We start from the raw sequence: 83217 nt of genomic DNA on the forward strand, positions 1-83217 counted from the left end.
ACCTACGTCAAAGCCAGAGACTGCAGCGGCTGGATGCAGGTTGGCCACGCAACGATCCAAACAAGGCGATGTGTGTCTAACTCATCCATTCCGATGCGGTGAACGCATCGAATACTGTCATCCCCAACCACACGGGATCAGATTTCACGTGAAACATAGACCCGAGGCACTATAACTATGTAGACGCCGTCCGAAATTATACGCCGGCACCTCGCGGTGGGGCGGCCACAAAACCCCGCCCAGACCGCGCGGAAACCCCTACATCGCGCTAGCCGACATTAGCCGTAGATGCCAAGGACTTACCCCGGAAACATGCGTGCAATTAGGCATGGGTTCCCTCAATCGGGTGACCGTGGACCTGGCGAGTCAGACAATGATGCCCTAGCGGAACCACCAATGCGCGCATCGCTCCCATACAGCACCCCGTCGTGCCGCAGGCCCCCACTTTGGCAGTGTAATAGGCCGTGACCGCCGCCATTTCAGCTTCCCCGGGGCCTCTATGGCGTTGAACGGGCCTAAGAGGCCACGGGCGGCCTTAGGCACCGTGAAGCCCGCTGGAATGCCCGCAGAGCGTCCCTGGCACGCCCTACACCGCCTAATAGCCATGCGAATGCCCCGTCCATGCTGCTGCAATTGCGATCAAGGAACTGAAAATGTCGAAACCCTCCAGGCAACAATGCCCAAAGCAGCCTCGAAACACGTCGAAGACCGGTCACCTGTCCCGAAACAAAAAACAGGGCCTGTTTCACGTGAAACAGACCCTGTTTTGGAGCAATGCCGGCGGAATCAGCTAGGCGCTCCAGGCGTCAGCACATCCATGATGCGGTTCAAATCCTCGACGCTAGCGAATTCGATGCTGACCCGGCCCTTGCGGGCACCCAGCGAGATCTTGACGTTCGTATCCAAGCGATCTGAGAGCGAGGAGGCCAAGTAATCGAGTCGCTCGTGGCGTGCACCCGGGCGGGGGATGTTGTTCTTCGTCGGCGCCGCCGGGCTCTGGTACAGCGTCACGGCTTCCTCCGTGGCGCGGACCGACATGCCCTCGGCCACGATCTTCTGGGCGAGCCGCTCCATGGCAGCCGCGTCCGGTAGAGCGAGCAGTGCACGAGCGTGGCCCGCCGAGATGACCCCTGCCCCCACGCGACGCTGAACGAGCGGCGGAAGCTTGAGCAGACGAAGAGTGTTCGACACCTGGGGACGGGACCGGCCGATCCGGTCAGCGAGCTGCTCATGGGTCGTCCCGAAGTCCTCGAGCAACTGCTGGTACGCAGCTGCCTCTTCGAGCGGATTCAGCTGGCTGCGGTGAAGGTTTTCGAGCAGGGCATCGCGAAGCAGGTCATCATCGGTCGTATCGCGGACGATTGCCGGAATCGTGTCCAGTCCCGCGGCCTGTACGGCACGCCACCGACGCTCACCCATGACGAGCTCATAGGGTTCGCTACCGCCTTCAGTTGAAGTACGGACCACAATTGGCTGGAGGACGCCGATTTCACGAACGGAGTGAACAAGCTCCGCCATGTCGTCCTCATCGAAGACGGAGCGCGGCTGTTTGCGGTTGGGGTGGATATCGGTGACCGGGATTTCCGCGAAGCGGACGCCCGGTACCTCGACCAGATCCACCCCGTTGTCGACGGCAGAAGCCTCCGCGGATGAATCGGACTTGGCGTCGGCTTTATCCGCGCTCACGGAGTCTTCAGCAACTGCCGACGCCTTGGGCGACGTCGCCCGGCGCGCCGGCGCACCGCTGGTGTCAGCCGGTGCAGCTTCCTTCTTCCCGGGAGACTTCGGCGGTGTGCTCTTGCTGGCGGCTTTCGGAGCCGACTTAGCAGGCGCGCTGGCGGGTTCGGTCTTTTCCTGAGCGGGAGCATCCGAGGCAGCGGTCGCGGGGGAAGACGTCGTCGTCTCGGCCGCAGGAGTTGCCTTCGTTTCCGTGGTCTCCTCCGTCAGCGCCGCCTCGGGAGCCCGCTTCCTGGCCTCAGGAAAAAACAGATCCACCGGCCGGGACGGAGCAGCGCCGCTCCCGGAGGCGTTGGCCGAGGCGGAACTTGGAATCAGTGCGCCAAGTCCACGGCCAAGGCCGCGTCGCTTATCGCTCATGGATAAATCCCTCCAGTGGATGAGCCCGGCATGATCAGGCTCTGGCTAGTGCAATGTTGAGAAGATTCTAACGTTCAGCAATTTCCGCTGCGGCTTCCAGATAGGACAGCGCGCCGCTGGAGGAAGGATCGTAAGTCATCACGGTCTGCTGGTAGCTCGGGGCCTCGGAAATCCTTACCGATCGCGGTACCACAGCCCCCAGAACCTGTTCCGGGAAGTGCTCACGGACTTCGGCGGCCACCTGCGCTGCGAGGTTGGTACGTCCGTCGTACATCGTCAGCAGGATGGTGGATACCACGAGGTCAGCATTCAGGTGCTTCTGGATCATCTCAATGTTCTTGAGCAGCTGGCTCAGGCCCTCGAGCGCGTAGTACTCGCACTGGATCGGGATCAGGACCTCACCTGCGGCGCAGAACGCGTTGACCGTCAGAAGCCCCAGGCTCGGCGGGCAGTCGATGAAGATGTAGTCGAGCCGTTCCTCGCCGTTCTTGGCGCGTTCCTTGGCGTAGACGTCGATGGCCCGGCGCAGCCGCTGTTCGCGGGCTACCAGGCTGACCAGTTCAATCTCGGCGCCGGCCAGGTGAATCGTGGCCGGGGCACAGATCAGTTTGTCGATGTCCGGGCAAGGCGCCACGACGTCCTGCAGGGGCACATCGTTGATGAGGACGTCATAGATGCTGTCGACGTCGGCGTGGTGTTCGATACCCAACGCTGTAGAGGCGTTGCCCTGCGGGTCGATATCGATGACCAGCACATTCAGGCCTGCTGCGGCGAGGGCAGCGGCGATGTTGACGGTGGTGGTTGTCTTGCCCACCCCGCCCTTCTGGTTGGAAACGGTGAAGATGCGGGTCTTTTCTGGCTTGGGCAGTTCACGTCCCAGCAGCCGTTCCCGGCGCTTGTTCTCGTGTGCAAGTTCGCGGGCAATCGGGCTGGAATCGTCGATCGAGTCCAGGACGTTGCCGACGGAGGCCACCGAAGTTTCACGTGAAACGCTCGCTGCAACAGCAACGTCTGCAACCGATGCAGTTTGTTTGGAGGAGATATTGTGAGCGACCGCGGGCGCGGAAAAGGCCCGTGCTGACCCCAGGGACACAAACGGGGGAATCCGTTGTGTGGAGGCTTCGCTACTGCTCACTTGACACTCTCACTCTCATTCGGCTTTTGCTGCCGGTTACTAGCCTAACCTCTTCCCTAACAAGACCGAGGGCACCGGGCTGGTGCTACGCAATCTTTCGGGGCTTGTTCACAACGATTCGGACTACTGTGGTGGGTTCCTCGAGGATGTCTTCACCCACGACCACCACGGAGGTCTCCACCCCTCCGAGCTTCCGGATGACCTTGGCGGCCTTCTCGATCTCCTCGCCGGCGCTCCGACCCTTGATAGCAACGACCTCGCCCTTGCCACCGAGTAGCGGAATGGTGAGCCCGGCAAGGTTGGAGAGCGCAGAAACTGCCCGCGCCGTAACCACATCGGCCGTCACCTGGCCAACGGCCAGTTCCGCACGGGTCCGCATCACCGTGACGTTCTCCAGGCCGAGGTCGTCAACCACCTCCTGCAGCCAGATGACCCGGCGCTCCAGTGGCTCGATCAGCGTCAGCTCTAGGTCCGGCCGGGCGATGGCCAGGCAAAGACCTGGCAGCCCAGCCCCGCTGCCGACGTCAGCAACGTGGCTTCCCTGGGCGATTTCGCGCTCAATAACGGCGCAGTTGAGGACATGCCGGCTCCACAGCCTGGGGACTTCGCGGGGTCCAATCAGGCCGCGTTCGGTACCTGACGTGGCCAAGTGCTCAACGTAGCGCTTCGCCAGTTCCAGCCGGTCACCAAAAATAGACTCTGCGGCCTTCAATTCGGCCGCGGTAATTTCCACCATCAAGCTACCCGGGGCGTCAGTCTGCGGAAACAACGATGTGCCGCTCAGCGCCTTCGCCTTCGGATTCACTGACGAACCCAAGGTCAGCGACGGCGTCGTGCACGATCTTGCGCTCGTAGGCGCTCATCGGTGCCAGTGCGACGGACTTGCCTGTTTCCTTGACCGAGGCGATGGCATCTTCGGCAATCTGCTGCAGATCGCCGGCCCGATCGGCACGGTAACCGTTGATGTCCAGCACGAGGCGGGAACGGTTCTCGGTCGCGGAGAGCACGGCAAGGCGGGTGAGTTCCTGGAGGGCTTCGAGCACCTCGCCGTCGCGGCCCACGAGGCTTTCCAGGCCGGAGGAGTCCTCCTCGGCGACGATCGAGATGTAAGTGCGTCCGTTTCGGACCTCAATGTCTATGTCGCCGTCGATGTCGGCGATGTCCAGGAGTTCCTCGAGGTAGTCCGCGGCGACGTCGCCCTCCTCCTCCAGGCGGCTTGCCGAGCTAGCTTTGCCCGAACCGGCAGCGGCCTCCTTGGAATCGGTCCCGGCCTCTTCAGAGCCGTTTTCCCGGACGACGTCCTGGACGTCTTCCTGAAGGGTTTCCTGATCGGGGGTTTCGGCGGAAATAGCGTGTTCGGTGCTCTCGGCGGACATTACTTCCTCTTCCTGTTCTTGCGCTGGGGCTGGACGCGCTGGCTCTTGGCGGCGACGGCGGCAGCAGCGGCAGCCGCTTCAGCCTCGGCGTCGGCCTTCTTGGCTCCCATCAGGGGCAATGCCGGGAGACCCTTGGCGGCGCGGCGCTCGGCGAGGGCCTTGGCGGCGGGCGAGCCCGGAGTCGGCATGCGGCGAATCACAAAGAACTGCTGGCCCATGGTCCACAGGTTGGTGGTGGTCCAGTAGATCAGGACGCCGATGGGGAAGTTGATGCCGCCGACGCCGAAGACGAGCGGCAGGATGTAGAGCATCATCTTCTGCTGCTTCATGAACGGGCTGGCCATGGCCTCTTCGGACATGTTCTTCGCCATGATCTGTTTCTGGGTGATGAACTGCGAGGCGGTCATCGCGAGAATCATGAGGATCGATAGCACCACGACGGCGACGTTGCCGGCGCCGCCATGCAGCAGCGCGGCGGAGAGCGGGGCACCGAAGATGCTCGACTCATCGAACTGCCTGACCTGATCGATGTTCATCGCACCGATGCCGGTGCCGCCGGCCTTGGCCGAGCTGATGCCGGACAGCACCTGGAACAGGGCGAAGAAGAACGGCATCTGGATCAGCATCGGAAGGCACGCGGAGAAGGGATTGGTTCCGTGCTTCTTGTACAGGGCCATCTGTTCCTGCGCCATGGCCTGGCGGGAAAGCTGGTCGGTCTTGCCCTTGTACTTGTCCTGCATCTTCTTCAGGTCCGGCTGCAACAGCTGCATGCCGCGCTGGGCTTTGATCTGCTTGACGAAGACGGGAATCAGGGCGGCGCGGATAACCAGCACCAGCCCGATGATGGACAGCGTCCAGGTCCAGCCGTTGGCGGCTGGCAGCCCGATGGCGCTCAGTCCGTCATGGAAGCCGATCATGATGGCTGAAACAAGCCACTTGAACGGGGCCAGAATTGCTCCAAAGATGTCCATACGTTATCCCTATTCGTCAGGCCGCCGAGCGGCCTTCTCCATCAGACTGAGCAGCCAGGTACTTATCCGGGTTGTTCAGTACAACAATCCTGGGGGTGTGGCCTTCGGGCCACTCCCGGTGGCCGGCGGGGACATGGTCCACTCCGCCGGAATTCCAAGGGTGGCAGCGCAGGAGGCGCCGCACCGCCAGCCAGCTACCCTTGACGGCGCCGTGCACCGTAATTGCCTCCAGCGCGTACGCCGAGCAGCTGGGAAAGAAACGGCAAACCTGCCCGTACAACGGCGAGACCACTTTGCGGTACGCCATCAGCAACAGGATCAGGACGTTGCGCGGCAGGTTCCAGATCGCGAGGCCAAGCCACGCTGCGCCCGCTCGGAAGCGGGAGTCGGAAAGGGGGACGACGGCGTCGGTAGAGTTACGCACGCGGGGTCCCTTCCTGTGTCGTCTCATAAGAAACTGTAGAAGCGGCCTGTGGGAGGCGGCTGCCCAACCGTTTCATGGTTGTCTCCAAGGCGGCGTCATAGTCACTGCGCAGATCGTCCCAGCCGGCGCCCGCCGAGGCGGGGAGTGCCCGGACCACGATAGCGAATCCGCTGGGGTATTGCTGCAGCGACAAGGCGCCGGCTTCTCTTAGTCTCCTCTTAACGAGGTTCCTGACAACAGCGTTACCAACACTCTTGGAAACGATGAAACCGATCCGGCTTGGTTCATCGGCAGCGAGAGCTGCCGTATATAACACTAAGTTCCGGCGTCCATTGCGGACGCCGGAACGTACAGTTGTTGAAAAATCGGTAGGGGTCCTCAGACGGTTCCGGGTGGCTAGCACCGTTCAACTCGCATAGGGATGGTGACCGACGAGTCAGTTATTTAGGCCGACAGCTCGGTGCGGCCCTTGCCACGACGGGCTGCCAGGATGGCACGGCCGGCACGGGTACGCATACGAAGGCGGAAGCCGTGCTTCTTGGCTCGACGGCGGTTATTCGGCTGAAAAGTCCGCTTGCTCACGTTAGTTACTCCAGTGGATCAAAGGTGCGCCCACCCGATCAAAAAAAGGGGAAGAACTGGCCGACGCTAAGTTTTGTATGTGCCGCTACCCTCGACTCGCAAGACGCAGGCGTCGGGGAGAGATTCAATGAGGCGAAAAGCGGACACAAAGGACTTCACAACGTTAGGGGAAAAACGCCTCCAGAGTCAAACCGGCGGCTGCCCCGGCCCCTGTCCCCAGCTGTGGTTAACCGGTCTGCCAGCCTGTGGATGAAGTGGGTCACGCCCCCGGTTTTGGAACCACACCGGTGTAATTATCCACAGGGCTGATCCCAGCTATCTTCTAGTCTTTCCATCCCCTAGAGTGTCCCAGTAGCCGATTATCCACGGACTGTGCACAACCCTGTGGATTAAGCCGGGGCCAGCAGCCTGGTCCGGGCCCACGGCTGCAGGTAACGCAGGCAAGCAAGGTTTGAGGAACTGATTGATGACGGTAGACGAAGCCAACCACGCGAACACCGTCGGAAGTTCCTGGCGGCGGGTTGTCAGCCTTCTTGAGAACGACCACCGGGTGACCCCCCGGCAGCGTGGCTTCGTAATTCTCGCCCAGGCGCAGGGGCTGATCGGTTCCACTTTGCTGGTGGCCGTGCCCAACGAACTCACCCGCGAGGTTCTCCAGACCCAGGTCAAGGAAGCCCTCGACGACGCCCTGCGGGACGTCTTCTCCGACGAGATCCGCTGTGCAATCGACGTCGACACCGACCTGGTGCCGCTCCATGTCGAGCCGGAGCCCGCGGCTGAACTGTCCCTCGCCGCCGACCCGATGGTGGAACTCAAGCCGCAGCCGATGCTGCCGAGCACTTCCCACGAATTCGGCCGGCTCAATCCGAAGTACGTCTTCGACACCTTCGTGATCGGTTCCTCCAACCGCTTTGCCCACGCGGCCGCCGTCGCCGTTGCCGAAGCGCCGGCCAAGGCATACAATCCGCTCTTCATCTACGGCGACTCCGGGCTGGGCAAGACCCACCTGTTGCACGCGATCGGCCACTACGCCCGCCGGCTCTATAGCGGGATACGCGTCCGCTACGTGAACTCCGAGGAATTCACCAACGACTTCATCAACTCGATCCGCGACGATGAAGGCACCAGCTTCAAAACCACCTACCGCAACGTGGATGTCCTTCTCATCGACGACATTCAGTTCCTCGCCGGCAAGGACCGCACGCTGGAGGAGTTCTTCCACACCTTCAACGCCCTGCACAACAACAACAAGCAGGTGGTCATCACCTCCGACCAGCCGCCCAAGCTGCTGGCCGGCTTCGAAGACCGCATGAAGTCCCGCTTCGAATGGGGCCTGCTGACCGACATCCAGCCGCCGGAACTGGAAACCCGCATCGCGATCCTCCGCAAGAAGGCCCTCAGCGAGGGTCTCTCCGCCCCGGACGACGCACTGGAATACATCGCTTCAAAGATTTCCAGCAACATCCGCGAACTGGAGGGTGCGCTGATCCGTGTCACCGCGTTCGCGAGCCTGAACCGGCAGCCGGTCGATGTGGCCCTCGCCGAGATGGTGCTCAAGGACCTGATCACTGACGACGGCGCCCAGGAGATCACTTCGGCCCAGATCCTCACCCAGACGGCTGACTACTTCAAGCTCAGCATGGAAGAGCTCTGCAGCAAGTCCCGCACGCGGACCCTGGTCACGGCACGGCAGATCGCAATGTACCTGTGCCGGGAGCTCACGGACATGTCACTGCCCAAGATTGGGCAGGAGCTCGGCGGACGCGATCACACCACTGTGATCCACGCCGACCGCAAGATTCGCGAACTGATGGCGGAGCGCCGTGTGATCTACAACCAGGTGACCGAGCTGACCAACCGGATCAAGCAGCAGCAGCGCAATTCCTGAGCTGGTTCCTGCCCTGAGCAGACGCGCACTCTTACCTTATTAACAGGTGCCTGTGGACAAGCCTGTGGATAGTTAAGGGGACAACCGCGGTTAATGGGCTTAAAACCCTTAAGGCGCCTGTGGATCGGCAAATCGGCCAAAAATGTTGTCCCCATCCACACCCTGTTTAAAACCTGCTCCACCCACAGTCCATGAACAGGGCTTAACCCCGGAACTGCACGGCCAGACCGAGTTATCCACAGTTTCCACAGCAGTTATTAACACTACTAATCCCAAGAAAATGAAATTCCCTCAAACAACAGTTTCGATCCGACCCTCCACCACCGGCCCCGGCACTCAGAAGCCAAACTCCGGAACGCGGTTCCGAACCACACGGCTGTAACCCCGGGGATGGGAGAAGTCCGATCTTGGGGCTAAGCTGTCTGCAGTGTGTCCGTCCCGGACACCCTCTTGTCATTCGCAACCCGGAAACGAAGAGCGAGCGACGAAAGGCCCGGGTTTACGGCACCCAACTTTTTGGCGGCTCCGGCGAAGCGTCCGGCACCACCATGGCCCTGTGAGTTTTAGCGATATCAGCAGCAATGAAAGGCGGCACCCTTCCGTGAAGTTCAGAGTCGAACGGGACGTCCTGGCCGAAGCCGTGACCTGGACCGCCCGGTCGTTGTCTCCGCGGCCGCCTGTTCCCGTGCTTTCCGGGCTGCTCCTCAAGGCCGAAGCCGGCACTGTCAGCCTCTCGAGCTTTGACTACGAGACTTCGGCTCGCCTGGAGATCCCGGCGGACATCACCACCGAGGGCACGATCCTGGTTTCGGGCCGCCTGCTCGCCGACATTTGCCGCAGCCTGCCCTCGGCCCCGGTTGAAATCGAAACTGACGGCAACAAGGTCACCCTGAGCTGCCGCCGAAGCAGCTTCCACCTGGCCACGATGCCGGAAGCCGAATACCCGCCGCTGCCCGCGCTGCCCCCGATCAGCGGCACCGTACCGGGCGATTCGTTCGCCCAGGCCGTGTCCCAGGTGATCATCGCGGCCAGCAAGGATGACACCTTACCGATCCTCACCGGCGTCCGGATGGAAATCGAGGACGACCTCATCACGCTGCTCGCCACCGACCGCTACCGCCTCGCCATGCGCGAAGTTCCGTGGAAGCCGGCAACTCCGGGCATCTCCACCAGTGCCCTGGTGAAGGCCAAGACCCTCAACGAGGTTGCCAAAACGCTCGGCAGCAGTGGCGACATCAACCTCGCCCTCGCCGACGATGACAGCCGGCTGATCGGTTTTGAGAGCGGCGGCCGCACCACGACCTCGCTCCTGGTGGATGGTGACTACCCGAAAATCCGTTCGCTGTTCCCGGATTCCACCCCGATCCACGCCACCGTGCAGACCCAGGAACTGGTCGAGGCCGTCCGCCGCGTCTCGCTCGTGGCCGAACGCAACACTCCGGTGCGGCTCGCGTTCACCCAGGGGCAGCTGCACCTCGACGCCGGAACCGGCGAGGACGCCCAGGCATCCGAGGAACTTGAAGCCCAACTGACCGGTGAAGACATCACCGTGGCCTTCAACCCGCACTACCTCATCGAGGGCCTGAGCGTGATCGAGACGAAGTTCGTCCGGTTCTCTTTCACCACGGCACCGAAGCCCGCAATGATCACCGCGCAGCAGGACGCCGACGGTGAGGACCAGGATGACTATCGTTACCTAGTCATGCCGGTTCGCCTGCCCAACTAGTCCCCACCGCCACCCTCGCCTCGCAAGTCCCCATCGGCTCCCAGCCTTCGCAAGCTCAGGCAGGGCCCCTCGCCGATGGGGCTCCACGGCCAGGGAACCCTGGCGGCGTGGGCCCACGCAGTTGGGCCGCCGCCCACCGAACCACCAGCGCAGAAAAGAGATCTTCCCGTGCACATCGGACTAATCGGCCTTGGAAAAATGGGTTTCAACATGCGCGAACGTCTGCGCAACGGCGGAATCCAGGTGACCGGTTTCGACCGCAATCCGGACATCACCGACGTGCCCACCGTTGACGAACTGATCGCTGCGCTGCCGGCCCCGCGCCTGATCTGGGTAATGGTTCCGTCCGGAGAGATCACCGATGCCGTCATCACCGAACTCGGCAATAAGCTCGACGCCGGCGACCTGGTGATCGACGGCGGCAACTCCCGCTTCACCGAAGACCAGAGGCACGCTGCCGCCTTGGCCGAAAAGGGCGTGCGCTTCGCCGACTGCGGGGTATCCGGCGGGGTCTGGGGACTCCAGAACGGCTACGGACTGATGGCCGGCGGCGACTCAGCTGACATCGAACGGGCGCTGCCGGTTTTTGACGCCCTCCGGCCGGAAGGCGACCGCGCGGACAGCTTCGTGCATGTGGGCGGCGTGGGCGCCGGACACTACGCCAAGATGGTGCACAACGGCATCGAGTACGGCTTGATGCAGGCCTATGCCGAAGGATACGAGCTCCTCGCGGCAAAGGACATTGTGACCGATCTGCCCGGCACCTTCCGTGCCTGGCAGAAGGGCACCGTTGTCCGGTCCTGGCTGCTGGACCTGATGGTCAAGGCCCTGGACGAGGATCCCGGGCTGGAGTCCATCGACGACTACGTCGAGGACTCGGGCGAGGGACGCTGGACCGTTGAGGAAGCGATTGCCAACGCGGTGCCGGCCCCGGCCATCACCGCAGCGCTGTTCGCCCGCTTCTCCTCCCGCGAAGACAGCTCTCCTGCCATGAAGATGGTGTCCGCCCTGCGCCACCAGTTCGGCGGACACGCCACCCGGCCGGCCAAGTAGCACCTGAAATCCTGAAGCGGCGTGTACCTAGAACAACTTTCGCTGACCGATTTCCGCAGTTACGCCCAGGTGGACCTCAGCCTGGAACCCGGTGTCACGGTGTTGGTGGGCTCCAACGGCATAGGCAAGACCAACCTGATGGAAGCCATTGGCTACCTGGCCACCCTGAGCTCCCACCGGGTCAGTAACGATGCGCCACTGCTTCGGTTTGGTACCGAGCGGGCGATGATCCGGGCCAAACTGGTCCGCGGCGAACAGTCCACGGTGTTGGAACTGGAAATCAACGGCGGCCGCGCCAACCGGGCGCGCATCAATCGGAGCAATCCGGTGCGGGCGCGGGAYATCCTGGGGATCTGCCAGACGGTCCTCTTTGCCCCCGAAGACCTCGCCCTGGTCAAGGGAGATCCGTCCAACCGGCGCCGTTTCCTCGATGAGCTGCTGGTCAGCCTCGTTCCCCGGCACGCGGCCACGCGCAGCGACTACGAACGGGTCCTCAAACAACGCAATGCGCTGCTCAAGTCCGGCCGCGCCGGCAAATTCACCGCAGGCCACGAGGCAACCCTGGATGTCTGGGACCAGCACATGGCCCGGGCCGGGGCAGAGCTGCTGCACGCCCGGCTTGAACTGGTGGAACTACTGCAACCCCATCTCAGGAATGCCTACGCCCAGCTCACCGACGGGTCCAAGGCGGCAGGAGCGGTCTACCGATCCACCCTGCAGGCGGTGCTCGACGACGACGGTGAGGCGTCCGCGGGCGGATCCGGCAGCCCGGCCGGGGCTGAGGACCTCCGGCAGCTAAGCGTCGAGGAACTCACCGAACGCTACGTTCACGCCTTTGCCGCCTCACGCCGCAAGGAACTGGAACGCGGCATCTCACTGGTAGGCCCGCACCGTGACGAACTGGAACTGGTTTTGGGACAGGCGCCGGCCAAGGGATACGCCTCGCACGGGGAAACCTGGTCCATGTGCCTGTCGCTGCGGCTGGCCTCGTACTACGTGATGTTGGACGATGCGCGCACCGGCGGCTCCGCCCCGATCCTGATCCTGGACGACGTTTTTGCCGAGCTGGACGTCCAGCGGCGGCGTAAACTGGCGGCTATAGTCTCCGGCGCGGAACAGGTGCTGGTGACCGCCGCTGTCGAGGATGACATCCCGGCAGAGCTGGCCGGACGGCGGGTGAAGGTCATTCCGGGAGGAATCGATGAGCCGGACCAACGATGAATAAGGATACCGACGGCGGCCTGCAGCCCGGCCGCGACCCCGATGACATCGACGCGGCTCAGGCGGCCCTGAACCGGATGCGCGATGCCGCCGCAGCCCGCGGCGAGATCCGCCGCAAAGCGCCCCCACGGCCGGGCACCGCCCAAAAACCGAACCGCAGTTCCGGAACTCGGGGCTTCAGCCAGTTCCACGGCACCGGACGGGACCCGCTGGGGCTCGGCAAAGTGGTCGGGCGGCTCGTCGCGGAACGCGGCTGGAGCTCGCCGGTGGCGGTGGGTTCCGTCATGGCGCAATGGCCCGCGCTCGTGGGTCCGGAAATTTCCGCGCACTGCACCCCCGAGAGCTTCACCGACACCACCCTCCATGTCCGCTGCGATTCGACGGCCTGGGCCACCCAGCTGCGCCTGCTCAGCCTGAGCCTGCTGGAGAAATTCCGCGTCGAGCTAGGCGAAGGCGTTGTGACGAGCATCCAGGTGCTCGGTCCGGCGGCGCCCAGCTGGCGCAAGGGGGCGCGGACAGTCAACGGCCGCGGCCCGCGGGACACCTACGGGTAGGCCGCGGCGGCTTCCGGCGTGGGAGTCCGGGGTGTCCTCGGCCCCGGGTATGAAGCACTTCTTCCAAAACTATTGAAAAATCCGCAAACGCCGTGTAGGGCGCTCCAACGCCCCGGATGCGTATAGGAACCCAGCGGGAGCACCCCGGGGGCCGTGCAGACGGAGCCAATGGCCTCTCAGCGGCACTTTAGCCGCCCAACAGGCCCTTGGAATGCGAGAATCCGCCCTATAACACGGTAGAATCGTGATAGATAACTGGGCGCCGGTGAAACGTCGACTGAGTCCGTTTCCGACGCAATTTTTGCGCGCGGAATAGGCTCACGCGGTCAAGACAGCGGCGCCGACAGTGACGTGCCTGTTGGCGGTAACCGTTCCTCTTCGGAGGCGGCGACGGCCGGCCTTCAACGAACATAGAGGAGTCGAAAGCGCCTGTGGCTAACGACAATACAGATTTCCCGGCAGCGGACCCAGCGGCGGGAGGTGCTTCGGCGGCCAGCCCCGACGAGACGGCGACGCCCCGCGAGTACGGTGCCAGCGACATCACTGTGCTTGAGGGACTGGAAGCAGTCCGGAAACGCCCCGGCATGTACATCGGTTCCACTGGTCCGCGCGGCCTGCACCACCTGGTCTATGAAGTCGTGGACAACTCGGTCGATGAAGCGCTGGCCGGCTACTGCACGCACATCGAAATCGTTCTCCAGGCTGACGGCGGCGTCAAAGTCGTGGACAACGGCCGCGGAATTCCCGTGGACATGCACCCCACCGAGCACAAGCCCACGGTGGAAGTTGTCATGACCATCCTGCACGCCGGCGGAAAGTTCGGTGGTGGCGGCTACGCTGTCTCCGGCGGCCTGCACGGCGTCGGTATTTCGGTGGTCAATGCGCTCTCCAGCCGCGTTGATACCGAGGTCCGCCGGCAGGGCCATGTCTGGCGGATGTCCTTCGCCGACGGCGGCAAGCCCCAGGGCAGCCTGGTCAAGGGCGAAGAAACCACGGAAACCGGCACCACCCAGACGTTCTACCCGGACGGCAGCATCTTCGAAACCACCGAATTCGACTTTGAGACCCTGCGGGCCCGCTTCCAGCAGATGGCCTTCCTGAACAAGGGCCTGCGCATCACGCTCACCGACGAGCGCCAGGCCGCCGCGGAACCGTCCGAGGACGCGGACCTCAATCTCGACGTCGTCGAAACCGAAGGCGAAGTCCCCGCGGAATTCCACACCGTGGTCTACCAGTACGACGACGGCCTGCTGGACTATGTGAAGCACTTGAACTCGGGCAAGAAGGTCGACGTCGTGCACGAGGACGTCATCGCCTTCGAAACCGAGGACAAGGACCGGCACATCGCCCTGGAAATGGCGATGCAGTGGACGAACGCATACTCCGAGAGCGTCCACACCTACGCCAACACCATCAACACCCACGAGGGCGGCACCCACGAAGAGGGTTTCCGGGCCGCGATGACCTCGCTCATCAACCGCTACGCGCGCGAGAAGAGCATCATCAAGGAAAAGGACGACAACCTCACCGGCGACGACATCCGTGAGGGCCTGACAGCGGTCATCTCGGTCAAGCTCTCCGAGCCGCAGTTCGAGGGACAGACCAAGACCAAGCTTGGCAACTCCGAGGTCAAGGGCTTCGTCCAGCGCGTGGTGACTGACGGCCTCGGTGACTGGCTGGAGCGCAACCCGGGCCCGGCCCGCGATGTCATCCGCAAAGCTATTTCCGCGGCCCAGGCCCGCATGGCCGCCCGCAAGGCCCGCGACAATGCGCGACGGAAGAGCCCGCTGGAATCGTTCGGCATGCCCGGCAAGCTCTCAGACTGCTCCTCGAAGGATCCGCAGAAGTGTGAGGTCTACATCGTGGAGGGTGACTCCGCCGGCGGTTCGGCCAAGCGCGGACGCAACCCCGAGACCCAGGCCATCCTGCCGCTGCGCGGCAAGATCCTGAACGTCGAGCGCGCCCGGCTCGACAAGGCCCTGGGTAACGCCGAGGTCCAGTCCATGATTACCGCGTTCGGTACCGGCATCGGCGAGGACTTCGACCTGGCCAAGCTCCGGTACCACAAGATCGTCCTGATGGCCGATGCCGACGTCGACGGCCAGCACATCACCACCCTGCTGATGACGCTGCTGTTCCGCTACATGCGCCCGCTGATCGAGAACGGCTACGTCTACCTTGCCCAGCCGCCGCTGTACCGGATCAAGTGGTCCAACGCCCCGCACGACTACGTGTACAGCGACCGCGAACGCGACGCGAAGCTGGTTTCCGGCCAGGCGGCCGGTCGTCGCATCCCCAAGGACAACGGTATCCAGCGCTACAAGGGCCTCGGCGAAATGGACTACACGGAACTCTGGGACACCACCATGGACCCGGAACACCGCACCCTCCTGCAGGTCACCATGGATGACGCGCTGGCGGCGGACCAGACGTTCTCCGTCCTGATGGGCGAGGACGTGGAATCCCGCCGAAACTTCATTCAGCAGAACGCCAAGGACGTTCGGTTCCTGGACATCTAGCGGCCAAACCAGCCGCATATTCCAGAACCGATATATACCTGAAACGGAAAATATAGACTATGAGTGACGAAACACCCGAGGTCCCGGCCGCTTCCGGCGCGGAACCCGTGCTCGAGGGCACCGTCCTTGATACCGATGTGCTGACCGACCGCGTCGAGCAGGTCGACCTGCAGACCGAGATGCAGCGCTCCTACCTCGACTACGCCATGGCCGTCATCGTGGGACGTGCCTTGCCGGACGTCCGCGACGGCCTCAAGCCGGTCCACCGCCGCGTGCTGTACGCGATGTTCGACGGCGGCTACCGGCCGGACCGGTCCTTCAACAAATGCGCCCGCGTGGTCGGCGAAGTCATGGGCCAGTACCACCCGCACGGCGACACTGCGATCTACGACGCCTTGGTCCGCCTGATCCAAGACTGGACCATGCGCTACCCGCTCGCGCTGGGCCAGGGCAACTTTGGTTCGCCCGGCAATGACGGCGCCGCGGCCCCGCGGTACACCGAAACCAAGATGGCGCCGCTGGCCATGGAAATGGTCCGCGACATCGACGAGGAAACCGTCGACTTCCAGGACAACTACGACGGCAAGAACCAGGAACCGACCATCCTGCCGGCGCGTTTCCCGAACCTGCTGGTGAACGGCTCCTCCGGCATCGCCGTCGGTATGGCCACCAATATTCCGCCGCACAACCTCCGCGAGGTCGCCGACGGTGTCCAGTGGTACCTGGCCAACCCGACCGCGAGCCGTGAAGAGCTGCTCGAGGAACTGATCCAGCGCATCAAGGGACCCGATTTCCCGACCGGCGCCACGATCCTGGGCCACAAGGGCATCGAGGACGCCTACCGCACCGGACGCGGCTCGATCACCATGCGCGCTGTCGTCAACGTCGAGGAACTCCAGGGCCGCACCTGCCTGGTGGTCACCGAGTTGCCCTACCAGGCGAACCCGGACAACTTGGCGATCAAGATCGCCGAGCTCGTCAAGGACGGCAAGATCTCCGGCATCGCCGACCTCCGGGACGAGACCTCGGGCCGCACCGGCCAGCGCCTCGTCATCGTGCTCAAGCGCGACGCCGTGGCCAAGGTGGTGCTGAACAACCTCTACAAGCACACCCAGCTGCAGGACAACTTCGCTGCCAACATGCTGGCGATCGTCGACGGTGTGCCGCGCACGCTCAGCCTCGATGCCTTCATTCGGCACTGGGTGACGCACCAGATGGACGTCATTGCCCGGCGCACCCGGTACCGGTTGCGGAAGGCGGAGGAAGAGGCACATATCCTGCGTGCCCTCCTCAAGGCGCTCGATGCGCTCGACGAAGTCATTGCCCTGATCCGTGCCTCCAGCACCACCGAAGAAGCCCGGGACGGGCTGATGGAGTTGCTGGAGATCGACGACGTGCAGGCCCGGGCCATCCTGGACATGCAGCTGCGACGTCTCGCCGCCCTGGAACGCCAGAAGATCCAGGACAAGCACGCCGAACTCGAATCCCTGATCGCCGAGTACAACTCGATCCTGGCCTCCGAGGAACGCCAGCGCGAGATCATCAGCACCGAACTCGCCGAGATTGTTGCCAAGCACGGTGACGACCGCCGCACCAAGGTCCTGCTGGGCTACGACGGCGACATGTCCATCGAGGACCTGATCCCCGAAGAGGAAATGGTCGTCACCATCACCCGCGGCGGCTACGTCAAGCGCACCCGCAGCGACAACTACCGCTCCCAGCAGCGCGGCGGCAAGGGCATCAAGGGCGCGCAGCTGCGCGGCGACGACGTCGTCGAGCACTTCTTCGTCACCACGACGCACCACTGGCTGCTGTTCTTCACCAACCTGGGCCGGGTCTACCGTGCCAAGGCATACGAGCTCGTGGAAGCCGGCCGCGATGCCAAGGGCCAGCACGTGGCAAACCTGATGGCATTCCAGCCGGACGAACACATCGCCCAGGTGCTGGACCTCCGCGACTACCAGCACGCCCCGTACCTGGTGCTGGCCACCAAGCGTGGCCTGGTCAAGAAGACCCGGCTCGAGGACTACGACACCAACCGCTCCGCCGGCGTGATCGCGATCAACCTGCGCGACGGTGACGAGCTTGTCTCCGCCCAGCTGGTGTCCGAAACCGATGACCTGATGCTGGTCTCCCGCAAGGGCCAGTCGATCCGCTTCACGGCGACGGACGAGGCCCTGCGCCCGATGGGACGGGCAACGTCGGGCGTGACCGGAATGAAATTCCGTGAGGACGACGAACTGCTGGCGGCCGACGTCGTGCAGGACGGATCGTTTGTCTTCATCGTCACCGAAGGCGGCTTCGCCAAGCGGACCGCGGTGGAGGAATACCGCCTGCAGGGCCGCGGCGGCCTTGGTATCAAGGTGGGCAAATACCAGGAGGAACGCGGTCACCTTGTTGGCGCCCTCATCGTTAACGAGGAAGACGAAGTCCTGGTGGTAATGGAAGGCGGCAAGGTGGTGCGTTCCTCGGTGTCCGGGGTCCCCGCCAAGGGCCGCGACACCATGGGCGTAATCTTCGCCAAGCCGGACAAGAACGACCGCATCATTGCCGTCGCCCGGAACAGCGAACGCGGCCTCGAGACCGACGAAACAGCCTCCGAAACCGAGGATGAAAGTCGGGCTACGGAGCAGGATGACGTAACGTTGGCTGGAGATACCGGACCGCGCGAGGGGTCCGCAGAGACAGAATCAGTACCGGCCCCGGAGTCAGATGAGTCATCAGGCCATGCCGAACTGGACGAAGACAATACCGGAGGTAACGCGTGAGTAATTCCGACTCATATCCCAAGTCGAGCAGCGGCCCCGGCGGGACGCGGCAGCCTACCGCCGCCCCGCGGGTGAACGCCCCGTCACGCCCGCAGCAGCGGCCGGCTGCCGCAGGCTCCGGCCAGCGCCCGGCCACCCCCGGCCAGCGTCCGGCCGTTCCGGGCCAGCGTCCCGTCGGCGGCCAGCGGCCGGAAGCCTCGGGCCAGCGCCCCGCCCAGGGTGCCCCCGGACTGGTCAAGCCGGCTCCCAAGGCCAAGGTTCGCCGCGCACGCCTGCTGATCAGCAAGGTCGACCCCTGGTCCGTGCTCAAGATGGCCTTCCTGCTCTCCGTTGCGCTCGGTATCGTGACGGTCGTCGCGGCGATTGTTCTCTGGACCGTTCTGGACCTGACCGGCATCTTTGACCAGGTGGACGGGCTCCTCGGAACGCTCGCAGGCACTGAAAGTGGCGGCTTCGAGCTGAAGAAGGTGGCTTCCCTCGGCCAGGTCGCCTCCTTCGCGGTGATTATCGCGGTGATCAACGTCGTGCTGCTGACGGCCCTGTCGATGCTCTCGGCGGTGCTGTACAACATCGCTGCCACCCTCGTGGGCGGCATCGGCGTCACCCTCACGGACGACTAAAACCCGTACTTTTCCCGGATATTCTCCGGGGAAATGCCTCGATTTGAGATCGGGCCGGGATGTGCTGTAAAGTCATATCTCGGCCCGATGAGGCATCGGGGCGTATAGCTCAGGCGGTTAGAGCGCTTCGCTGATAACGAAGAGGTCCCAGGTTCAAGTCCTGGTACGCCCACGGAACCTGTACTGGTTCCTGTAAAGGTCCGCGTAAATGTGGAACGGAACGGGGTGCGTGTGAAGAAGTTGCTGGTTGTTGCAGCCACGATCGCAGGCGTCCTGCTCTACAGGAAGGTGCAGGAATCCGAGGCCCGGAAGGCAGTCTGGAGCGAGTCGACCGACACGGTTGATTAGCCCGGAACCCCGGCAGGGAGCTGGCAACGGCTCTACGGCACTGGGGTATGATTGACGGGTTGCTTCTTATGGGGGCATGGCGCAATTGGTAGCGCACCTGCTTTGCAAGCAGGGGGTTCGGGGTTCGAGTCCCCGTGCCTCCACCATAGGGAAAGGTCCCGGCCAGCGGAAACGCTGGCCGGGACCTTTTGCGTTAAGTCCCGGATCCCCGTAACGGTCGACCAGGTAACCGGGAGGCCGGCGCCGGCACACTACTGTGGGAGCGTGAACTTCTTCCTCGCCGCCCTTGGCGTGCTGGGTGTCGCCTCCTCCGGCCCCTTGATTGCCGCCACCCTGGGCGCCACGTCTGTCAGCGCCCTCGCCATTGCCTTCTGGCGCAACGCGATCGGTGCGGCCGTGATGGCCGGCCCCGTGCTGGTTCGCCAGCCCCGCCAGTTCGGCCGGGTCACCGGCAGCGAGTTCCGCTGGTCGCTGGCGGCGGCGGTGGCCCTGGCACTGCACTTCGCCTGCTTCATCACCTCGCTGCAGTTGACCTCGGTTGCGGCCGCGACTGCCCTCGTTTGCCTGCAGTCGGGCTGGATCGCCGTTTTCCAGCTCTTCCGCGGGGTCCGGCACCGCTGGCAGGTCCTCGCCGGCCTCGGCCTCGCCTTCGGCGGCGTCGTGGCCATCACCGGCTTCGACATGGGCAGTTCGCCGCAGGCCCTGGTTGGGGACCTCCTAGCGGTTGCCGGAGGCGTGCTGGCGGGTATCTACACCCTGGCCGGCGGCAAGGCCCGCCAGACCATGGGTACCGGCGTCTACACGACGCTCTGCTACGGGATGTGTGCCGCTCTGGTTGCGGTGCTGGCGCTGGCCACCCGTCAGCCGCTGGCAGGCTTCGACGCGACCGGCTGGCTGGGCATCCTGGCCATTACGGTCTGTGCGCAGCTGGTGGGACACACGGCCTTCAACCACCTGTTGGCGACGATGAGCCCGCTGCTGGTTTCGATGATCATCCTGCTGGAAATCCCGGGCGCGGCGCTGTTGGCGGCGGCGTTCCTGGGCGAGACACTGCCGGCGGGAACCTACGCCGGCCTGGGGATGATCCTTGTGGGCCTCGCCGTCGTGGTGATGGGCCAGCGCCGCTCCCGCGCCGTACGGCGCAGCGCGGCCCGGCTCGCGGAGTTGGGGACCGACTAACGTCGGCGGTCGGGTCCGTGCCTGCCGGGTCTACTGACCGCCGCGACGGGCCGGCTGGGCGGTGTTCACGGTGTGGATGGCGCGTAGCAGCTTGGCCGGGAAATACACCGAAAAGAACACCACCATAGGCGCCTTGAGGGCCATCTTCTTGACGTTGTGCGCCTTGTAGGTGCGGTCGAAGCGCGTGACGTAGTAGCGGTAGTCGCGGGGTGAGTCCTCAAGCCGGCGCGCGGACATCCCGGACACCATCTGCGGCCAGTACTGGATCCGCAGGTCGTGGTCGGCGAGGTGGAGGGAGAGGTCTATGTCCTCATGCATCTCATCCTTCTCGTCCCGGCAGGTCTCCAGCCGAATGGTCTCCCACGCGGAACGGCGGAGCGCCATATTCGAGCCGAAAAGGAAGTGGTACTGGTGCTTGGCCAGCTTGAGCATCAGCTGGCGCATCTTGTCGTCGGCTTTGAGGCCGAAGCGGCGCATCGGCATGTCGTAGTAGACGACGGGGCCGGTGGCGGCGTGCACGGACGGGTCTGCGAAGGCCCGCTGGACTTGTTCCACCCAGTCCGGTTCCAGCACCGAGTCGGCGTCGATCCGGCCCAGGATATCGCCGCTGGCATGGTCGAGGCCGAAGTTCCGGGTGGGGATGAGTCCCTGGTCCCGGTCCTGGCTGATCAGGATGATCGGGCTCTCCGGGTATTCCATCTGCATCTGCCGGACTATCTCCGCGGTGCGGTCCTTGGACATGTTGTCCACCACGATGATCTCGTGCGCCGGCACGGACTGGTAGATGGCGGCAATGAGGCACTGTCGGATGACGCTTTCCTCGTTGTACGCCGGAATGACGATGGAGACGGCCGGGGGCGGCTCAGCATCGTGTGGGGCATCCACGGAGGGCTCAACGGGTGACATCCCCCCAAATTTAGCACCTGCGCCGTTTATGCGGCCTTTAGCCGGGCGACTCGCTCGGCGAAAGAAAACCAAAAGGAGGGACCCCGCCAACGGCGGAATCCCTCCTTAAGGAGCGGGCCTTGGGCTGCCGGTTTGTGTGACCGGCAGACGGCAGGCTACTTGGTCTTATCGTCGCCGTTCAGGCTTGCAGCGATGTTCCGCACGGCGGTCTTGGCGTCGGTCGCAACCTTTGCCGAGGAATCGCCGGACTGGGCAGCAACGGCGTCGGCAGCGTCAGCGGAGGCTTCGGCCGCCTTGTCTGCTGCGGCAACGGTTGCGTCGGCGGCATCTTCGGCCGTTTCGCTGACGCTCTTCTTGACGTCTTCCTTCACGTCGGTGACCGTGGTCGCCGGCACCGGAGCCGGCGTCGCGGGCGTGACCGGAGCGGGAGTCTTCCAGGGGTCCTCGATCGGCTTGGAGGCCTTCCAAGCGGCGACGCCCGCGGCCACGGCCGCTGCGATGACGCCGAAGATGAGGAAGCCGCGGTGCTTGGGCTTCTGCGGCTTCGCGATCTCGCCGGTGACGGCACGCGTAGCTTCGGCAGCAGCGGCCTTGATCTGCTGGCCAGCGGTTTGCGCCTGCTCCTGGATGTTGTGGACGACGCCGGAATCAACCAGCCGCTGAGCCACAGCGTCCACGTGGGCCGGGGCACCTTCCAGGGTGCGGTGCACGGCGTCGGAGGCGTGGCCGATCTGGTCCGAAAGACGGGGCAGGTACTCGACGACGACGCGGTCGCGGGCGTTGGCGATCACCGGCGTGGCCTTGTCCAGGGCATCGTGCAGCCGGGGGGTGGCGCTTTCGACGGCATCGTGGATCTTCGGGGCCAGCTGGGCCAGCCCGTCCTGGATCCGGGGGGTCACGGTAGCTACGCCGTCGGCCAGGTTGTGGGCCGCTGACTTCAAGCCCTCCTGGATCTTGGGAGAAGCGGTATCCAGGCTCTGCTGCAGACGGGGAACAGCCCAGTCAACTGCTGCTTCAACACGCGGGCCCGCCCAGTCCTTGGCGTTTTCCACTGCGGTGCTGACTGACTGCTCCAGCTCACGGGCAATACGATCCGTTTTCTTCACAACTACCTCCCGATTAATGTGACGGTTCTGCAGTTAGCCTACGTGTCCCGGACTCCACCGGCTATTCTCAGGGGCGATTTCGGCCCGATTTCACCCAGCGCGGAACTGACAATGCGGCCCTGTGCGCGAGGGCCTGCCGTGGAAGAATAGGGCCATGACTGCCAACGCAACTGCAAAAGCCACTATCCACACGAGCCTCGGCGACATCGTCGTCAATCTCTTCGGCAACCACGCACCCAAGACGGTCGACAACTTCGTTGGCCTGGCCACCGGTGAGAAGGCCTGGACGCACCCGGAAACCGGTGAGGACAAGACCGGTACGCCGCTCTACAACGGCACGATCTTCCACCGCATCATCAAGGACTTCATGATCCAGGCCGGCGACCCGCTGGGCCGCGGCATCGGCGGACCGGGCTACAAGTTCGACGACGAAATCCACCCGGAGCTGACCTTCAACGAACCCTACAAGCTGGCCATGGCCAACGCGGGCATCCAGATGGGCCGGGGCACCAACGGATCCCAGTTCTTCATCACCACCATCCCGACCGGCTGGCTGCAGGGCAAGCACAGCATCTTCGGCGAGGTGGCGGACGAGGAATCCAAGAAGGTTGTCGACGCCATTGAAGGCGTCCGCACCGGCATGGGCGACCGCCCCGTCGAAGACGTCGTCATCAACAGCATTGACGTAGAACAGCTCTAGCCCAAGCCATGAGCTACGGAATTCCGGCGGCGGAGCCGTCCGCGCAGATCCCGGTGTGCCCCCGGCACCCGGACCGGCCTGCCTACGTGCGGTGCCAGCGGTGCGGGCGCCCTGCGTGCCCCGACTGCCAGCGGGCGGCCGCCGTCGGATTCCAGTGCGTTGACTGTGTCAACGAAACCAAACGTACGACGCCGACGCCCCGCTCGGTGTACGGCGGCGCCGTCGCGCTGGGCAGGCCACTGGCCACCCTCGCCATCATCGCGGCCTGCGTACTGGTGTATGTGCTGCAGTGGATAGTTCCCAACGACGGGATCTACCAGGACTTCGCCTTCGCCACGCCCTACGCCAACCCCGCGTACGGGGCATTCGAACCTTGGCGGATGCTTACCTCCGCCTTCCTTCATTCCCAAGGCTTCATCCTCCACATCGTGCTCAACATGTACATGCTGTGGATGTTCGGCCAGGCGCTGGAACCCCTTCTGGGTCGTGTCCGCTTCCTGGCCCTTTACCTGCTGTCCGCCATCGGCGGATCGGTCGGCTACCTCCTTTTGACCCCGGCTTATGCACCGGGCCAGGAAGTCACCGGTGTGGTGGGCGCTTCCGGCGCCATCTTCGGCCTCTTCGGCGCCATGCTGGTGGTCCAGCGCCACCGCGGCGGCGACACCCGCCAACTGTGGGTCCTGATCGCCATCAACGGCGTCATTGGCTTTGTTATCCCCCAGATCGCCTGGCAGGCGCACCTCGGCGGCCTGGTCACCGGGGCGCTGTGCGCCGCGGTGATCGCCTACGTGCCGCGGGGCCGTCGCCAGGGTCTCCTGCAGGCAGCCGGCCTTGCCGTGGTGCTGTGCCTGCTGATAGCGGCCACCGCCCTGCACGCCGCGGCAACCTCCGTGCCTGCCTAGGCTCACCGCCCCCGGCTCGCCAGCTCTCCGGCCCACTCTAGGCTCTGCGCGCTCTCCGCTACGGTTTCGGACCGAGGCTGCCCGGATTCGGGATGCTCTGCTCTCGAACTGCCGCGCTCTTTCGCAACCACCGCACCCATTGCCCCGCGCACCGCCCTCGCCCCGCCTGAGCCGCGCCGGCAGCTTTTCCACAGGGGTTATCCACACTGTTGGTAACTTACAAGCCTGTAGTTCAGCTGGGCGTGCCGGATCTGACAGCCCCAGCTGGCAAATTCTGCACGGCGCACCCACAACTCTCCACACCTGTGGATAACTCGTTGGGGATCACTTGTGGTTAAGTGGACAACTCCGCGTTCGGGGAGGGGTTTCCCCAAGAACGACGAACCCGCTCCCCACGACCGCTTCAGAGACGGCGGGTCGACACCGCACGGTCCCCTTTCCCGCGTCAGCCGCCGGGGCCGGAAGCCGCCGTCGGAGCCGGCGGCGCCATTAGCTCCACACCCTGGCTGTGTCAGGAGTACGAAGGCGGTGGGATGCGCATTTATCTGATTTATAGCCGGTTATGCACAGGGTTTTTCACAGTGTTAATAACTTGATCCTCTGAGTTTCGTCACCGGGAACGCGCCGTTGCGGGCTCTCACGACGCCACGGGGAGCTGGATGATGAGGGCTTATCCCCACCTGTGGATAAGTTGTGGGTAGCGGATTGTTATTAAGTGGACAAGTGCCCGGGGCCAGGCCTTGGGCACAGCCCAGCACCGCCCAAGCCTTCCGAGAGGCGTCGAGCCCCAGGCCAGGCCCGCCAAACGGACGAGTGAACGGCTGCGCACCCCGTGGAGTGCGCCTAGATTGGGAACGAAGGCAGTTATCCACAGAAAATCCACACTGTTAATAACTCACAGCCTTGTAATTCGGCCGCCGAGGGCACCTTGCTTCCCTGATTTGAATGCGCTGACGGGCCAATCGGGCCCGTACCCGGGCGCGGTCCTCGGCATGGTCAATCAACAGCCTGTGGATAACTTATGGATTGTTGTGCACAGCTGTGGACCCGGGGGCTTCGCTAGCGGAGCCAGACGCCCGAGGTGCCGCGCCGGTGGCTGTCGAGCAGATGGGTGTCCACCATCCCGATGGCCTCCATCAGGGCATACATCGTGGTGGGGCCGACGAAGGCGAAGCCGCGCTTGCGCAGGGCTTTGGAGAGAGCGACCGATTCCGGCGAACTCGTCGGGATGTCGGCCAATGCGGTGGGCTCCGGGGTGCTGTCGGGCTGGAAGCTCCACACGAAGTCCACCAGTCCGCCGTCGTCCCTGAGGTTCACGGTGGCCCGGGCGTTGGTTATCGCGGCGCGGATCTTGAGCCGGTTGCGGACAATGCCCGCATCCTGCAGCAGGCGCTCGACGTCGTCCTCGGTAAACGCGGCCACCGTGTCGGGGTGGAAGTCGGCGAACGCCGCGCGGAAGGCGTCCCGCTTGCGCAGGATCGTCGCCCAGGACAGGCCGGCCTGGAACGCCTCGAGGCTGATCCGTTCGTAGAGGCCCTGTTCGTCACGGACCGGCAGCCCCCACTCCGTGTCGTAGTAGTCGCGCAGGAGCGGGTTTGTGGCTGCCCAGGCCGGCCTGGCCAAACCATCGTCGCCGATGATGCAGCCGCTGACGTCGGGGGTCATCTGGAGTCCTTTGCTGAAGAGTTGGCTTCCAGCATTATCGCCCGCCCGGGAACAGTGGGCGCTTAACGCAGCAGGCCGGCACACTGGGTGTGCCGGCCTGCTGCTAAATGGAAATGGCGCCTAGGAACGCCAGCGCGTGGTCATCAGGAAGCCCGCGATGGCGATGCCGAATCCAGCGACGATGTTCCACGATCCCCAGTCCCGGACCGGGAGGGTGCCTTCGCTGATGTAGAAGGTGATGATCCACAGCAGTCCGATGATCATCAGGCCGAACATCACCGGCTTGAACCAGACGGGGTTGGGCTTGTAGGCCTGCGTCGCAGAAGTCTGCTGTGCGACGCTGGCAGTCCTCTTTCGCGGCTTCGACTCGGGCACGGGTCCTCCTTGACGGGGCTGGATCGGGTGCGGCGCCTCGGCTTGATATCCTGCAGGAAACGGAACAGCCGGCGGTCAACGCGCCCTTGGTGAAGTTTGAAATCCTAATCGCAGCCAATTCTAGCTGTAGTTCAGGCCACACCCCGCCCGCTGCCGATGTCCTAAGGAGAGCCCACGGTGCTGCAGGAGAAGGCCGAATCCCTGGCCGCGCCTGCACGTGGCGGGGACAAAGCTCCACGGCGGGCTTTGTCCCTTGCCCTCCAGTTTGGCGGCGAGTTGCTCCTGACCGCGGGCGTAATCCTCCTCCTGTTTGTGGCGTGGCAGCTGTGGTGGACAAACCTCGACGCCGACGCCCGGCAACGCGAGGTCGTCAAGGTCTTCGCGCGGGACCAGGCCGGTCCCGCCGCCCCCGGCTCCAAGGGGTCGAACTCCGGAACCAACCCCGGCCCGGCTGCTGCAAGCCCCGGGAGGGCCGCTGTCGCCCCTGAGCCTGCACCCGGCACGACCATCGGCGTCGTCTACGTGCCACGCTTCGGTGCCGACTACACGCGGCCCGTGGTGCAGGGAACCACGCCCGAGGTCCTGGACTCGCTGGGGCTTGGGCACTACGGCGGCACCGCGATGCCCGGCGCGGCGGGAAACTTCGCGCTGGCCGGGCACCGGCAGACCCATGGCGCTGTCCTCGACAACATCGACACCCTGGTTCCGGGCGACAGGATCTACGTGCAGACCCGCGACGGATACTACGTCTACCGCTTCCGTAACACCGAGATCGTGCGGCCCACCGCCACGGAGGTGCTGCTGCCCGTGCCTGGCCAGCCCGCCGCAACCCCGACGGAAAGCTACCTCGCTATGACAAGCTGCAACCCGCGTTTCGGTTCACAGGAACGGATCATCGCCTATTCCGTGCTCGAGCGCTGGCAGCCCGCTTCCGCCGGGCCCCCGGCTGAAATAGCCGCCCAGCTGGCCCGCACCCTCGGGGAGGGCTAGACCCATGTACGGATGGATTTTCCGCAAGCTCCCCGGGCCTCTATGGCTGCGGATTGTCACGTCGCTGGTATTGCTGGGCGGCGTGCTGGTATTGATGGTTCAGTTCCTATTTCCCTGGATGGCGCAATTTGGCCCGTTCACTGATTCGACGATTGGTTTAGCAAGGCACCCATGAGCACAACCAAGATCCTGGTCGTAGACAACTACGACAGCTTTGTCTACACCCTGGTCGGCTACCTCCAGGAGCTCGGCGCGGAGACCACCGTGGTCCGCAACGACGACGTGACGCTTGCCGAGGCGATCGAGATGGCGGAGGCCCGCGACGGCGTCCTGATTTCCCCCGGTCCCGGTGCACCGGCGGACGCCGGAGTCTGCATCGAGCTGATCAAATGGTGCGGCAGCCACGACAAGCCCATGTTGGGCGTCTGCCTCGGACACCAGGCGCTGGCCGAGGCGTACGGGGGGACCGTCACTCACGCCCCGGAACTGATGCACGGCAAGACCTCGCTCGTCGAACACCACGGGACCAGCGTCTTCGGCGGCCTGCCGTCGCCCTTTACGGCGACGCGCTACCACTCACTCGCGGCAGTGCGCGAAAGCATACCGGAGGTTCTGGAAATCACCGCAGAGACGGGCACCGGCGTCGTGATGGGACTCCAGCACCGCACTGCGCCGCTGTGCGGCGTCCAGTTCCACCCCGAGTCGGTCCTCACCGAAGGCGGTTACCTGATGCTGGGGAACTGGCTCGAATCACTCGGCATGGCAGGAGCGGCGGCGCGGGCAGCGGCACTGAGCCCGCTAATCCAGCACTAACCCGGTGCGCTGCTAGGCGCCGGGGTCCAGCAGCTTGCCGACGCCTTCCGTGACATCCGTCTGGGTCGGCGAAGGCGTCGGTGTGGGCGTAGGCGTCGGCGGGGGCGGCGGCGCTTTGGCCACGGTGACGGTGATCGCCTTGCCCTGTTCGACGGCGGCCTGAGCCGCATCGCTTTGCGCCGTCACTTTGCCCGGCTGGACCTGCGTGTTTTCGACTTCCTTGATGATGGCCAGCAGGCCGACTTTCTTGAGTGCTGCCTGAGCCTCGGCCTTCGGCAGGCCGATAAGCTGCGGGACCGCCACCTTGCCGGTAGACACGATGATCTCCACGGTGCTGTCCACGGCCACAGTCTGGGCAGGCGCCGGGTTGGTGGTAATGACGATACCGGCCGGCACATTGGGGCTGTTGTTCAGGGTGGTCGTTGGGGCACCGGTCAGACCAGTCCGGCGCAGTTCGTCCCTGGCGTCCGCCTCGGTCCGGCCGGGCAGGTCCTTCGGGATGGTGATCACGCTGGGACCTTCGGAGATGTTAAGGGTGATCTCCGAATCGCTCTCCAGCGAGCTCCCGGCGGTGGGCTCGGTGCCGACGGCGATGCCCTTGGGGATCTTCTCGTGCTGGATGCGCTTCAGTTCCGGCTTCAGCCCGGCGTTGTAGAGCCTTTGCAGCGCCTCGGATTCGGTCAGCGAGGTGACCGGGGGGACGTCCACCTTGGCTACCGGTGCAGGCTTTTGGTTGACCGTGTTGTAGAGCCACAGGCCGCCACCGGAGAGGACCAGCAGGGTGAAGATCACCAGCGTGGCAATCCACATCCGACGGCGGGACTTCTGCCGGGGGGTGGGTTCGCGTTCGGCCGGAAGGCTCAGTTCGAGGCCATCGGTGTCCGGTGCGCTGTGCGGGGCCGGGCCGGACTGGGCGGCGGAAGCCTCGTCGTCAGGCACCGAGAACGGCGTCGGGATGCGTCCGGACGGGGCGTCGTCGAGGAACTTGGCCCCGGTCAGCGCCAAGGCCGCCGTGGGCGCCACCTGGCCGGTGCCGGCAACCGTGTTGTTCGGATCGGTCGGTGCCTCGCTGGCCGGCAGGAGCGCCACAGCGACGCCGCTGCGGGCTGCCCGGAGCGCCCGCCGGAAAGAAGCAGCGTCCTGGAACCGGTCTGCCCGGTTCTTTTGCAGCGCCTTGGCCAGCACGCTGTCCAGCGCTGCGGACACGTCCGGGTTCAGGCTGCTGGCCGGTTCCGGAATTTCCCGTACGTGCTGATAGGCGACGGAGACCGGGCTGTCGCCGACGAAAGGCGGCCGTCCGGTCAGCATCTCGTAGAGCAGGCAGCCAGCCGAATAGAGGTCGCTGCGCGCGTCGACTGTTTCGCCCCGGGCCTGCTCGGGGGAAAGATACTGGGCCGTCCCCACCACAGCCTGGGTCTGCGTCATCGTCGCCGAAGAGTCGGCCATGGCACGGGCTATTCCGAAATCCATCACCTTTACGCTGTTGGAATCGGGACAGAACATGACGTTTGCGGGCTTGATGTCGCGGTGCACGATTCCGGCCTGGTGACTGTATTCGAGGGCGGACAGCACGCCAAGCGAAAAATCGATCGCTTGGTCGATCGTGACTTCCTTGGCCCGGATCAGGTCGCGGATGGTCTTGCCCGAGACGTACTCCATCACGATGTACGGCACGCGCACGTTGTCCTCGGGACCGCCCGGGACCGCATGGTCCCCGGTGTCGAAGACGGCAACGATGGAGGGATGGTTCAGTGCCGCGACGGCCTGTGCCTCCCGCTTGAACCGGGCCTGGAACTGCGGGTCCCGAGCTAGGTCCGGACGGAGCAGCTTGATGGCAACCGTCCGGCCCAGCCGGGTATCGAGTCCGCGGAACACATCAGCCATGCCGCCGCGGCCGATCAGCTCACCCAGCTCATAGCGACCGCTGAGGACGCGCTGGGCCGACGCCGGGCTGCTGTCCTCCCGGTGCGATGGAGTGCGGGGTGAAGTTGACACGGTGCCTACTTGGTGGAGCTGGCGCTCGGCGAGGGCGAGTCCGAGGCGGGCGCCGGCGCGGCGGCGAGGTGGTAGGTCACTACGGAACCGGCAGGGACCTGAGAACCCGATGCGGGTTCGGAGCTTACGAAGGTGCCCTCGGGCTGGGTTCCGTCGCCCGCCACAGGATCACCCTTCTGCCAGCGCAGGCCGGCCTGTTCGATCGCGCGCTGGACCTGCTTCTCGCTGTCGCCCTGTTGGAACGAGGGGACGGCAACCTTCTCCGGCCCCTTGGAGTAGCTCACGGTGATGGTGTCGCCCGGCTGTACCGGCCCCGAGGGATCGATATCGAGCACCGTTCCGGGAGCGGCGGGGTCAGCGATCTGATTGCCCTTGACCTGCAACCCGAGGCCGTTCAGCTCGGACCGGACGTCGTTGTACGGGCGGCCCTTGTAGGCGTCCGGAATCAGGTTGATGGCGGCCGGAGTCGATTGGGTCGGCGTGGCCGAGCTAACCGTCGGGCTGGGGCTCTTGGAGGTCGGCGCAGCGCTCGTGGTGCTGGCCTTGGCGCTGGTACTGGTGGCGGCCGGCGACGAGGGGAACAAGATCCCCGCCTGCGAGAGGACCACCCCCACCAAGGCAAACAACACCAGGAGGATCAGTGCGATCAACGGCCAGGTCCACGGACTGCGGCCCTTGCGCTGAGGCTCCTGCTCCTCCGGCTCATAGCCGTCATAGTCTTCTTCCTCCTCCGGAACCCAGCTGCGCTCCGCAGCCAGCGCATCGGCCCGGGAGAGGGCACTGCGGGCGCCGTGACCGCTCGCAGCGGCGGCGCCGGCAGCGAGGCCGGCCGCAGCGCCAGCACCTGCGGCGCCGATCACCGGCAACGCCGACGTCGACCTGTCCTCCGCGGAGATAACGCCGGTCGCGGCGGTGGGGAGATTCACCGGAGCGGTGATCGGCCCGGTAGCCGCTTCGAAGAGCAGCATGCCCGGAACGGCCGCGTGCGCAGCGGCTATATCCCCGTTGCGGATGGCGTCGGATGCCTCGGCCAGCTTGATCGCGTCGGCAGGACGGTTCTTGGGATCCTTGGCCAGCATCGACATCAGGAGCGCACGGACGGGCCGGGGCAGGGTGTCGGGCAACGGCGGCGGAGCGTCGTTGACCTGGGCCAGCGCAATCGCAATCTGGGATTCACCGGAGAACGGACGGTGCCCGGTGAGGCACTCGTAGCCGATCACGCCGAGCGAGTAGATGTCGGAAGCGCCGGTCGCCGTCTGGCCGGTGGCCTGTTCGGGAGCCAGATACTGGGCCGTGCCCATCACCTGGCCGGTCTGCGTCAGCGGGACCTGGTCGGCCAGCCGCGCGATGCCGAAGTCGGTGACCTTGACCCGGCCGTCCGGGGTGATGAGCAGGTTGCCCGGCTTGATGTCGCGGTGCACGAGGCCCTGGGCGTGCGCAACGGACAAGGCGCGCGCCGTCTGGGAGATCATCGAGAGGGTCCGGTCCGGGGAGAGCACCTGCTCATGCTCGATGATGCTGCTCAACGGCTGTCCGGGAACGAGTTCCATGACGAGGTAGGCGGAGCCCTCTTCCTCGCCATAGTCGAAGACGTTGGCGATGCCGACGTGGTTCAGCAGGGCGGTGTGCCGCGCCTCGGCCCGGAAACGCTGCAGGAAACCCGGATCGCCGGTGTATTCCTCTTTGAGGACCTTGATCGCCACGATCCGGCCAAGGATCAGGTCCTTGGCCTTCCAGACTTCTCCCATGCCGCCGATCGCAATGCGTGTGGTCAGCTGGAATCTGCCGCCGAGGGTGATTCCCGATGTAGGCCTCACTTATTCAACACCGCCTCAAAAATCTTCTTCGCGTTCGGACTGGTTAGATTTGCGCCGGTGGTGATGTCCACGCCTTGCATGACAATCGTGACCGCCACTTGCGGGTCATTCGCCGGGGCGAACCCGGTAAACCAAGAATTGTTCAGGCCGGTGCCGAGCTCGGCAGTGCCGGTCTTGCCCGCCACCTCGACGTTGGGAACTGCGGCGCCGCCGGCGATGCCTTCGCTGACCACACTCGTCATCCACTCGGTGATCTGGCGGGCGATTTCCGGGCTGGTGGACGTCCGGAGCGCCTCGGGCCTGGGCTCGTTGAGAATCCGCAGATCGGGAGACCGCAGGGCCTTGATCAGGTTGGGCTTCATCTGGACGCCGCCGTTCGCGATGGCGGCGGTCATCATGTTGATCTGCAACGGCGTGGCACGGACGTCGCGCTGGCCAATGGCCGACTGCGCCAGGCCTGCGTCGTCCAGCGGCTCGCTCGGGAAGGTGCTCTTGGCCATTCCCAGTTTCAGCTGGTCGCCGAAGTTTTCGCCGAAGCCAAACTTGGCGGCCTGTTCCTCGATCGCCTTCTGGCCGAGGTCGATCGCGATGCTGGCGAACGGGGTATTGCAGGACTGCTGCAGGGCGAAGGCGAACGAGGCCTTGTCCCTCGTGTAGCAGTTGCCGCCGGCGTAGTTCGGCAGCTTGTACTGGATCCCCGGGAACGGCATCTCGGCCGGGTTGGGCAGCACGCTGTCCTTGTTGTATTTGCCGGAGCTGAGGGCCGCCGCCGTGTCCACGATCTTGAAGACCGACCCCGGGGCCAGCAGCGCACCGGTGGGACCGCTCACGGACTGGTTCAGGTTGATCCCGGGAATCTTGTTCAGTTTGGTGATGTTGGCTGCTTCAGCGTCTGCATCCTGGGTGGCCACCAGGTTGGGGTCATACGACGGCTTCGAGACCATGGCCAGGATCGCACCGGTCTTAGGGTTCGACACCACGATCGAGCCGCGCTGGCCCTCGGGGATCAGGTCGTAGGCAAGCTTCTGGATTTTCGGGTCCAGAGTCAGCTCTACCGAGGCACCCTTCGGCTGGTTGCCCAGGAACAGCTGGCCCACTCGGTCGAGGAACAACTGGTCCGAGCTGCCGGCGAGCTGTTCGTTCATCGCCAGTTCCATGCCGGTCAGGCCATAGTTCTTGGAGAAGTATCCGGTGATGCCGGCGTAGAGCTCGGGCTGCGGGTAGCTGCGCTGGAACTGGCAGCTCTCGCTGCCCGCGACGGACTGCGCCACGGGCTTGCCGCCCACGATGATGGCCCCGCGGTCGTTGCAATAGTTCTGCAGCAGCGTGCGCTTGTTCCAGGCGTTGGCCTTGAGTTCGTCGGCGCCGACCACCTGGACGTAGCTGAGCGCACCAAAGATCAGCGCGAACATGGCGATCGCGGCGATCCAGGAGTTGCGAATGGCCTGGTTCACAGGTGTTTCACCGCCTCGGTGGGAGCGTCCGGACTTGTGCTGGCTCTGCGGGCCGGTGCCGTTACCGGCTTCGGCGGCAGGGCCGTGGTGTCGTTCTTCACTTCAGGATCCTGGCCCGGGGGCAAGGGCGTGGTGTCCACCGGCCCGCGCGCCGTGTGCGAGATCATCAGCAGCAGTCCGACGATGATCCAGTTCGCCAGGAGGGAGGAACCGCCGGCGGCGAGGAACGGCGTCGTCAGTCCGGTCAGCGGGATCAGGCGGGTGACACCGCCGATCACCACGAAGCACTGCAGCGCGATGGCGAAGGACAGGCCCGTGGCGAGCAGCTTCCCGAACGCGTCCCGGGTCCCGAGTGCCGCCCGGAAACCCCGGGTGAAGAGCAGCAGGTACATCAGCACGATCGCAAAGACGCCGATCAGACCGAGTTCCTCGCCGAAGGAAGCGACAATCATGTCGCTGTTGGCGAAGGGGACCAGATTGGGACGGCCCTGGCCCAGGCCGGTGCCGACCAGCCCGCCGTTGGCCATGCCGAAGAGCCCTTCGACGATCTGCCGGCTGCCGCCGAACTCGCGGTCATAGACCTCGGGGGTGAAGGCATTGATCCATCCGTCGATCCGGAGGGCCACGTGCGAGAAGACCTTTGACGCCACGAAGCCGCCGCCCACCATCAGGACGACGCCGATAATCACCCAGCTGATCCGGCTGGTGGCGACGTAGATCATCACCAGGAACAGCCCGAAGAACAGGATCGAGGTACCGAGGTCGCGCTGGAAGATCAGCACCCCGATGCTGACCAGCCACGCCGTGATCATGGGACCCATGTCCTTGAACCGGGGGAACTGCACGGGGCCGATCTTGCGGCCCGCCAGCAGGATCAGGTCCCGGTTGGAGGAGAGGTAGCCGGCGAAGAAGATGGCGAGCGTGATCTTCGCGATTTCACCCGGCTGGAAAGTCATCGACCCGAGCTTGATCCAGACGCTGGCGCCCAGCACTTCGCCCGCGGAAATGCCCGGCACCAGCGGCAGGATCAGCAGCACCGCGCTGACCGCGAGGGAGATGTAGGTAAAGCGGCGCAGCAGCCGGTGGTCCTTGAGGACGAAGATCACCGCGATGGCAACGGCCATCGCCACAAGGGTCCAGCGCAGCTGGTTATTGCCGGTGTCTTCCCCGACGCGGTCGAGACGGTGGATCATCGCCAGGCCGAGGCCGTTGAGGGCCACCACGAGCGGAAGTATTACCGGATCGGCATACTTCGCGCGGAGGCGCAGCACCACGTGGAAAGCCAGCGCCGCCGCCGCGAGGAGGCCGGACTGGAACCAAAAATCGGTGTCGAAGGCCTTTTGCCGGTCGACACCGACGAGCGCGTTGGCACCAATCCCGACCGCGAGGGCCAGGACCAGCAGGAGCAGCTCGGCGTTGCGGCGCGGCTTGGGCGTGGGATCGATCGGTGTCATTTGCCCCCCTCACAGTAAGTCGGGGACGGCGTCGGCGTCGGGGTCGGCGTGGCCGATTTGGACCGGGAGGCCGCGCCGGAAGTGGCGCGCGCGGTGGCCTTAGCCGTGCTGGTGCTGGGCGTGGGGGAGGGCGTCAGGCACTCGTCGGCGGGCGCCGTCGTGCCGGTCCGCTGAAGGTTCTTGACGATCCGCTGCGCGTCGTAAAGGTCCCGCGCGGGAACAGTCTGGCGTACACGCTGCTGCGAGAACTCAGGCAAGTCAGACATCCGAATATCGGTCACCGTCTCGAGGGTGGAGAGTGGAATGGGGCCCAGTCGCTGGGAGACCCCATTGAAAATGGCAACCCGCTGGTCGTGCTCACCGATGTAATACCGGGTCTGCGTCCAGGCGTAGCCGAGCCACAGGCCGATGCCAAGCACGGCAACGATCGCCGCCGCGATGGAAATGGTCAGCCAGCGGCGGTGCCTGACCGGGGGCTTGAAGTCCTCGGATTCTTCCTTGTCCGGCTCGGCCTTGTGCGTCAGCACCGTGGCCGCCCGGCGGGCCACCGTGCGGCCGGCGATGGACGGAATGGAGCCGGAAGCGGCGGCGGAAGCCGCCGCGCCCACGAGTTCATGGGGGCGGGTGGAGAGTTCTTCACGCAGGACTTCGGCGGACAAGTGCTCGCCAAGGTGCGGGTCCGTGGAGGGCTGGGGTTCCTTCGCCTCGCCGGCGTCCCCACCGGCATTCTCGGACGTCTTGCCGGCGTAGGTGCTGCCGGCGCTCCCGGGCGGCGGCGTGGCCGGTGTGCCGGGCGGCGGTGTGGTCCCGGAAGCCGGCGCTGTCGCGGTTACGGTTGCAGGCTCGGGAATGACCTCGACGGCGGCGGTATTGACGTCGTCCGGCGTCGGTTCGGCGATGTCCACCATGACGACTGTCACGTTGTCCGGGGAACCGGCCTCCAGCGTGAGGTCGACGAGTTTCTCGGTGCACTCGCGCAGGCTTTTGGTCTCCCGGACGGTGCGCTCGACAACATGGCCGGCAACATAGTTGAGCCCGTCGGAGCAGAGCAGCCAGCGTTCCCCGGGTTCGACGTCGAGCACGTCCAGGTCGAGTTCGGGACTGGCATCGACGTCGCCGAGGACCCGCATGAGGACGTTCTTGTGCGGGTGCGTTTCGGCCTCTTCGGGGCGCAGCCGGCCCTCGTCGATGAGCCGCTGGACGAAGGTGTGGTCCACGCTGACCTGCTCGAACTTGCCGTTGCGGAGCCGGTAGGCGCGCGAATCGCCGATGTGCGCGAAGTGGAGCTTGCCCCCGGCCAGCAGCAGGGCAGTAACGGTGGTCCCCATCCCGGCGAGTTTCGGGTTCATGTGGACCAGTTCGGACAGCAGCGAATTGGCGGTCTGGATCTCGTCGGCCAGGACGGTGTCCGCCTCGCCGGCTTCCACGTCGTAGTCGTCGCGGTCCAGATGGATCATGTCCAGCACGGTTGCGGCGGACGCCACGTCTCCGCCGGCGTGCCCGCCCATGCCGTCGGCGACGACGGCGAGGTGGCGGCCAACGTAAGCGGAGTCGTCGTTTTTGGCACGCACACGGCCGACGTCGGAGCGCGCGGCGTAGCGCATGATGAGCGGCCGCTTCGAGGCAGTTGCTGCCTTGTCTGCGGGGGATTCCGGGGCAGCCATGGCTACGGCCTCAATTCAATGACCGTCTTGCCGATTCTCACGGGGACACCCAGCTCAACCGGAAGGGCCCGGGTCAGCTGCTGGTCTGCCAGATATGTGCCGTTGGTGGAGCCGAGGTCCTCGATGAACCAGCGGCTGCCCTGCGGGAACAGGCGTGCGTGCCGGCCGGAGGCGTAGTCATCCTCCAGGACCAGAGTGGCTTCCTGTGCCCGGCCGAGCAGAATGGGGCTCGCAGCCAGCGGAAGGGTGGTGCCTTTCAGCGGTCCTTCCGTGACGACGAGTTGGCGCGCCTGCTGCTTCGCCGGGGCGGGTGCGGGCTCGGCCAACGAGGGGTTCCGGCGTACCTGCCGGGCCGTGGGGGCGCCGGCTGCGGCTTTGCGCCCGATCATGAGATCCCGGCGCATGGCCGAGACGATGCTGAAGATGAGGACCCACAGCAGGATTAGGAAACCAAAGCGCAGGGCAGTGATGGTCAGTTCGCTCACGGGCGGCCGCCCGGGTTGGCGGGCAGAAGGCGGAAAATGATTTTGGTCCGTCCCATCGTGATTGTGGCGCCGTCGGTAAGTTCCGAACTGCCCACGACTTTGTGGCCGTTCACGTAGCTGCCGTTCGTTGAGCCTAGGTCGATGGCCTCCGCCGTGCCCTGGCCGGTGCGGATTTCCAGGTGTCGGCGCGACACCCCTGTGTCGTCGATCAGGATGTCCGCTTCGGAGGAACGGCCCAGTACCACCGAGGGCGCGTTCAGCGAATAGCGCTGGCCGTCAATGTCCAGCACGGGCTGGAGGCGGCCGGGCTGGCGGTTCGGGGCGGCGGGCATGACGCCTTGGCTGCCGGGCTGGGCGGGAGAGCCGCCGGCCTTTTCGGTTCGGGAAGTGATCTCGAAATCGCCGGCGCGGCGGTCCTCGTCGCGGCGGAAACTGATGCGCACCGGACCCTGCAGGGTGTACCCCTGGCTGCGGACGTGGTTGATGACGACGTCGCACAGTTCTTCCGCGAGGGGCGTTCCCCATTCCTGGGCCCGCTGGAAATCGTCAGCGCTGAGCAGGACATCGAAAACGTTAGGGGCCAGGGTGCGTCCCGCGGCGATGGTGAGGGCCTTGTTGTCCACTTCCCGGCGGAGGTGGCTGGCTATCTCAACCGGCTCAACCTGCGCGCGGGAACCGGTGGAGAAGACTCCGCGGACGGCCTTTTCGATGCCGCGCTCGACTTTGTCCAGCAAGCCCATGGTCCTTCTCCTTTCCTGGCAGCTGCGGTGCAGCGTTTGTTCGGGAACTCGGTTTCCAACATTCGCGGGAGTCCGCCGTATCCGGGCACTCCTACATCAGATACTACTGGGCAAGGCTGGGAATGGCCTTAATGCGGCCCGCCGCTGCGGCCGGCAAATTTGCTCCGGACCGGCCCTGACGTGCGCGGATGTCCGGCGGACGGCTGGGACAGCGCGGGAGCCGCCGGGGGCTGGCCGGTCCGTTTTTGAGCGCCGTAATCGCGCCGGTTTGGCACCCCGACAGCCCCGATTGGTGTTTTCCCGCAATTGTCCGTTATGCTTGATCTCGCTGCTTTTACGAGGTTGCTGGTCCGGTTTCCGGGCCTTCAGCAGTGAAAGAAGTTGCGCGCGAGTGGCGGAACGGCAGACGCGCTGGCTTCAGGTGCCAGTGTCCGAAAGGGCGTGGGGGTTCAAATCCCCCCTCGCGCACGCAAATGAACGAACCCCGGTCTTCGGACCGGGGTTCTTTTTTGTTGCCCGCCGCCGAGCTCTTCCGGCCGAGCTCCTTTCTCAGTTGGCCGCTGCCGACATGCGCAGAGCGTGGACGAATTCGAGCTTCTCGATCACGGCATCGGAGAGGACGAAGGGGTAGAGGTCGTCTTTGCCCATGCTGCGGTTGACCTGGTTCAGGGCGATCGAGAGCGGGAGCCATTCGGTTTCCACCAGGGCTCGGAAAGAGGGTTCCCGGTTCGCGGCGGGGAGCAGGCCAAATTCCCGCGCCGTGTCGAGGGTGTCCCAGATGTGCAGGTAATGGGCGAATGACTCGGCAAAGTCCTCATAAGGGTGCATGGTTGCGTACTCGGAGATGAACCGATCGTTCCAGTTCTCCGGAGCGCCTTCGCTGTAATGCCGGTCAATTTCCGCCTGGTAGTCCTTGGTGTCGTCGCCAAAGAGACCGCGGGCCTCGCGCGTCCGCCCGGCGTCGCCGAAGACGAGCACCGTCTCAAAGTAGTGCCCCACCTCGTGCCGGAAGTGGCCGAGCATCGTGCGGTAGGGCTCGTCCAGCTGGGCCCGCATCCTCTCACGGTAGGCGTCGTCGCTTTCGGCCAGGTTGATGGTGATGACGCCGCCAGCGTGTCCGATCATCACTTTTTCGTTGACGCTCGACAAAAGGTCGAAGGCCAGGCCGCCGTCGGGGTCTTCGGCGCGCGTGGTGATTGGCAGCCCAAGCTCGTCCAGTTCGGCAACGAGGCGGCGTTTGGCCTGCTCCGCCGCGAGGAACTGCGACAGGCCCTTGGCATCGCTGTCATTGGGGCGGGTGCGCGTGAGCTCACAACTGAAGCATTGGCTGCCGCTCTGGGGCCCAAGCCAATTGCACCCGGAAAGGGCTGCATTCGCACAGCGGCGCCAGATGGCTCCCGACGGGTCCGTGTACTGTCCGTGCTTGTCTGTCGCAACCACGGCCCGCGACGTGCGCAGATAGGCCAGCTGCGTTCCGCAGTGCAAGCAGGCCGAATTTTCGAAATAGACGGCTGAACCGCACACACCGCAGGACTGTTTTTTCACTTCCCGATCCTACCGACCAGTCGGGCTGCCCCCGGTCCGCCCGGCCGGTTCCGCGCCGCCGGTTTAACCGCCGGTTTAACCGCGCAGAGCCCCGAAGCCCGCGATCAGCGCCTCAAGGCCGAGGCCGAAGGCGACATCGGCCTGGTTCGCGTAGCCCTGCTCTCCGAGGCTGGCGACGGCGGCGGAGAAGTTCGGCGTCGCGGCCGCCAGGCTGCCGGAATCGAAGATGTCCGCCGGAGCCGTCACGTCGTAGGCCGAGCCGAAGATGAACGATTCCAGGGCCACGATGGCGGAGATGATGCGCTCCTGCGGGAAGCCTGCCCGGCTGAACCCCGCGCTCACCGCCTCATACATGGCGAGGGTCTTCGGTGCATCGGCCACCGGGAGCACCGCGATCACCGGGATCAGCGGCGTGTGCCGCGAGAAGACGTCACGGTAGCTCCAGGCCCAGTCCCGCACCGCTTGTTCCCACGGTTCGGTCTCGAAAGCCGACACGTCCACAAAGGACGTGAGGTGGTCCTGGATGAGGACCAGCACCTCGCGTTTCGAGGAGACATGGTTGTACAAGGCCGACGGCGCCACGTTCAGCGAGCGGGCCAGAGCCGCCATGGTGAAGCCGTCATAACCGCTCTTGCGCACCAATCGCAGGCCCGCCGCGGTGATCCCGTCCTGGTCGAGGACAGCAGAAGGAGGCCTGCCGACCCTGCGGCGCGGCTTGGCATCGGGTCGGTGCGGATCCGCGGTGACGCTTTTGGCTGCCGGCATTCCGGGCCTTTCTACTGGGCTGTCCTCTGGACTATTCCACCGGATTATTCCACCGGATGCGATCTTGCGCCGGGGTCTTCCCTCTTTGCAACGTTACCGCTATAGTCGTCCTAAATGAATGGCATTCATTTAGTGGTTCGCATCACTCCGCGGCCACAGAGAGGACATCATGCTGGAACTTGACCGCGACGTCGTCATCGTTGGAGCCGGCCCCGCCGGCCTGACCGCAGCCCGCGGGCTGCAGAAGGCCGGACTGAGCGTCGCCGTGCTCGAAGCCCGCGACCGGGTGGGCGGCCGGACCTGGACGGACACCATTGACGGCGCAATGCTGGAGATCGGCGGCCAGTGGGTCTCCCCGGACCAGACAGCGCTCCTGGAGCTCCTCGATGAGCTCGGACTGAAGACGTACGAGCGCTACCGTGACGGCCAGTGTGTCTACATCGGCGCCGACGGCAAGCGCACCCTTTACTCCGGTGACACCTTCCCGGTCAGCGACGCCACCGCTGCCGAAATGGACAAACTGACCGCACTGCTGGACTCGCTTGCCGCGGAAATCGGCGCCAGCGAGCCCTGGGCCCACCCCAAGGCCCGTGAATTGGACACCATTTCCTTCCACCACTGGCTGCGCCAGAACTCCGCCGACGAGGAAGCCTGCAACAACATCGGCTTGTTCATTGCCGGCGGCATGCTGACCAAGCCGGCCCACGCCTTCTCCGCCCTGCAGGCAGTCCTGATGGCGGCGTCGGCTGGTTCCTTCACCAACCTCACCGATGAGGATTTCATCCTGGACAAGCGCGTCGTCGGCGGCATGCAGCAGGTCTCGCTGCTGCAGGCTGCGGAACTGGGCGACGACGTCGTCCTCTCCAGCCCGGTGCGCACGATTAACTGGGAGGGCGACGCCGACGGGGCCAACACGGCGGGCCAGCGGGTCTCCGTGATCTCGGACCGCGCCACCGTGAACGCCCGCTTCGTGGTCATGGCCGTGCCGCCGAACCTCTACTCCCGGGTCTCCTACAACCCGCCGCTGCCGCGCCGCCAGCACCAGATGCACCAGCACCAGTCCCTCGGCCTGGTCATCAAGGTGCACGCCGTCTACAGCACGCCGTTCTGGCGCGAAGACGGTCTGTCCGGCACCTGCTTCGGTGCCGACGCGCTGGTCCAGGAGGTCTACGACAACACCAACCACGAAGACCCCCGCGGCACCCTGGTGGGCTTTGTCTCGGACGAAAAAGCGGACGCCATGTTCGAACTCAGCGCCGAGGAACGCCGCCGCGCCATCCTCGAGTCGATTGCCGGCTTCCTGGGTGAGAAAGCCCTTGAACCGGAGGTCTACTACGAGTCCGACTGGGGCTCCGAAGAATGGACCCGCGGCGCGTACGCCGCTAGCTACGACCTGGGCGGCCTGCACCGGTACGGAAAAGACCAGCACGCCCCGGTGGGCCCGATCTACTGGGCTTCCTCCGACCTCGCGGCCGAGGGGTACCAGCACGTGGACGGCGCAGTGCGGATGGGACGCCGGATCGCGGCCCGGATCGCGGCCGCTGCCGACCGCGCACCGGCCGCCCGCTAGTCCGGCGAAGCCCGAAGCAACAACCCTTGTCCCAGATCCCTAACGAATAAAACAGAGAGGTCGGCCAGATGCGTTACGTAGTGGGGTATTCCGCCAATGCCAGAGGCCGTGATGCCGTCAATCTGGCTGTCTCCCTGGCCCGCGGCCGTGGAGCGAGCCTGGACCTGGTGGTGGCCATCCCGGACGCCGGACCGTTCAACGCGGCCCACGCGCCCGCCGCGGGTTACGACAATTACCTGCACCAGCAGGCGGCGGAATGGCTCGACGAAGCCCTCGCCCTCATCCCGGCGGACGTCCCCGCCAAGGCCCATGTCCGCAGCGGGGAATCAGACGCGCAGACCCTGATCGAGGCCTGCGAGGAATTCCAGGCGGACATGCTCATCATCGGGGCCACCAGCAACGGACTCTTCAAGCGCTTCACCGTCGGCTCCGTGGCCAGCGCCCTGCTGCACGCAGCGACCGTTCCGGTGGCGCTGGCTCCGCACGGCTACCACCGCCGGGAGGCGCTGACCCGCGTCAGCTGCGGGCTGGGGAACCGTGCCGGTGCCGAGGAACTCTTGGATTTCGCGGTCTCGATGGCAGTGAACCGGGAGGTTCCGTTGCGCGTCGTATCGCTGCTAACCCTGGATGCTGGCGACTCGGACGTGGCGGCCGATGCCGCCCGCGACTACGCGCAGAAGCATCTTGCGGCAGCCCTGCCGGCCGATGCTTCCGGCGCCGCGCCGGCCGCTAAGGCCGACGTCGTCGTCGCCCAGGGCCGCAGCGTCGAAGAGGCCGTGGACCGGCTGGACTGGGAAGACGGCGAGGTGCTGCTGATCGGCTCAAGCCGCCTCGCCCGGAGCCGCTCCATCTTCCTGGGCAGCACCGCCAACCGCATCCTGCGCGCCCTGCCGGTGCCGATGATCGTGGTCCCCAGCGACTACGAACTCAAGCACCTGACCCATTCAACGTCGAATGACACCTCCCGAGAGGCACAAGCATGAGCACCGAACACGCGACCGCCAAGGCCGCAACACACACCCAGGACCATGGCCTGAGCGAGAAGGGCCTGAAGGCCGGATCGGTGGGGCTGATCGGCGCCGTCGTCATCGGCGTCTCCTGCATCGCCCCGGCCTACACCCTGACCGCCGCCCTGGGCCCGACGGTTTCCGAGGTCGGCGTCCACCTGCCGGCGATCTTCCTGGTCGGCTTCATCCCGATGCTGCTGGTGGCCTTCGGGTACCGCGAGCTGAACAACGCGATGCCCGACGCCGGCACCTCGTTCACCTGGGCATCGCGGGCTTTCGGCCCGTGGCTCGGCTGGATGGGTGGCTGGGGGCTTATCGCGGCGACCATCATCGTGCTGTCCAACCTCGCCGCCGTCGCCGTGGACTTCTTCTACCTCATGCTGGCCCAGCTCTTCGGCAACCCGGATCTGGCGGACCTGACCACCAACCTGCCGCTCAACATCGCCACGACGCTGGTCTTCATCGCCCTGGCCTGCTGGATTTCGTACCGCGGCATGGAAACCACCAAGACCGTCCAGTACGTCCTGGTCGCGTTCCAGCTGCTGGTGCTGGGCTGGTTCGCGGTCGCCGCCTTCAGCCACGTGGCCAACGGCACGGCCTTCGACGCCACCGCCATCGCGCCGGACTGGTTCAACCCCTTCGCCGTCGAATCCTTCTCCGCCTTCGCCGCCGGCGTCTCGCTGTCCATCTTCATCTACTGGGGCTGGGACGTCACGCTGACCATGAACGAGGAGACCAAGAACCCGGAGAAGACCCCGGGCCGCGCGGCCACCGTGACGGTCCTCGTCATCGTGATCATCTACATGACGGTCGCCCTCGCCACGCTGGCGTTCGCCGGCATCGGCACCGAAGGCCTCGGCGCGGGTAACCCGGACAACCAGGGCAGCATCTTCGCCGTCCTTGCCGGACCCGTCATGGGCCCGTTCGCGATCCTGATGTCGCTGGCCATCCTGAGCAGCTCGGCCGCATCGCTGCAGTCCACCTTCGTTTCCCCGGCCCGGACCCTCCTGTCGATGGGCCACTACAAGGCGCTGCCGCACAAGTTCGGCAAGATCAGCCCCAGCTATAAGTCCCCGAGCTACGCCACCATCGCCTCGGCCGTGGCCGCCGCCGTGTTCTACGTCGTCACCCGGACCCTCTCCGAGAACGCGCTGTGGGACACCATCACGGCCCTCGGCATGATGATCTGCTTCTACTACGGCATCACGGCCCTGGCCTGCGTCTGGTTCTTCCGCGCCGAGGCCTTCAGGGGAGCGCACTCGTTCTTCTTCAAGTTCCTCGCCCCGCTGCTGGGCGGCGTCATCCTGCTGGTGATGTTCGTCAAGACCGCCTACGACTCGATGGATCCGGAGTACGGTTCCGGCTCGTCGATCGGCGGCCTGGGCCTGGTCTTCATCCTGGGCATGGGCGTCATCCTGCTCGGTGTAGTGCTCATGCTGGTCATGGCCAAACTCCGCCCCGAGTTCTTCAAGGGACAGGTCCTGACCCGCGGCAACTGATTTGGCGGACGCGACCCCCAATCCGGATGTCCGAAGGTCCTTCTTCCGCCAGCCCCGAGTGTGCCTTGAAAAGTAAGCACACTTATCAATAGGCTGGCGGAAGGAGGACCTTCCTCCGTTGGATCAAGGACGAGGTGAGCGCATGTCGGACGCACAGGACATCAAAAAGGTGACGGACATCATTAACGATTCGCGGATCGGGATGTTCACCACCATCAACGAGCAGGGTGCCCTGGTCAGCCGCCCGCTGGCCGTCCAGGACGTCCAGGACGACGGCGACATGTGGTTCTTCACCTCCGAAGGCACCTCCCAGGTAGCGCACATCACGGCCAACCCCGCCGTCAACGTGTCCTTCGGCAAGGGGACCGAGTGGGTGTCCGTGGCGGGCACGGCCAACGTGGTCACGGACCGCCAGGAAATCCGCGACCGGTGGAACCAGGCCGTCGAAGCATGGTTCCCGGACGGTCCGGAAACCCCGGAGGTTGTCCTGCTGCGCGTGGACTCCGATTCGGCCGAGTACTGGACCAGCCCGGGCGGTACGGCGGCGACCGTGCTGCAGTGGGTGAAATCCAAGGTCACCAACAGCCGGATGAGCGTCGGCGAAAGCGGCACGGTCGAACTCTAGGCCGGCGCGGTTGGCGCTGCTCAATCGGTTGGCGTGCTCAGTCGGTTGGCGCCGCTCAGTCGAGGATCTTCAGCGCCGTCCCCCAGTTGAAAGTCTCGTACGCCGGATTCATTTGCAGGCCGATCACCAGCAACTGCATCCCCTCCAGTTCGCGGGCGTGTCGCAACGCCCCGACCTGGAGGGGCCGGAGTCCCGCCGCGGCAACGAACGCCGCCACCTCGTTCCGGGCCGGCTCCGAGTCCGAGGCGATGAACACGTCCAGCTGCGTGCCTTTCGCGGAGCCTTCCGCCAAGGGACCGGCGAACGTCGTGTTAAACGCTTTCACCACCCGGGCCCCGGGAAGAAGTCGGGCCACCTCTTCCGCCGCGGATGTGCCGGGCTCGACCTCCAGCGAGTCGCCGGTCTGCATGTTGACCGGGTTGCTGATCTCGATCACGGTCTTACCGCTCAGCGTGTCGCCGTAGTGCATGGCCACTTCCTTGGCCGGCTCGAAGTACAGGGCCAGAACCACAATGTCCCCCTCCGGAACATCGCCAAGGCCGCCGGAGGTCGTGTTGACGCCAAGCTCCGCCGCGAGTTTGGCGGCGTTGTCCGGACTCCGGTCGAGAATCTGGATGGACCGCCCGGCCGCAACCGCCCGTAAGCCGATCGCACGGGCCATGTTGCCGCTGCCGATAATCGTGATGTCAGTCATCGTGCCCCTTCGTTGGAAACGTCCAGCGCGCCGGCGGCGCGCTCTGCCTCTGCCAGTGCTTGTTCGAGCCGGTCGACGGCGTTGCTGTAGCCGCCGTTTGTCCTGCCGGCGTCCGTTCCGGCCCGGAACGATCCACCGCGCAGTTCCTCGGCGGCCCTCATGGCCTTGATCATGGCCGCCGTTTCCGGCCGGGCGGGATCGCTCATTGCCGGGAAATCGATGCAGAACGCGGGATCCAATTCATAGCGCTGCCACCGGGCGAGGGCCGCGCGGTGCCGCTCGGATGCTGCCGCATCCGCGATTGCTGCGGCCCGGAGCGTACGCCTGGCCTCCTGCCAGCGGAACAGCCTGGGCGTCCAGCGGTAGCTGGCGGCAGCCGTCGTGACTGCGAGGGCTGCGAGCATCAACCCGGCGACGGGGGAGACCAGCGAGGGCAGAAGAACAGCCGGGCCCACGATCGCGAACCCGGCGAAACCGTCCCAGAACACGGCGTCCGGCAGCCCGCCCTCGGACGCCGCGTGCTTCCGGGCAAGGTAAACCGTGCCGGCAACGACAAGCGCGACGAGGAGGGCCAAGGACAGGAGTTGCCAGGCCCCCAGCGGAGCTGACTCAAATAGTGACGGCATGGCGCACCTCCCCACGGAACCCGTCCCGGGCGGGCGCAGTTCCGTTGATTCCATTGGAATCCATCCGGGTCAGGCCGTCAATGGGCGGTGCGCGGCCGGGCAAGGGCTGGTTCCCAGCCGGGTCCGTGGCGGCGTAGCCTAGGGCCCATGCGACTGAAAATGTGCAGTATCCACGTCAAGGATCCGGCCGCCGCCCACGAGTTCTACACCGGAACCCTGGGCTTTGAGACACTCATGGCGATGCCCGAGCAGAACCTCTACATCATTAAGGATCCGGGCGGCGGGGAGTCCGCGGGGTTGTTGCTGGAGCCCAGCGACAACCCGATCGGTGCCTCCTACATGAACGCGGTTCACGACGCCGGGATGCCCGCCATCGTGTTCGGCGTCCCGGACGTCCGGGCGGAGTACGAGCGTCTCACGGCCAAGGGCGTGATCTTCCAGGCCGAACCGTCAGACAGTCCCTGGGGTACGAGCGCGGTGCTCGACGACGGCTGCGGCAACTACGTCCAGCTGCACCAGGACTGAGCGCCGCGGGCCAGCGCCGTTTCGATGGTTCCCTGCCGGATCGATGGTCCGTAGCGTCGAGTGGGCACGGAACCGTCGAAACGGGCTGCGGGGAAGGGAGCGGAGACTACTCGGCCTTGGCGCGGGCCTTCTTGGCGTCCTTCTTGGCAGCCTCGTCCTTGACCCGCTGGGCCTCGGCACGGACCGCGGCGTGGGTGGCGCGCTCGGCGACCAGCCAGGCCGGGGGAGCCTGCAGCAGCGCGGTGATTTCCGCCGTCGTCAGTGCCTCTTCGACGCCGCCGCGGGCCAGGCCGCTGATGGAGACGTTGAGCTTCTGCGCGACAACGGGGCGCGGGTGCGGGCCGTTGCGGCGAAGCTCGGCGAGCCACTCCGGCGGATTGGCCTGAAGCTCGGCGAAATCGGCCCGGGTGATAACCGAATCCTGGAACTCCTGCGGCGTCGCGGGCAGGTAGATGCCAAGCTTCTTGGCGACGGTGGCCGGCTTCATGGACTGGGAGTTCGCAGAGGTCATGCTTCAAGGGTATCTGGCGGCCAGCCCGCAGGGCACCAAAACAGCACCGCCCGGCGGCACTGACGGTACTGTGAACGTGTGCCCGCAGAAGAAGAAACAGCCCAGCCCAACGACGAACAGCCGCCCGCACCCCGGGAACTGCGGTTCGCGTACGTTGCCGGTGTCACCCCCGGTAAATGGATCCGGCGCTGGGAAGAGCGGATGCCCGACGTTCCGCTGCACTCCTTCATGTCCGACGACGGCGCCCAGCTCGCCGTCCTTCGCGACGGCTCGGCGGATCTGAGCTTCGTCCGGCTCCCGGTGGAGCGCGAGAGCCTGAGCGTCATCCCGCTCTATGAGGAACAGCCCGTGGTGGTGGCGCCGAAGGGCCACGAGATCTCCGTGTTCGAAGAGGTGGCGTTGGCGGACCTGTCCGCCGAGACCTTCCTCGATGTCGCCGCGCTGGGCGGGGCCGAGCAGGCGCTGCAGGTGGTTGCGTCCGGTGCCGGGCTGGTCGTCCTGCCGATGTCCGTGGCCCGGCACTGGAACGTCAAGGACACGGTGGCCCGGAAGTTGACCGGCGCGCCCACGACCGAGATCGCCCTGGCGTGGCCCAGCGATTCAACCGATGCGGTGATCGAGGAATTCATCGGAATCGTGCGCGGCCGTACCGCTGCCAGCTCCCGGCAGCCTTCGGCCCAGCAGGAGAAACCCAAGCGCGAGCCGAAGCCGGACCGGCGCGGACCCGCGGTCAAGAAGCCCAAGGTGGCACAGCGCTACGCGCCGAACCCGGACAAGGGCCGCGGCAAGGGGTCCCGGAAAAAGGGAAAGCGCTAGCCGCCCAACCAGATCCTGCGGGCTACTTGGCGCAGGCGTCCTGCAGGGCCTTGACCGAATCCGCCGGCACCTTGTCGCCCGAGTCCGCGATCTGCTTCAGCGGCGTGGTGATCTCCGCCGGCACCCCGGCGCTCTGGGCGCCGGACACCAGGCCGGCCAGGGCCTTCTTGTCCTGGACGCTGACCAGGCCGTCCGCCACGAGGGAACAGGCCTGCTTCTTGATCTCGTTGCCGGCCGCGCTGGCCACCTGGGAGGCGCCGTCGCTGACGGCTTTATCGGCCGCCTGCTGCACCTGGCCGCAGCCGGAAAGCATGATCATGAGTGATGCGGCGGACAGGGCGGCGAGGCGTCGATTCATCCCGCCAGCCTAGCAAGAATGCTCCGCCCGGCTGGGCCCGGTCCGGCAATCCGCAGGGTCTTCCGGTGCACCCGGGCCGGGCGTAATCTGTGCGCACTTGCAGGACGGACAGTTCATGGAGGTGGGCACAATGTCGGACAAAAAGCAGGTGCTGGGGGTCGGTGTAGGAGACCTGCAAAGCGCGGTCTCAAGGGAGTCCGCACGCATCATGCGGGAGGCCAAGGGAGACCGGCTGAAGGCAAGCAAGATCATCCTGGCCAGGCTCCAGGAGATGGGGTTCATTACCGACGCGGAGGTTCCGGTCCTGGGCCGGATCTGCGAGGAAGGATTTGCCGCCAGCTCCGGGAAGAAGGAGGCGTCCGCGGCCTACCACGAAGTCCGGAAGGCCTACGACAAATTGCTCCTGGATCCGGGAGCCAGCCCGGTGGCACTGGCCTTCGCCTCAGCCTCGGCTGGCTCTTACGTGGCTGTGGACGCCTCGGAGGGCGGTGGCAGCACCGGCGTCGTCTACAAAAAATCCGGCGGAAACTGGCAGGAGACACTGGCCGGGGCGGGAGCCGCGATCGGCGGCATCCTCGGCGGACCTGCCGGGGCAGGACTGGGCACCATCATCGGAGGCGTCACCGGCAAGATCGTGGACGAGTGCCTCTGAGTCCCGCCCGACCCGGAACGGGCCTACTCCCCGTGGACGGCGGCCTGCTTCTGCTCCGAGCGGTCCAGATAGGCGAGCAATAGGTCCGCGGCGCGGTCCGGTTCGCCGGCTTCCAGCGCGGCGCAGATCTGCTCATTGTCGTCGAGGTAGCTGCGGTAGAAGTGCGCATCCACGGTGGCCTTGTGGAAGAACAGCCGCATCTCGGCGAGGATCTGCGACATGGCCGTGTCCAGGCGGCGGCTGCCGGCCAGCGCCACGATCGCGCGGTGGAAGTGCTGGTTGGCGGTGCCGAGGGCTTCCTCGTCGTCGGCGGCCGCCGCCGCTTTGCCTTCCTCGACCGCGGCGCGTACGGCGGCCACCCGCTCCGGGGCGCCCCCGCCGCGCAGGGCGGCCACCTCGATGGCGCGCCGCACGGTGTACACATCGTGGATGTCACCGGGGCCGAGGCTGGCCACGAAGACGCCGCGGTTGGGATGGCGGACCACCAGGCGCTCGGCCGCCAGTTCGGCAAAGGCCTCACGCACCGTGTTGCGCGAGACGCCCAGCTCCTCGGCGATAACCGATTCGGTCAGCCGGGTGCCGGGCAGCAGCACTCCGTCGGCGAGCTGCTGGCGTAGTTCGGCCGCCACCCGGTCCGCCACGGAGGGGACGGCGATGCGCAGTCGTGCGGCCGCGAGGGCGCCGGCGCTGGCCTCGGAAGTCGTCATAGTGCCGAATCTACACGATTGTCCCCAGAAAGAATTGTCAGATTGTTGAACAATCCAACAGGATGGTGCATCCTTGTAGAGAGCAAGAACTGAGACGAGGATCACAATGGCAAACACCGGCTTGAACACCATCGACCTGAACAGCGACGTCGGTGAGTCCTACGGGCGCTGGAGCCTGGGCGACGACACCGCGATGTTCCAGTCGGTCTCGAGCGCCAACGTCGCATGCGGATTCCATGCCGGAGACCCCAGCGTGATCCGAAGGACCTGCCGCGAGGCGGTCGCGGCAGGCGTCATGATCGGCGCCCACGTCGGCTACCGCGACCTGGCCGGTTTCGGCCGACGATTCCTCGACATCGACCCGATCGAACTGGCGGACGATGTTGTCTACCAGATCGGCGCACTCCAGGCACTCGCCGCCGCGGAGGGCGGGACGGTCAGGTACGTCAAGCCCCATGGCGGCCTGTACAACGCGATCGTCGCGCACACCGCCCAGGCGAAAGCAGTCGTCGACGCCGTTAAATCCGTGGATCCCAACCTCCCCATCCTGGGCCTGCCGGGCTCGGAAGTGCTCCGCTTGGCCGAGGCGGCCGGGCTCCGCGCGGTCACCGAGGCCTTCGCTGACCGCGCCTACAACCGGGACGGCACGCTGGTTTCCCGCACGCTCCCCGGGGCAGTGCTGCACAACCAGGCCGAGGTCACCGAACACGTCCTCCGGATGGCCACCGACTCTGCCGTCCGCACCGTGGACGGTTCCATCCTTAAAATCCGCGCCGAAAGCATCTGCGTCCATGGCGATTCCCCGGGAGCCGTGGCCATGGCGGCCGCCGTCCGCGAGGCGCTCAGCGCCGCCGGAATCGGCACCGCCTCCTTCGTCTAGGCACACCACCAAGAGCTTCGCCCGCGCCGCGTCCCAACCCGCATCAACCCGGCGCAACCTCAACAACCCACCCAGCACAGGCAGCACCCGCATCTGGAGGAACATCATGACCGCACCGCACCAGGCCGCCCCGGCCACCGGCAAGAGGACCGGCAAAAGGAACCTGCCGCCGGGCGCCCTCAAGGCCTACATCGCGAGCCTCACCGGCACCTCGCTGGAGTACTACGATTTCGCTATTTACTCCGTGGCGTCGGCGCTGATCTTCCCCAAAATCTTCTTCCCGGTGGGCGACGAGCTGGTTGGCCTGCTGCTGTCCTTTTCCACCTTCGCCGTCGGCTACTTGGCCCGCCCCATCGGCGGCGTCATCTTCGGCCGGCTCGGCGACAAGATCGGCCGCAAGCACGTACTGGTCGTCACGCTGATGCTGATCGGCGTTGCCACCGTGCTCATCGGTGTGCTGCCTGACTACTCCGCGATCGGCGTCGCCGCTCCCGCGATCCTGGTGCTGCTGCGCCTCGCGCAGGGCATCGGCGTCGGCGGCGAATGGGGCGGGGCCGTCCTGCTCTCCAGTGAATTCGGCGACGCCCGCAAGCGCGGCTTCTGGTCCTCGGCCGCGCAGATCGGCCCGCCGGCCGGCAACCTGATGGCCAACGGCGTCCTGGCGCTCCTCGCGGCAACCCTGAGCAACGAGGCGTTCCTGTCCTGGGGCTGGCGCGTGGCCTTCCTGTCCTCCGCCCTGCTGGTGGTCTTCGGTCTGCTGATCCGGCTCAAGCTGGAGGAAACCCCCGTCTTCAAGGCCATCCAGGCCCACGGCGAGGCCCCCAAGGCACCCATCAAGGAAGTCTTCACCAAGGAACCCCGCGCACTGGTGGCCGCGGCCCTCTCCCGCATCTGCCCTGACGTGCTGTACTCCCTGTTCACCGTCTTCGTGGCCCTCTACGCCACCAAGCAGCTGGGCATGACCACCGGCAACGTCCTCGGCGCCATCCTGATCGGCTCGGCGTTCCAGCTGGCCCTGATCCCGGCCGCCGGCGCGCTGACGGACCGCTTCAACCGCCGGCTCGTCTACGGCATCGCCGCCGTCGGCACGGCCGTGTACATCCCGCTGTTCTTCCTGATGATCCAGGGCAAGTCGGTGCTGATGCTGACCATCGGCGTCGTGATCGGCCTGGCCTTCCACGCCTTCATGTACGGCCCGCAGGCGGCCTACATCACCGAGCAGTTCCCCGCCCGGCTGCGCTACGCCGGCAGCTCGCTGGCCTACACCCTGGCCGGTGTGATCGGCGGCGCCGTTGCACCGCTGGTCTTCACGGCACTCTTCGCCGCCACCGGCAACTGGTTCCTGATCGCCGGCTACCTCGCGGTCTCCGCCGTGGTGACCGTGGTGGGCCTGGCGATCGGCAAGAACCCGCAGACCAGCGAGGAAGAACGCCTGCTGCAGGAAGCCCGCGCCTAGCCGGCGCGGACCCGGATACGGCGGCAATCATGGAGGCAGTAATGGAATCGGTGGCAAAGCAGCAGGTGGCCGGCCACAAAGTGCGCGCGGTGCGGGCAGTGGGAACCCGCGCGGTGCTCGCCGAACTGACCGGCACCCAGGCCGTCTTGGCCCTGCAGGCGCTGCTCCTCGAGCACCCCTTGGCCGGGCAGCTGGACGTGCTCGCAGCCGCCGAGACTGTCATGGTCACGGCCGACTCGCCGAACGCCGCCCGCCGGATCGCCGCGCAGCTGCTGCAGCTCGACCTCACCGCCCCGGTGCAGCGCGACGGCGGCCTGGTCCTCATCGATACCGTCTACGACGGCGAGGACCTCGCCGAGGTCGCGGAGCTGACCGGCCTCGGCATCGAGGGCGTGATCACCGCCCACAGCAGCCAGCAGTGGACCGTGGCCTTCGCCGGGTTCGCCCCGGGATTCGGCTACCTCGTCGGCGAGAACGAGGCACTGAACGTCCCGCGCCGGAGTTCTCCCCGCACCGCCGTGCCCGCCGGGGCAGTGGCCTTGGCCGGAAGCTACTCCGCCGTCTACCCGCGCCGTTCGCCGGGGGGCTGGCAGCTAATCGGCCACACCGACGCCCGGATGTGGGACCTGGACCGCGAGCAGCCTGCGCTGGCCGCACCTGGCCACCGGATCCAGTTCCGTGCAGTCCGGGAAGCGGTCACGCTCGCCCCGGAACCGCAGCCCGAGGATCGCCCAGAAGCCCCTTCGGCGGAGGTGGCCTCCGGTCTCCGGATCGTCTCGCCCGGACTGCAGAGCCTGATCCAGGACCTCGGACGCCACGGCCACTCCGGCCTCGGCGTTTCTGCCTCCGGCGCCGTCGACCGTGCCTCGCTGCGCCGCGCCAACCGCCTCGTCGGCAACGCACCCGGCGCAGCCGGTATTGAGACAGTGGCGATCGAGACCGTAGCCGGCGGCCTCCCAGTCGGCCTGACGGTCCAGGCCGTCGGCGACCAGGTCCTGGCCGTCGCCGGGGCGCCGTCGGAACTGGCCATCACCACCCCGGCCGGCCCCGAGGCAGAACCGCTTCACCGCACCGTGCCGATGGCCACGCCCTTCGCCCTGCTCGACGGCGAGACGCTGAGCATTGGCGCCCCGGAAAGCGGCTTCCGCAGCTACCTCGCGGTGCGCGGCGGGATGGGCACCGCCCCGGTCCTCGGCAGCCGGTCCACCGACACGATGTCCGGCATCGGCCCCGCCCCACTCGCCGCCGGTCAGCTCCTCGCCGCCGGCGGGGAGGCCGAGTCCGGCGTGGTCGGGAACCCGGAACTGCAGCCCGACTTCCCCGGAACCGCCGTTACCGTGCTCGACGTCGTGCCCGGCCCGCGCGCGGACTGGTTCGACCAGGCCGCCCTGGACTCCCTCACCGGCCAGGAGTGGCAGGTGAAACCCCAATCCAACCGCGTAGGCATGCGGCTGGACGGAACACCGCTGCAGCGCACCCGCGAGGGGGAGCTGGCCAGCGAAGGGACCGTCGCGGGCGCCCTGCAGGTCCCGCCCGAAGGCCTGCCCGTCCTGTTTCTGGCCGACCATCCGATCACGGGCGGCTATCCCGTGATCGCCGTCGTCGTCGACTCCCAACTGGACCTCGCCGCGCAGGTCCCGATCGGCGGCAGCATCCGTTTCCGCTGGGCCGAACCCGGCGTAACCACGGCATCCGCCACCCCCGAGCACACCCCCGCCTCTACCCCCGCAGCCGAACGAGAAGTGAGTAACTGATGCGCAAGGTCCTGATCGCCAACCGCGGCGAAATCGCCGTCCGGATCGCCCGGGCCTGCGACGACGCCGGCCTGGCGTCTGTCGCCGTCTACGCCGACATCGACGCCGACGCTGTGCATGTCTCCGCGGCAGACGAGGCCTACGCACTGGGCGGCAATTCGCCCGCGGACACCTACCTGAACATCCCCAAGCTGCTCGCCGCCGCGGCAGAATCCGGCGCCGATGCGGTCCACCCCGGCTACGGCTTCCTGTCCGAGAATGCCGACTTCGCCCAGGCGGTCCGCGACGCCGGACTGACCTGGATCGGGCCCGCGCCGGACGCGATCCGACTGCTGGGCAACAAGATCACCGCCCGCGAAACGGCCGTCCAGGCCGGCGCGCCGCTCGTGGCCGGCAGCGACGGCCCGGTCGGGTCCGCGGCGGAGGCCCGGGCCTTCGCCGAGCTGCACGGCCTGCCGATCGCGATCAAGGCGGCCTTCGGCGGCGGCGGCCGCGGCATGAAGGTGGTCCGCGCCCTCGACGAAATCGAAGAGGCCTTCGACTCCGCCGTCCGCGAGGCGGTCGTCGCTTTCGGCCGCGGCGAATGCTTCGTTGAGCGTTACCTGGACCGGCCACGCCACGTCGAGGCACAGGTCCTCGCCGACACCCACGGGAACGTCGTCGTCGTCGGCACCCGCGACTGCTCGCTGCAGCGCCGGCACCAGAAGCTCGTCGAGGAAGCCCCCGCACCCTTCCTCACGGTCGAACAGAAGCAGCAGATCTACCGGGGGTCCAAGGCCGTCTGCCGGGAGGCGGGTTACTCCGGCGCCGGCACGGTGGAATTCCTCGTCGCGGCCGACGGCACGGTCGCCTTCCTGGAGGTCAACACCCGTCTGCAGGTGGAGCACCCCATCACCGAGGAAACCACCGGAATCGACCTGGTCCAGGAGCAGTTCCGCATCGCCGCGGGCGAGCCGCTGCGCTTCACCGAGGATCCAACGCCGCGCGGCCACTCCTTCGAATTCCGGCTCAACGCCGAGGACGTGGGCCGCGGCTTCCTTCCCTCACCCGGCACCGTGGCCCAGTTCTCCGGCCCCACCGGGCCCGGAATCCGGCTCGATTCCGGGGTCCGCTCAGGCTCCTTCGTCCCGCCGCAGTTCGACTCGTTGCTGGCCAAGCTGATCGTCACAGGCGCGGACCGGCAGCAGGCCCTGCGTCGTGCCCGCCGCGCCCTCGCGGAACTAAGCATCACCGGGGTAGCCACCGTGGTTCCGTTCCACCGGGCCGTCCTGGAGTCCCCGGATTTCACCTCGGAGGACGGGCTGGGAATCCACACCCGCTGGATCGAAACCGACTTCGCGGACACGGTCTCCATCGCCGCCGAGCCCGGATACAGCACCACGGCGCCCGACGGCGAACGCCGCACCATCACGGTTGAGGTCGACGGCAAGCGGCTCGCCGTCGGACTGCCGGCGGACCTGCTGGACGGCTGGGCGCGCTCCGGCGGCGGACTTCCCGCCGGGGCCTCCCTGGCGGGTTCGACCGACGCGTCCGACGGCGGCGCCTCGGCGGCTGCTGACCCGGGGGAGCTGCGGGCGGACATGGCCGGAACCGTGGTGAAGTGGCTGGTCGAGCCCGGGGCCGAGGTGGCCGCCGGGGAACCCGTCGTCGTGCTGGAAGCGATGAAGATGGAAACCCAGGTCTCCGCACACCGGGACGGAACACTCTCGGACGTTCGCACGGCGGCCGGCGGCGTGGTCGCGGCCGGAGCCGTGCTGGCGCTGATCGGATAACCCGGCGGGCAATCCGGCCCTACCGCGTCGCCACTCCCCGGAACATAATCGGCGGTATCAACCCCGTACGGAGAATGGAGGCGGCAGCCATGTCTGTCTACACGCTTGGAATCTGGCTGGTCCACCCGGGACGAGAGAATGATTTTGTCCAGGCGTGGCGCGATCTGGCGAGGAAGACGCAGGAGGACTACCCGCACACCAAGGCTGTCCTGATGCATGACCACGACGTCAGAAACAGGTTCATCAGCACCGGTCCATGGGAATCGCTGGAACAGATCGAGCAGTGGCGGGCGTCAGCCACCTTCACCCAGGGAGTCGAGGCGATGCGCGAGATGCTGGAGCACTTCGAATCGCGCACGCTCGACGAGGCGGCCAGCATCGGCTGAAGGTGCGGCCGAGGGGGCGCACGCCGTCGTCGTCAGTCTGACGTCAGCGCCTCGAGGACCGYAGCCAGCAGTACACCGTCGCGGCCCCAGACGGGGTCGAAAATCTCGACGTACCAGGACTCGGCCAGGACCAGCGCCAGCGATTCGTTGGCCTCGGCGGACCAGTCCTGAAGCTGGTCCGCCTCGATCGGGCTTTCGCTCGTGCCCAGTACGGTGACGATCTCCGCTTGCTGGAGGGTCACCGGAATCGAGGCGCGGCTCATTTCCCCCGGGGCGTGGGCCACCGTCACCAATTCGGTCCGCGCGGAAAGATCCAGCAGGCTGCCGGCCGACTCTGCTGCGCAGTAGCCCGTCACGTAGGCCCGCTGGGCGTTGCCGTCCTCCCGGAGCCCGGGCTGGGATTCCTTGGTGAAGAGCCCGTTCCGGTTGAGCTCGGCCAATTGCCCGGCGATCGCCCCGGTTTCTGCATCAATGCCTGGGGTGAACGTTCCCGGCTGGTACTGGCTCCGGCCTTCCAGCCAGCGCGCGGTCAGTTCTCCGGCCGCCGGGATCGTCGTCGCCTGCCGCCAGACCTGCCGGTCCGCAAGCAGCCTGCCGAAGCTGTCCCGTTCAGTTGTGTATTGGTCATCCATGAGCGAGTCCCACCTCCCCTGCGTGCCTTGAACCCGGCTCACTTCATCCTGCTGAACCCGCGCCTGCACCGCAAGGCGGGATTCACACCGCGTCACCGGAGTTTCGCCCGCGCCCAGCGTCGATTGCTCCGTAAACGCCGTTTTGAGGCCTGAAAACGGCGACTACGGAGCAACCGATGGGGGACGCGGTCCGCGCCGGCCTTAGGCGTCGCGCAGCGGGCGGCGGGCCAGCCAGGCGGCCACGATGGCGCCGGAAACGTTGTGCCAGAGCGAGAACACGGCGGACGGCAGCGCGGCCAGCGGGGTGAAGTGCGCCGTCGCCAGCGTCGCGGCAAGGCCGGAGTTCTGCATCCCCACTTCAAAAGCCAGGGCGCGGCGGGCCTTGTCGTCCAGGCGGCCGAGCTTGCCAGCCAGGTAGCCAAGGCCCAGGCCGAAGCCGTTGTGCAGCACCACGGCGAGGAAGACGATGCCGCCCGCGGCCACGATCTTGTTCGCACTGCCTGCCACCACAATCGCCACAATCAGCGAGATGACCACGGCGGAGGCCCACGGCAGCGCCGGAAGGACCTTGGCGACGACCTTCTTGAGGAACAGGCGGGCGAGCAGGCCGGCAACCACCGGCAGCAAGACGGTTTTGACGATGTCCAGCACCATCCCGGCCGCATCGATCTGCAGGTAGGACCCGGCCAGGAAGAGCACCAGCAACGGCGTGACGATCGGGGCGATCAGCGTCGACACCGAGGCGACGGCCACCGAGAGGGCCACATCGCCCTTGGCCAGGAACGCCATCACGTTCGACGCCGTGCCGGACGGTGCGCAGCCAACCAGGATCAGCCCGACGGCGAGTTCCGGCTCGAGGTGCAGCGCCTGGGCGATCAGCCACCCGGCGCCGGGCATGATGACGTAGTGCGCCACGATTCCCAGCACCACGGCCCACGGACGCTTCGCCACGGAGGCAAAATCCGGCGGGGTCAGGGTCAGGCCCATGCAGAACATGATGATGCCGAGCAGGTACGGCACGCTCGGCGCGAGCGGTTTAAAGGCACCCGGCAGGAGGAAGCCCGCGACGCCGGCCACCACCACCAGGAGCGGGAACACGGTGACCGCGATGCGGGCGATCTTGGCCTCGGCGGCGAGGGCCGGATTTACCGGAGCGTCCGCGTCGGCGCGGGCCTCCGAAGCGGATTCAGGAGATTTGGTTGCCTCAAGCATCCAAGCATGGTGCCACTGGCGTCCGCCATGCGGCTACTTTATGACCAGTCGGCGGACGAGTATGTCAGATTTAAGGCCGCGGCGGGCTTGAGCCCGTGGAGTTAGGCCGGGAGTTCAGGCGATTCGCTGGCCCAGCATCGCGATGAACTCATCCGCCTGAAGCAGGTTTCGGGCCATCTTGGCGCGCTGGTGCTCGGCCCGTTCCAGGAATTCGGCCAGCCGCGCGGCGGGGCCGGCGCCGTAGGCACCAGCCGGGGCGGACCCCTCCGCTCCCAGCAAGCCCAGGATCTCGGCCATTTCCTCGAGGGAGAAGCCCAGCGGTTTCATCTGCTTGATCAGCATCAGGCGCGCGGCGTCTGCCTCGGAGTAGACCCGAAAGCCACCATCGGTGCGGGCCGTCGCGGGGAGGAGTCCGACGTCGTCGTAATGGCGGATGGTGCGCAGGGAAAGTCCCGTGCGTTCGGCCAGTTCGCCGATGTGCATGGTGCTCCCGGTCTGTTCCGTCATTGCTGGCTCCTTTTCTGCCGGATTCAACTCTACCATCACGTTAGGGTAGGGTTGGGGGTGAGTGGTGCGACCGCCGAGTCCGGTCCCGCTCCCTCCCGGCGCGATGCAGCGCCCCACATTCTTCGCACGTAAGGGCGCCTTGCCGTCCTCCCTGACCCTGAACGGAGCCAGCGATGGCCATCAAAACCGCCGGGAAGCCCCCGGCTTCCACCCCCGAACAACTGCAATCGGTCCGGGGCGCACTGCTGTCCCCGCGACGGCTGAAAACCGAGGTCCTCGGCGGCCTCGTCGTCGCTCTGGCCCTGATTCCGGAGGCAATCGCCTTCTCGATCATCGCCGGCGTCGATCCGCGGATCGGGCTCTTCGCGGCCTTCACCATGGCCGTCACCATCTCGATCGTCGGCGGCCGGCCCGCGATGATTTCGGCCGCGACCGGCGCCGTCGCCCTCGTGATCGCCCCGCTGGTGAAGTCCCACGGCCTTGACTACCTCGTCGCTGCCGTGATCCTGGCGGGGATCTTCCAGATCATCCTGGGTCTCTCCGGCGTAGCTAAGCTGATGCGCTTCATCCCGCGCTCGGTCATGGTCGGCTTCGTGAACGCGCTGGCCATCCTGATCTTCATGTCCCAGGTCCCCGAGCTGCTGGGGGTCCCGTGGCTGGTCTATCCGTTGACGGCGCTGGGCCTGCTGATCGTGTTCGGGCTGCCCAAGCTCACCAGGGCAGTTCCCGCCCCGCTTGTGGCGATCGTGGCGGTGACACTCATCACAGTCTTTGCCGCCATCGCGGTTCCCACCGTGGGGGACAAGGGGAAACTGCCCGATTCGCTGCCAGCCCTCTTCGTCCCCAATGTGCCGTTCACGCTGGAGACCCTGCAGATTATCTTCCCCTTCGCCCTCGCGATGGCCTTCGTGGGGCTGCTCGAATCCCTGATGACCGCCAAGCTGGTCGATGACATTACGGACACCCGCTCGCCCAAGACCCGTGAGGCCTGGGGCCAGGGCGTAGCAAACGTCGTCACCGGATTCTTCGGTGGCATGGGCGGCTGCGCGATGATCGGCCAGACCATGATCAACGTGAAGGCTTCCGGCGCCCGCACCCGGATCTCCACGTTTCTCGCCGGAGTCTTCCTGCTGATCCTGGTGGTTGCCCTCGGCGGCATCGTCTCGCTCATCCCCATGGCCGCCCTGGTGGCCGTGATGATCTTCGTTTCCGTGGCCACGTTCGACTGGCACAGCATCCGTCCGCGGACTCTGAAAATGATGCCCAAGAGTGAAACCGCCGTCATGGTCGCCACCGTGATCGTTACCGTGGCTACCCACAACCTGGCGATCGGCGTCGGCGTCGGCGTGCTGGTGGCAATGGTGATGTTCGCCCGCCGGGTGGCTCACTTTGTCACCGTCGCGCGGACGGTGACAGAGGACGACGGCGGCCCCGTCGCGACGTACAAGGTCGACGGCGAACTCTTCTTCGCTTCCTCCAACGACCTTTACACCCAGTTTGAGTACGCGCTGGATCCCGAGCGCGTTGTCATCGACCTGCACGCCTCGCATCTCTGGGATGCCTCCACCATTGCGGCGCTGGACGCCATCACCGAGAAGTACCGCCATCACGGCAAGACCGTGACTGTTGTCGGCCTCAACGACGCCAGCGTGCTGATGCGCGAACGCCTCGGCGGGAAGCTCGGGGCCGGACACTAGGGGACCGGCGCGGGCGGCGGGACTACGACGAGGGCTTCGATGCCTTGCCGTCGAGCCAGAGCGTGTCCGACTCGTCGCTGTGCGCACCGGTGGCGCCAACGTGTTTGCTGCTGATGCCCGGCCCCTGCCGGATGACGTGGACGAGTGCCATGCCGTGGCCGCGGCCCAGCCCGTAGTCCGCCTTCAACCAGTCGAGGATCTCGCCGGCTTTCACGGTCGCGTCATCAAAACCCTTCTGCTGGGCGAGTTCGAGGAGTTGGCGCGGGGTGAGTCCGGTCTTGTCCTCGATCGTGTCGAGGTATGCCTGGAATGACATCCTTGGATTCCCTTCAGCGGTTCTTGAGTTCCGGGCCACTCTAGGGACCGGAATCCTCCACCGCCAGACCCGTGTGGCCCTAATTTGCGATCCTTTGGCCGGTTCCCGGGAGGGGCTACGCTCGGGACTATGGCGCAGACATGGGAACCGGGCCAACCGGGTGTGCTCAGTCTTCCGTCCGGACGCCTGATCCGCGGCCGGGGCCTGCTGGCGCCGGTTCCTCCCGGACCACTGCCGGAATTCGGCCTGTATCTGCTGGGCAGCCGCCCGCGGCCAACCGCGTGGGAGTCCCGCTGGGTCCGCTGGCGGGACCTGCACGTACCCGCCGACGACGCCGATGCCCTCGATGCCTTCCGCGAGGCGTGGCGGCGCGCCGAAACGGAACGCGTCGAGGTGGCCTGCTGGGCCGGCCGGGGCAGGACCGGCACCGCCCTTGCCTGCATCGCGGTGCTCGACGGCGTTCCCGCCGCCGACGCCGTTGCATTCGTGCGGCGGAACTACCGGCGCAGCGCCGTGGAAACGCCCTGGCAGCGGCGCTACGTCGCAAGGTTCCAGGACTCCCACCGCTGAGGGGCGGGGAACGGCTCGGGCCGGTCCGGGCTGCCAGTGCCGAAAGCCTGCCCGAAAACCTAGCCCTGGGTCAGCCGGTAGCGCTCGATCTGCTTGAGCCGGCGCTGCAGGCTGTCGCGCCGCGGGTGCGGGACGGCGTCGGCCGGTTCCGCGGTGAGGTCGATGTGCGCGGTGCCGTACTGCCACAGCAGCAGGTCATCGAGCAGCCGGTCGGGCCCGGGGGAGTAGCGGTGGTCCAGGGCCTTGCGGACTTCGGTGATGCGGTTGGCGCTGAGCAGGCCCGCGAGCTGTACTGTCTGGTTCAGGCCGTGCGCGGCCATCAGCTCGGCAGCCCAGCCCCAGTCGTCGTCGACCTTCCGGTCCACGTGCGGCAGCAGCGTCCGCCAGACGTCGCGGATCCGGTTGGGGGTGAGCTGCGCGGCGCCCTCGCCGTCCATATCCCAGTAGCTGCGCACCTCCTCGTAACGTTCGTGCAGGTCCGCGAAGGCGCCCTCCACGGTTTCCAGCATGGCGGCCGTGGCGGTGAACTGGCGGTCGAAGTGCGGGGTCCAGGCGCGCGGGTCCTCGGCCTTGAATCGGATGTCGTGCTCGATCTCGCTCCAGGCGTGCGCGAAGACGGTTCTGATCTGGCATTCGAAGAAGTAGCTGCCGTTGGGCTGGGCCTCCGGGTTGAAGACCTGCTGGTACTCCTTCACGGCCTCGTTCTGGATGGTCCGCAGGATCAAGTGCCGGCTGGAGTAGCCGTAGGTGCCGGATTCGATCGAACCGATGTCCTTTTCGCGGTCTCCCCGGCAGTCGAAAAGCTGGCGCTGGCGTTTGATCAGGTTGGCGACGACGGCGTTTTCCGCCGGCAGCTTGGTGATGACGCGGATACCGACCATGTCATTGAGCGTGCGGAACGGGTCCGGAAACTTCAGCACCGGCGGTCCGCCCGGTTCCAGCGGCTCCTCGATGCGGGAAATCTTCTCACGGAAGGACTCCACGGTCTTGGTCCGTCCGGTCACGAACAGTGGCGTCACTTCGGTGCCCTTGAGCATGGCCCGCAGCATCAGCAGCACCTCGCGGGTGACCAGTTTCAAGGCAGGACGGACCCGCTCATAGAGTTCCACGTTGTCCTGCACGGATTCGCGCAGCGCGGGGTCCAGCCGCACCCAGTTGCTCGCCATGGGCCTAGCTTACGACGCGGGTGTGACAGCCGCTCCAGCGTGTCCCCGGATGGCGGCAATACGGCGCCGGCTTCCGCGGCGCCGTCCGGGGCCCAAGGTAGGCTCTGCTCATGGCTGATGTGCGGCGTCGGGTTTTCATCGCGACCGCAGCGGCGGCGACTCTGGGGGCGGTCGCCGCTTGTTCACCGGGCCCCAAGGAGGACACAGTGAAGCGGCAGAAGTACCACTACGGCGAGGACCCGAGCCAGTGGGGGGAACTTTTCCTCCCGGACGCGGCCGAGCCCAGGGGCGTGGTGGTCGTCATCCACGGCGGCTACTGGCGGTCACAGTACGGCGCCGAACTCGGCGAACCGCTGGCCAAGGACCTCGCCGCGCACGGCGTAGCGGCCTGGAACCTTGAGTACCGGCGGGCCGGCAACGGCGGCGGCTGGCCGCACACCTTTGCCGATGTCCTGGCCGGTATCGACAAGCTCCGCGACATCGCCGGCGAGCACGCCCTGGGCCTGGACCGCGTCGTGGCCCTCGGCCACTCCGCGGGCGGGCACTTGGCCGTCTGGGCGGCGGGCCGGAGCCGGCTTGGCCAGCTCGGTGCCCCGGACGCGGACCGCCAGCTGCAGCGCAAGGACGACGGCGACGCGGTCCACCTCACCGGCGTCGTCAGCCAGTCGGGGCTGCTGAACCTGGCCGAGGCGGAGCGGCTCAATCTGAGCAACGGCGCGGTGAGTAACTTCCTGGGCGGATCTTCGGATAAGTACCCCAAACGGCATAAGTTCGCCGATCCCATGAGCGCGGTGCCGCTGCAGGTCCCCGTCTACGCCGTCCACACCACCGAGGACGACACCGTGCCGATGAGCCAGTCCGAGGGCTACTCCGCCGCGGCCAAGGCAGGAGGCGCCCCGGTTCAACTGCTCAAGGTTCCCGGCGACCACTTCGCGCTGATCGACCCCAAGGCGGCCGCCTACCGGAAGTGCCGCGAACTCGTGCAGCAACTCTTGGGCTGAACCGGGCGAGGCGGCCCCGGGGAGCGGGCGCCGGAAGAGGCCCGGCGAAGGACGCCGGCACCGGTGATAGCGTGGCCCCATGCATGTGAACGTTCCCGCGGTGCTCCGTGCCCCCGTGGCGGGCTTCACCAAGTTTGCGCGTGCTTTCGGGCCCCGCCATCCCGCCCAAGTGATCGTCCTGGGCTTTGCCGGCGCCGTCGCCGCGGGGACCGGCCTGCTGTCCCTGCCGATGGCAAAGACCGGCGACGGCGGGGCCACCTTCCTGGAGGCCCTCTTCACGGCCACCTCAGCCGTTTGCGTGACGGGCCTGAGCACCGTGGACACGCCGGTGTTCTGGAGCGGCTTCGGCCAAGTGGTCATCCTGGTGCTGATCCAGATCGGCGGGTTCGGTGTGATGTCCTTCGGCACCCTGCTCGGGGTCCTGACCGCCCGCCGGCTGGGCCTGAAATCCCGGTTGTCCGCCGCCGCGGAGACGAAAAGCACCGGCTTCGGCGACGTCCGCGGGGTGCTGGTGGGCGTCCTCGGCATCAGCCTGATCGTGGAAACACTATTGGCCGTGATCCTCGCGGCCCGCTTTATGGCCGGCTACGGCTACCCGCCCGGCGAGGCTGTGTGGCGCGGCATCTTCCATGCGGTGTCAGCCTTTAACAACGCCGGTTTCGCCCTGTATTCAGACAATCTGATGGGGTTCGTCGGCGACCCCTGGGTGTGCCTTCCGATTGCCGCGGCGGTGATCATCGGCGGCCTCGGCTTCCCCGTCCTCTTTGAACTGGTCCGGCAGTACCGGCGCCCGATCTTCTGGGGCATGAATACCAAACTGGTCCTGGTCGGCACCGCGGTGCTGCTCACCGGCGGAACCGCGTTCCTGACTGCTGTGGAGTGGACCAACCCGGCCACACTCGGCGCGCTGCCGGCCGGCGACCGCGTGCTCGCCGGCTTCTTCCAGTCCGCCATCACGCGCACCGCCGGTTTCAACAGCATCGACATCTCGCAGATGCATCCCGTGTCCTGGCTCGGCATGGACATCCTGATGTTCATCGGCGGCGGCCCGGCGGGAACCGCCGGTGGCTTGAAGATCACCACCTTCGCCGTGCTCTTCTTCATCCTCACCACCGAACTCCAGGGCGGCACGGCCGTGAACATCTTCGGGAAGCGGCTCTCCCGCGCCGTCCACCGCCAAGCGATCACCGTGGTGCTCCTCGCGATCGCGCTGGTGTTCGGATCCACCATATTCCTGATGCTCATTACCGACTTTGGCCAGGAGCGGATCCTTTTCGAAGTTGTCTCCGCCTTCGCGACGGTGGGCCTGTCCACGGGCATCACCGCCGCCATGCCGCCAGCCGGCCAGCTGGTCCTGATCCTGCTGATGTTCGTCGGCAGGCTGGGGCCCGTGACCCTCGGCGCCGCCCTCGCATTGCGCGAACGGCCCCTGCTTTACGAATTCCCCAAGGAAAGGCCGCTCATTGGCTAAGAACATTTTTGCCGCCCGCACGGCGGCCGCCAGCACCAAGGCGTCCTCGGTGGTGGTCATTGGCCTCGGCCGCTTCGGCGGCTCCCTGGCCCTGGAGCTCGAGGCCCAGGGGACCGAGGTCCTCGGGGTAGACGCCAGCGAGGAAATCGTCCAGTCCTTCAACGGGCGCCTCACCCATGTGGTCAGGGCCGATTCGACCAAGGAGGAGGTGCTGCGCCAGCTGTCCGTGCACGAGTTTGACCGCGCGGTGGTGGGCATCGGCTCCGACATTGAAGCCAGCATCCTGACCACCTCGCGGCTGCTGAAATTCCAGCGCCCGCAGATCTGGGCGAAGGCCATCAGCGAGCCGCACGCCGAAATCCTCGCCCAGCTCGGCGTCGAGCACGTGATCCGGCCTGAGCATGACATGGGCAGGCGGGTGGCCCACCTGGTCCTCGGCTCCATCCTCGACTACGTGGAATTCGAGGACGATTTTGTGATGATCCGGACGGGCCCTCCGGCTATCGTCCGGGACCGCCCGCTCGGGGTCGTGGGACTACGGGAGAAATTCGGCGTGACCGTGGTGGCCGTCAAGCGCCCCGGCGGGACCTGGGGCCACACCACGGCGCAAACGGTCCTCTATGAGGAGGACCAGATCATCGTCCAGGGTGCCAAGTCACAGGCGGAACGATTCAGCACGATGCCGTAGGCAAAGTAGACTGGAGTCAGGTGCGCCGGGAAGTCTGGTCGGCATAGTTCAGTCGACCCAATTTTGAGGACTTCCGCATGAACCACACCCCGCCTCCCACGCCGCCGCGCGGCACGCCGCGCCTGACCATCTTTGGCCGCGGCAGCTATGCCGAATCGCTGCGCATCGGCGAAATCCTCCGCAAGGAAACCGTCGGCGGAGCCCTGCTCGTGCTGGCGGCCGTTGCTGCTCTTATTTGGGCCAACTCGCCGGCGTCGGAAAGCTATTTCGCCCTCCGCGACTTCAAATTCGGCTACGAGCCCTGGCACCTGGAGCTCAGCCTGGGGGCGTGGGCGGCGGACGGGCTGCTTGCCATCTTCTTCTTCCTCGTCGGCCTGGAGCTCAAGCGCGAGTTCGTGGCCGGAGACCTGCGGCAGCTGGACAAGTCGATCGTTCCGGTCGCCGCGGCGGCCGGCGGGGTGATCATCCCCGCGGTGATCTACGCCGTCGTCAACCTCGGCAGCCCGGAGACATTGCGGGGCTGGGCGATCCCCACCGCCACGGATATTGCCTTCGCCGTCGCGGTCCTGGCCATCATCGGCTCGCACCTGCCGAGCGCGTTGCGGATCTTCCTGCTCACCCTCGCCGTGGTGGACGACCTGATCGCCATCACCATCATTGCCGTGTTCTACTCCAGCGAACTGCAGTTTGTTCCGCTGCTGCTGGCCCTGCTGCCGCTGGGGCTCTACACCTATTTGGCGCATCGGTACCGCCGCTTCTTCGGGCTCAAGGCCCCCGCGGCCTGGTTCATCCTGCTGCCCCTCGGCCTGGCCACCTGGGCACTGGTGCACGCCTCTGGCATCCACGCGACGGTTGCCGGCGTCCTGCTTGGCTTCGCGATACCGGTGCTGCGCTCCCAGGCCAGCGGGGGTCCAGAGGCCGGGCCGGGACTGTCGGAAATCTTCGAGCACCGCTTCCGGCCGATCTCGGCGGCCATCGCGGTACCGGTCTTTGCGTTCTTCTCCGCGGGCGTCGCCGTGGGCGGGTGGGACGGGCTGGGCTCGGCGCTTGCCGATCCGGTTGCCCTTGGCATCATTTTGGCGCTTGTCCTGGGCAAACCCGCCGGCATCATGGGGACCACCTGGCTGCTTACCAAGGTGACCAAGGCGAGGCTGGACGATTCGTTCAAGTGGATCGACGTAGTTGGCGTTTCGATCCTGGCCGGGATCGGTTTTACCGTGTCGCTGCTGGTGGCTGAGCTCAGCTTTGGCAACGGCAGCCTCCAGGACGACCACGCCAAGGTGGGCATCCTGGCGGCATCCCTGCTGGCCGCACTGCTGGCGAGCGTGGTGTTGCGCACCCGCAACCGGCAGTACCGGCTCGCGGAGGAAGAGGAGCGGCGCGACTCGGACAACGACGGGATTCCCGATGTCTACCAGGAAGGCGGCGCTGCACGCTGAGCCGCCGCACGCCGGTCTTAGCCGGCGCGGCCCGGCGCTACGCGTGGTGGTCGGTGCCCCGCATCCGTACCGCGACCACCAGCCCGGACGCTGCCGTCAGCGCGGCCACGACGGCGACCGCCGCCGGGATGCCGTAGGCGTCCGCGAGCAGCCCGGACAGCAGTGCACCCACGGCAAAGCCGCCGTCGCGCCAGAGGCGGTAGATGCCGACCGAGCGTGCCCGCCACTGCGGGTGGGCCACGTCGCCGATGGCCGCCAGCAGGGTGGGGTAGACCATCGCTGTGCCGATGCCGAGCAGGACGGCCGCGAGTAGCCAGATTTCGAAGCCGTGGCCGGCCGCCACAAGGGCGAGGCCCGCTGCCTGGACGAACATCCCGCCGGCGATCAGCCACTTGCGCCCCAGCCGGTCCGAGGCGGCGCCAGTGACCAGCTGCACCGCGCCCCAGACCGCGGGGTAGACCGCGGCGAGGATGCCGATGCGTTCAATCGAGAGGCCGGCGGCGGCGAAGAGCACCGGGAACAGGCCCCAGGCCAGGCCGTCGTTGAGGTTGTTGACCAGTCCGGCCTGGCTCACGGAGGACAGCGAGCGGTCCCGGAAGCTGGTCAGGGTGAAGATCTCGCGGGTGCTGAGCGACGCCCCGGCACCGCTGTGCGCATCGACGTGGTTCGCGGCTTCCGTTTTCGCATGGTGGTGCGTTTCCTTGACGGCCAGCACGGACAGGCCCAGCCCCAGGGCGATGAAGGCGGCACCGAGCAGGAACGGCGCGGGCCGCAGGCCGTAGGATGCCGCGAGGTAGCCGGTGAAGAGGGCCGTCCCGGCCACGCCCAGGTAGCCCGCGGCTTCGTTGAAGCCCATCGCGAGGCCCCGCCGGTTCGGCCCGACCAGGTCCATCTTCATGACCACCGTGGTGGACCAGGTAAGACCCTGGCTGATGCCCAAAATCACGTTGGCGGCGACAATCCAGGACCAGCTGGTGCCGAAGATCAACAGCAGCGGCACGGGCAGAGCTATCAGCCAGCCGGCCACCAGCACCGGCTTGCGCCCGTAGCGGTCCGAGAGCGTTCCGGCGAAGTAGTTGGTGGCAGCCTTGGCCAAGCCGAAGGCCAGGATGTAGGTCAGGGCGCTCGTGTACTTGTCGAGGTGGAACACGTCGCTTGCGAGCAGCGGAAGCACGGTTCGTTCCTGGCCGAGGGTGCCGCCGACCAGCGCGTTGACCGCCACGAGCAGCATGAACTGGGCGAGATTTTGGCGCAGCCCAAGGACCGCCGCGCTTGACGCGCCGCGTTGGCGGGTGGGGGGATCGATAGCTGCCATTCTTTCAGGTTATACCCCCGGGGGTATGTGGACAAATCTGCGCGCACAGCGGCGAACGGCCGCGTTCTCTGGCAGAGTATGAGCATGCTCACAGTCATTGGTGAGGCCCTGGTTGATGTTGTCCAGCGCTCCTCAGGCATCCAGGCCCACGTCGGCGGCAGCCCACTGAACGTCGCGGTGGGCTTGGCCCGGCTGGACCACCCGGTGCAGTTCATCGGCCGCTACGGCCGGGACGCCTACGGCGAATCCGTCGCGGCGCACCTCAAATCCAGTTCGGTGCTACTGCCGCTGGGGCCGGACGAGTTGCCGACGTCGGTGGCCACCGCCTTGATTGACGACGACGGCGCCGCGAGCTAYACCTTTGACCTCGCCTGGGAGCTTCCCGGCCTCGCGGACCGGCTGCCGTTCATGCTGCAGGGCAGCACGCTGCTGCACACCGGCTCGATTGCCACCATGCTGGCGCCCGGCGCCGCGGAGGTGCTCGCCGCCGTCGAGCATGCCCATCCTTCGACGACCATCAGCTTCGATCCCAACTGCCGGCCCAGCATCATCACCGACGCCGACTACGCACGCCATCAGGCCGAAAAGTTCGTCACCCTCGCGGACGTGGTCAAGGCCTCCGATGAGGACCTCGAATGGCTCTATCCCGGTGTTGACCCGCTGGATTCGGCCCGCCGGTGGCTCTCGCTCGGCGGTTCGGAAGGCCCGGCCATGGTGGTGGTCACGCGCGGCGCGGCCGGGCCGTGGGCCGTCAATGCCGCCGGCGAGGGACACGTTCCGGCGCCGGCGGTGAAGGTGGCGGACACTGTGGGCGCCGGGGATTCCTTCATGGCCGCGCTGCTCTCCGGCATCGTGGACCGGGGCCTCAACGGCGCCCAGAACCGCAAGGACCTGCGCGGGCTTTCCGCGGAGAGCCTGCGTGAACTGCTCGGCCACGCCGCCTCTGCGGCTGCCGTCACGGTCTCCCGCGCCGGGGCCAACCCGCCCACCCGCGCCGAGCTAAACCGGATGGAGCTGGACCCTGAACGCGCGGGCCTAACCAGCAACTGAGAGGAAGCCATGGCAACCTTCAAGCTACGCAGCGACACCTTTGAGGACGGCCAGATCCTGCCGGCGGCCCAGCGCGGCGCAGCGACCGGACCCGGCGGCAAGGACGAATCGCCGCCGCTGAGCTGGAGCGGCGCCCCGGCCGGCACCCGAAGCTACGCCGTCACGGTGTTCGACCCGGACGCCCCGGGCCACGGCGGCTTCTGGCACTGGGCCGTGCTGGACATTCCGGCGGACGTCACCTCGCTGGCCGCCGGGGCGGGGTCCCGGCACGGCGGCGGACTGCCGCTGGGCGCCTTCCAGCTCCGGAACGACGGCGGGTCAGCCGGTTACCTGGGGGCCGCCCCACCCAAGGGCCACGGACCGCACCGCTACATCATCACGGTGCACGCCCTGAACGTTGAAAAGTCCGGGCTCGACGCCGGCGCCTCCCCGGCCAAGCTGGAAGCCAAACTCGGCCCGCACACCTTGGCCCTGGCGACCCTGACCGGCCTGTACGAACGGCACTGACCGCCGCCGTCGCCGTCGCCGTCGTACACCCTCTGCCCGCGCCCGGGCGCGGGGCCCGAAATGGCGCGGGCGCAGCCAACGTAGACTGGCAGTATGCGGCTGGTAGCAAGTGATATTGACGGAACGATCCTGGGCCACGACGGCAAAATCAGCGACCGGACCGTGCGCGCGTTCCACGCCTGCCGCGACGCCGGAGTGGAGCTGGTGTTCGTCACCGGCCGGCCCCCGCGCTGGCTGCATCCCCTGCAGGAGCAACTGGGCCACACCGGAACCGTGATCTGTTCCAACGGCGCGGTGGTCTGGGACCTCGAAGCCGACCGCATGGTCTCCGCCCGTGCCTTGGAGCTCGACGCCGTTTTCGAAGCCCGCCGCATCATCCAGCGGCTGCGCCCCTCCGCGCTGTTCGCCGCCGAAACCCTCACCGGCTTCCACTTGGAACCGGGCTTCCTGGGCACCGGCTCCAGCGGACTGCTCGCCGAATTCACGCCGGCCCCGCTGCAGGAGACGCTCAGTGCGGACGACGCTGTGGTGAAATTCCTCGCGGTGGTCCGGGAGGGTTCCGCGGACGAGTTCCTCGCCGAGGTCACTCCCGCCGTCGCCCACCTGGCCGCCGCCACGCACTCCGCCCCCAACATTGCGCTGCTGGAACTGTCGCTGCCCGGCGTCAACAAGGCCGTGACCCTCGCCGAATACGCGGCGTCCCTGGGCGTTGAAGCGCAGGACGTAGTGGCCTTCGGCGACATGCCCAACGACATCGAGATGCTGCGCTGGGCCGGGCACGGCTACGCCATGGCCAGCGGACACCCGGAGGCTATCCGGGCGGCCGGTCGGCAGGCACCGCACTTCGACGACGACGGCGTGGCCCAGGTCCTCGAGGCCAAACTTGCCGAGCTGGGCGTCCGGCTCCCGTAAGCGTTGCCCCGCACGGGATTCCCAGCTGCCGGACAACTGCCGTTCATCTTGGCCTCCTAGGCTGGCAGGACCGAAGGGATCTCTTGACTGATGGTGGGGCAATCATGGCCAGGTACGGCAACCGACATATAGATGATCAGCCGCTCCGGCGGGTGGACCCGGACGCGCACTGGAAGAGCCTGCGCCAGGGCGACCGGGTCCGGGTCCGGCTCTCGCCCGGCTTTGAGACCGGCGGCTTGGTCGACGAGGTCACACTGGACCACACCACCGTCTGGGTGGACCTCGACGGCGCCGGCCGGACGCTGCTGCACTGCAGCGATGGCGTAGAGATCCTGCCGCACGGAGCCTGAACACGCCTTCCTGCTGAGCCGGGGGTGCTCCGGTACGCTTCAGGAGTGACTGCCCCGCACCCCTTCCTCGCCGCCGGCGACGCTGCCGGAGCGCCCGTCGCGATGGCCCACCGCGGTTTTTCGCCGTCCGGCGCCGAGAACTCGATGGCCGCGTTCCGCGCCGCCGTCGACCTCGGTTACCGCTACCTCGAGGCGGACGTCCACACCACCGCCGACGGGGTGCTGCTGCTCTTCCATGACGAAACCCTGGACCGGGTCACGGACGGCAGCGGCCGGATTTCCGAGCTCTCCGCCGAGACGGTGGCCCAGGCCCGGATCGCCGGAGTGGAGCCGATCCCGCTGCTGGCGGAGCTGGTCGCGGAGTTTCCGGAGGTCCGGCTCAACCTCGACGTCAAGGACTGGAACTCGGTGGCCACGCTGGCCGCGGCGATCGAGGAGTATGGCCTGCACGACCGCGTGCTCATCGCCAGCTTCTCCGACCGCCGGCGCCGGGCCGTGCTGCGGCGCCTGAGCCGTCCGGCCGCAAGCTCCGCCGGGATGGCCTCCAACGCCTTGTTCGTGCTGCTGGGACCGCTGCTTCCGGCGGCGATGCTGCGCCGCGTGGCGCTCCGCGACGTGCACGCACTGCAGGTGCCGGTCCGGTACGGGGCCGTGCCGGTGGTGACCGCGGGGTTCGTCCGCCGCGCCCACCGCCACGGCCTGCACGTCCACGTCTGGACCATCAACGAGCCGGCCGAGATGCACCGGCTGCTGGACCTCGGCGTCGACGGGATCGTCACCGACCGCGCGGACCTGCTGAAGACGGTCCTGCAGGAACGCGGGCAGTGGCCGGACTGACGTCCCTCAGCCGCCTGAAAACCCGCGCAGCAACCGTAGCCCGTTGTGAATCCTAGCTGCTGAGCTCCACCATCAGCGCCGGCAACTCATCGCAGAGCTCGCGCGCCAGATAGCCGAGTCCGCCCAGCCTGCTCGCCAGGCGGTCGCCGGCGGCGGCGTGCAGGTGGGAGCCCCAGCAGGCGGCCTGTGCGTCGGTGGTTCCACGGGCCCGCAGTCCCGCAATGGCGCCGGCCAGCACATCGCCGCTTCCCGAGGTGCCCAGCCCACTGTGTCCCGTGGTGATTTCCCATAAGCCGCCGCCCGGCTCCGCGATCACACCCTGGCAGCTCACCACGGCCTGGTACTTCTCGGCGATCCCCGGCACGTCACGGTGGAGGTCTTCAAGGTCGCGGCCCAGCAGGATGCCGCCCTCGGTGACGTTGGGGGTCAGGATCAGCCGTCCCGCCCAGGGCTGCAGTTCCCCGGCCAGCTCGGGCAGGCAGCCCAGGGCATAGGCATCGAGGACGACGGCGGGGCCGCGCTTCGGCCGCGACCTGCCCGGCAGCAGCAAGGCGCGCAGCAAGGACAGGGTCTCGTCCTTGTCGTCCAGGCCCGGTCCGACCAGGATGGCGTCTGCAGCGCCCACTTCGTCTGCCAGCAACGACGCTGCGGAGCCCTTGACCGATCCATGCGTAGTCTCCGGCAGCCCCACGACGCCGGACTCCGGGAAGGCGACCGCCAGCTGGACCGCCGTCGACTCCGCCACCGCCAGGGTCAGCCGGCCGGCACCGGAGCGCAAGGCAGCGACGCCGGCGAGCAGCGCGGCCCCGGGCGTCTTGCGCGCGCCGCCCACCACCAGCACCGAACCCCGGTCATCCTTGCCGGAACCCCCGCCGGGTAGCGGCCAGCCGCGCAGCAACGTCGGAGTCAGCTGCACGGCGGGGGAGGGCTTAGCGCGGGTGGACATCGGCGTCTCCTGCGTGCTCGGTGACGGGTACGCCCTGCTCCGCCAGGTGGTCCGCCACGTTGAAACTTTCCAGCTCCCACGCGCCGCTCCCGCCGGCCCGAACATAGCGGCTGACGGAGGCGTTGAGAATGCTGGTTGTAGCGGCAAGATCCAGCAGCTCCGCTTCCGAAAGGCCTTGCAGAATGTAGCGGAACAGCACGATCAGGGCGTCGTGGCAGACCAGCAGGACCTCTTCACCGGCATGCTCACGGTCCAGTTCGGCCAGCAGCGAGCGGAGCCGCAGCACGACGTCGGCCCAGGACTCGCCGCCCGGCGGCCGGTAGTAGAACTTCCCCAGCCATCGCCGGCGCTGGGCCTCCTCGGGCAGCCGCGCCTCCACGCCCGCGGAGGTCAGCATGTCCAGGATCCCGAGCTCACGGTCGCGGAGCCGCTCGTCCAGCCGCAGCTGGACCCGCCAGCCGCCCATCTGAACCGCGAGTTCGGCGGTCTGGCGGGCCCGGGCGTAGGGGGAGGACCAGACGGCACAGCGCTCCTGTTCGGGGATGCGGGCCAGCATCCGGCCCAGCGCCAGCGCCTGTTCCCTGCCGGTTTCCGATAGCCCGACGTCGGCGTCGCGGGCCGGGACATTGATGACGTGGGCCCCCGCCTGATGCGCGAGCGTCGCGGCCACATTGCCTTCGCTTTCCCCGTGCCGGACCAGGACGAGTCCCGTGATGCCCGGCAAGCTGCCGCCGTGTCCGATGTTGCCCACCGTTACCTCCTGCTCGCCGGCCCGAAAGTGCCCACGTTACTCCCGCGCTCCCTGCCTTGTCTCGGAAAGGAATTGTCGGCGCCGGCTGGCAGGATGGAGCTATGCGTATCCTGATCGCCCCGGACAAGTTCAAGGGCTCCCTGACCGCCGCCGAGGCCGCCGCCGCCATTGCCGAGGGCGCCCTGCGCGTCTACCCCGAGGCGGAGGCCATCCAGTTCCCGGTGGCCGACGGCGGTGAGGGCACCTTGGAGGCAGCCGTTGCCGCCGGCTACGAGGAACGCCTGAATGCCGTCGTCGGACCGATCCTTGCGCCCATCGGTGCGGCCTGGGCGATCCGCCGGGACGCCTTCGGCGGCGCAACCGCTGTCATCGAGACGGCGCAGGCATCCGGGCTCGCGCACATGGAACCGACGCCGGCCAACGCCCTCCGGGCCCACAGCTACGGGTGCGGGCAGTTGATAGCGGCCGCGTTGGATGCGGGCGCCACTGAAATCGTGCTTGGCGTGGGCGGCTCGGCCATGAGCGACGGCGGCAGCGGCGCCCTGCGTGCCCTTGGCGTCAAGCCGGTGGACGCGGCCGGCAACGTGGTGCCGCTCGGCGGCGGCTCGCTCGGCGACGTTGCCGCCGTGGACCTCAGCGGGCTGGATCCGCGGCTGGCGGCCGTGACGTTCAGGATTGCCGTGGACGTGCAGAACCCGCTCTACGGGCCGGAAGGCGCAGCGTACGTCTTTGGGCCCCAGAAGGGCGCCGACGAAGAGGCCGTCGAGGTGCTCGACGCCGGGCTGCGCAACTGGGCCTCGGTGCTGCGGCAGACCACCGGCCGCGACGTCAACGTCCCGGGCGCGGGCGCCGCCGGCGGCTTCCCGGCGTCGTTCCTGGCCCTGAGCAACGCTTCTCTCGAGGGTGGATTTGAACTCGTGGCCGGGTTGACCGGGCTCGCCGGGAAGCTCGCGGATGCGGACCTGGTGATCACGGGCGAGGGCTCGCTGGATTCACAGTCGCTGACCGGCAAAGCGCCGATTGCGCTGGCGGACGCCGCCCGCGGCCGCGGCATCCCCGTGATCGTGGTCGCCGGCCGGATCCTCGTCACCCCCGAAGACCTGGAGCGCCACGGGGTGGTCGCGGCCGCACAATTGCTGGACGTGGCTCCGAGCCCGGCCGAGGCCATCTCCAATGCGGCAAAGTATCTGGCCTGGGCCACGAGCCAGGTGCTGGAAGGCGCCTAGGCGCCTAGGCGGCCGCGCGGAGTTGCGCGCTTGTGATGGATTAACTCTGGTTTCGGGCACGCCTGCGCCGATAAAATGGCCCCAGTTGGGGGCCGTGACTCTCCATCTGGGCCACGGGCAAACCGTGGCCCAGCACAGGAGACCGAAATGTCCATGAAGCGCAACAGCCCCCGCCGGCCCAAGCTCCAGGAACGCCGGCTGGAGGTCGAACACATCAACGTCGTTGACCGGCGCGTGATGCGTAAGGCCCTCGGCGGCACCATCGTCGGGAACACCATGGAATGGTACGACGTCGGCGTGTTCGGCTACTTGATCACCACCATGGGTCCGGTCTTCCTTCCGGAAGCGGACAAAACGGTGCAGAACCTGTTCCTGCTCGGTACCTTCGGAGCCACCTTCATCGCCCGGCCGCTCGGCGGGGTCTTTTTCGGCTGGCTGGGCGACAAGATCGGCCGCCAGCGGGTCCTGGCCATGACGCTCATCATTATGGCGGCCTCCACCTTCGTGGTGGGGTTGCTGCCCGGCTACGCCGCACTCGGGATCTGGGCGGCCGTGCTGCTCGTCGCCACCAAGCTCATCCAGGGCTTCTCGACCGGAGGCGAATACGCCGGCGCCACCACCTTCGTCAGCGAACACGCCCCCGATGCCCGGCGCGGCTACTTTGCCAGCTTCCTGGACCTCGGCAGCTACATGGGCTTCGCCATCGGCGCCGCCTTGGTCACGCTGCTGCAGGTGACGCTGGGCGGCGACGTGATGGAGGCGTGGGGCTGGCGGGTCCCGTTCCTGATTGCGGGACCACTGGGCCTGATTGCCATCTATTTCCGGATGAAGATCGAGGAGTCCCCGGCATTCCAGGCCAGCCTCGATGCGCAGGGGGCAGGCGGCCCGGCCGGGGAAGCCGCGGAAACCAAGGGCCCGGTTGCCATCTTCGCCTCGCACTGGCGCGGCATCCTGCTCGCGATGATCCTGGTGGCGGCGGCCAACACGGTCGGCTACGCGCTGACGTCGTACATGCCCACCTACCTGACCTCGAACAAGGGCTATGACGAACTCCACGGCACGCTGCTGACCATCCCGATCCTGGTCCTGATGTCCGCCGCGATTCCGCTGACCGGCAAGCTCTCGGACCGGATCGGACGCCGGCCGGTGCTCTGGATCGGGTCCCTGGGCACCGTGGTGCTGGCCGCCCCGGCCTTCCTCCTGATCGGCATCGGGGCCATCTGGTCCACGTTGCTGGGCCTGGCGCTGATCGCCTTCCCGCTGACCTTCTACGTGGCGAACCTGGCCTCGACGCTGCCGGCGCTCTTCCCGACCGCCAGCCGCTACGGGGCGATGGGCATCGCCTACAACTTTGCCGTGGCCATCTTCGGTGGCACGGCGCCGTTCATCATCGCGTCCCTAATAGCGGCGTCGGGCAACGAGATGATGCCGGCCTACTACCTGATGGCCACCTCGGCCGTGGGGGCCGTGGCGGTTTACTTCATCAAGGAGACGGCGGGCAAGCCATTGATGGGATCGATGCCGAGCGTTGACACCATCGAGGAAGCACACGAACTCGTGGCCGGGCAGGAATCGAACGAGAACCTGAACCTCAACGAGATGCCGTTCGACCACACCTACGAGCCGGCCGAGGCCGAGGAGGTGCGGGGAGGGGAGCCCGGGTCGCGGGACCCCGGGCTGCGGGACGGAACACCCGAGCGCAGGGACACCCCCGCAGGGTAGCCCCCGCCTAGGCGCCGGTTTCGTAGTGCGGTTCGGCCACCGGCTTCGACTCGGGGGAGCCTTTCTCCCGCAGGTACACCGACGCGCCCACCAGCACGGCGACGGCAAGGAACTCGCTCTGCCAATTCTGGAAGGACTCGAACCAAAAGCGGCTGGTCGCGAAGTAGCCCAGCACGCTGACCGGCGGCTGGCCGTGGGCCTGCTGCTCCTGGCTGTACTCCTCGCTGCCGCCGACCGCGTGAAGCGCGACTGACATCAGGAACAGCAGCAGGAACATGATCGAGAGGGAGTGTTCGTAGAGCTTCAGCACCCACCCGCCGCGGCGCACCGGCCACGGTGCCGCCGGCTTGAGCGCAGCCTGCCGCGGATCCTCGTCCTGCGGAGCTTTCTTGCCCATTGGCTTGGATTCCGAGGAGCCCTTTTGGAAGAGGAACACCGTCAGGATGACGTACATGCCCATCTGGAGGAACTCGGATTCCCAGTTCTCGAATGTCGCCTCCAGGAACGCGCCGGTACCCAAGTACTCGAGGATTCCGACGGCGGACTGGCCGTGGGCGAGCTGGTCCTCGCTGTAGTCCGCGGCCCCGCTGATGACCATGCCGCCGAAGAAGACAACGAAAAGTCCAATGTTTGCCAGCAGCAGTCCGTGTTCCTTGGCCCACTTGCGCATTTTCGCTCCCGACTCTGGGTGGATTTTGTGAGGTGCGGTTTCAGTCATGTCCTATTCCCGTCCGGCCCGGCGCCGGAGCCTGTTGGGAATCAGCACGAGCAGGACCAACAGTACGGCCAGCAGCGCGCCGCCCGCGGTAAGTCCGGCGGTCCGTCCGGCCGTGACGTCAAAAACCAGCGCAGAGGTGCCCACACTCAGGAGGGCGACGCCGGCCAGGGCCACTTTCGCGATCCGGTCCGCGCTCGCCACGAGAATCTCCTTGAGCCCCTTGCGGAAGAGCCGCCGGTGCGCGCTCACCGGCAGCAGGATGAGGGCCGTGGTGAGGGCCGCCAGGACGACGTTTACGAGGTAGAGCGCCAACTGGAAGCCGTCCAGCGTCTCGAAACGGGACTGGAACGGCAGTGTCAGCAGGAAGCCGGCCAGGATCTGGACGCCGGTCTGGAGGACCCGCAGCTCCTGCAGCAGTTCGGCCCAGTTGCGGTCCATCTTCTCGTCGAAACTTTCATCCCGGCTGTCCTTCCGGGTTTCCTCGGCGTTTGGCATAGTCGCTTCCTTTCGAGTTCCACCCTGCCCTGCCTGAGTCTCAGGAAGGGCACGGTCAGCCTGCCCGAAACCACACAAAATCGTCTCGTTACTAAGCTTACTGAGGATTTTTCGGGTACGGTGGAAATCAAGGGAAGGCCACGCTCCCGGGCGCGGCTGGACTCCAGACCCGATCATCCAGATTCGACCGGCCGAATGCCAGAAAGCAGGAGGAACGACATGACTCAGGACCAGCAAGGACGCCCCATCGAAGAGGAAGCGGGCGGCTACGGCACCCCTACCGCGGAGCAGGAACTGCCCGGCGGGGACGCAAAGTCGTTCGCACAGCCCCGCGATGAAGAAGCCTTTGATGCCGCGGGTCTCAACCAGGACAGCCCGGACGGTGAGAGCTACCCTACAGGTACGCCGGACCTAAGCCAGTTCGGTGCCGAAGACCAGGACAGTGCGGGAGAGCCCGGAGCAGGAGGCTTCGGAGGAACGGAGGAACAGTTGAACGCGGAAAACGAAAGCAGCGAAGCCGGATTCGAGCAGGGCAACGAAGCGGCCGCCCAGGCCGGCGGCGCGGTCCCCTCCTCGGACGCGGAGATGGACGAAGCCAACACCGAGGAAGCTGAGCCGGGCCGGCCCTTCTCCTCGGAGTCCGGCCAGGACGCCGCCGGGATTCCGGACGGCAGCGGCACGGACCTGCCGGAAGAGCAGTCACCGAAGGACCGTGAGCGCGAAGACAAGGAATCGTTCGACGCCGGCTAAGCCGCCGCGGACACGCCAAAGGCCGGCGCCCTGCCACCGCAAGGTGGGAAGGCGCCGGCCTTTTTGGTGCGGCGGGCTGTGTGGCTGCCGGCGCTTAGCGGCGCTTCTTCGGGGAGCGCTTCGCGGCGGCATTGACGGCAGCCTTGACGGCCGCGACCGGGGCGGCGTCCTCGGTCTCCGGTTCAGCCACGGTGCCGCGGGCCTTCGCGATGGCCTTCATGCCGTGGTAGATCACCAGGGCGGCCGCGGAGCCCAGCGCGATGCCGGTGAACTTGAGGTCGCCGATGGTCCAGGTGTAGTCAGCGATGCCCACGATCAGGGCCACGGCGGCGGTGGTGAGGTTGATCGGGTTGGAGAAGTTGACCTTGTTCTGTACCCAGATCTTCACGCCCAGGACACCGATCATGCCGTAGAGCATGGTGGCTGCGCCGCCGAGCACGCCCGCCGGGACAGTTGCGATCAGTTCGCCGAACTTCGGCGAGAAGCTCAACACGACGGCGAAGATGCCCGCCACCCAGTACGCCGCCGTCGAATAGACCTTCGTTGCGGCCATGACGCCAATGTTTTCGGCGTAGGTCGTGGTGCCGGATCCGCCGCCCAGGCCGGCGAGGACAGTCGCGGCGCCGTCGGCCATCAGCGCGCGTCCCGACACGCCGTCGAGGTTCTGGCCGGTCATGGCGGAGACAGACTTCACGTGGCCGATGTTCTCCGCCACCAGCACCAGCACCACCGGGACGAACAGGCCCACGACGCCGAGGTGGAATTCGGGGGTCTGGAAGTGGGGCAGCCCGATCCAGGCGGCGGCGTCGACCTTGGCGAAGTTGATCTCGCCGCGGATCATCGCGACGAGGTAGCCCACCACGACGCCGACCAGGATGCTGAGACGGCCCAGGATGCCGCGGAAGAAGACGCTGACCACGATGATCACAACGAGGGTGACCAGGGCGGTGATGGGGGCGGCGTCGAAGTTGTTCTTGGCCGCGGGAGCCAGGTTCAGGCCGATCAGGCCCACGATGGCGCCCGTGACGATAGGCGGCATGAGCCGGTTGATCCAACCCGCGCCGAACTTCTGCACGATGGCGCCGATGATGGCCAGTCCGACGCCGGCCAGCACCACGCCGCCCAGCGCGCCGGGAATACCGAACTGCTGTTGCGAGGCCATGATCGGGGCGATGAAAGCGAAGGAGGAGCCCAGGTAGCTGGGTACCCGGCCCTGCGTGATGACCAGGAACAGCAGGGTGCCAATGCCGGAGAAGAACAGCGTGGTGGCCGGCGGCATGCCCGTGATGATTGGCACCAGGAAGGTGGCGCCGAACATGGCGACAACGTGCTGCATGCCCACGCCGATGGTCAGTGGCCACGCGAGGCGTTCATCCGGCCTGACGACCTCGCCGGGGCGGATGGACTTGCCGTTTCCGTGGATCTTCCATTTGGTGCCGAGCATGCTCATTGCAGCGAGCCTTTCAAGAATGTGTGGCGGGACCGGGAAGGAATCTTCCGGGTGCCACTTTACCGCGCCGGCCGGGAGGCTCCGGTGCCGGGACGGCATCGATAGAGTTGCGGAATGCCCGCCCTGATTGCTCCGACAGAACGTCTCTATGCCGCCTGGCTCGAAGCGCATGCCGAGTGGGGACCCGGCCTCCACGAGGATGGCTTAGGGCTGGCGCCGGAGGACGACGTCGACTCCGCCGCCGGTTTTAGGGCGTGGCTGGAGCGGCTGGCGGGAGACTCGGCGCTGTGCACCTACCTGTGGGTCATCGACGGGGAACAGGTGCTCGGCGGGATCGCGCTGCGGCATGCGGGTAACGAAAGCGTGGACTGGGCCGGGCACATCGGCTTCGGCATCCGGCCGTCCGCGCGCGGGCGCGGCCTGGGAGCCTGGGCCCTTGGGCAGATGATCGATGCGGCGCGTCGGCTCGCGATGGAACGGGTGTTGCTGGTCTGCGCGGCCGGCAATGTCGCCTCAGCGGCAACGATCGAGCGCCAGGGCGGGGTGCGCGAGAGTGCCGGCAACTCCGGGGCCGGCAAGGTGTGGCGGTACTGGATCCGCGTCGGACAGGCCGCGGAGAGGGACTAGGGGGCCGACGGCGCTCCGGCGGCCGCAGGCGGTTTGCGCACCAGCAGCATGGCCTGCGGGTGCTTTTCGCCGGCCCGCGCAGCCCGGACCAGTTCCGCTTCCGGAACGAATCCCTGCTCCGCAAAACAGCCGGCAACGTCGTCGGGAGAGTGCAGTTCCGCCCGGAGGTCGACGTCGTGCCCGTACGCGCGGCGGATCGTGCGTTGGCCGCTGCCCACCTGGAAGGCGACAAGTGCGAAGCCGCCGGGGCGGAGCGCCCGACGGAATTCACAGGCGATCTCCAGAAGCTCCGACGGGGAAGAGTGGATGATCGAGTACCAGGCGATGATGCCGTCCGCGGCAGCCTCCGCCGCCGGGAGCCTGGTCAGCGCGCCCACTTCGAAGGCGAGCCCGGGATGGCGACGCCGGGCCACCTGGACCATCCCCGGCGAGAGGTCCACGCCGGTGACGTCCAGCCCGGCTTCGGCCAGATGGATGCTCATTCGTCCGGTCCCGCACCCGGCGTCGATCACTTTGCGATCGGGGGTCGGGTGCAGTCGCGCGCAGAACGCCTCGATCATCGCCATATCGAGAGGGGCTTCAAAGCGGGTGTCCGGAAGGGCTGCCGAATACGACTCGGCCACCGTGTCGTAGGCGGAGCTGAGCCGGGCCAGGTCCTCGGAGTTTCCCATTGCCTGAGCGTACCCACGGCGCCGACGGGCGTCACAGTCCCAGTTCGACGAGGCGGGTGTTTCTGCATTCGACCAGCGATTCCTCAGCTCACCTCGTGCAGCCGGATTCCTGGGCCCTCGCGGTACCGTGGGGTCCGATGGACACTTCGACACTCCTTGCGGCCTACGACCAACAGCTCCGGACAGATGCGGAGACCCCCAGCGCGGTCTCCGTCGAGCGGCTGGGCCCGCTGCGGCTGGTGACTTTCGCTGGCGGCCGCGGCTTCGTGACCTATCAGGACCTCGCCGGGGCCGATGCAGCGGCGATCGCGCGGTGGGTGGCTGATACGTTGGCGTTCTACCGCGCGGATCCGCAGATTGTTCGGGTCGAATGGAAAACCCGGGGCCACGACCAGGCGCCCGGGCTGCATGGGGCGTTGCTCGAGAATGGGTTTGAGGCCGATGAGACCGAGTCGGTCATGATCGGGGCCGCCAGCGCGCTCGACGTCGACGTGGACCTGCCGCCCGGGGTGAGCCTGCGGCGCGTGACGGACGAGGCGGACATCCGCGCCATGAGCGTCATGCAGGACGAAGTCTTTGGCAGCCCGGCATCCGACGGCAACGCCGAAGCAATCCTGCGCCGGATGGCGCGCGATGACGGGATGGAGCTGTGGGTCGCCGAACATCAGGGGGAGATCGTCAGCGCCGGCCGGCTCGAACCGGTGCCGGACACGGACTTCGCCGGCATCTGGGGCGGGGCCACCCGGGAGAATTGGCGGGGCCGGGGGATTTACCGGGCGCTGACGGCAGTCCGCGCGCGGGCGGCGCTGTCGCTGGGCAAGACCCTCATCCACAGCGACTCGACCGAGTATTCACGCCCGATTTTGGAGCGCTACGGCCTAGTCCGGGTGTCCACGACGACGCCGTATCGCTGGCGGCGCTAAGCCGGGCGCTGACCACCTGCGCGGCGCACGCCGTGGCAGACTGAACCCGTGAATCAGGGACCGGACTACGCTACGTACGCCGCCAAGATGCGCGGCCTGGCTGCGGCCGGTTGTGACCTGGAAGTCGACGCACGCTTCGTCGACATGCTGTGCCCGAGACGGGCCCACATCCTGGACCTTGGCTGCGGCATCGGATCCGCGGTCGGTGCCCTTCGAGACCGTGGCCACTTGGCGTACGGCGTCGATCCCAGTGCGGCCGTTCTGGCGGTCGCCCGCGAACGGTTCGACCCAGCATGGTTCCGGAGCATCGGCGCCGGCGACGTTTCTGCCGCTGGGCTGGCCGGTCAGGGACTGCCTGCCGACTACGACGCCGTACTCATTTCAGGAAACGTCCCGGCCTTTCTCACGGATGACGAGCTGGCGGGGATCTTTGAGCGGCTCCCCTCCATTCTGAAACCCAGGGGCTGCCTCGTCGTCGGCACTTCCACGGCGGCCCGCGGGGGACCTGCGCAGCAAGATTTGGCGGCAAGCGGCTCGGCTCTCACCCTGGCCCATCGCTTCTCCGACTGGCACCTGGGCTCCTTCAGCGAGGATTTACCGTGGTCAGTGAGTGTCTATTTGAACGCCGGCCAACGCCGCGCCGACGGCGCCCCGGACGGGGTGTTCGTCCTCGGCAGCTGACCTTTGCCGGCCGGTGGCTGCGCCGGGCTGTGTCTTATTTGCGCAGGTCGAGGGTGAAGCCGGGATAAGTCGAATAGTCGCCGACACGATCAGGCTCAAAGCCGAGGGACTCGTAGAACGCGACCGCTGACGGGCTGGCCTGCCAGTCGAGAATCATGGGCTGCGGGCGGGCCTTCGCCCAGCCGAAGAGATGATCCATGAGCGCCCTGCCGGCGCCCTTTCCGCGCGCCTCCGGCTCCACGTACAGGTCATGTACGCGGCCAGTGGTGAACGTGGTGCGTAGGCCCGGTCCGAAGTCCTGGGCTACGCCATAGCCGATCAGGCGGCTGCCGGCCTGGGCCACGGCGACGCACCAAGCAGCGTCGGAGACCCGGCTAGCGAACCGACCGTCGAAGTCCTGCTGCGGTAGGTTCTGGGCGCTTGATGTGAACGCGATGGACAACCGCCGCACCTCGGCCGCGTCCTCGGGTGTGGCCGGCCGCACGACGAGCTCCGCAAACGGCATGTACCGGTCCCTCCCTCCCGTGTGTTGCTTCGGTCCTTTACTGCCCAGACTTTCATTCGCGGCTGCCGTTGTACTCCACGTGTCGGCGTAGGGGGTCCGTGTCGGTTCAAGTGCCGCGCGGCCTCGACTTCGTGATTCGTCCGGTGAGCGGCGCCGCTCATGATCTGAAGTAGTGGTTTCTTCGTGGTGTTTGGGTGGGGTCGAGGTGGGGTGGCGGGATGAACCAGGGGATGCCGTTGCGGGGTTGGATGGTCCATTGTTCTTTGTGGGTCAGGTGGTGATGGTGGGAGCACAGGAGTGTTCCATTGTCTGCGGATGTGGTGCCGCCTTTGGACCAGTAGGTGATGTGGTGGGCTTCGCACCAGGGGGCGGGGATGGTGCAGCCGGGGAAGGTGCAGCCTTGGTCG

General features: G+C 66.6%; 83 protein-coding genes and 3 tRNA genes. 46 read left to right on the forward strand and 40 right to left on the reverse strand.

The genetic code is table 11. From position 1 onward, the window contains the following. Positions 1–786: 786 nt before the first annotated feature. The 8 genes from AC1DK9_RS13125 to rpmH all read right to left on the reverse strand — a co-directional run bounded on the left by AC1DK9_RS13125 (position 787) and on the right by rpmH (position 6585). Positions 787–2097, reverse strand: coding sequence for a ParB/RepB/Spo0J family partition protein (locus tag AC1DK9_RS13125; protein ID WP_476916182.1), 1311 nt, complete (start codon positions 2095–2097; stop codon positions 787–789). Positions 2098–2164: 67 nt separating this feature from the next. Next, complete coding sequence (locus tag AC1DK9_RS13130; protein ID WP_476861424.1) at positions 2165–3232, reverse strand: ParA family protein; 1068 nt, start codon at positions 3230–3232, stop codon at positions 2165–2167. Between the two features lie 85 nt (positions 3233–3317). Beyond that, complete coding sequence (rsmG, locus tag AC1DK9_RS13135; protein WP_476916183.1) at positions 3318–3968, reverse strand: 16S rRNA (guanine(527)-N(7))-methyltransferase RsmG; 651 nt, start codon at positions 3966–3968, stop codon at positions 3318–3320. Positions 3969–3984: 16 nt separating this feature from the next. Then, positions 3985–4608, reverse strand: coding sequence for a Jag family protein (locus AC1DK9_RS13140; RefSeq protein ID WP_476861422.1), 624 nt, complete (start codon positions 4606–4608; stop codon positions 3985–3987). Continuing rightward, positions 4608–5579, reverse strand: coding sequence for a membrane protein insertase YidC (yidC, locus tag AC1DK9_RS13145; RefSeq protein WP_476861421.1), 972 nt, complete (start codon positions 5577–5579; stop codon positions 4608–4610). The genes AC1DK9_RS13140 and yidC overlap by 1 nt, the downstream gene beginning before the upstream one ends. A gap of 16 nt (positions 5580–5595) precedes the next feature. Further along, positions 5596–6003 carry a membrane protein insertion efficiency factor YidD gene (gene yidD, locus AC1DK9_RS13150; protein ID WP_476861420.1) on the reverse strand — a complete coding sequence of 136 codons (408 nt, stop codon included), beginning with the start codon at positions 6001–6003 and terminating at the stop codon, positions 5596–5598. Further along, complete coding sequence (gene rnpA, locus AC1DK9_RS13155; protein ID WP_476861419.1) at positions 5996–6406, reverse strand: ribonuclease P protein component; 411 nt, start codon at positions 6404–6406, stop codon at positions 5996–5998. The genes yidD and rnpA overlap by 8 nt, the downstream gene beginning before the upstream one ends. Positions 6407–6447: 41 nt before the next feature. Then, positions 6448–6585 carry a 50S ribosomal protein L34 gene (gene rpmH / locus AC1DK9_RS13160; protein WP_003800212.1) on the reverse strand — a complete coding sequence of 46 codons (138 nt, stop codon included), beginning with the start codon at positions 6583–6585 and terminating at the stop codon, positions 6448–6450. Between the two features lie 466 nt (positions 6586–7051). On the opposite strand from rpmH, the gene dnaA reads away from it, so the two are divergent. The 12 genes from dnaA to AC1DK9_RS13220 all read left to right on the forward strand — a co-directional run bounded on the left by dnaA (position 7052) and on the right by AC1DK9_RS13220 (position 20461). Further along, entirely contained in the window at positions 7052–8473 is a 1422-nt protein-coding gene (dnaA, locus tag AC1DK9_RS13165; protein ID WP_476861418.1) for a chromosomal replication initiator protein DnaA, read from the forward strand. Positions 8474–9074: 601 nt separating this feature from the next. Beyond that, positions 9075–10199 (forward strand): DNA polymerase III subunit beta, encoded by a 1125-nt coding sequence (gene dnaN, locus AC1DK9_RS13170; RefSeq protein ID WP_476916184.1) that lies wholly within the window; start codon positions 9075–9077, stop codon positions 10197–10199. 168 nt (positions 10200–10367) lie between these two features. Then, positions 10368–11252: a phosphogluconate dehydrogenase (NAD(+)-dependent, decarboxylating) gene (gnd, locus tag AC1DK9_RS13175; protein ID WP_476916185.1), complete on the forward strand. Its 885-nt coding sequence runs from the start codon at positions 10368–10370 to the stop codon at positions 11250–11252. Between the two features lie 21 nt (positions 11253–11273). Further along, positions 11274–12473, forward strand: coding sequence for a DNA replication/repair protein RecF (gene recF, locus AC1DK9_RS13180; RefSeq protein ID WP_476916186.1), 1200 nt, complete (start codon positions 11274–11276; stop codon positions 12471–12473). After that, complete coding sequence (locus AC1DK9_RS13185; RefSeq protein WP_476861414.1) at positions 12470–13027, forward strand: DciA family protein; 558 nt, start codon at positions 12470–12472, stop codon at positions 13025–13027. Before recF ends, AC1DK9_RS13185 begins: the two co-directional genes overlap by 4 nt. A gap of 431 nt (positions 13028–13458) precedes the next feature. Continuing rightward, a complete protein-coding gene (gene gyrB, locus AC1DK9_RS13190) occupies positions 13459–15546 on the forward strand; it encodes a DNA topoisomerase (ATP-hydrolyzing) subunit B (protein WP_476861413.1) in 2088 nt (695 codons plus the stop codon). Between the two features lie 59 nt (positions 15547–15605). Next, complete coding sequence (gene gyrA / locus AC1DK9_RS13195) at positions 15606–18314, forward strand: DNA gyrase subunit A (protein WP_476916187.1); 2709 nt, start codon at positions 15606–15608, stop codon at positions 18312–18314. Next, positions 18311–18934, forward strand: a complete 624-nt coding sequence (locus AC1DK9_RS13200; protein ID WP_476916188.1) for a DUF3566 domain-containing protein — start codon at positions 18311–18313, stop codon at positions 18932–18934. The genes gyrA and AC1DK9_RS13200 overlap by 4 nt, the downstream gene beginning before the upstream one ends. A 98-nt stretch (positions 18935–19032) precedes the next feature. Continuing rightward, a tRNA-Ile gene (locus tag AC1DK9_RS13205) sits at positions 19033–19106 on the forward strand. Positions 19107–19144: 38 nt separating this feature from the next. After that, positions 19145–19282, forward strand: a complete 138-nt coding sequence (locus AC1DK9_RS13210) for a DLW-39 family protein (RefSeq protein ID WP_476916189.1) — start codon at positions 19145–19147, stop codon at positions 19280–19282. Positions 19283–19352: 70 nt separating this feature from the next. Continuing rightward, positions 19353–19428: transfer RNA gene (locus AC1DK9_RS13215), tRNA-Ala, on the forward strand. A 118-nt stretch (positions 19429–19546) separates the two neighbouring features. Further along, a complete protein-coding gene (locus tag AC1DK9_RS13220) occupies positions 19547–20461 on the forward strand; it encodes a DMT family transporter (RefSeq protein ID WP_476916190.1) in 915 nt (304 codons plus the stop codon). A 30-nt stretch (positions 20462–20491) separates the two neighbouring features. On the opposite strand, the gene AC1DK9_RS13225 is transcribed toward AC1DK9_RS13220, so the two are convergent. Both AC1DK9_RS13225 and AC1DK9_RS13230 read right to left on the reverse strand, forming a co-directional pair. Then, a complete protein-coding gene (locus AC1DK9_RS13225; protein WP_476916191.1) occupies positions 20492–21367 on the reverse strand; it encodes a glycosyltransferase family 2 protein in 876 nt (291 codons plus the stop codon). Between the two features lie 155 nt (positions 21368–21522). After that, positions 21523–22473: a hypothetical protein gene (locus AC1DK9_RS13230; protein WP_476916192.1), complete on the reverse strand. Its 951-nt coding sequence runs from the start codon at positions 22471–22473 to the stop codon at positions 21523–21525. 154 nt (positions 22474–22627) lie between these two features. Here AC1DK9_RS13230 and AC1DK9_RS13235 point away from each other — a divergent pair, with 154 nt between their 5' ends. Both AC1DK9_RS13235 and AC1DK9_RS13240 read left to right on the forward strand, forming a co-directional pair. Beyond that, positions 22628–23173: a peptidylprolyl isomerase gene (locus tag AC1DK9_RS13235; RefSeq protein ID WP_476861406.1), complete on the forward strand. Its 546-nt coding sequence runs from the start codon at positions 22628–22630 to the stop codon at positions 23171–23173. 8 nt (positions 23174–23181) lie between these two features. Beyond that, positions 23182–24075 carry a rhomboid family intramembrane serine protease gene (locus AC1DK9_RS13240; protein WP_476916193.1) on the forward strand — a complete coding sequence of 298 codons (894 nt, stop codon included), beginning with the start codon at positions 23182–23184 and terminating at the stop codon, positions 24073–24075. A 1059-nt stretch (positions 24076–25134) separates the two neighbouring features. Here AC1DK9_RS13240 and AC1DK9_RS13245 read toward each other — a convergent pair. Together AC1DK9_RS13245 and AC1DK9_RS13250 are read right to left on the reverse strand one after the other, a co-directional pair. Beyond that, the gene (locus AC1DK9_RS13245; protein ID WP_476916194.1) at positions 25135–25740 is read right to left on the reverse strand and encodes a DNA-3-methyladenine glycosylase I; all 606 of its coding nucleotides are present in this window, start codon (positions 25738–25740) and stop codon (positions 25135–25137) included. Positions 25741–25860: 120 nt separating this feature from the next. Then, on the reverse strand, positions 25861–26115 hold the full coding sequence (locus AC1DK9_RS13250; RefSeq protein WP_476861403.1) for a cell division protein CrgA: 255 nt from the start codon (positions 26113–26115) through the stop codon (positions 25861–25863). 180 nt (positions 26116–26295) lie between these two features. Between AC1DK9_RS13250 and AC1DK9_RS13255 the strand changes: the two genes are divergently transcribed. Continuing rightward, positions 26296–27105, forward strand: coding sequence for a class E sortase (locus tag AC1DK9_RS13255; RefSeq protein WP_476916241.1), 810 nt, complete (start codon positions 26296–26298; stop codon positions 27103–27105). A 171-nt stretch (positions 27106–27276) separates the two neighbouring features. Then, positions 27277–27918 carry an aminodeoxychorismate/anthranilate synthase component II gene (locus AC1DK9_RS13260; RefSeq protein ID WP_476861402.1) on the forward strand — a complete coding sequence of 214 codons (642 nt, stop codon included), beginning with the start codon at positions 27277–27279 and terminating at the stop codon, positions 27916–27918. 12 nt (positions 27919–27930) lie between these two features. Here AC1DK9_RS13260 and pknB read toward each other — a convergent pair whose 3' ends face one another. The 7 genes from pknB to AC1DK9_RS13295 are packed head-to-tail and all read right to left on the reverse strand — an operon-like array spanning position 27931 to position 37527. Beyond that, a complete protein-coding gene (gene pknB / locus AC1DK9_RS13265) occupies positions 27931–29913 on the reverse strand; it encodes a Stk1 family PASTA domain-containing Ser/Thr kinase (RefSeq protein ID WP_476916195.1) in 1983 nt (660 codons plus the stop codon). 5 nt (positions 29914–29918) lie between these two features. Next, positions 29919–31730, reverse strand: coding sequence for a protein kinase domain-containing protein (locus AC1DK9_RS13270; RefSeq protein ID WP_476916196.1), 1812 nt, complete (start codon positions 31728–31730; stop codon positions 29919–29921). After that, positions 31727–33184, reverse strand: a complete 1458-nt coding sequence (locus AC1DK9_RS13275; protein ID WP_476916197.1) for a peptidoglycan D,D-transpeptidase FtsI family protein — start codon at positions 33182–33184, stop codon at positions 31727–31729. The genes AC1DK9_RS13270 and AC1DK9_RS13275 overlap by 4 nt, the downstream gene beginning before the upstream one ends. Further along, positions 33181–34638, reverse strand: coding sequence for an FtsW/RodA/SpoVE family cell cycle protein (locus tag AC1DK9_RS13280; RefSeq protein WP_476916198.1), 1458 nt, complete (start codon positions 34636–34638; stop codon positions 33181–33183). The genes AC1DK9_RS13275 and AC1DK9_RS13280 overlap by 4 nt, the downstream gene beginning before the upstream one ends. Beyond that, a complete protein-coding gene (locus AC1DK9_RS13285; protein ID WP_476916199.1) occupies positions 34635–36302 on the reverse strand; it encodes a PP2C family protein-serine/threonine phosphatase in 1668 nt (555 codons plus the stop codon). Before AC1DK9_RS13285 ends, AC1DK9_RS13280 begins: the two co-directional genes overlap by 4 nt. Positions 36303–36304: 2 nt before the next feature. Then, positions 36305–36787, reverse strand: a complete 483-nt coding sequence (locus AC1DK9_RS13290) for an FHA domain-containing protein FhaB/FipA (RefSeq protein ID WP_476916200.1) — start codon at positions 36785–36787, stop codon at positions 36305–36307. Continuing rightward, positions 36784–37527, reverse strand: a complete 744-nt coding sequence (locus tag AC1DK9_RS13295; RefSeq protein WP_476861395.1) for an FhaA domain-containing protein — start codon at positions 37525–37527, stop codon at positions 36784–36786. The genes AC1DK9_RS13290 and AC1DK9_RS13295 overlap by 4 nt, the downstream gene beginning before the upstream one ends. A 385-nt stretch (positions 37528–37912) precedes the next feature. On the opposite strand from AC1DK9_RS13295, the gene AC1DK9_RS13300 reads away from it, so the two are divergent. Next, positions 37913–37995: transfer RNA gene (locus AC1DK9_RS13300), tRNA-Leu, on the forward strand. Between the two features lie 81 nt (positions 37996–38076). Here AC1DK9_RS13300 and AC1DK9_RS13305 read toward each other — a convergent pair. Together AC1DK9_RS13305 and AC1DK9_RS13310 are read right to left on the reverse strand one after the other, a co-directional pair. Further along, the gene (locus AC1DK9_RS13305; RefSeq protein WP_476861394.1) at positions 38077–39072 is read right to left on the reverse strand and encodes a zinc-binding metallopeptidase family protein; all 996 of its coding nucleotides are present in this window, start codon (positions 39070–39072) and stop codon (positions 38077–38079) included. Between the two features lie 75 nt (positions 39073–39147). Beyond that, positions 39148–39837 carry a TetR/AcrR family transcriptional regulator gene (locus tag AC1DK9_RS13310; protein WP_476861393.1) on the reverse strand — a complete coding sequence of 230 codons (690 nt, stop codon included), beginning with the start codon at positions 39835–39837 and terminating at the stop codon, positions 39148–39150. 169 nt (positions 39838–40006) lie between these two features. On the opposite strand from AC1DK9_RS13310, the gene AC1DK9_RS13315 reads away from it, so the two are divergent. The 4 genes from AC1DK9_RS13315 to AC1DK9_RS13330 all read left to right on the forward strand — a co-directional run bounded on the left by AC1DK9_RS13315 (position 40007) and on the right by AC1DK9_RS13330 (position 44538). Continuing rightward, on the forward strand, positions 40007–41407 hold the full coding sequence (locus tag AC1DK9_RS13315) for a flavin monoamine oxidase family protein (protein WP_476916201.1): 1401 nt from the start codon (positions 40007–40009) through the stop codon (positions 41405–41407). A 68-nt stretch (positions 41408–41475) separates the two neighbouring features. After that, on the forward strand, positions 41476–42390 hold the full coding sequence (locus AC1DK9_RS13320) for a universal stress protein (protein ID WP_476861391.1): 915 nt from the start codon (positions 41476–41478) through the stop codon (positions 42388–42390). After that, positions 42387–43913, forward strand: coding sequence for an APC family permease (locus AC1DK9_RS13325; RefSeq protein WP_476861390.1), 1527 nt, complete (start codon positions 42387–42389; stop codon positions 43911–43913). Before AC1DK9_RS13320 ends, AC1DK9_RS13325 begins: the two co-directional genes overlap by 4 nt. 142 nt (positions 43914–44055) lie before the next feature. Then, entirely contained in the window at positions 44056–44538 is a 483-nt protein-coding gene (locus AC1DK9_RS13330; RefSeq protein ID WP_476861389.1) for a pyridoxamine 5'-phosphate oxidase family protein, read from the forward strand. Between the two features lie 55 nt (positions 44539–44593). Here the strand turns inward: AC1DK9_RS13330 and AC1DK9_RS13335 are convergent, their stop codons facing one another. Both AC1DK9_RS13335 and AC1DK9_RS13340 read right to left on the reverse strand, forming a co-directional pair. After that, positions 44594–45232 carry an NADPH-dependent F420 reductase gene (locus tag AC1DK9_RS13335; protein WP_476916202.1) on the reverse strand — a complete coding sequence of 213 codons (639 nt, stop codon included), beginning with the start codon at positions 45230–45232 and terminating at the stop codon, positions 44594–44596. Continuing rightward, positions 45229–45858, reverse strand: a complete 630-nt coding sequence (locus AC1DK9_RS13340; RefSeq protein ID WP_476916203.1) for a hypothetical protein — start codon at positions 45856–45858, stop codon at positions 45229–45231. Before AC1DK9_RS13340 ends, AC1DK9_RS13335 begins: the two co-directional genes overlap by 4 nt. Positions 45859–46005: 147 nt before the next feature. On the opposite strand from AC1DK9_RS13340, the gene AC1DK9_RS13345 reads away from it, so the two are divergent. Continuing rightward, positions 46006–46383, forward strand: coding sequence for a VOC family protein (locus AC1DK9_RS13345; RefSeq protein WP_476861386.1), 378 nt, complete (start codon positions 46006–46008; stop codon positions 46381–46383). Between the two features lie 106 nt (positions 46384–46489). Here AC1DK9_RS13345 and AC1DK9_RS13350 read toward each other — a convergent pair whose 3' ends face one another. After that, positions 46490–46894 carry a DUF5997 family protein gene (locus tag AC1DK9_RS13350; protein WP_476861385.1) on the reverse strand — a complete coding sequence of 135 codons (405 nt, stop codon included), beginning with the start codon at positions 46892–46894 and terminating at the stop codon, positions 46490–46492. A 78-nt stretch (positions 46895–46972) separates the two neighbouring features. On the opposite strand from AC1DK9_RS13350, the gene AC1DK9_RS13355 reads away from it, so the two are divergent. Further along, positions 46973–47710: a LysR family substrate-binding domain-containing protein gene (locus AC1DK9_RS13355; RefSeq protein ID WP_476916204.1), complete on the forward strand. Its 738-nt coding sequence runs from the start codon at positions 46973–46975 to the stop codon at positions 47708–47710. 22 nt (positions 47711–47732) lie between these two features. Here the strand turns inward: AC1DK9_RS13355 and AC1DK9_RS13360 are convergent, their stop codons facing one another. Beyond that, on the reverse strand, positions 47733–48068 hold the full coding sequence (locus AC1DK9_RS13360; protein ID WP_476861383.1) for a hypothetical protein: 336 nt from the start codon (positions 48066–48068) through the stop codon (positions 47733–47735). Positions 48069–48198: 130 nt separating this feature from the next. Between AC1DK9_RS13360 and AC1DK9_RS13365 the strand changes: the two genes are divergently transcribed. Next, positions 48199–48720, forward strand: a complete 522-nt coding sequence (locus tag AC1DK9_RS13365) for a hypothetical protein (RefSeq protein WP_476861382.1) — start codon at positions 48199–48201, stop codon at positions 48718–48720. A 23-nt stretch (positions 48721–48743) separates the two neighbouring features. Here the strand turns inward: AC1DK9_RS13365 and AC1DK9_RS13370 are convergent, their stop codons facing one another. After that, positions 48744–49427: a GntR family transcriptional regulator gene (locus AC1DK9_RS13370; RefSeq protein ID WP_476916205.1), complete on the reverse strand. Its 684-nt coding sequence runs from the start codon at positions 49425–49427 to the stop codon at positions 48744–48746. Between the two features lie 121 nt (positions 49428–49548). Between AC1DK9_RS13370 and AC1DK9_RS13375 the strand changes: the two genes are divergently transcribed. The 5 genes from AC1DK9_RS13375 (at position 49549) to AC1DK9_RS13395 (ending at position 55675) form a co-directional block, all read left to right on the forward strand. Then, on the forward strand, positions 49549–50307 hold the full coding sequence (locus AC1DK9_RS13375) for a LamB/YcsF family protein (protein ID WP_476916242.1): 759 nt from the start codon (positions 49549–49551) through the stop codon (positions 50305–50307). A gap of 106 nt (positions 50308–50413) precedes the next feature. Continuing rightward, on the forward strand, positions 50414–51763 hold the full coding sequence (locus tag AC1DK9_RS13380; protein ID WP_476916206.1) for an MFS transporter: 1350 nt from the start codon (positions 50414–50416) through the stop codon (positions 51761–51763). 41 nt (positions 51764–51804) lie between these two features. Continuing rightward, on the forward strand, positions 51805–53517 hold the full coding sequence (locus AC1DK9_RS13385) for a 5-oxoprolinase subunit B/C family protein (protein WP_476916207.1): 1713 nt from the start codon (positions 51805–51807) through the stop codon (positions 53515–53517). Continuing rightward, positions 53517–55289 carry an acetyl/propionyl/methylcrotonyl-CoA carboxylase subunit alpha gene (locus AC1DK9_RS13390; protein ID WP_476916208.1) on the forward strand — a complete coding sequence of 591 codons (1773 nt, stop codon included), beginning with the start codon at positions 53517–53519 and terminating at the stop codon, positions 55287–55289. Before AC1DK9_RS13385 ends, AC1DK9_RS13390 begins: the two co-directional genes overlap by 1 nt. A gap of 89 nt (positions 55290–55378) precedes the next feature. Beyond that, complete coding sequence (locus AC1DK9_RS13395) at positions 55379–55675, forward strand: antibiotic biosynthesis monooxygenase family protein (protein ID WP_476916209.1); 297 nt, start codon at positions 55379–55381, stop codon at positions 55673–55675. A 32-nt stretch (positions 55676–55707) separates the two neighbouring features. On the opposite strand, the gene AC1DK9_RS13400 is transcribed toward AC1DK9_RS13395, so the two are convergent. The 3 genes from AC1DK9_RS13400 to AC1DK9_RS13410 all read right to left on the reverse strand — a co-directional run bounded on the left by AC1DK9_RS13400 (position 55708) and on the right by AC1DK9_RS13410 (position 58026). Further along, on the reverse strand, positions 55708–56307 hold the full coding sequence (locus AC1DK9_RS13400) for a DUF6919 domain-containing protein (RefSeq protein ID WP_476916210.1): 600 nt from the start codon (positions 56305–56307) through the stop codon (positions 55708–55710). Between the two features lie 201 nt (positions 56308–56508). Continuing rightward, positions 56509–57519 carry a bile acid:sodium symporter family protein gene (locus AC1DK9_RS13405; protein ID WP_476916211.1) on the reverse strand — a complete coding sequence of 337 codons (1011 nt, stop codon included), beginning with the start codon at positions 57517–57519 and terminating at the stop codon, positions 56509–56511. A gap of 114 nt (positions 57520–57633) precedes the next feature. Continuing rightward, positions 57634–58026: a MerR family transcriptional regulator gene (locus tag AC1DK9_RS13410; RefSeq protein WP_476916212.1), complete on the reverse strand. Its 393-nt coding sequence runs from the start codon at positions 58024–58026 to the stop codon at positions 57634–57636. 173 nt (positions 58027–58199) lie between these two features. On the opposite strand from AC1DK9_RS13410, the gene AC1DK9_RS13415 reads away from it, so the two are divergent. After that, on the forward strand, positions 58200–59723 hold the full coding sequence (locus AC1DK9_RS13415; RefSeq protein ID WP_476916213.1) for a SulP family inorganic anion transporter: 1524 nt from the start codon (positions 58200–58202) through the stop codon (positions 59721–59723). Positions 59724–59745: 22 nt separating this feature from the next. On the opposite strand, the gene AC1DK9_RS13420 is transcribed toward AC1DK9_RS13415, so the two are convergent. Then, positions 59746–60039: a DUF4287 domain-containing protein gene (locus AC1DK9_RS13420; protein WP_476916214.1), complete on the reverse strand. Its 294-nt coding sequence runs from the start codon at positions 60037–60039 to the stop codon at positions 59746–59748. 129 nt (positions 60040–60168) lie between these two features. On the opposite strand from AC1DK9_RS13420, the gene AC1DK9_RS13425 reads away from it, so the two are divergent. Continuing rightward, the gene (locus AC1DK9_RS13425) at positions 60169–60609 is read left to right on the forward strand and encodes a protein-tyrosine phosphatase family protein (protein ID WP_476916215.1); all 441 of its coding nucleotides are present in this window, start codon (positions 60169–60171) and stop codon (positions 60607–60609) included. 59 nt (positions 60610–60668) lie between these two features. On the opposite strand, the gene AC1DK9_RS13430 is transcribed toward AC1DK9_RS13425, so the two are convergent. Continuing rightward, a complete protein-coding gene (locus AC1DK9_RS13430; protein ID WP_476916216.1) occupies positions 60669–61775 on the reverse strand; it encodes a GTP pyrophosphokinase in 1107 nt (368 codons plus the stop codon). Positions 61776–61981: 206 nt separating this feature from the next. Between AC1DK9_RS13430 and AC1DK9_RS13435 the strand changes: the two genes are divergently transcribed. The 4 genes from AC1DK9_RS13435 to nhaA all read left to right on the forward strand — a co-directional run bounded on the left by AC1DK9_RS13435 (position 61982) and on the right by nhaA (position 66374). Next, entirely contained in the window at positions 61982–62776 is a 795-nt protein-coding gene (locus AC1DK9_RS13435; RefSeq protein ID WP_476916217.1) for an alpha/beta hydrolase, read from the forward strand. 79 nt (positions 62777–62855) lie between these two features. Further along, on the forward strand, positions 62856–64247 hold the full coding sequence (locus AC1DK9_RS13440) for a TrkH family potassium uptake protein (RefSeq protein WP_476916218.1): 1392 nt from the start codon (positions 62856–62858) through the stop codon (positions 64245–64247). Then, the gene (locus tag AC1DK9_RS13445; RefSeq protein WP_476861367.1) at positions 64240–64935 is read left to right on the forward strand and encodes a potassium channel family protein; all 696 of its coding nucleotides are present in this window, start codon (positions 64240–64242) and stop codon (positions 64933–64935) included. Before AC1DK9_RS13440 ends, AC1DK9_RS13445 begins: the two co-directional genes overlap by 8 nt. Before the next feature lie 77 nt (positions 64936–65012). After that, positions 65013–66374 (forward strand): Na+/H+ antiporter NhaA, encoded by a 1362-nt coding sequence (gene nhaA / locus AC1DK9_RS13450; RefSeq protein ID WP_476916219.1) that lies wholly within the window; start codon positions 65013–65015, stop codon positions 66372–66374. Positions 66375–66411: 37 nt separating this feature from the next. On the opposite strand, the gene AC1DK9_RS13455 is transcribed toward nhaA, so the two are convergent. After that, complete coding sequence (locus AC1DK9_RS13455; RefSeq protein ID WP_476916220.1) at positions 66412–67689, reverse strand: MFS transporter; 1278 nt, start codon at positions 67687–67689, stop codon at positions 66412–66414. Between the two features lie 84 nt (positions 67690–67773). Between AC1DK9_RS13455 and AC1DK9_RS13460 the strand changes: the two genes are divergently transcribed. The 5 genes from AC1DK9_RS13460 (at position 67774) to AC1DK9_RS13480 (ending at position 71345) form a co-directional block, all read left to right on the forward strand. Then, entirely contained in the window at positions 67774–68739 is a 966-nt protein-coding gene (locus AC1DK9_RS13460; RefSeq protein ID WP_476916221.1) for a carbohydrate kinase family protein, read from the forward strand. Positions 68740–68748: 9 nt separating this feature from the next. Further along, entirely contained in the window at positions 68749–69246 is a 498-nt protein-coding gene (locus AC1DK9_RS13465) for a YbhB/YbcL family Raf kinase inhibitor-like protein (RefSeq protein ID WP_476916222.1), read from the forward strand. Between the two features lie 93 nt (positions 69247–69339). Then, positions 69340–70158 carry an HAD family hydrolase gene (locus AC1DK9_RS13470; RefSeq protein WP_476916223.1) on the forward strand — a complete coding sequence of 273 codons (819 nt, stop codon included), beginning with the start codon at positions 69340–69342 and terminating at the stop codon, positions 70156–70158. Positions 70159–70262: 104 nt separating this feature from the next. Then, positions 70263–70508 (forward strand): hypothetical protein, encoded by a 246-nt coding sequence (locus tag AC1DK9_RS13475; protein ID WP_476861361.1) that lies wholly within the window; start codon positions 70263–70265, stop codon positions 70506–70508. 45 nt (positions 70509–70553) lie between these two features. Then, positions 70554–71345, forward strand: coding sequence for a glycerophosphodiester phosphodiesterase family protein (locus AC1DK9_RS13480; protein ID WP_476916224.1), 792 nt, complete (start codon positions 70554–70556; stop codon positions 71343–71345). Positions 71346–71397: 52 nt separating this feature from the next. Here the strand turns inward: AC1DK9_RS13480 and AC1DK9_RS13485 are convergent, their stop codons facing one another. Both AC1DK9_RS13485 and AC1DK9_RS13490 read right to left on the reverse strand, forming a co-directional pair. After that, positions 71398–72291 carry an NAD(P)H-hydrate dehydratase gene (locus tag AC1DK9_RS13485; RefSeq protein WP_476916225.1) on the reverse strand — a complete coding sequence of 298 codons (894 nt, stop codon included), beginning with the start codon at positions 72289–72291 and terminating at the stop codon, positions 71398–71400. Then, positions 72275–73042, reverse strand: coding sequence for a histidine phosphatase family protein (locus AC1DK9_RS13490; protein WP_476916226.1), 768 nt, complete (start codon positions 73040–73042; stop codon positions 72275–72277). Before AC1DK9_RS13490 ends, AC1DK9_RS13485 begins: the two co-directional genes overlap by 17 nt. A 101-nt stretch (positions 73043–73143) precedes the next feature. Here AC1DK9_RS13490 and AC1DK9_RS13495 point away from each other — a divergent pair, with 101 nt between their 5' ends. Together AC1DK9_RS13495 and AC1DK9_RS13500 are read left to right on the forward strand one after the other, a co-directional pair. Next, positions 73144–74268, forward strand: a complete 1125-nt coding sequence (locus tag AC1DK9_RS13495) for a glycerate kinase (RefSeq protein ID WP_476916227.1) — start codon at positions 73144–73146, stop codon at positions 74266–74268. A 147-nt stretch (positions 74269–74415) separates the two neighbouring features. After that, positions 74416–75990 carry an MFS transporter gene (locus tag AC1DK9_RS13500; RefSeq protein ID WP_476916228.1) on the forward strand — a complete coding sequence of 525 codons (1575 nt, stop codon included), beginning with the start codon at positions 74416–74418 and terminating at the stop codon, positions 75988–75990. Between the two features lie 7 nt (positions 75991–75997). Here the strand turns inward: AC1DK9_RS13500 and AC1DK9_RS13505 are convergent, their stop codons facing one another. Next, positions 75998–76708: a DUF6766 family protein gene (locus AC1DK9_RS13505; protein ID WP_476916229.1), complete on the reverse strand. Its 711-nt coding sequence runs from the start codon at positions 76706–76708 to the stop codon at positions 75998–76000. A 3-nt stretch (positions 76709–76711) separates the two neighbouring features. Next, entirely contained in the window at positions 76712–77203 is a 492-nt protein-coding gene (locus AC1DK9_RS13510; protein ID WP_476916230.1) for a DUF6328 family protein, read from the reverse strand. A gap of 219 nt (positions 77204–77422) precedes the next feature. On the opposite strand from AC1DK9_RS13510, the gene AC1DK9_RS13515 reads away from it, so the two are divergent. Next, complete coding sequence (locus AC1DK9_RS13515) at positions 77423–77953, forward strand: hypothetical protein (protein ID WP_476916231.1); 531 nt, start codon at positions 77423–77425, stop codon at positions 77951–77953. A gap of 94 nt (positions 77954–78047) precedes the next feature. Here AC1DK9_RS13515 and AC1DK9_RS13520 read toward each other — a convergent pair whose 3' ends face one another. Then, positions 78048–79403 (reverse strand): uracil-xanthine permease family protein, encoded by a 1356-nt coding sequence (locus AC1DK9_RS13520; protein WP_476916232.1) that lies wholly within the window; start codon positions 79401–79403, stop codon positions 78048–78050. A gap of 114 nt (positions 79404–79517) precedes the next feature. On the opposite strand from AC1DK9_RS13520, the gene AC1DK9_RS13525 reads away from it, so the two are divergent. Continuing rightward, positions 79518–80030 (forward strand): GNAT family N-acetyltransferase, encoded by a 513-nt coding sequence (locus AC1DK9_RS13525; RefSeq protein WP_476916233.1) that lies wholly within the window; start codon positions 79518–79520, stop codon positions 80028–80030. Here AC1DK9_RS13525 and AC1DK9_RS13530 read toward each other — a convergent pair. Further along, complete coding sequence (locus AC1DK9_RS13530; protein WP_476916234.1) at positions 80027–80701, reverse strand: class I SAM-dependent DNA methyltransferase; 675 nt, start codon at positions 80699–80701, stop codon at positions 80027–80029. The two genes, AC1DK9_RS13525 and AC1DK9_RS13530, sit on opposite strands and share 4 nt — an antisense overlap. A gap of 137 nt (positions 80702–80838) precedes the next feature. Here AC1DK9_RS13530 and AC1DK9_RS13535 point away from each other — a divergent pair, with 137 nt between their 5' ends. Beyond that, positions 80839–81624, forward strand: a complete 786-nt coding sequence (locus AC1DK9_RS13535) for a GNAT family N-acetyltransferase (RefSeq protein WP_476916235.1) — start codon at positions 80839–80841, stop codon at positions 81622–81624. Between the two features lie 48 nt (positions 81625–81672). Next, a complete protein-coding gene (locus tag AC1DK9_RS13540) occupies positions 81673–82305 on the forward strand; it encodes a class I SAM-dependent methyltransferase (protein ID WP_476916236.1) in 633 nt (210 codons plus the stop codon). Positions 82306–82339: 34 nt separating this feature from the next. Here the strand turns inward: AC1DK9_RS13540 and AC1DK9_RS13545 are convergent, their stop codons facing one another. Together AC1DK9_RS13545 and AC1DK9_RS13550 are read right to left on the reverse strand one after the other, a co-directional pair. Beyond that, on the reverse strand, positions 82340–82810 hold the full coding sequence (locus tag AC1DK9_RS13545; RefSeq protein WP_476916237.1) for an N-acetyltransferase family protein: 471 nt from the start codon (positions 82808–82810) through the stop codon (positions 82340–82342). A 157-nt stretch (positions 82811–82967) separates the two neighbouring features. Beyond that, positions 82968–83217, reverse strand: a 250-nt coding sequence (locus tag AC1DK9_RS13550; RefSeq protein WP_476916238.1) for an HNH endonuclease signature motif containing protein, incomplete at its 5' end; no start/stop codon positions are given.

The organism is Arthrobacter sp. 01T414 (genome assembly GCF_056398965.1).

Bases quoted from the DNA above. Each gene is read 5' to 3' on its own strand.
- AC1DK9_RS13360 (WP_476861383.1), bottom strand. From the start codon at position 48,068: ATGAATCGACGCCTCGCCGCCCTGTCCGCCGCATCACTCATGATCATG.
- AC1DK9_RS13280 (WP_476916198.1), bottom strand. From the start codon at position 34,638: ATGACACCGATCGATCCCACGCCCAAGCCGCGCCGCAACGCCGAGCTG.
- AC1DK9_RS13260 (WP_476861402.1), top strand. From the start codon at position 27,277: ATGAGCACAACCAAGATCCTGGTCGTAGACAACTACGACAGCTTTGTC.
- AC1DK9_RS13415 (WP_476916213.1), top strand. From the start codon at position 58,200: ATGGCCATCAAAACCGCCGGGAAGCCCCCGGCTTCCACCCCCGAACAA.
- AC1DK9_RS13395 (WP_476916209.1), top strand. From the start codon at position 55,379: ATGTCTGTCTACACGCTTGGAATCTGGCTGGTCCACCCGGGACGAGAG.
- AC1DK9_RS13430 (WP_476916216.1), bottom strand. From the start codon at position 61,775: ATGGCGAGCAACTGGGTGCGGCTGGACCCCGCGCTGCGCGAATCCGTG.
- AC1DK9_RS13310 (WP_476861393.1), bottom strand. From the start codon at position 39,837: ATGCCGGCAGCCAAAAGCGTCACCGCGGATCCGCACCGACCCGATGCC.
- AC1DK9_RS13475 (WP_476861361.1), top strand. From the start codon at position 70,263: ATGGCCAGGTACGGCAACCGACATATAGATGATCAGCCGCTCCGGCGG.
- AC1DK9_RS13320 (WP_476861391.1), top strand. From the start codon at position 41,476: ATGCGTTACGTAGTGGGGTATTCCGCCAATGCCAGAGGCCGTGATGCC.
- AC1DK9_RS13370 (WP_476916205.1), bottom strand. From the start codon at position 49,427: ATGACGACTTCCGAGGCCAGCGCCGGCGCCCTCGCGGCCGCACGACTG.
- AC1DK9_RS13495 (WP_476916227.1), top strand. From the start codon at position 73,144: ATGCGTATCCTGATCGCCCCGGACAAGTTCAAGGGCTCCCTGACCGCC.
- AC1DK9_RS13525 (WP_476916233.1), top strand. From the start codon at position 79,518: ATGCCCGCCCTGATTGCTCCGACAGAACGTCTCTATGCCGCCTGGCTC.
- AC1DK9_RS13485 (WP_476916225.1), bottom strand. From the start codon at position 72,291: ATGTCCACCCGCGCTAAGCCCTCCCCCGCCGTGCAGCTGACTCCGACG.
- AC1DK9_RS13530 (WP_476916234.1), bottom strand. From the start codon at position 80,701: ATGGGAAACTCCGAGGACCTGGCCCGGCTCAGCTCCGCCTACGACACG.
- AC1DK9_RS13240 (WP_476916193.1), top strand. From the start codon at position 23,182: ATGAGCTACGGAATTCCGGCGGCGGAGCCGTCCGCGCAGATCCCGGTG.
- AC1DK9_RS13295 (WP_476861395.1), bottom strand. From the start codon at position 37,527: ATGGGCTTGCTGGACAAAGTCGAGCGCGGCATCGAAAAGGCCGTCCGC.
- AC1DK9_RS13390 (WP_476916208.1), top strand. From the start codon at position 53,517: ATGCGCAAGGTCCTGATCGCCAACCGCGGCGAAATCGCCGTCCGGATC.
- AC1DK9_RS13535 (WP_476916235.1), top strand. From the start codon at position 80,839: ATGGACACTTCGACACTCCTTGCGGCCTACGACCAACAGCTCCGGACA.
- yidC (WP_476861421.1), bottom strand. From the start codon at position 5,579: ATGGACATCTTTGGAGCAATTCTGGCCCCGTTCAAGTGGCTTGTTTCA.
- AC1DK9_RS13455 (WP_476916220.1), bottom strand. From the start codon at position 67,689: ATGGCAGCTATCGATCCCCCCACCCGCCAACGCGGCGCGTCAAGCGCG.
- AC1DK9_RS13235 (WP_476861406.1), top strand. From the start codon at position 22,628: ATGACTGCCAACGCAACTGCAAAAGCCACTATCCACACGAGCCTCGGC.
- AC1DK9_RS13425 (WP_476916215.1), top strand. From the start codon at position 60,169: ATGGCGCAGACATGGGAACCGGGCCAACCGGGTGTGCTCAGTCTTCCG.
- dnaA (WP_476861418.1), top strand. From the start codon at position 7,052: ATGACGGTAGACGAAGCCAACCACGCGAACACCGTCGGAAGTTCCTGG.
- AC1DK9_RS13245 (WP_476916194.1), bottom strand. From the start codon at position 25,740: ATGACCCCCGACGTCAGCGGCTGCATCATCGGCGACGATGGTTTGGCC.
- AC1DK9_RS13140 (WP_476861422.1), bottom strand. From the start codon at position 4,608: ATGTCCGCCGAGAGCACCGAACACGCTATTTCCGCCGAAACCCCCGAT.
- AC1DK9_RS13385 (WP_476916207.1), top strand. From the start codon at position 51,805: ATGGAATCGGTGGCAAAGCAGCAGGTGGCCGGCCACAAAGTGCGCGCG.
- AC1DK9_RS13510 (WP_476916230.1), bottom strand. From the start codon at position 77,203: ATGCCAAACGCCGAGGAAACCCGGAAGGACAGCCGGGATGAAAGTTTC.
- AC1DK9_RS13410 (WP_476916212.1), bottom strand. From the start codon at position 58,026: ATGACGGAACAGACCGGGAGCACCATGCACATCGGCGAACTGGCCGAA.
- AC1DK9_RS13350 (WP_476861385.1), bottom strand. From the start codon at position 46,894: ATGACCTCTGCGAACTCCCAGTCCATGAAGCCGGCCACCGTCGCCAAG.
- AC1DK9_RS13515 (WP_476916231.1), top strand. From the start codon at position 77,423: ATGACTCAGGACCAGCAAGGACGCCCCATCGAAGAGGAAGCGGGCGGC.
- AC1DK9_RS13440 (WP_476916218.1), top strand. From the start codon at position 62,856: ATGCATGTGAACGTTCCCGCGGTGCTCCGTGCCCCCGTGGCGGGCTTC.
- AC1DK9_RS13420 (WP_476916214.1), bottom strand. From the start codon at position 60,039: ATGTCATTCCAGGCATACCTCGACACGATCGAGGACAAGACCGGACTC.
- AC1DK9_RS13380 (WP_476916206.1), top strand. From the start codon at position 50,414: ATGACCGCACCGCACCAGGCCGCCCCGGCCACCGGCAAGAGGACCGGC.
- AC1DK9_RS13185 (WP_476861414.1), top strand. From the start codon at position 12,470: ATGAATAAGGATACCGACGGCGGCCTGCAGCCCGGCCGCGACCCCGAT.
- AC1DK9_RS13315 (WP_476916201.1), top strand. From the start codon at position 40,007: ATGCTGGAACTTGACCGCGACGTCGTCATCGTTGGAGCCGGCCCCGCC.
- AC1DK9_RS13505 (WP_476916229.1), bottom strand. From the start codon at position 76,708: ATGACTGAAACCGCACCTCACAAAATCCACCCAGAGTCGGGAGCGAAA.
- AC1DK9_RS13325 (WP_476861390.1), top strand. From the start codon at position 42,387: ATGAGCACCGAACACGCGACCGCCAAGGCCGCAACACACACCCAGGAC.
- AC1DK9_RS13465 (WP_476916222.1), top strand. From the start codon at position 68,749: ATGGCAACCTTCAAGCTACGCAGCGACACCTTTGAGGACGGCCAGATC.
- AC1DK9_RS13520 (WP_476916232.1), bottom strand. From the start codon at position 79,403: ATGAGCATGCTCGGCACCAAATGGAAGATCCACGGAAACGGCAAGTCC.
- AC1DK9_RS13335 (WP_476916202.1), bottom strand. From the start codon at position 45,232: ATGACTGACATCACGATTATCGGCAGCGGCAACATGGCCCGTGCGATC.
- AC1DK9_RS13405 (WP_476916211.1), bottom strand. From the start codon at position 57,519: ATGCTTGAGGCAACCAAATCTCCTGAATCCGCTTCGGAGGCCCGCGCC.
- AC1DK9_RS13545 (WP_476916237.1), bottom strand. From the start codon at position 82,810: ATGCCGTTTGCGGAGCTCGTCGTGCGGCCGGCCACACCCGAGGACGCG.
- AC1DK9_RS13125 (WP_476916182.1), bottom strand. From the start codon at position 2,097: ATGAGCGATAAGCGACGCGGCCTTGGCCGTGGACTTGGCGCACTGATT.
- AC1DK9_RS13340 (WP_476916203.1), bottom strand. From the start codon at position 45,858: ATGCCGTCACTATTTGAGTCAGCTCCGCTGGGGGCCTGGCAACTCCTG.
- AC1DK9_RS13365 (WP_476861382.1), top strand. From the start codon at position 48,199: ATGTCGGACAAAAAGCAGGTGCTGGGGGTCGGTGTAGGAGACCTGCAA.
- AC1DK9_RS13500 (WP_476916228.1), top strand. From the start codon at position 74,416: ATGTCCATGAAGCGCAACAGCCCCCGCCGGCCCAAGCTCCAGGAACGC.
- rsmG (WP_476916183.1), bottom strand. From the start codon at position 3,968: ATGGTGGAAATTACCGCGGCCGAATTGAAGGCCGCAGAGTCTATTTTT.
- gyrA (WP_476916187.1), top strand. From the start codon at position 15,606: ATGAGTGACGAAACACCCGAGGTCCCGGCCGCTTCCGGCGCGGAACCC.
- AC1DK9_RS13285 (WP_476916199.1), bottom strand. From the start codon at position 36,302: ATGGCTGCCCCGGAATCCCCCGCAGACAAGGCAGCAACTGCCTCGAAG.
- AC1DK9_RS13470 (WP_476916223.1), top strand. From the start codon at position 69,340: ATGCGGCTGGTAGCAAGTGATATTGACGGAACGATCCTGGGCCACGAC.
- AC1DK9_RS13330 (WP_476861389.1), top strand. From the start codon at position 44,056: ATGTCGGACGCACAGGACATCAAAAAGGTGACGGACATCATTAACGAT.
- AC1DK9_RS13225 (WP_476916191.1), bottom strand. From the start codon at position 21,367: ATGTCACCCGTTGAGCCCTCCGTGGATGCCCCACACGATGCTGAGCCG.
- AC1DK9_RS13345 (WP_476861386.1), top strand. From the start codon at position 46,006: ATGCGACTGAAAATGTGCAGTATCCACGTCAAGGATCCGGCCGCCGCC.
- nhaA (WP_476916219.1), top strand. From the start codon at position 65,013: ATGAACCACACCCCGCCTCCCACGCCGCCGCGCGGCACGCCGCGCCTG.